Genomic DNA, 111,926 nt, shown 5'->3' on the forward strand with positions numbered 1-111,926 from the left:
CGACGACTACACGATCCTCGACACGACCGGGCCGTCGCTCAGCTACCAACCCGAGAAGCTCTCCATGGAGGTCGTCGGCGACTCCGCCTTCGGGCCGGGCGACCGCATCGGTCAGCTGACGATGCGCAATCTCGATATCGCCGACTCGAGGTCCCGGCTCGAGCAGTACGCCGCGGCGGGCCTCATCGGGGGAGCGACGGCCGAGCTGGTCGGCACCCTCGAGGTCGGCGAGGCGGGCGAGATCTTCGGCAGCGCGTCGCCCGTGTCGGCAGCGGCGGGCGAACTCGCCAGCGCGACCGATGCGGCCTCCGAGGGCGCCGCCTTCGACGCGGGCACCGACTGATCCTGCTCTCGCGCGAGAGCTGAGACCCCAGCGTCGACCCGGCCTACGCGCTGAGCGACACCCCGGCGAGCTCGGCCGACACGTCCCAGACGCGCTTCGCCTCCGCCGTGGAGGTGAGCCGCGAGTACAGCTTCTGTTCAGCCGGCGCTCCCGAGAGGTGCGCGAGTCCCGACGGCCCGTAGAAGCGGCCACCGCGCGCCGACGGGTCGGTCGCGGCGAACACCGCGGGCAGGGCCGCCGAAGCAGGAGTCCCGAACAGGATCCCGCGGCGTGAGAGCGCACGGATCATCCGCACCGCCCCGGTGTCCTTCTCGCGCCCGAGGCCCGGCTGTGCCGCCAGGAGGTTCGTCGGCGAGATGCCGGGGTGCGACAGGTTGCTCGTGATGCCCCAGTCGGCCGCGAGGCTGCGGCGGTTCAGCTCGAGCGCCCAGAGGCCGAACGCGATCTTCGACGAGGAGTACGACTTCATGGGGTTGTAGCTCTTCTCCCACTGCAGGTCGTCCCAGTTGACGGCGTTCGAATTGGCCGAGATCGAGATCTGCGTGGTGATCCTGGCGTGGCCGGCGCGCAGGAGAGGCAGCAGGTGCGCCGTCAGCGCGACGTGCCCGAGGTGGTTGGTGGCGAACTGGAGCTCGAAGCCGTCCGCGCTCGCCTGCCGGGTCGGCGGTGTCATGAGGCCGGCGTTGTTGATCAGCACGTCGATCGGACGCCCCTCCTCGACGAGCGCCTCGCCGAACGCCGCGACCGATGCCAGCGACGACAGGTCGAGCACCCGCGTGCTGACCTTGGCTTCCGGAACCACCGCGCGGATGTCCGCGACCGCGGCGTCGCCCTTGCTCGGATTCCGGACGGGCAGGATCACCTCCGCGGAGGCTCTGGCGAGACGCCGGGCGATGCCCAAGCCGATCCCGTCGCTGGCTCCGGTGACGACGACGAGCTTCCCGGCGAGGTCCGGTACTGCGATATCGATGATGCGAGGCATGGTGGCTTCCTTCGGTCGGGCGCGGTCTCGATCCTGCGAGTCTGGGTGCCCTCCACCTCGGCAGCCAGGGAGCAGGTGTCCCAGGATCGAAGAACTCGGTCGACGAGAGCATGCCCGGTGGAGTACAAGAACGTATGGGCACAATCGTGGTTCAGGAGTTCATCACACTCGACGGCGTCATCCAGGCGGGCGGCGGGCCGGACGAAGACCGAGAAGGCGGCTTCGAGTTCGGCGGCTGGTCGATGGATTACGACGAGGAGTTCGACACCCTCGGCGAAGGCGGCGACATCATCGCGGAGTGGGAGAGCAAGACCGAGGCGCTCCTGCTCGGCCGGAAGACCTATGACATCTGGGCGGGCGCCTGGGCCGTCTGGGATGAGAACGCCGACGGGTTCATGGGCGAACTCACCCGGCGCTACAACCGCGTTCCGAAGTACGTGGCCTCGCGCACGCTCACCGAGGTCGGCTGGAAGAACGCCGAGCTGCTCGGGGACGACGTGCCCGCGGCCGTCGCCGCGATCCGCGCCGAGCGCGACGGCGAGATCCGGGTGTGGGGGAGCGCGGACCTGATCGCGACCCTGGCCGAGCACGACCTCGTCGACGAGTACCGGCTCGCGGTCTACCCGATCGTTCTCGGGACGGGCAAGAAGCTGTTCTCGGACCGTTTCCCGAAGACGGCCCTGGCGCTCGTCTCGAGTCGGCAGCTGGCCTCGGGCGTGCTCATCAACACGTACCGTCCTGCACCCGGTCGTCCTGCCTCCGGCACCTGACGAGCGGCCTACCGCGGCCCGCACTGGCACGAGCGGTATCGGGCCGTCGGGGCGGTGAAGATCCGATCACGCCGGGCCGGCGGCTTTCACGGCCGTCGGTCCGGCGATGCAGTGCCGCGGTCAGATCACGGTCGAGCCTCCGTCGGCAACCAGCTCCATGCCGTTCACGTAGCTGGAGTCGTCCGAGGCGAGGAACAGCGCGACCGAGGCGATCTCTTCCGGCTGGCCCATCTCGCCCCGGGGGATCACGGCGGAGAACATCTCCTTGAGCTCCGGGGTCATGGCCGCTTCCATCATGGGCGACGAGACCTGGCCCGGAGTGAGCACGTTCACGCGGATCCTGCGATCCCGGAGCTCGGCCACCCAGACGCGCGCGAAGGCAGGCAGGACGGCTTTGCTCCCGGCGTAGACGCTCCACTCGGGGTAGCCCCGGAGAGACGCGTTCGACCCGGTCATGATGATCGAGCCGCCGTCGCGCATCAGCGGCAGCGCCTTCTGGACCGTGAACAGCGTGCCCTTCGCGTTGAGCGTGAACGCCGCGTCGAACGCCTCTTCGGTGATCTCGCCGAGCCTCGCCTGGGGCCTCCTCCTGCGCTCGCCCAGAGGACGTCGATCCTGCCTTTCTCGGTCTCGACCGCGTCGAACAGCCGATCGAGGTCAGCGAGGTTCGACGCGTCACCTTGCACGCCGGTGGCGTTGCGGCCGATCAGGCGGACCGCCTCATCGAGCGCGTCCTGGCGGCGGCCCTGGATGAAGACGTGGGCTCCTCCTCCACGAAGAGCTTCGCGCCGGCCAGAGCCATGCCGCTCGTCCCGCCGGTGATCACCGCGACCTTGCCGTCGAGCTTGCCCATGTCAGCGGACCTCGGCCTTGAATGCGACGTCGAAGCCGGCGCCGTTGTTCGCCAGGCCGACGAGCAGGATGCCCGCCCACTCGAGCGCGTGGGCCATGCCGAGTCCGCCGGCGTCGCGGGGCTGGAGGTTCAGGCTCTCGAGGAAGGCCGCGAAGCCCGCCTTGGCCTCGGTGCCGTCTCCGGCGAAGAAGACGTCCAGCGGGGCGTCGCCCGCGATGACACCGCCGAAGATCGTGTTGAAGGCCTTGATCACGTGTGTGTCCGCAGGGGAGACGGCGGCGATCCGGTGGGCGATCGAGTCGCCCGGCGTGGTCACGATTCCGCTGGCGTCGGCGTTGAACGGGTTGCTGATGTCGACGAGGGTCTTGCCTGCCAGCGCTTCGCCGAAATGCTGAACGGCCTCGACCGCACCCTGGTACAGGACGGCGACGAAGACGATGTCGCCTGCGGGGTCGGCGCCGAACGTGCCGACTGTCGCTCCGTGGCCGATCTGGGCGGCGAGATCCTGCGCTGCGGTGGCGTTCCGGCTCAGGATCTCGACGGTGTGGCCGTGCTCGGCAGCGCGGGTTCCGATGGCGCGGGCCATGTTGCCCGAGCCGATGATGCTGATGGTGGTCATAGGAGTGATCCTTCGTGTTCATGACCGGGGAGTCGACTCCTCAAGGTGAGGCACCCCTCCGGTAGTGATCGACAACCGGAGGGGTGCCTCGACTTATTCCCGCCAAGCGAGTAAATTCATGGAATGAGCATTTCCGAGGTCGAGGAGGCGCCGGCTCCCGCGGGTGCGCCGACGCCGTTACGACGCGACGCGCGAGAGCGTCGCGAGCGCCTGATCGCGGCGGCTCGGCAGGAGTTCGCCGCCAGGGGAGTGGATGCGTCGCTCGAGAGGATCGCGCGCGACGCCGGCGTCGCCATCGGGACGCTGTACCGGCACTTTCCGACACGGGTCGATCTCCTCCTCGCGGCGTTCGAGCCTCGGCTCCAGGAATTTCTCGACAGCGCGGACGACGCCCTCGGTGTCAGTGACCCGTGGGAGTCGTTCGTCTGCTACCTCGAGAATCTGTTCAGCGTGCAGGCGGGGGATCGCGGTTTCAACGACTTCCTGTCGCGTCGGTTCCCCGGCAGCGCCGAGACCGAACGGATCCACGACCGGATGTGTCTCCAGATCGGCGACGTGCTGACCAGGGCGCAGGAGGCCGGAGCGGTTCGCTCGGATATCACCCTGGCCGACATCGTCAACCTCATCTGGTCGAACGGCCGCATGATCGACGCCACGAGCCAGGCGGCACCCGAGGCCTGGCGCCGGCACCTCTACCTCATGCTCGACGGCTTTCGGGCGTCGGCTGCCCACACCCTGCCCGAGCCGCCGATGACGGATGCGCAGCTCTACGACGCCATGGTGCGCCTCAGTCAGGCCGACTGACTCGCGTCGCCTCCCCGACGATCCCAGAATTCGTCTTACTTGACATAATGTGCATTATCAGCGCTCAAGTGTCGGGAATTGCATCTAATGCAGGAACTCCCGCTCAACGACCAGGACAACAAAAAGCCAGGTCGGTGCCGTATTCGGCTCCCAGTGAATAACTATCAGGGACGCTTCTCTTGCCGTCAGATCCGCATAGGCGTAGGTTTCCTGCATTAGATGCAGGAAACCACGATTGGAGAACCGGATGGATGGCGAATTTCCGGGCTTTGTCCCGAAGGTCTTGCTTGATCCTTCTATCGCGTTGTTTCGCGCCGAAGACCGCGTATTCGAGGCGATGGTTGATGGTTGGACGTCGGAGATGCTGGCTCGTGGCAATCAGGTGTCAACGATCAAGGATCGCGTGAGCTTGCTCAGGCGGTTCCAGTCGTTTACCAATGATTACCCGTGGATGTGGGGTCCAGGCGATATCAACGAGTTCGCGGCCGAGCGACTGTCCGGTGAGCGGCCGATCAAGCCCACAACCCTCCGCACCGACTCGAATACGATCGCGATGTTCTGCTCTTATGTGTCTAATCCGGCCTACGGCTGGGTGGCCTTTTGCGAACGGACATTCGACTCAATTCCTTCACAAATCGTGTTCGAGTGGAACAGCCCGCACCACTCGGCCGACGATGCTGTTCCGACAGGCAAACGAGCTTTTACTAAGCCGGAGCTTCAGCTCATCTTCGACTATGTTGACGACCTCGCAGACAGTGAATATGCCCGTGGGTCCAAGCGCTGGCCGAACTTGCTCCGTGACTCCAATGCATTCAAGATCTGCTATGCCTACGGCCTTAGACGTCGGGAACTCACCATGCTCGACACTGTCGATTTCGGACCCAATCCATACGTCCCCGATTACGGCATGTTCGGCGCCCTCACCGTGCGTTGGGCCAAAGGGGTCAAGGGATCGGGTCCACGACGCCGAACGGTACTGACTGTCCCCGAGTTCGACTGGGTGGTCGAGCTAGCCGACAAGTGGATCAGCTCAGAACGCCGCGGACGTTTCTCTCACGCCGACGGATCGCTCGCCCTTTGGCCGAGTGAGCGGGGTAACCGCATCTCCCTCGGCACATTAGGCGACGCGTTCACCGCAGCTCGACGCGCCGTCGGCCTACCCGAAGATCTCGGCCTTCATTGCCTCCGGCACTCCTACGTCACGCACCTGCTGGAGGCGAAATATGACCCGCTGTTCGTTCAGCAGCAGGTCGGGCACGCCTACGCCTCCACCACGAGTCTCTACACCTCGGTGTCCGACAACTTCAAACAGAGAGCGGTCCAGGAAATGATTGCTGCACGCGTTCCAGCCAAGACGGAGACTGCCCATGCCTGAAATCCGCCGAATCGGCTTCCATTGGAAACTCCGTGCCGTCATGGCCCAGCACAACCTCTGGAAGTCCACCGACCTCATGCCGCTGCTAAAATCGAGGGGCGTGAACCTCTCCGAAAGTCAGATTTATCGACTCGTCACCGGCTCCCCCGAGCGCATTCCCGCACGCACTTTCGCGGTACTCTGCGACATCTTCGACTGCACGCCCAATGACCTCTTCGAACCATTTGTCGAGATGCGGGCCGCCGCGACCGCCAACGCGCCAAAGGACGTCGAGGATTTGACTTCCACGCCGGGACAGCCGCTAACGCACCGGGTGCGTCTGAGCCGCGTCGAAGACGATGAGTAGGCCAAAGCAGCCCGAGGACCCGGAGCGCTTTCCGCTTGCCTGCGCGCGCTGTCATGAGCATCGGGCCCTGGCAGCTTTTTTCGGGACTGAAGGGAGCGTCTGCGTCAACTGCTACATGAAAGCCAAGCGCACCCGTGGGGTCTGCGCCTGTGGGCACGAGGGGGTCCTTCCTGGCATGGTTGGGGGGCAGCCGGCGTGCCGAGCATGCAGCGGTGTAAAGCTCAACATCGACTGCGTCTCATGCGGAACCGAGGACGAACTCTATTCAGGTGGACGGTGCTGGAACTGCACACTCCGTGAAGCCGTGGATTCCGCCCTGACGAACCCGTCGACCGGCACAATCTCCCCGCGCTTGTCCCCCTGGCGACGGCACTCAAAGGGATGAAGAGGGCAAACAGCGGGCTCACCTGGATTAGACAGGATCACGTTCAGGCATTCCTCCGCACCCTCGCCACCTCAGACACGATCACTCAGGAGAGCCTTGATGCCCTCCCAAAAACGAAGACGCGCGAATACGTCCGCGGCCTCCTTGTCGAGCACGGAATCATCGTCACCCGCGACGACTATCTCGTCCGCTACACCGCGTGGTCCAACGAAGCCGTCGAGCGACTCGTCCACGCGCCGGATAAAGCTATCGTGGTCCGCTACGTCCGGTGGCAGCACCTACGGCGCATGCAGCAGATGGACGAGGTGACGATCGGCACATTCCTTCGCTCGAAGCAGACCGTCACGGTTGCCATCGACTTTCTTAACTGGCTACATCATGAGGGAGTGCTCTTCGCGGACGTCCGTCAAGCGCATCTCGACGAGTGGATTAACACTGGACCTTCGACACGAAAGATCGCCAATCGATTCCTTCGTTGGGCTATCAAGACCCGTCTCGTAAAGCCCGACTTGACAATTGCACCGCACCGGCGTGGCACGGCCGAGCGACTGGATGCTTCGGCTCAAGGAGCCGCCCTTGAACGCGTCGTCCATACCGACGAGCTGGCGCCCCGTGAGCGAATAGCGGCGACGCTCGTCCTCGTCTTCGGCCAGCAGGTTCGAGACATCGTGACCCTTACCTGGGACCGGGTGCGCATCGAAGACGGTCTCGTCACAATTCGCATGGGCGGGTTCGACATCGACCTCCCGGCTCCCCTCGACGAGCCATGGCGGCAGCTTGCGGCCCACTCGCCGAACATGCAGACCGCGGCCCACCCGCATAGCTCTTGGGTCTTCCCCGGGACCAAGCCCGGCTATCACGTCAACCCGAGTCACATGCGGAACCGGCTAAAGCAATACTTCAGCGCACGCGCCGCGCGCCTTGGTACCCTCCACGAACTCTCCAAACTCGGCCCGATCCCTGTGATCGCCGACGCACTCGGCTATCGGCCGCAAACCATTGAGGCTCACGCAAAAGACTCCGCCTCCGCCTACGCCCGCTATGTCGCGTCGATTCGCAGTGAAGACCAGCCAGATTGAGGGCTTGATTCATGCAGGCTTGTGGATTTCCTCGCGCTGCCTATTTGAATCTCTCCCTCATCCCGACACCAAGGCTCGGTCGGCTCTCAGCTGAGTCCCGCTTCCAGCCGAATACGGGCAAGATCCCTATGCTCGGGTATCCCGGTGATTGACCATGGCTCCGGAACGACAAGGTCATTTTTTAGAAGTTCAGAACTATAGATCCGGAACGGGGTTCCATCCATGGGCTCCAGTCTGATATTCATGCCCTTTGCCGTGCCGCCCAAGAGTCGCCTTCGCACCTCGTCGGCATCCGCGATTTTCATCCTTGGGTGAAAAATGTTTGGTTCGGGTATTAAGACTGGATTGTCCAGCACGTTGACGCCTGAACCTTCTCCCCGGAAACGCTCCGGTTTAAGATGGCACCTCCCGCGTCCAGCAAGACCATCAGGCCCTCGTCCATTGAGCCGCTGAGAGTGGCTTTCATCGAAGAATAGTTAGGGATGAGGGCGCATTTTCCTTCCAGCAGCATCCGTGCGATCCGCGTCCAAATACGCTCCGCAGCCTCAGGCAACTCCTGCGGAAAAGCGAAGGTCACATCGCCCAACTTCTCGATCACAGACAAGTCCTCGGCATACTCGCTCAATTTTGGGTCAGCCGCTCTTAGGTCTGCCCCCTGTGGGAGCGCCGCGCTGACCGACTTTCCACTCAGGGTGAGCCGGAGTCGTTGAGCCCGAGGAAGGGTGTCCATAAAGCGAACTACCCGGTTGACGGCCACGCCGGACCGTCCCACAGCATCAAAGGTCATGTCTGTGGAACCAGAAAGGCTGTCTCGTGGGAAGCGCCAGAACATTGAAAGGACTTCTTCGAAGGACACCTCGATAAAGCCGCCTTCCGTGCCGTTCCCCACATCGGTGCTCGTGCCAGTAAGCCCGCCAAGGTGCGTGCCGTCAGCGGCGTATGAGTCGATGCGGGCTGGTTCACCTTGGTGAGCGTCACGAACGGGGATTACCGAGACTGCATAGCCGCTCTCCGTCCCCGAAAACCAGTCGGCCGGCCCGTCATAGACCAGTGAATGGACGTTCTGCTCCGGCAAGTCGAGACGCGTGCCCCGTCCGTAGCCGAACACATCTTTCGTCAGTTTTGCCAGTTCCGCATCCTCACGGCCGAACAACATGTTGACCGTGATCGACAGCGGTTCCATGTCCGCTGCGTCTTCCCTCTTCGCGTACAATTCCCACCCTGGCAATCCGTCGACGACAGCCAGTCGGCGACCCCAGTACAGGCTGAAAGTGTTCTGGTCGGCAATGTACCGAGCTAGCCCGTCGTGGGCCTCTTGAAGAGTTCTAGGTGCTGCATCCTTATGGCCAATCCTTGAAAGGGCCAAGTCCACCGCGCTGCGCACGCTCCAGTCTTGGACGTCGGGATGTTTGGCGAGGAGTCTGTCCAGCTCAACGGAGCCAAGAATGTGAGTTCGAATCGAGGTGCCATCGCTCAGCTTCGAAACCCACTTTTGTTCGGCGTCCGTAAACTCTTCTGGCACCACCAAGGTCCAGTCCGGCATGCCCAGGGCTGTCGCTGTCGTGAACGACTTCTTGATTTGCTTGCGTCGACTGTCACGCCAGCCCCCGAAAAGCCTTCAGGGAAATGCTTCAGTTGAAACACATGGACGACTGAACCAGATGTCTTGTCCCGAAAGACGATGTCGATGCCGCCGTCACCGCCGCGGCCGCTGGGTGCCGAAGCGGCGTATCCGAGGGCGTCACCGTCACGAGTGATAAGCACGTTCACGATTCGCTCGAAGTCCTCGCGGGAAATTGTCCGCCACTGAACTTTTTCGACCACGGACTCTCCCCCATTGCAGCACTGCGTCAATCGTATCGGCGCCAACGCACTGACCAGGGACGAGACGAAATGCCTCACCCTGACGAGGAGGCAGACGCGTCTCCGCGAGATGGAGAACGCTGTTCCGTACGTCGCACTGGCGCGATCGCAGCACGTCGCTCAGTTGTCGTTGGCATTTCGTCGCAGCCGGCGATTTGACTCCGCCGCTGTCACCCAAGCGGCGATCCTTCAAAGCGCATTCTTAGGCGAGGGGCGTCGTTCCTAGTTGGTTCCGGTGACGGTGCTGCGGCGTTCGAGGAAGACGTTGTCTCGCCACTGTCCTGCCCACGGGCCGAAGCTCATCCGCCCAATGCGTTCCCGGATGCCGACCTCTCGGAATCCGTGGGCGGCATGAAGGGCGAGGCTTCCGCGGTTCTCGGGGAAGACCGCGGATTGAATCATCCAGACTCCCGCTGCTTCGGATGTGGTGATGAATTCCGCCAGGAGCAGGTGGCCAACCCCGGCACCGCGGGCGTTCTTGGAGACATAGATGGAGTGCTCGATGACCCCCTGATACACCGGCCGCGACGACACGCTCGACGCGGCCGCCCACCCGACGACGTTGTCCTGCGTGTCCACGGCGACGAGTCGGAGTCCTCGAATTTTTCCGCCATCGAACTCCTCCCAGGACGGAGGCTTGTCCTGGAAGGTCGCGTTACCCGACGCGATGCCCTCGGCGTAAATCCGTTCGACGGCAGGCCAGTCGCCCGCCTTCATCGCACGGATCGTCACCTCGGTCATGCCGGGTTGAGGGTCCGACTGCTGGCGGTGAGGGCGGCGAAGTCGGCACGGTAGTACGCCCATTTGCCGCGCTGTTCGCGGATGGCAAGGCCGGCGTCGACGAGCTGCTTCATGTGATGCGACACCGTGGGCTGCGACAGCCCGACCGGTGCCGTGAGGTCACAGATGCAGGCTTCCCCGTAGGGCTTGCCGCGATGAGTGACAGGAGCCGCACTCGGGTGGGATCGCCGAGCGCCTTGAACACCTTGGCGACGTCTTCCGCTGCGGACGCCGTGAGGGCGTCCTCACTGGTCGGGGCGCAGCACGCCGCGTCGGTGGGCGCGAGAAGCGAGGCACTGGTGGTCATGGCCTCATTCTGCCAGTCGCATTGACATCTGTCGATGTATCGAGCACAGTCGATGTATTGATTGTTGTCGATCCGAGGAGTTTTCCCGTGTCTGATCTTCCCGTTGTCGTCATCGGCGCCGGCCCGCAGGGCCTTGCCGCTGCCGCCCACCTTCTCGAACGTGGCCTTGACCCCCTGGTACTCGAAGCTGGCGACGGCCCGGCGGCCGCTGTGAATGAGTGGGGCCACGTCCGGCTGTTTTCGGACTGGTCAGAACTCGTCGACACCACGGCCGGCCGGCTGCTTGAAGGAACCGGATGGACGGCTCCGGCGAAGGGCTACCCGACCGGAGCGCAGTGGATCAGCCGCTACCTCTCGCCTCTCGCTGAGGCGTTGGGTGACCGGGTGCGGTACGGCACCACCGTGACTGGTATCGGTCGGCAGGGCCGTGACCGGCTGGTGGATGCGGGCCGAAGCGAGCAGCCCTTCACCGTTCACGTCAACGCCGGCGGGACCGAGGAACGCATCACCGCTCGTGCTGTCATCGACGCGTCGGGAACCTGGTCGACCCCGAACCCGCTGGGCGCCGACGGTCTCCCCGCCCTCGGCGAGAAGGCAGCGGCCGCGTTCATCTCCGATCGCATCCCTGACTTCCACGACCATGACCGGTTCGCCGGCAAACACACGGTCGTCGTGGGCAGTGGGCACTCCGCGGCGACCGCGATCAACGAACTCACCCGCGTCGCCAAACAGCACCCCGATACCCGCATCACATGGGTCCTTCGTCGAGGTGGCGTTGGGAACACATTCGGTGGCGGCACGGCCGACGAGCTGCCCGAGCGCGGAGCCCTCGGCGCTCGTGCGCAGAAGTCCGTCGAGGCGGGGATCGTGGATCTCGTCACCGGGTTCCGCGTCGAACGAATCAACACCACCGACACCGGCGCCGTCCTCATCTCCGAAGACGGACGCGCCCTGCCCGAGGCAGACCTCGTCGTCGCCCTGACCGGGTTCCGACCCGACCTGTCGTTCCTGTCGGAGGTGCGCCTCGAGCTGGATGCCACGTTGCAGGCACCCATCCGAATCGCGGCGGAGGTCGACCCCAACGTACATAGCTGCGGGTCCGTCCGAGCCACCGGAGCTGCGGACCTGGCACAACCGGAACAGGATTTCTACCTCGTCGGCGCGAAGTCCTACGGCCGCGCGCCCACGTTCCTGGCGATGACCGGATACGAGCAGATCCGCAGCGTCGTCGCGGAACTGGCCGGCGACCACGAGGCCGCCGCCCGCATCGACCTCATCCTCCCTGACACCGGCGTGTGTGGCGGGGCAGGGTTGTTCGACGACCCCACCGGCGCCAGAGGCGGCGCCTGCTGCGCCCCTGCATCGACACTTCTGCAGATCGGCCGTGCCCCCGTCACCGCTTGAGCGAACCAGTCGCCGCTAGGCGGGGGCGAGACGGGGCGCAAGTTCCTGGATGCGGTGTTCGAGGTCCGTGAAAGCGGCCTCGAATGCCGCATCCGTGCCCAGACGGACAGGGTCGGGGATCGACCAGTGCAGCCCGGACGGGACGGAGAGTTCCTCATGGGCGTTGTCGCAGACCGTGACCACGAAGTCATCCGGCGCGAGAACGTCAGAGAGCATTTGCGGGGTGGCCTCTTGCAGGTTCAGGTGGTGCCGCTTCGCTGCCCGGATAGCGCCCGGTTCGACGCGCTCGGCGGGGTGAGTTCCCCCGGATGCGGCAGGGATACTGCTGGCGCTGGCCCACAGCGCTGCGGCGAGCTGTGACCGGGCGGAGTTCCCGGTGCAAACGAACACAACCCGGTGGCCGGCGACCGAGGATGTCGGAGTCAGCCCCGACAAGGAACCTGGGGCGAGGTGGAGATAGCTGCGCCTGCGGTCGCCCTCTGACCGGACCCGAACCAGAATGCCCACGCCTTCCAGCACCTTCAGGTGATGCGCCACGAGGTTCGAGGGCATGCCGAGCTGCTGGCTCATGTCGGTCGGGGAGACATCCCCAAGGGTTAACAGGTCGACGATCCGTAGGCGTGCCGGATCGGCCAGGGCGGCATGTTTCGCAGCCCGCGCCTCGATCATCTCTGTTAGCTCAGCGTTCATTACCTCAATCTTGACTGAGGTACCGTCTTGGCGTCAAGATGTGCAAGTGCCCTTCTTGACCCCGATCCCACGCACCGATCTCCTGCGCCGCCTGCTGGCGGAGCTGCTCGGGACGGCTCTTCTGGTGACGGTCGTTGTCGGTTCGGGGATCATGGCCCAGCAGCTCAGCCCGCGCGACGTCGGGCTGCAACTGCTGGAGAACAGCCTCGCTACCGCTTTCGGCCTGACGGTTCTGATCCTGATGCTCGGTCCGATCTCGGGGGCGCACTTCAACCCGGTGGTCACGCTGGCGGACTGGGCTCTTGGCCGTCGCACCCGCACCGGGCTCCGTTCAGCGATGGTCCTTCCCTACGTTGTCGCGCAGGTCGTTGGGGCGATCCTCGGAGCAGTCCTGGCGAACACCATGTTCGACACCCGCACGACCATCGCAACCACGCACCGCGCCACTGGCGGGCATCTCCTCGGGGAGATCGTCGCCACGGCAGGGCTGATCCTGGTGATCTTTGCCCTCGCACGCACCGGCCGCGGGGCCCTGGCTGCTCCTGCGGTCGGGGCGTACATCGGGGCGGCGTATTGGTTCACCAGCTCGACTTCGTTCGCGAACCCTGCCGTGACCATCGGCCGGATCTTCACCGACACCTTCGCCGGCATCGCCCCCACCTCCGCCCCCGCCTTCATCGGCGTCCAGCTGGTGGGAGCCGCGGTCGGCTGTGCCCTGCTTCTCGTTCTCTATCCCGACGTCGCCCGGTCCGCCGACGACGTCGTCATCCCGCACCTCGACCAGGCGTCCGCCTGACCCGCCCCGAAAGGCCCTCTCATGCATCTCGTTGCCATCGGCGGATCGGACGCCGGCATCTCCGCCGCCCTCCGCGCCCGCGAACTCGACCCGTCCGTAGACGTGACCGTGGTCGTCGCGGACGCTTACCCGAACTTCTCCATCTGCGGGATTCCGTACTTCTTCTCCCGCGAAGTGCAGCCCTGGCAGTCCCTCGCTCACCGCACCCATGCCGACCTCGAAGCGACCGGGATGAACCTCCGGTTGGAGACGTTCGCGACGTCGATCGACGTCGTAGGTCACCGCCTCGCCGTCCGCGCCCTCGACGGCACCGGATCCCTCATCGCCTACGACGCCCTCATGGTCGGCACCGGGGCGCTGCCCTCCCGCGCCGGCATCGACGGCCTCGACATCCTGGGGCCGGACGACGGGGTGCACGTCATCCACTCCATGGGCGACACCTTCGCCCTCGACCGGTTCCTCGAGACCCGGAACCCTGAGACCGCGATCATCGTCGGCGCCGGCTACGTGGGCCTTGAAATGGCGGAAGCGTTCACCGTCCGCGGCATCAAGACGACCCAGATTCAGCGCGGTCCGGAAGTGCTCTCCACCCTCGACCCCGAACTCGGCGCCCTCGTTCACACTGAACTCACCGACCACGGCGTCACCGTCCTCACGGACACCATCGTGAACCGCATCGACAAAACCGGCGACAGCCTCACCGTCAGCGCCACCCACCAGGGCACCCCCGTCACCCACACGGCCGACGTTGTCCTGGTTGTCGTCGGGGTCCGCCCGAACACGGACCTCCTCGAGCGCGCCGGCGCGACGCTTGGTGCTGGCCGGGCGGTCGTCGTCGACGACACGATGCGGACGGGTCTTCCCGACGTGTTCGCGGCCGGTGACGGGGTCACCACCCACCACCGCCTCCTCGGCTTGACGTATCTCCCTCTCGGGACGACGGCTCACAAGCAGGGCCGCGTCGCCGGCGAGAACGCCCTCGGTGGCACCGCCCGGTTCGCGGGATCCGTCGGCACTCAGGTCGTGAAAGTGTTCGACCTCGTCGCCTCCCGGACCGGCCTTCGCGAACACGAAGCCGCCGCTGCCGGGTTCGCCCCCGTCAGCACGACCGCGATCGCGGATGACCACAAGAAGTACTACCCGGGCGCGCAACCGATCTCGATCCGCGTCACCGGCGACAGCCGCGACGGCAAACTCCTCGGCGCTCAGCTCGTCGGCCGTCTTGGCACCGAGACCGCCAAACGCGTCGACACGTACGCCGTCGCCTTGCACGCCGGCCTCACCGTGGAGCAGGTCAGCGAACTCGACCTCTCCTACACACCACCGCTCGGTTCCCCGTGGGACGCGGTGCAGATCGCCACCCAGGCATGGTCCCGCGAGCACCGCCAGGCGGTGACCGCATGACCGACAAGCCCACCGTCTTGTTCATCTGCCAGCACAACGCCGGCCGCTCCCAACTCGGCGCAGCCCTCCTCGAACACCTCGCCGGAAACGACTACACGGTCACCTCAGCGGGGATCGCGCCCGACAAGACAGTGAACCCGGCCGTCGCGGCGAGTATCGCGGAGCTGGGGATGGACATCAGCCAGCGGGAACCGCGGGCCGTCACCGTCACCGACCTCCAAGAGGCCGACGTCGTCGTCCTCATGAAGCCTGGCCTAGTCTTGCCGAGCACGCCCGCGGGACGGGTGTTGGAGTGGTCCTTCCCGAATCCGGAGAACTGGGACGTGGACTCCGTCCGGCCCTTGAGGGAAGCGGTCGCGGCGCGCATCACCTCCGACCTGTTCGCCTGACGCTATGACCTGGAGGGGAGCTAGTCGTCCTCTTCCGCTTCGCGTTCACCGGTCAGCACGGATACGGGAACGGTGCAGCTGTCGCCCTTCCATGCCTCGACGCCTTCTTTGACGGCGAAGCCGACGACGACGAGGGCTGCGATGGGGTCGGCCCAGGTCCACCCGAACAAGCTGTTGAGCAGGAGCCCGACGAGGACCGCCGCGGACAGGTAGGCGCAGATGAGGGTCTGTTTGGAGTCGGCGATCGCGGACGCCGATCCCAGTTCTCGTCCGGTGCGGCGTTCGGCAAGGCTCAGGGCAGGCATGATCAGCAAGCTGATGACGGTGAGGACGATGCCGATGGGGCTGTGCTCGGCCTGACGGACGCCTGTTAGCGACAGGGCGGCGTCGATGGTGACGTAGATCGCGAGAGCAAAGAACGAAATTGCGATGACGCGGAGGGCGGTCCGCTCCCTGGCCTCGGGATCGCGGGCGGTGAATTGCCAGGCGATTGCCGCGGCGGAGAGGACTTCGACGATGGAATCTAGGCCGAAGCCGACGAGGGCTGCGGAGGAGGCCATGGTACCGGCGGTGATCGCGACGACCGCCTCGATGGCGTTGTAGGTGATGGTCGCCGCGACGATCAGCCGTATCCGGCGGCGTAAGATCCGGGTACGAGGCGGGACAGCGAGGGCTTCGGTGCTGGTCATGCGTGGTCCGTTCCGGGTTCGTGGGCGGTGTGGCCGGCGGGTTCGAGTTGGAAGGTGCTGTGCTCGACGTCGAAATGGCCGACCAGGCACGCTTGCAGTTCGTCGAGGACTCGGGGTGCGTGGCCGTCCTGGAAGCACTCGTCCGTCAGGGTCACGTGCGCTGACAGGGCGGGGAGGTCCGAGGTGACGGTCCACGCGTGGAGGTCGTGGATTGCGAGAACGTGGGCGGGTTCGAGTAGGTGCCCTCGGATGGCGTCAAGGTCCACACCTTCTGGGGTGCCCTCGAGGAGGATGCGGCCGGAGTCTTTCAGCAGCCCCCACGCCGCATGCAGCATCAAGACCACAACGATCAGGGAGGCGATGGAGTCGGCGCGGGTGAAGCCGGTGACGAGGATGACGATCCCGGCGACGACGGTGGCGATGAACCCATACAGGTCGGTGAGGATGTGCTGGAAGGACCCTTCGACGTTCAGGCTCTGACGGTTGGCTTTCGCTAGCACCCACACGGCGACGAGGTTCACGGCCACTCCGAGGAGCGCGACGACGAGGACCGGGCCGCCTTCGACCTCGGGTGGGTCGAGGAGGCGTCGGATGGCTTCGACGGCGACGATGCCACTGATGACGACGAGGGTGACGCCATTCACCGCGGCGGAGAGGATCTCGGCGCGCTTCAGCCCGAATGTCCACCTTGAGCTGCTGGGGCGGGCAGCGAGTCGGATCGCGACGAGCGACCCGGCGAGGGCGGCGGCGTCGGTGAGCATGTGACCGGCGTCCGAGAGCAGTGCCAGCGAGCCGGAGATGATGGCGACGATGACCTCGATGAGGAGGAAACCGACGATCAGGGCCAGGGCGATGCTGAGGAGCCGGGTGTTCGCGTCGGGGGCGGCCCCGTGGCTGTGTGCTTTGTCGTGCTGGTGGGTGTCGGTCACTGGTCGGTTCCGGTGGTCTCGGGGTGGATCGCGACCGTGTGACCGGTGTGGGTGAGCCCGAGGTCGAGGAGCATCCGGACGTGGCCGTCGTCGAGGCGGTAGTACGCCATCCGCCCACGACGTGCGACCGACACCACCCGGTGCGCCCGAAGGAGCCGGAGTGCGTGACTGACAGAGCTTTCGCTCATCGCCGTTGTCGCCGCGAGATCGCACACACATCTCACCGCCTTCGAGAAGAGACATCAGAAGGCGAAGCCGGCCTGGGTCGCCGAGAAGAGAGAACACGTCCGCCAGCTCGACGACGTCTTCCGCGTCGGGCAGGCTGCGTCGAACCAGGTCGACCTTGTCCGGGTCGACCATCTTCAGCTCGCAACTATCGATGCTCGCCAGATCGCTCGCCATGCCGACTCCTCATCTGATCACTTGTTCAGATGACCGTAACAGGCCGACGAGCCCTAGTCACGCAGCCGCCCCTTGCAGGTCAGTCTGAATTCATGTCACAATGGTCCTGCGCTTTTAGCGCGTGAAAAACAGCCGGCCCTTGGGTCGGTTTTTTTGTGCCCGAAAACGGTCGCCTCTTTGCGCCATCGGTCAGCACACCCACCGCGAGGCCACCGCACCGGCGGCACCTCGCTGTTCTCGCCCGCGAGAAACATCAGCCTCGGACCCGCACGCCGCGAGGTTCGTGAGCCGACCCCTGGGTCGGCAGCATCAACGGTGGAGGTTCCATGCTCCAGCTGTCGATTGAGATCCCTGCTGCCGCGGGCTACGCAATCGGATTCGCCGTCGCAACAGGCATCATCGCGACCGCCATCCGTACCGCGTGGCCCGTGCTGAACGACAAGGCTGCACGCCGCGTCGCTCGCATGCACCGGGCGAAAGCCGCTCGCAAGAGCGACTAGCTCAAAAAACGCACCCCTCCATCGTTAAGGAGAGCTCTGTCTTCAGGTGTGCAACAAACGACCGTCCACGAGACAGTCACGCAGAGCTGCTCAAGAGTCGGCGCGTCATGTCCCATGGCCCGTGTCCGCGACCTATGTTCCGTAAGACACGTTCGAGGTACAGTTCTGCCATGGCATCCGTCGGCTACGCCCGCGTCTCCACCCAAGAGCAGAACCTCGACGCACAAACGGACGCCCTCGAGGCGGCCGCCTGCGACAAGGTGTTCGTCGAGCATGCCTCCGGGGTTCTCGCGAAACGGCCCGCCCTGGATGATGCCCTCGACTACCTCCGCGAAGGCGACACTCTAGTCGTCACGAAACTCGACCGACTCGGCCGCTCCGTCCGGAACCTGAAAGAGATCGCTAACGGACTCGAGCGCCGCGGCGTTGGCCTCAGAGCCCTGTCGCAGGGCATCGACACGACCACCCCCGGCGGCCGGCTGTTCTTCCACATGCTCGCGGCCATTGCGGAGTTCGAGCACGACCTCATCGTCGAACGCACGAAGGACGGTTTAGCTGCCGCCCGAGCCCGCGGCCGAAAAGGCGGCGGGCGTTCAAAGATGACCGCCACGAAAGCCAAGCAGGCCCGAGCGATGTACGACGAGAAGACCTATACCGTCCAGCAGATTGCTGACACCTTCGGCGTCTCACGCGGCACCATCTACCGGCACCTCGAAGAAGACATCAGCTCCATTTAGCCCGAGGACCGCTCCACATCACGAGCGTCCGCGAAGGCCTTAAGTGGGTTCCGCTTGAGTGCCCTAGTGGGTCCGAGACACTTTGACATAGTCGTCTTTCGCTTCACGTTCACCCGTCAGCACGGACACAGGTCCAAGCGGCATGAAAAACACACATCGAGAGACAAGCGGGAACCGGCCAATCGACGTGGCAATCCTGCGGGCTATCCATATCTGGACTTACGACATCAAAACGACCAAGGATCCAGGCGCGTGATGGCGAGTACGGCGGAGTCATCCGCATTGCCCACGAAGCCTCCACCCACCGATATTTCCCCTTGCCATGCAATTGTCGCGCCGACGCGGCACTTTTCAATTTCCGGAAGGCGGAGGCGAGTTCTGTCGAAAAGAAGTTCGCCGTCATCGTCGGTCGCCGCTTCGCGGATAGTTCGGTCACCCATGTCGAAGATGAAATTGTGATTCTCAGTTTGCACGTGCCAGAGACCTTGGTCGTTGTCGCGCAACTCAACGATCTGCTGCCCGATGTGGACGACGTCAGTGATTTCCGAAGGACTTTGACTCAAGGGAAATAGCTCTCCGACGCCCTGGGCCAAGAATGCAAGGCTGTCAAAGATATCGACCGCAATCATCAACGCGCTGCCGGAGTGAGTCTCGATGCTGATTTGATCTCCTCGACTGGCAACGTCGGCGACCAGGTCGGTGAATTGGCCAGAAGCGTCGTGGACGGAAATCGATCGTCGCGCAGGGAACTGTCCCGATGGCGTCACGTCGGCCTCACTCTCCGATGTGAGGGAGCTTCTCTCGTCGAGACGGTAGATCCCCGTGACGGCTGATCTAGAGGATCTCTGCGTCACTTCCCCTATCCGGGCAGTAGACCAGGTCGCCACGGCTCCGACGCTGACCTCGACAATGGCGCCGAAGCCTTCACGTCCCATTGGGGTTCCACCACTTCCCGTCCGCTGGCCATAGAGCTGCCGGGCATCCATGTCGAAGATGAACAACTCGTCAGAGGTTCCGACCTTCCACGTGCCGGAGTCGGAATCGTAGAGATCTGTGATGGAGTCCCAGCGCGAGGTGTGCATGCCCGCATCGACGCGCTGGATATCGGGCTGGTTGAGAGCGACCAGCTCGGTGACGAGCGGGATCCAGGGTGCGAGATAGCTGGACGGGAGGAGAACGGCTCCGCCCCATCGTGACGTCGCCAAGATGGGTTCGCATCGGGAGATCACCGACGCGAGCACGCGCTCCAGGCCCTGCTGTATGTCGACTGCGGGTCTCGTCAGCACAATCGCCTCCCTGTGAGTCGGGAGATGGTCGTCCGCGAACCTCGTTGCCACCTCATCCCCACCTCCAGTGGAGCGTTTCTAGTTCAAGAACGCCGATATTTCCCGGTCGTTCATCGGGCGCCATGGAATAGACGCGACGGCCGTCTTCGAGGGTTGCTTCGGCTCGGCTGTGGATGTGGCCGTGGAACAGGATGCCAGGGTGGATGGCATTCCACAGGTCTGTTGTTCGGGAGCGCGAGATGGCGGACGCCCAGAGTCGGTCCGCTGGCCATCTGCCGGGGTTCCGTCCTTCCTCGATGCCTGCCGTCGCTTCGGTGGCGCCGTTGACGGCCTCGTGAGTGAGCATGATGTCTGCCGGGCCCGATAGAGCGGCCTCCGCGTACGCTTCTTTGCGGGCGACCTCGTCTGGCCACCAATCGCGGTTTTTTCCGTGAGCATTTCGCCGGTGCCGATCTACCGACGCCGCTCCCCCGAACGACATGAACGTGCGCCCTCCGATCACGAAACGGTATCCGTGTGGCAGGACCCAGATGTGCTGACCGATCCGAACGGGCTCTCGTCGCACCCATGCAGGTGTGCTTCTAAGGCGGCCATAGTCTTCATGGTTTCCGGGGGTAATGAGAACTTGCTCGATCCCATTGCCGCGGCACCGGGCGTCGACCATGTTCACGAAAGCCTTGGCGACGCGACCTCGCCCGATGTTGAAATCGCCCAATTGCAAGATCGTCTTCGCCCCTGGCGCCATCTGTGCGGCGCGAGGGATGACCTTCATGGCCCAGATGATGTTGCTGTGCCAATCTCCCGCCACGACCACGCGCGGATCCGCCGCGTCGGGAACCCACGCGGTCATACCCCGGATCGATCGGCAATAGTGCGTTGAAGATCGTTCAATGCATTTAGAACGGGTTGCATGTCGCCTCCACTGCTGAGCCAACCGACGGGAGTGGCCGCCGCATGTCGGCGCAGCGTGGGTTGAGCGTCGTACATGAAGTCGCCGAGGTCATGGATTCGTTTGGCGTCTTCAAGATCGTGCAGGCCCTGGAGGCTGTTGAGCAGGCCGGTATGGGTCGAAGAGTCGATTTGCCAGGCGGGAATGAGCACGAGGTTTCCCACAAAGAATGCTGACAAAAGGCCACTGGCCAGCCACGCATCGACCTGTTGAAGAGGGATGTTTAGGTATGAGGCGAGGCTTTGCGGGACGAACGCGGACGCGATGTTGAGAATGAGGCTTCCCGCCAGCTCTACATGAAGTTGCCCACTCCGGGCGGCTTCCTCAGCGTCCGAGAGTTGCGTGCTCGTGACAATCCCGGAGTCCACGAGGAAAGAACGAACGTCCTCGGTGAGCATCGACGCGCCCGGACCAGGCGCGCTCCTAAGGGCACTATTGACCGCCGCCCATCCCGTTTCGGAGTCGACGTCCCCCGAGTGCAGGAGGGCGTGCAGCCCCTGAGAGTCTCGTCGGAGGGACGCGTCCGCTTCCAGGCGAGCCTCAGTAGGTCGGTCAGTCACGAGCGGCCTCAAGGGCGGAGAACAGACTGTCCTCCGCTCCTCCGACGTGGGCCCACTCGATGGCATTTAGAGCGAGATTCATCTTCAGAGCGCGTTGAGGGGTCGTCATGAATGCGCTCAGGAGTCGCCAGTCCATTCCGTCGGCACTTGAAAGGATTTGTTCCAGGCCCGGCAGGAGGTCGCGGGGACTCTCCTCTGTGAATTGCCAAAGCGGAACCCGCTGCTCCCCGTCCACGAGGACCGCCAGAAGACGGCCGGCAGCGATCAGCCCTCTGACCTCGCCTTGGGGAATCGTCAGGAGCGTGGCTGCTCGCGAAACACTGGTCGTCAAGATCGGCTCCCGCGCGTAGCTCGTCGCACAGAAGCTCTCGGCAGCTTCGGGCAACGGCCAGTCGCCAGACCGTTGCGGCGTCCTCGATGCACGAATAGACCCGCGCACTCCATCGGCGAGTCCCCTGAGAAATCCGGCCCGCCCGATTGAAAGCGTGTCAGCGAAGGCGAGGACTTGCTGGAAAGAGGCAGATACGAAGACGGCGGAATCCATGGGACAGCTTTCGAGTGAGGCGACCCCAAGCCGGGTCGTCGCGTGGAGCGAGCTGGCCGGTTGACCTGCTCACTTTCCTCTCGTGCTGCGTCCCTCACAGCGGTGTTGCGTCCGAACCTGACGGAGTGCGCTCCGCCCGGAAAGGATTGAATGTGGCCGGCGCTGACGTCGGTCATGCCATGTTCCAAATTTCGAAGAGGCGCTCCGATGAACCCTCCAGGTAGCGGAGCAGCGTTGCGGCGACCGGTCGAGCGGAACCTCCGCTGAGCAGAAAATCCCGAGGCGACAAGTGATCTTTGCCACGCCGCGGAAGAGTCGGATCATCGAGCGTCATGATGGCTCTCGTGAATGCAGCGGGAATTTCCGGAGGTATCGCCGCGACGATCATCTCCATCTGCTGGGTTATGACCTTCGCGCTGCGGCCATCGCTTGTAAATTCGAACTGCCACGACGGCAACAGGTACCGATCTGCGGCCCTGATCGCATGGAGCCTGCCCCACTCAATGTCGTCGAGTACGACACGCGTCGAACACCCCAGCAAGGACGCCACCTCGTTGGGAGTGAGTGACATGCCGACGTCGAGAAACGACATCCTCGCCAAGATCTCTCGGATGTCGTCGGCTTCTAGGTGACCATTGAGTCGAGATGGCCGCTCTTCCATGGTCAGCCGCTCCAGTAGCAGCAGGTGGTGCGCTTTTTTCAGCCCAAGCGAGTTGACACTGAGCGCCTCGAGGATCGAGCTGAGGTCGTTGACGGTGTCCACGGGATCGATGCCGAAGGCCTTGAGTGACATTTCTAGACGGCCGGCCGCGCTGGACCACGTACGGAGGTCAGATCCCTGAGCCGACTGCGAGCCCGCTGACGATGCCATGCCATCAAATTAGTACACTTTTGTGTACTGTGCCATGGCTAGAGTTGCGGAAGTCTTGGACGGTGCCAAATTCTGGATCTGAGAACTTCGAGGCCATGCGTTCTGCCCTGGAAAGGCTTCGGCACGAGCGGGGATTTAGCTTCGAGCGTTTGCGCGACGAATCGGGTGTCTCTCGGACAGCCATTATCAAGTTGGAACAGGGGCGATCCACGGGCAGCCTGAGGACATGGTGCAAAATTTCGAATGCCTTGGGAGTTCCCTTCTGGCAACTAGCTAAGTACCTGGACGAGCCAATCGGGTGAATGTGAGAAGGCCGTTGCACTTTTGTCAGAAGACGCGCCACCTACCGGATTGCTTCTTCGAGCGAACCGCGGCATGGGTCACGTGCCGCCTCGATACTGAGCGGGTGACGACTCGTGAAGACCTGCGGCCGCCGTGAGTTCGAATTCCACAACTAAGCGCCCGCACCCGTAGTTCGGTCAACATACCTACATCCCTGAGTTCAGCCCTCGGAGTCACCGGGCGCTCGGCCTGAGCATCCCACCTCGGCACGATTCTCATGGCTTGGGCGTCGTCATCGGACCCCGGCTGTCGTTGCTCGGACGACGGGAACAAAACTAGGAGCGGCGACCGCCGTTGTCGTTCTAAGTAGTCGCTGACCTGCGCCTATCTGTCGACAGCGGACCTACTCCGCCTGCTACTCAAAGTCCTCTTCGAATGGTGGTTCATCAATCCCATTGCGGCCCTCGTCCTCGTCTTCTTCGGCGTCCGCGAAAAAGTCGATGCCCGAAGGACGATGCCTGCGCCACGTTCGTAGGCATGCTCCTACGAAAAGTAAACGTTGACTTCATTCCTGCCCAAGGTTCTGCTTCCTTAGTCCAAGACTTCCCGGCCTGGCTTTTTGTTGTCCTGGTCGTTGAGCGCGACTCCCTGAATTAGATGCAACTCCCGGCTCCCGAACAGCGGCTCCTGCCAGTATTTCGGGCGATCCCGAGAGGGGTCGATTGGACGGAACCGGTGGCAAGGCTGCCGACGCTGACGGCCGTCGAAGGCTTGAGCGCGACTCCGGTGTTCGCCGACGCGGGCGAAGCGCCGGTGATGAGTGCTCCGACGAGCCCGCCGACGACGATGAGAGCGATGGCAATGTAGGGCGCGGTGCGGGGCCGTGTGTCATCCTGCGAGGAAACACCTCCGGTTCGTCGATTCTGCAGGTTGTAGACGACGGACGCGGCCATCAGCGCCAGACCGATCCCCCACAGCAGAATTGCAAGCCCCGAAAAGGCTGGGACGAACGACAGTGAAATGGCGCCGAGGGGCAGCACGGCCAAGGCGGCACTGCGTGAACGAATGGACTGCATCTCTGGACAACCTTCCTTGGTTCCGATCGAGCCGGTCGACTCATTCGAATCCTGGCGTGATTCATCCAGTATGTCACGTGTTTCATGAAGTAATCCTGGCGACGAATTCGGGACAGGAAGGGTCAGGGGGCGACGCTCGAGCGGTGCACGACGCGATCCTGCCCGACACGGATGAGCTCGCCGGCGTCGAGCTCGCGCCACCGCGGATCGTCGTCGAGACGCTCGCTCGCCACGACGACCGACGCTCCGGCCGCCAGGTCGTTCGACTGAGCCCGCATCGCCGATCCGGCGCCCCGGAACATCTCGCCTGCGGGCCGCTCCAGCACGAACAGCGAGTTCGTCGACGGATACCGCAGCGCCCACAGCTCGGTCGGCGTGATCAGCACGAAGTTGAGAGAGACGACCGGCAGCTCGGCGATCACCCACGAGACGGCCGAGGAGATGCCCGCCGCCAGGTCGCCGCCGCACGCGAGAGTCGACGCCGTGATCAGCGCGAAGAAGCGCTCGCTGTCCGTCTCCCCTGACGGCCCACCGCGACGACGGCGGAAACGACGCCAATCGGGCCTCGAGCGCCGGCAGATCGCCGATGTCGCCGTTGTGCGCGAAGAGCCGGCCGTCCTGAGAGAACGGGTGGGCGTTCGCCGGTGAGATGCTGCCCTGGCTCGCGTGCCGGACATGGGCGATCATCGTCGTTCCGCGCAGCCGGTGGGCGGCGCTGGCGAAGTCGGGGTCCGACCAGGCGGGCAGGGCGTCCTTGTCGACGAGCGGGACTCCCCAGGCTGGAACGTGCCGATCCCGAACCCGTCGGGATTGCGTCGGCTCTGGACGGACAGGCTGTCGGAGGCGTCGACCAACCAGAAGGTGGCGTCGGTGCGTCGATCGCCCGCGTGGAGTCCGAACAGGCGGCACATGCGCTCAGTCTGCGCCTTGAGACCGTGAAGACGCCCGCGGCACTACCGTTGTCGATGTGTGGACCTCGATCGATCGCCGACCGTTCCTCGTCGACGTCATCGTCGCCGTGGTCGCCTTCGCGTTCTTCGCCGCGCTCGACGTCACGCGGACGGGCTGGCAGACGGTCCCCGTCGACGCCCTGTTCGCCCTGGCCATCGCGTTCCGTCGCCGCTCCCCCGGCGTCGGCCTCGCCATCGCCTGGGTGGGAGCCCTGACGCAGCTCGTCGTCCTCCCGTCGTTCATCAACGGCAACGTGCTGATCGCCGTCGTCATCTTCGCCACCAGCCTCGCCGAGCAGCCCCTCGTCCAGCGCCTCGGACTCGTCTCGAGCGTGGTCGGCGGCATCATCGCGAGCGTCAAACTCGTCCTCATCACCGGCGACTTCCTCCCCCAGGGCCAGCCCGAAGCGCAGGAGGCGATCTCCCGCGTCATCTACTTCGTCGGTGTGGCAGGCATCGTGGCGGCGGCCCTCGCAGTGTTCTGGCTGCTGGGCATGATCGCCCGAGTTCGGCGAGAGCTCCTCGCCGCCCGCCTCGAACGCCTCGAGAGCGAGCAGGATCTCCTCCGCGCCGATCTCCGGGTAGCGCAAGAGACCGAGCGCTCCCGGATCTCCCGCGAGATGCACGACGCCATCGGTCACTCCCTGGCGGTGATCATCGCGCAGTCCGACGGCGCCCGGTACGCCGTGGCGAAGAACCCGCAGGCGGCGACGGAGGCCCTCGGCGTCATCAACCGCTCCGCGCGATCCGCGCTCGACGACGTCAGCGAGCTCCTGAGCGTCCTGGCCGGAGCCAACGGGCACCAGGGCTCTCTCGGCGCCGCCGACCTGCAGAACCTCCTGACGAACATGGAGTCGTCGGGGCTGGAGATCGGCTTCACGGAGACCGGGGATCGGCTCGAGCTCTCGCGATCCTGCGATCTCGCGTTGTACCGGGTCGTGCAGGAGGTGCTCACGAACGCCCTCAAACACGGAGGCCCCGGCACGCGGGTCGACATCGCCGTCGGCTGGACGCAGGCGGGGGTGTCCGTCGACTCGAAGACGACCGAGACCGACGGGCCGGGGCTGCTCGCGACCGGCGAGCTGGCGCGCATCGAGGCGGGCGAGGCACCGACCGAACGGCGAGAGTCTCCGCGGGGCGGTTACGGAATCGCGGGCATGATCGAACGTGTTCGCCTGGTCGGCGGCACCGTCGAGGCCCGTCCCCGTGCCGACGGTACCGCCGGGTTCACGGTCCACGCCACCATCCCCCACGCCCCAGGAGGCTCCGAGTGACGACCATCCGCGTCGGTCTCGCCGACGATCAGCCGCTCTTCCGAGCCGGGATCCGCATGATCCTCGATTCCCAGGACGACTTCGACGTCGTCTGGGAGGCGAGCGACGGAGCCGAGGCGATCGCGGCCGCGCGCTCGCAGCCGGTCGATCTGGTTCTGATGGACCTCGAGATGCCCGGAGTCGGCGGTGTGGAGGCGACCACCGCGATCCTGCACCCGGACGATCCCGCCGATGTCGTCGCCGGCCTGCGGATCGTGGTTCTCACCACGTTCGAGCTCACCGACACGACGTTCAAGGCGATTCAGGCCGGGGCCAGCGGCTTTCTGCTCAAGAACGCCGACCCCGAGTTCCTGCTCGCCTCCTCCGCACCGTCCACGCCGGGTCCGCCGTCGTGGCGCCGTCGGTGATGACCGGGCTCGTGGAGCGGTTCGCCCGCAAGACGACGGACGTCGACACCGACGCGCTTCGCGACCTCACGGCGCGCGAGCGGGAGATCTTCGCCCTGCTCGCCTCCGGCCTCAGCAACAACGAGATCGCCGCCCACCGCCAGCTCAGCGACGCGACGGTCAAATCGCACGTGAGCAGGATCCTGGGGAAGCTGGAGCTCCGCGACCGCGTTCAGCTCGTCATCTACGCCTACGAGAACGGCCTCGTGTCGCCGTGAGGCGGCTGTAGGCGAGGCTAGACGGCGGCCGGCGTGGTGGCCGCGGGGGCCGTCTCGGTCGGCTCGCCCTCGACGATGTCGTCGATCGTGACGACCGGCTCGTGCTGCTTGTAGACGACCCGCGACTGGTAGAGGAACCGCAGCGAGAAGCCGATCACGATCAGCCCGGCCTGGACCAGCACGCTGTGGAGGTTCGTGTTCTCGACGATCACCCAGAGGGCGAAGGTGCGGATCGCCGACTCGGTGCCGTTGAACGCGAACGTGTGCCACCAGCGCTTCCAGACGCCGCGGGCGCCGGCCTTCAGGTCGTTGAAGATGAAGCGCTCCTGGAGCAGGAAGTTGCCGATGATCGTGACGACCGCGGCGATGCACGCGGCCGCGAGGTAGCCGACGCCGAACTGCTGCAGGCCCCAGAGGATGACGAGGTTGGCGACGGCACCGAGTGCGCCGATGGCCGCGAAGCCCGAGATGCGGCCGAACTTGAGGTCGAAGAGCTGACGGCCGAGGGCGATGCCCTGCTTCATGTCGGCTTTCGACGTGCCGGCGAGCCGGGCGTCGAAGACGAGCGGCACCTCGCGGATCTCGAGGGGCTGGCGAGCCAGGATCTCGAGGAGGATCTTGAAGCCGCGCGGGTGGAGACCGTCGAGCTTGACGGAGTCGCGGCGCACGCCGAAGAAGCCGGACATGGGGTCGGTGGTGCCGTGGAGGCGGCTCGGGAACAGCGCCTTCGTCACCTTGATGGAGAGCTGAGACACCGCTCGGCGGATGCCGCCGGAGAGGCCGTCGCTGGAGCCGCCGTCGACGTGGCGCGAGGCGACGACGACGTCGGCCTCGGTGGCACGGCCCTGCGCGAGGACCGAGGGGATGGTCTCGGGGCGGTGCTGGAGGTCGCCGTCCATGACGACGGCCCACTCGCCCGTGGCCTGGCGGAGGCCCGCGATGACGGCTCCGGAGAGACCGCCGACGGCGACGTCTCGGTGGAGAAGCCGCACCGGGATCTCGTGCTCGGTGGCGACCTGGGTCACGACGTCGGGCGTGTCGTCGGTGGAGTCGTCGACGAAGAGGATCTCTGCATCGGTGCCCGCGACCGCCTTCTCGATCCGGGTGACGAGTTCTGCCACGTTCGGTGCTTCGTTGAAGGTCGGGATGACGACGGAAAGCTCCATGCATCGAGCCTAGGAGGCGCCGTCCGGGAACGCCTCGGCCGAACGGGCGAACTTGAATCTCAACACATGTGATGAGAGAGGTCAGGCCGCGGTGCCCACCGGGGTCCAGCCGAGGGCGGGCGCCACGTGCTCCGCCACGGCTTCCAGCGTGCGCAGGTGTGCCTCCGCACCACCGTTCGCCGGGAGCGTGAGGGTCAGCTCGGTGACCTCGTCGAGCGCCTCGTCGGCGAGGAGCTCGTCGACGATGCGCGCGGGCTCCCCAGCGTGGACCCTGTCGAACCGGATCGCCACGCTCGGGTCGTGCGGGCGCCCGTCGTCGTGCATCCGCTCGGCGTAGCCCCGGATGAAGCCCGCGTAGGCCTCTTCGTCGGCTGTCGACAGCAGAGGCAGGATCACGCGACCGGCGGCCACCCGCGGCTCGCGGACGGCCGCGGCCGGCGACTCCGCGAAGGCTTTGCGATAGGCGCGGAGTTGCTTGGCCTGCCCGAGGGAGAACGTGTCGCCGGTCTCCTCCGAGTTGAGTGTCGAGACGTGCAGATCGAGGCCCTGGGTGCCGGTCCGGATCGCGCTCGCCAGGGATCCGGCCCCGTACCAGATCCGGTCGGCCAGGCCCGGCGCGTGCGGCCGCACGATGAGGTCGGTCTCGGCGCGGATGCTCATGTAGCCCGCACCGCTGTTGGCGACGGTCTCGCCAGCGATGGCCGCGCGCAGGCGCGCCATCCGGTACTGCGATTCTTCTCCGAAGCTGCGCTCGGACTCGCCGAACACGGGGTCGAAGATCGGGGCGAACTGAGGGATTCCGGTGCTGAGACCGAGTTCGAGGCGCCCGTCGCTCAGGAGGTCGACGGTCGCCGCGTCTTCCGCGAGTCGGATCGGGTCTTCGTAGCGGAGCGGGATGACACCCGTCCCGAGCCGGATCGTTCGAGTGTGCTGCGCGATCGCGCTGAGCAGAGTGAGCGGGCTGGAGGGGAACTCCTCGAAGTGCCGCACTCGGATCCAGCCGACGTCGTAGCCCAGCTCCTCGGCGCGCTCGAACATCGTGATCGAGTCGCGGAGGGCGCGAGCTGCTCCGGCGTCGCCGTAGGGGTTGGAGACGAACGACAGGAAGCCGAGTTCGAGAGGGCGGGTGCGCGACGAGGTCACGCCAGGATCCCCTTCAGGCGATCGACGAGCTGCGCCGGCTCGATGTGCTCGTCGGTCGACTCGAGTTCGGCGAGGCTCCACCAGCGCGACTCGAGGATGTCGACCTTCTCGTCGTCGGTCCAGTCGTCGTCGACGATCTCGAAGTGCGGCAGGTGCACGACGTAGAACTCCGCGTGGCCGTGGGTGTGATCGGCGGCGTCCCACGGCACCTCGAAGTCTTCGGTGAAGACGACCTCGCCCGGATCGGAGATGACCTGCCCCGTCTCCTCGTGGAGTTCGCGGATCGCTGCGTCCCGGTGGTTCTCCCCGGGTCGACGCCGCCGCCGGGCGTGATCCACCGCGAGGCACCCGAGGTGTCCGGCGACTTCGTCAGCATGAGGAGGAGACGATCGTCTTCGTCGAGCACGATCAGTCGCGACGTGAGCCGCAGGATCACATCGCCCCGGCCGGGAACCTCGGCCATCGCCTACGCCTGGGCGACGAAGTCGGACACGTCGCCCACGAGGCGCGTGTTGTCGTCGGGGATATCTTCGACGGCCGCGAGGGCGACCTCGGCGGCGAACTCCGCGACGTTGTAGAGCTTGCCGGCCGACTCGCGTCGAGACGAGATCGCACCCGGATTCGATCGCTCGAGAAGCGTCGCGGTGATGGTGCCCTCGATCATGTCGCCGGAGACGACGACGAACGAGACGCCCTTCTCCTCGAGAGAAGGGATGAGGTCGCGGAGGGCGTCTTCGCCCGCGCGCTTGGAGAGGGCCACCGGAAGGTACTCGGGCATCGTCTCGGTCGTGCGGATGAAGTGCGCCTGGTGGCTGGTCACGAAGACGACGCGCGAGCCGGGCGCCATCAGCGGGAGGGCCTGGGTGAGGACGTCGACCTGCGCGTCTCGGTTGAGCAGCAGCGCGTAGTTCTCGGCCATGCCGGATTCCATGCCGCCGGAGGCGTTGAGGACGAGGATGTCGAGGCCGCCGAACTCGCGCTGGACCGTGCCCAGCATCTCGGCGACGGAGGCCGGATCGGTGAGGTCGGCACCGATGGAGATCGCCGATCCGCCGTTCTCCTCGATCTTCGAGACGAGCTGCAGGGCGCGCTTCTCCTTGTTGCGGTAGTTGACGACGACGCGCGCTCCGGCCTCGGCGAGGAACTGAGCGGTGTCGGCGCCGACGCCGCGGGACGACCCCGTGACGAGGGCTCTGCTGCCCGAGAGGGATCCTGATGCGAGGGGGTTGGACACGGGGTGGCTCCTGTTCGTCGTGGGGCGAGCTTCTGGCGCGAACGCCGCCCCTGAGAATACCAAGTGGCTCCGGCGCACGAGCTCGGGCGACTGCTAGCGTATGAATGACACCGAAAGAAATAACACCACCGAGGGGCTGGAGCAATGGTCGAGTTCTTCACTCAGTACTCGTGGATCATCTGGGTCGCGCTCATCCTCCTGTTCGTCATCGTCGAGGTGGCGACAGTCGAGTTCACGTTCCTGATGTTGGCCATCGGCAGCGTCGGCGGGCTCCTCACAGGACTGTTCGGCGGGCCCTTCTGGCTGTCGGTCGTCGTCGCCGCGGTCGTCTCCATCCTTCTGCTCTTCACGGTTCGTCCACCGCTGCTCCGCGCGCTCAAACGCGGCGGTGATCCGACGCTGTCGAACGTCGACGCCCTGCTCGGTCAGCGGGGCACTGTCGTCGTGCCACTGGCCGGCCGCGTCGACGACCCCGCTCTGGGGCAGGTGAAGCTCGCCAACGGCGAGACCTGGACCGCCCGCCTGCTCGCGCCGACCGGCGAGGGCTCGATCGACACGGGTGCGACCGTCGTCGTCACCGCAATCGAGGGGTCGACGGCAGTCGTCGTCCCTGCTGAAAGGACATCCTCATGACCGACGCGTCCACAATCGGCGGCATCGTGCTCGCCATCGTCCTCATCATCGTCGTCATCTTCGTGCTGGTGATCCTGTTCCGCGCGATCCGGATCATCCCGCAGGCGACCGCCGGCGTGGTGGAGCGCCTCGGCAAGTACCACAAGACCCTCTCCCCGGCCTCAACATCCTGGTCCCGTTCATCGACCGGGTCAGGCCGCTGCTCGACATGCGCGAGCAAGTCGTCTCGTTTCCTCCGCAGCCCGTGATCACGGAAGACAACCTGGTGGTCTCCATCGACACGGTCGTCTACTTCCAGGTCACCGACGCCCGCGCCGCGACCTACGAGATCGCCAATTACCTCGGTGCCGTCGAGCAGCTCACGACCACCACGCTGCGTAACGTCGTCGGTGGCCTGAACCTCGAAGAAGCCCTGACCAGCCGCGACAACATCAACGGTCAACTGCGCATCGTCCTCGACGAGGCCACCGGCAAGTGGGGCATCCGCGTCGGTCGAGTCGAGCTCAAGGCGATCGAGCCGCCCCTGTCGATCCAGGACTCCATGGAGCAGCAGATGCGCGCCGAGCGTGACCGTCGCGCGCAGATCCTTCGGGCCGAGGGAACGAAGCAGGCGGCCATCCTCCAGGCCGAGGGCTCCCGGCAGGCCAGCATCCTCGAAGCCGAGGGCGCTGCGAAGTCCCAGGTGCTCCGGGCCGAGGGTGAAGCCCAGGCCATCCAGACGGTCTTCCAGGCCATCCACGACGGCGATGCCGACCCCAAGCTGCTCGCCTATCAGTACCTCCAGACGCTGCCGAAGATCGCCGACGGCAATGCCAGCAAGGTGTGGATGATCCCGTCCGAGTTCACCGAGGCCCTCAAGGGCGTCGGCGCAGGGTTCCTCGGTGCTCGCGAGGCCGTGAAGGGCGGAGAATCCGTGGCGGCGGCTGCCGCGGCGGCTGCGGCCGCTGCCGGTGCGACCGCAGCGAGCGACGACACTCCCCGGCTGCGCCCGCGGCCCAGTAGGTGTCGGCGCCGGTCGCACCGTGACTTCGTGGTTCACTCCCCCGGCGCCGCGGGTCATCGCTCACCGCGGTCTGGCGGTCGGAGCCCCCGAGAACACGCTCCTGGCGTTTCTCGAGGCGCTCGCACTCGGGGTGACACACCTCGAGACCGACGTCCACGCCACGAGCGACGGCGTGGCGGTCATCAGCCACGATCCCGACCTGGGCCGTCTGACCGGCCGCGCGACGCCGATCCTGCAGTCGTCGCTCGCTGATCTCCAGCGCATCGACCTCGGACACGATCAGAGGGTGCCGACGCTGGCCGAGGCTCTCCACGCCTTCCCCGACGCCCGCTTCAACATCGACATCAAGTCCGACGAGGCCCTTCGCCCCGCGGTCGCGGCGATCGAGCACGAAAAAGCCCTCGACCGGGTCCTCGTGACGTCCTTCGACGACACCCGCAGGAAGGCTGCGGTCGCCGCTCTCCCCGGCGTCGCCACGTCACCGTCGTCGCGGGGCGTCGTCCTAGCCGCCCTCGCTGCGCGGCTGCCCCTCACAGCACTCCGTCGCCGGTCACTGCGGGGTCTTCATGCCCTCCAGGTGCCGGAGTCGTTCCGGGGCGTGCCCATCGTCACGCCGACGCTCATCCGCGCGGCGCACGAGAGCGGTGTCGAGGTCCACGTCTGGACCATCAATTCACCGGCCGACATGAGGCGCCTGCTCGAGCTCGGCGTCGACGGGATCATCACCGACAGGGCCGATCTGGGGCTCGAGGTGCTCGACGATTTCGAGACGGCAGGCGGCTGATCGCTCGAGGCTCCTGAAGTGCTGAGTACGCACTGTGAAATCAGCACACTTGGAACAACCCTCCATGGTATGCCGTTATAACGGAGGATTGCAACGCGAGAGGAGACCACACAATGGCAGATCGCAGTTTGCGCGGAATGAGGCTCGGAAGCCAGAGCCTCCAAAGCGAAGAGGGCGTCGAGTTCTCACCCCGAAAGAAGGCTGTCTACCAGACGGCGGACGGCGCCACATTCGATGTCGTCTTCGCAGCCGAGGCCGAGATACCCGACTCCTGGCAGTCGCCGAAAACGGGCCAAGAGGGCCTTCTGCTCTCCGCCGATGGAAAGCCGGTCGAGATCGATCGAGGCGACGTCAAGGTCCCGCGGACCCACTGGGACATGTTGCTCGAACGCCGCACGCGGCCCGAGCTCGAAGAATTGCTGCAGGAGCGACTCGACTTCTTGAGGGCTCGCAAGGGCCAGCAGAAGATCGGCGCCTAGCGACCGTTCTGCGATGCGCCGCGCTGGGCGGCCATCCCTGAGCGCCGGTGAGAGCCGGCGCTCTTTTGCGTCTTCCGACGGCGCCTTGCGGCAGTCAGGCCGCGCGAGAGAGCTTGGCCGCAGCTCGGCCGGCCCGGCGAGCGTGCCGCCGCGCCCTGGCTGCGTCGCCGTATCCGGTTCCGACGAGCAGGATCCGCGCCAGGACGAGAACGGCGAGGCCCAGGATCGAGACGAAGCCCTCCATTGCCGCTCCCCCTCGATCGCCGGCGTGGTGCCCTTGCCCAGCGTGACCGTCGTCAGCAGGACGCCCGGCTGATAGGCGGGGATCGACTGCACGGTGGTGCCCTGGGCGGAGATGACGGCGCTGGAGCCGACCGTCGAGATGTTGACGAGGGGCGAGACGACTCGATGGCTCGCAACCTGGCGATGGCGAGTTGCTGCGTGTTCTCGTCGGTGCGGCCGAAGTCGGCGTTGTTCGTCTGGGCGAGGATGATCTGCGCCCCGCCCTTGACCATGTTCGTCGTCAAAGCGTCGTCGACGATGTCGAAGCAGATCGAGATCCCCGCCTTGATCTTGCCCACGTCGAGGACGTTGCCTCGGGTACCGATCGTGTAGTCGCGGGCGATGAGGTCGATGAGGGACGGCGCGAACGGTCTCCAGAACGAGCGATCGGGCACATACTCGCCGAACGGCACCAGGTGCACCTTGTCGTACTGCGCGGTCACCTTGCCGCCCGACCAGACCACGGACGAGTTGAAGAGCTTCTTGCCCTTCTGCGTGATCACCCCCGAGACGAGGGGCGCGTGGTACGCCTTGGTGATGGTGTTGAAGACATAGGTGCCGTAGGGGTCCCGGGTGGGGTCGCGGTCGCTCGCGCCCTCGGGCCAGACGATCATGTCGACCTTCTTCGACGTCGGCACGCCGTCGTAGGTCGCCAGGACCTGCGCGTCGGTCAGATCGCCGTACTGCCGCTTCTCGAAGTAGCCGGCCTTGCTGTTGCCCTGCACGGCGGCGACGGTCGACGTTCCCGCCGACTGGGCAGGCCACGCGGGGATGGCCAGGATCGCGACGATCGTCGTGGCTCCGATCAGGAACCGGGTGGACCGCAGGACGGGCTTCTCGATGGCGAGCTGGATCACGAGAGCCGTGATCCCCACCATCAGGAAGCTGAGACCCGAGATGCCGAACCACGCCACCAGCGGCGCGAACGGGCTCTGAGACTGGCTCTCGGCGACACGACCCCAGGAGAAGCCGCCGTACGGCCAATGCCCCGAGGCGTACTCGCGCGCCGTCCAGAGGCCCGCCACGACGACCGGGAGGAGGAGCGTCCGCCCGAGCGTGGTCGGCCAGACGCGCGGCACCCACCGGTAGGCCAGCGTGATGGCGACGGCTCCGAGAGCGAAGAAGAGGGCCTCGAGGGTGGCCAGGGCGACCCAGGGCAGCGCTCCGAGGTAGAGGCTCGTCCACTGGACGTGCACCAGGAAGAACGAGAGACCCCCGACGAAGCCGACGAGGAAGGCTCCGCCGACTCGGCGTCCGAGGAACGTGACCAGGTAGAGACCGATTCCGAGGAAGGCGAGCGGCCAGATGTCTTTGTCGGGGAACGCCGCGTCGAGGAGCGGGCCCGCGCCGAGCGCCACGATGAGGGCGACCCAGAGCGGGAGGTGGAAGTCGGGGGTGCGTGGCACCCGAGAAGTGTAGGCGCGCGATCCTTGGGAGAAACCCCGAGGCAGGCCCGTGCCGAGCCCGCTCACACCGCGGTGTACGAGACGATGCCGCGTCGCACGGCGTCGAGCGCCTTGCGGGCGATCGGCCCGACCGGTGGATCGGCGACGACGGACAGCTGGTCGAGGAGGTCGATGGTCTGCTTCGTCCAGCGCACGAAGTCGCCCGCGGCGAGTTCGGCGTCGTCGAGGACGGAGTCGAGGGAGGCACCTCGCGCCCAGCGGTGCATGGCCAGGGCCAGACCCGGCGCAGGCTGCGCTGTACCGGGCAGCTTGTGGGCCTGCTCGAGGTCGTCGAGTTCGCTCCAGATGGTGCGGGTCCGGTCGAGAGCGGTCCGGAACTCTCCGCGCGGCAGATAGCGCTCCGACACCATTCCCTCGTCGCGCCGCGGCTCGTAGACCAGCGTCGCGGCCATCGCGGCCAGGGACGGGACGTCGAGCTGGTTCCAGACGCCGCGCCGGAGGCACTCGGCCACCAGGAGATCGCGGTCGCCGTAGATGCGCCGCAGGGTCCGGCCCGGCGAGGCGACGTCGACCTCGGCCACCTTCGACACCGACGACGAATCGTACGTGGCGGCCTCGGCCGCGTTGGAGCCGTCTCGCGGCACCAGGTACCCGAGATCGAGGAGGACGTCGGTGACCCTGTCGAAGATCTTGGCGACGGCTCCGGTCCGGCTGCGGATCTGCGCGGAGAGCTGATCCGTCTGCTTCTTGAGCCTGTACCAGCGCTCGGCCCAGCGTGCGTGCTGCTCGCGTTCGGTGCAGGCGTTGCAGGGGTGCTGTCGCAGCTCGCGGCGGAGCGCCGTGATCTTCTCCTGGCGCCGGTCACGCTCGCTGCGACTCTGAGCCTCCGAGCGCGACGCGCCCTGCTTCTCGAGGGCGGCGATGTCCTGTCGCAGCAGCATGTACTCGCCGAAGTCGCCGAGGTGGCACTGCATCGACTTCGCGTAGCCGTCGAGCGACTGCTGCTGCGTGCGGACCTTGCGGGCGAGGTCGACGACGGCGCGGTCGGCCTGGAACTGCGCGAACGATGTCTCGAGGACCTCGCGGGTGCGCGAGCGACCGAACTGCTCGATCAGGTTGACGGCCATGTTGTAGGTCGGCCGGAAGCTCGAATTGAGCGGGTAGGTGCGCCGCGAAGCGAGCGAGGCGACGGCCTGCGGGTCGAGCCCCTGGGCCCACTGGATGACGGAGTGGCCCTCGACGTCGATCCCTCGCCGGCCGGCTCGCCCGGTGAGCTGCGTGTACTCCCCCGGCGTGATCGGCACGCGGGATTCGCCGTTGAACTTCTCGAGCTTCTCCAGCACGACGCTGCGAGCCGGCATGTTGATGCCGAGCGCGAGCGTCTCGGTCGCGAAGACGACCTTGACGAGCTTGCGCTGGAACAGCTCTTCCACGACCTCTTTGAAGGCCGGCAGGAGGCCTGCGTGGTGCGCGGCCACGCCGCGTTCGAGACCTTCGAGCCACTCGTAGTAGCCGAGCACGGCCAGATCCTCGTCGCGGAGGGTGCGGCAGTGCTCGTCGACGATCTCGCGGATCTCCTGGCGCTCGGGCGCGGTCGTGAGCCGGATCCCGGAGCGGAGGACCTGGCGGACGGCCTGGTCGCAGCCGACCCGGCTGAAGACGAAGAAGATGGCCGGCAGCAGATTCTTTCCGTCGAGGAGCTCGACGATCTTCCAGCGGTCCATTCGGCCGAAGTTCTGCGGACCGCTCTGCTGGGGGCGCGACTGCGGCTTGCCCCGATAGCCGTGGGAGCCTGATCCTGGTCGGCCGCCCCGGTCGCGGCGACCGGACGACCGCCCGGTCAGGAGGCTGCGCGGACGAGTTCGGGGTTCACGCGGTTCGTCGCCGCTTTGCCGCTCGAGTCGAAGAGGTCGAGGTACTTCGAGCCGACGAGCACGTGCTGCTGAAGGGGAACCGGGCGCTCTTCGGAGACGATCACGTCGGTCTCGCCGCGCACGGCTTGAAGCCAGTCGCCGAATTCTTCGGCGTTCGACACCGTCGCGCTCAGAGACACCAGTCGGACGTCGAGCGGGAGGTGGATGATGACCTCTTCCCAGACGGCGCCGCGGAACCGGTCGCCGAGGAAGTGGACCTCGTCGAGCACCACGTAGCGGAGGTCGTCGAGCAGATCGCTGCCCGCGTAGAGCATGTTGCGGAGCACCTCGGTGGTCATGACCACGATGCGCGCCCGAGAGTTGACGTTCGTGTCGCCCGTCAGCAGGCCGACCTCGCCGGCGCCGTATTCGGCGACCAGCTCTTGGTACTTCTGGTTCGAGAGCGCCTTCATCGGAGCCGTGTAGAACACCTTGTCGCGGGGATCCTGCATGGCGAGATGGATCGCGAACTCGGCCACGAGCGTCTTGCCCGCGCCGGTCGGAGCCGCCACGAGCACGCTGCGCCCCTCTTCGACCACCTCGCACGCGGCGATCTGGAAGGCGTCGAGACCGAACGACAACCGCGACCGGAAGGCCTGCAGCTGCGGCGTGCGGGTTCGGGTGCGCGAAGCGGAGAACCGCTCGGCCGGAGACAGTTCGCTACTGGTCACGCCTTCGATTCTGTCACGCCCCGTCTCGGGCCGTGGGAGACCCGAGACGAGGAGCGACGTCGAACGCTACTCGCCCGCCAGTTCTGCGTCGAGCTCGGCGTCGAGCTGGGCGACTCGCTTGGCGACGCGACGGTCGTGGAAGAACGTGACCGCGCAGGCTGCGAGGTAGAGCAGGATCATCGGCACGGCCAGCAGCAGCATCGAGATGACGTCGGCGGCAGGCGTGACGATCGCCGTGAAGAGGACGATCAGGATGATCGCGACGCGCCAGCTCTTGATGATCGACTTCGCCGAGATGACTCCGACGAAGTTGAGCAGCACGAGGAACACCGGCAGCACGAACGCGACACCGACGGCGAGGACGAGCTTCAGCACGAAGTCGTAGTAGGTCTTCGCGTCGATGATGCTCGAGTCTTGCTGGGCGATGAAGCTCGTCATGACCTGGACGATGTGCGGCAGCACGAAGTACCCGGCGCAGCAGCCCGCCAGGAACAGCGGGATGGCCGTGAGGAGGAATCCGAGCGCGTAGAGCTTCTCTTTGCGCACCAGAGCGGGGACGATGAACGCCCAGACCTGGTACAGCCACATCGGGCTCGAGATGATCACGCCGACGGTCACGGTGATCGTCAGCTTGAGGTCGAACGCGCCGGTGATGTTGGCGAAGTTCAGCGAAGCCTGGCGGTGGTCGGAACCGGCGATCTGCAGCACAGGCGCTCGGAGAGCGTCGAGGACGTACGGCGAGAGGAACCAGCCGGCCACCGAGCAGAGCGCGATCGACACCGCAGCCAGGAAGAGCCTCTTGCGAAGCTCGATGAAATGCTGCCCGAGCGACATACGCCCTTCGGCGCTCTTGGAGGAGCGCCCAGGCCGCGGTGCCTTGTCAGCGGCTTCGTCGCCGCGTACGGAGGTCGCGGCCACGGACTACGGCTTCGGCGGAAGGTCGGTCGACGACGCCGGGTTGGTGTCGTCGGTCGACGTGTTGGTGGTGCCGGCCGTGGGAGCAGCACTGCTTCCGTTCGACGCGGCGTTACCGGAGTTGGGGCCCATCTCGGTGCGGAAGATCTTCATCGACTGGGCGATGCTCTTCGCGAGTGCCGGGAGCTTCGGCGCACCGAAGAGCAGCAGCAGGATCACGAGGATGATGAGTAGGTGGGGCCAACCAAAGGCGTTACCGAACATGGCGATTGCCTCCTTGCAAGTTCGTGGAGTTCTCAGTGTAGCGCCGGCGAGTCACATTGTTGGCACGCTCGGCGAAAGCACATCTACGATTCGTAGCGCGCCGCGGCGCGGATTGCCCAATCGGCCACTGCCGCCCTCGCGGCGGCGGGGGCGATGACCTGCGGTCGGCCCGGCAGACCGGCGATCAGCCGAGCCAGGGAGCCGAACTGGTTGACGCGCACGAGCATCCTGCTCCGGACGCTATCGACGGCTTCGACGTCGTCGGGCGCGTAGTCGGCGAGGAAGGATGCGGCCGCCGTGTCGATCTCGACGGTGACCAGGACGTCGTCGGGCGAGCCCTCGAAGAGCTTCTCGGGAAGGGTGACGTCGGCGGCGCGGTACGAGATCGGGCTGGCGCTGACGGCGGCCTGGCTGATGCGGTCGAGGCGGAACGTGCGGACGGCTTCGCGCAGGTGGTCGTAGCCGCGGAGGTACCAGTCGGCGTCGAGGGACTCCACCCGCAGCGGATCGACCCTGCGACGTTCGGTCTGCCCGCGCACCCCGGCGTAGTCGAACTCGAGCTGGACGCCCTCGGACGTGGCACGTCGCACGAGCGCCAGGAGCTGGTTCGTCTCGGTGTTCTCGACGGCGACCTGGCTCGGTGCGCCGGAGGAACCGCGCGAGAGCTTCGACATCAGGGTGGCGATGGCCTGCCGGTCGGCGTTCTCCGGAAGCGAGGACAGGTATTGGAGTCCTGCGATCAGAGCGGCGGCTTCGCGCGCGGAGAACCGGGGCGAATCGTCGATCGCGACCAGGTTGGTGAGGACGATGACGTCGTTCTGCTCGAAGTCGTCCCAGGCGATGTCGAAGAGGTCGCCGTGCTGGTACTGCGTCGTCTCACCGGGGATGCCCGAGACGGCGATGAGTTCGACGGCCCGGCGGATCTGCGTGACGGGAACGCCGAAGTGGGTCGCCGCCTCGGCGACGCTGACGCTGCCCCTGTCCATCAGGTAGGGCACGAGCGACAGCAGGAAGGCAAGCTTGTCTTGTGCCTGGAAGGCCGAGCTGCGATCAGGCACTGTGGCTTCCCTCGTGATCGGCGATGAGAGTCGTCAGACGCTCGCGAACGAGCGAGCGAACGGAGTCGGGCGAGACGACCTCGACCTCGGGGCCGAACGAGGCGAGCTCGTCGGCGAGGAGATAGCGGTCGGACCAGTGCACGGTGAGCGAGCCGTCGTCGGTGCGTGTCGTCCCTCGACGCTTGAGCAGGCGCGTCTCGGCGTCCGAGTTGGGGTCCACCCGCACGGTGGCGGTCTGCTTCTCCCAGAGCTCCTCGAGGTCGGCGAGCGAGCGCTCGGCGGTCGCGTCGGCTGGTCGGTCGACGATCTCGCCCGTGACGGTCACGGCGCCCACGATGCGCGACAGCAGGAAGGTGCGCCGACCCCCGTCTCGGGATCGATCGCCGAGCACATCCAGCGGCCCTGGAACTGCACGAGGGCGTACGGGACGACGCGGCGCGCGCGGGGTGCCTGCTCGCCGGGCTTGAGGTAGTCGAAGCGGACGACGGCCGAGCGGTCGAGCGCTGTGCGCAGCGGGTCGAACGCGGCGTCTCGGGAGCGGATGCGCGGCGCGTAGTCGAGTTCGGGGACGGGGGTCGCTCCCCCGAGGCTGCGGAGCTTGAGCAGAGCCCGGCGCGACTCGCCCGAGAGCGTGCCCTCGCGCCAGACCATGGCGGCCAGGGTGAGCAAGGCGGTCTCTTCGGAGGAGAAGATGATGTCGTCGGGGAGCTCGTAGGCCCCGCGAGGGATCCGGTAGCGGAGGTTCTGGTTGTTGCCGCTCGACCCGGGTTCTTCGAGGGTCTCGAGGGGGACGCCCAACTCGCGGATGTCGTCTTTGTCTCGCTCGAACTGACGCTCCAGCGCCGCGTTGTCGCCGGACGACCAGCGCTGCCGATAGCCCTGGACCGTCGAGAGGATCTCGGTCTTGGTGAGGCCGGTCTCGGTCGCGAGCAGGGCGAGGACGAGGCTGAACAGCCTCTCTTCGACGGGGACGCGAGGAACGCGAGAAGACGGCACGACGACGATCTTAGATCAGCCCGGAGGCCGACTCGGGGACGAGCTGCGTCAGAGCGCACCCAGGACGTCGAAGACGTAGACGTACGTCGTTGCCGAACCGCTCGATGCGGTCGGCGGGACGACGACCATGACCTGCGAGCCGACCTTCTGACCGACGAGCGCCTTCTTGATCGACGAGGGAAGGGTCTTGGAGGACAGCGCCACGGTGGTCGCGGCGTCGCCGTCCGTCCAGGTGGAGCCCTGCACCGTCGGCGCGGACGCCCAGTCGACCGCCGTGAACTGCACGATCGCGGTGTCTTTCGCGGTCAGGGTTGCGCCGCTGCCCTTTCGGACGACCTGGACCTTCTCGGCTTTCGGGGCCGCCGTGTCGGGGATGCTGATGCCCGGGGCGCCGTTCGCGGCCGTGACGACGGCAGGCATGTTGTTGACGCCGGCCTGGAGGGCGCCGTCGGCTTTCGGCAGGAAGGCCTTCACGACGTCGATGACGGCGATGTACGCGGGGCCGGACTTGCCGTTCGGCTTCGCGGCGGTGCCGGACGTGCTGGTGGTCAGCTCGCTGGCCTTGACCGCGACGGCAAGACGGGACCCGACCTGGGAGCATTCCAGGGCGTCGACCAGAGGGCCGCCCTTGGTGGCACCGACAGTGATCGGCGTGGTCGGCTTCGAGTAGGAGCTCGACGAGACCTCCTTGCCGGTCTTGCCGCTGTAGATCGTGTACTTGATCAGCGACGGTGTGCCGTCGGTGAGGATCTGCCCGTGACCCTGGATCAGGGTCGAGACCTCGGTGTGCTTGGTGTTGACCGGCGTGGGGATCTTGACCGTCGGCTTCGACCCGAAGGCGCCCGTCGCCGTGACGACCGAGGAGGCGTCGCCCGAGGCGGGCGTCGTGCAACCGGCGGAGCCGGGCGCGGCGCTCGTCGAGCAGGCGGTCAACGTCGCCAGGAGTCCGGCTACAACGATCAGCGCGGGGAGCTTGCGCACGAATCCTCTTTCTCTGTCACTGCACGTGGTGTGCGGGGCCCTCGCGGGCACAGCCCGATCAGCCTACTGGGTCGAACTACGACACCTTGCCCAGGATGTCGATGGCGAAGACGAGCGTCGAATTCGCGGGGATTCCGGTCTGGGCCTTCGTGCCGTAGCCGTCGGCCGGAGGGATCGTGAGGAGCACCTGACTGCCGACGGTCTTGCCGGCGAGGCCGTTGACCCAGCCGGGAATGATCGCCGATGTCGTCAGCGTGGCCACGAAGGGCTGCTTCTTCGCCCACGAGGAGTCGAAGACCTTGCCCGTCGCGTAGACGACACCGGTGTACTGCACCATGATCGAATCGCCCTTGGCGATCTTCGCGCCCGTGCCCTTGATCAGCGTGGTCGCCTGCGTCGTGGTCGGCGCCTTGGCCTTCGACACGGTGATCGTCGGCGCGCCGTCCTTGGCCAGCTTGACGGTGGACACTCCGGCGACCGGCGCCTGCTTCGCGCCGGTGGCCCTCGACGGGAACGCCTTGAGGACGTCGGCGACGAACACGACGGAGTCTTTCGCACCGATCTTGTACTGGCTGATCCCCTGACCGCCCGTGGAGTCCTTCGCGCTTCCGGCGATGGCGATGCGGTCCCCGACGTGCGAGCAGACCAGGCCCTCGCTGAGGGCGTTGAGGCTGTCGCTCTTGCCGGCGACGAGGTACGTACCGCTCGAGGTGTAGTCGGTGGCGGTGGCCTTCTTGCCGGTCGCTCCGTCGTACAGGCTCACCTGGAAGATGACGGGCTGACCCGACTTGATCGCGGCGCCCTTGCCCTTGACCAGAGTCGACTTCTCGGTGGTCTTCGTCGACAGCTTCTTCTCGAAGCTCACCTTGGGAGCGCTTCCGACCTTGCCGGTCGCCTTGATCGAGTCGGAGACGCTGCCGGACTTGGTGCCGCAGCTGGCGCTGGAGTCGGTCGAGGCCGAACACCCGGCGAGCCCGAGCGAGACGAGGGCGCCGACGGTGGCGGCGATGGCGAGTGTCTTGGTGATCTTCATCTGCACGAGTGTCAGTCCTGTTCGGTGGTGGTCGTGGAGTCGTGAGCGTCGGCCCCGGCTACGGCTTTGGCGGCGGCGTCCTGCGCCTGCCTGGCGGTCTTGCGGAGCTTCTTGGCGCTCGCCGAACGCTCGCCCAGGGCCCCCGGGGTCCAGAGTTCGACGTCTTCGTCGCTGAAGTCGGACTTCGAGGCGCGTCGTTTGAGCTGGGGCAGGATCGCACCCGGCGCCAGCCGGCGAGCGGTCATGAGGAAGCCGGTGTGGGCGATCATCCGGTGGTCGGGCCGGACCGCGAGGCCTTCGACGTGCCACGACCGCACGAGCGTCTCGGACGAGTCGGGCTCGGTGAACTGCCCCGAGGCGCGGAACGCCTCGGCAGTGCGGGAGAGCTGCGTGACGGTCGCGATGTAGCAGACCACCAGGCCGCCCGGCTTGAGGGTCTCTGCGGTGGCCTCGACGCACTCCCACGGGGCGAGCATGTCGAGCACGACGCGGTCGGCGGTACCCGGTTCGACCACGGTCGGCAATTCGTCGACGAGGTCGCCGACGGTCACCGACCAGTTCTCGGGTGCGGCTCCGAGGAAGCTGGTCACATTGCCCCGGGCGACGTCGGCGAACTCCTCGCGCCGCTCAAACGACGCGAGTCGGCCGTCCGGGCCGATGGCTCTGAGCAGCGACAGCGAGAGGGCACCGGAACCGACGCCCGCCTCGACGACCGTGGCGCCGGGGAAGATGTCGGCGAACGTCACGATCATCGCGGCGTCCTTCGGGTAGACGATGGCGGCACCGCGGGGCATCGACATGACGAAGTCCGCCAACAGCGGCCGCAGCGCGAGGTACTCGTCACCGGTCGTGGACTCGATGACCGAACCGTCGGGAAGATCGACGACGTCTTCGTGGGCGATCATTCCGCGGTGCGTGTGGAAGACGGCGCCCTGGGTCAGGGTGATGGTGTGCATGCGACCCTTGGGGCCGGTGAGCTGCACCTTGTCTCCCCAGAGGAAGGGGCCGCTCTGCCGGCGGAGGGCGCTCACGCGTCGCCCTCGGGGAGCGCCGCCAGGGCGCGGCCGGTGCGCAGGATGTCGCGGAGATCGTCGAGCGCGACGCCCTCGAGCGAGCGGCGGTGCACGAACGCGCCGTCTGTCGGGAGCGGCGCGTGGTGCTCGACACCGATGGCGGTCGCGCCGGCGGCCAGCGCCGACGCCAGCCCCGTCGGGCTGTCTTCGATGGCGATGCACGAGGCCACGTCGACGCCGAGCGCGGACGCGGCGCGCAGGTACGGGTCGGGGTGCGGTTTGGCGTGCTCGACCTCGTCGCCCGCGATGACGACGTCGAACGCGTCGAAGTCGATGGCGGAGGCGATGAAGTCGGCCATGCGGCGGATCGACATCGTGACGAGGGCCGTCGGGATGCCGGCGTCGCGCACCGATCGCAGGAGTTCGCGGGCCCCGGGGCGCCACGGGAGGTGTTCGCGGACCGAGACGAGGACGTCGTCCGTCATGCGGTCGATGATCTCCTGCTCGGAGAGTTTCACGCCGTGCTCTTGCAGCACCCGCGCGGAGTGCCAGAGACCGGACCCGATCAGCGAGTCGCCGTCTTCGCGGCTCCAGGTACCGCCGTGCTCGGCGACGAGTCGGACCTGCGACTCCTGCCAGTACGGTTCGGTGTCGACGAGGGTGCCATCCATGTCCCAGAGGACGGCGGCAGGCAGGGCCTCCTCGGCGCCGGAAGCGGTGGTGGTGGTTTCGGTCACGACGTACGAGTCTAGGCGCACGGGCTCAAAGGCCCCGTGCAGGACGGTGAGCGGCGGCTTCGATCGGCCCCGGCACGGTCTATCGTGGAGGGTCAACGCGCCAGGGACGAACCCGTGCTGTGCGCAGTGAGGATGCCAGGTGTCGCCAACGTCACATTTTGCTGAGGGTCGGCTGCTCGTCGTCGCGTTCGAGGGCTGGAACGACGCGGGTGAAGCGGCGAGCAACGTCGCGCGCGCCCTCGTCGACTCCCTCGACATGACGACCCTCGCCGAGCTCGACGGCGAGGCGTACATCGACTTCCAGTTCAACCGACCCCAGGCCGCGCACGACGAGGAGGGGAACTCGACTCTGATCTGGCCGCGGATCCTCCTGCACGGCACGCCGGCCGTGGCGTCTCCCGTGACCGGCATCGACGGTTCGATCGAGACTTCCGACTCCCCGCCGACGGCGGTCTGCTGGTCCTGCTCGGCGCAGAGCCGTCGCGCAGCTGGCGCAGCTTCGCCGCCGAGATCGTCGACCTCGCCGACGTCCACGACGTCACCGGCGTCGTCTTCGTCGGAGCCATGCTCGCCGACGTCCCGCACACGCGTCCGATCTCGATCTACGTCGGCAGCGAGAACCCCGACGTCCGGGCCGAGTTCACGGTGGAGCGGAGCAGCTACGAGGGCCCGGTCGGCATCCTCTCGGTTCTCTCCGAGGCGCTCGAGGCCGCTGGCGTCCCGACCCTGTCCATCTGGGCCTCCGTCCCCCACTACGTGCACAACGCCCCGTCGCCGAAGGCTTCGCTGGCCATCCTCGAGAAGGTCGAGGAGATCACCGGTGTGTCCATTCCTCGAGGCGACCTCGCCGAAGAGGCCGCGGCCTGGGAGAGTGGGATCGACGCGCTCGCCGCGGAGGACGACGACATGGCCGGATACATCGAGCAGCTCGAACAGGCACGCGACACCGTCGACTCCCCCGAGGCATCGGGCGAGGCGATCGCTCAGGAGTTCGAGCGCTACCTCCGCAAGCGAGACGGCAAATCGGGCGACGACCCGTGGCGTCCGCCGTCCGCCTGAGTGGCGCTACACGTCGCGGGAGTCGGCGCGGTGGGTGCCCGCCGCGAAGATGAACTGCTCCACCTCGCGGGGTGAGCGGAGGCGAACCGCCTGCAGACGCGGATACTCGGCCGCCACCAGCTCGGGGAGGTCACGCAGCTTGTTGCGGCTGCGGATCGACCAGCGCACGATGTGGTCCGGGTCGGTGAAGAAACCCGTCAGAGGGCCCTCGACGTTGTCGTTCCAGAGTCGCTCCCGACGGAGGCGCCTGCGGACGGTCCGGCCGACCACGCGGCGGAGGACGATCCGGTACGGAAGATCGAGCCACACGAGAGTGTCGGCGCGTTCGAGGAGCAGGGGTCGAACGGCGGTGTACTGCCATTCGCTGACCCAGCGCTCTGTCTGCGTCAGAGCGTCGACGTCGGCGACGAAAGTCTCACGCTCGGTCCAGTCGGGGCCGTGGAAAAGGGAGTCGAGTTCGGTGTACGGAAGCTGCAGGATCCGCGACAGACGCCTGGCCAGCGTCGACTTCCCGGCGCCGGAGACGCCTGCGATCACCACTCGACGGGGTGGGTGCGGCAGTGGATCGAGGGGCCTGAGCATCCTGCCAGTCTAGGATCGCGCGCTGGTGCTCCGGCGGAGGTCGATCCCGAGCAGCGCGTCGACGGCGTCGAGGTCGACGGAGGTGGGAGCACCGCCCGAACGGGCGGCCCGCTCGACGGCGGCGACGGCCTCGGGCGTGTCGAGGTCGTCGGCGAGGGCGGCTCGTAGCTCGGCCAGCAGAGCCGTCTCGCCGGAACCGTCGACAGCGACTCCGGCCCACTCGACCCAGTGCGTGAGCCGGGCGATGGCGGCGAAGACGTCGTCGTCGAACCACTCCCAGTCGCTGCGGTAGTGATGGGTGAGCAGCGCGAGGCGGATCGCTCGCGGGTCGACCTCCTCGGCCACCAGTTCGGAGACCTTCACCAGGTTGCCGAGCGATTTCGACATCTTCTCGCCGCGGTACGCGACCATGCCGCCGTGAGCGTAGTGGGAGGCGAACGTCTCGCCCGTGAGCGCCGTCCCGTGCCCGGCGCTCATCTCGTGGTGCGGAAAGATCAGATCGGACCCGCCGCCGTTGACCGAGACGGGTCTGCCGAGGTGCTGCAGGGCGATGACCGTGCACTCGATGTGCCAACCGGGGCGCCCTTCCCCGACGGCGGACGGCCAGGACGGCTCGTCGGAGCGAGCCGAGCGCCAGAGCAGCGGATCGAGTTCGCTCCGTTTGCCGATGCGCTCCGGATCGCCACCGCGCTCGGTGAAGAACCCCAGCATGCTCGCCGCGTCGAGACGGCTCTCGATGCCGAGGTGCCAGGAGGTCGACCCCGCTGCCGCCTCGACGTCGAAGTAGACGTCGTCGCCCACGTCGGAGTCGGGAGTCTCGACGCGGTAGGCGAACCCGGTGTCGAGAAGAGTCGCCACGGCGTCGCCGATCGGGGCGATGACATCGGTCACGGCCACGAAGTGATCGGGTGGGATCACGCGCAGGTGCTGCATGTCGGAGCGGAACAGGTCGGTCTGGGAGGCGGCGAGCTCACGCCAGTCGACCCCGGTGTCTCGGGCGCGCTCGAGCAGCGGATCGTCGACGTCGGTGGTGTTCTGGGCGTAGACGACCTCGACACCCGCGTCGCGCCAGACGCGACCGAGCGTGTCGAACGCGAGATACGTGGCGGCGTGACCGAGATGCGTGGCGTCGTACGGCGTGATGCCGCAGACGTAGAGCTGGCCGCCCACGGTCGCGCGAGCCGCGCCCGACGCGGTGTCGAACAGGATCGGAACGGGGCTCGTTCCCGGGAGGGAGGAATGGCTGGAGCGGTCCAGGACCGCATCAGCCGATCACCCCGGCGCCGAGGAGCACGAAGAGGACGACGCCGAGCACGATGCGGTAGACGACGAACGGGAGGAACGTGCGCTTCGAGATGTAGTTCATGAAGAACGCGATCACCACGAACCCGACGACGAAGGCCACGACCGTCGCCGCGATCGTGTCGGGCCAGGAGAACGGGTTGTGGGCGCTGTCGTGGACCGCCTGGTACGCCTCGAACAAGCCCGACCCGAAGACGGCCGGGATGGCGAGCAGGAAGGAGAAGCGGGCGGCGGCAGGGCGCGAATAGCCGAGGGCGAGACCGGCGGACGTGGTCGCGCCGGAGCGCGAGACCCCGGGGATCAAGGCGAGGACCTGCGCGATCCCGATCGCGATGCCATGGCCCCAGGTCATCTTCTCGAACGGGCGGGTCTTGCGGCCGAGGATGTCGGCAGCCGCCAGGATCAGGCCGAAGACGATCAGCACGGAGGCGAGCAACCACAGCGACCGGAACTCGTTCGCGATGAACTTCTGGGTCAGCACGCCGACGATGACGATCGGAAACGTGCCGATGATCACCAGCCAGCCCATCCTGACGTCGGGATCTTTGCGGTCGAACCGACCGAACAGCGCCAGGAACCAGCGCGAGACGATCCTCGAGACGTCCTTCCAGAAGTAGATCAGCACCGCCAGCTCGGTGCCGAGCTGGATGATCGCGGTGAACGCGGCACCCGGGTCGAACTCTTTGCCCGCGGGGTGCGGGAAGAAGAGCGCGACGAGCCGGATGTGACCGCTCGAGGAGATGGGCAGGAACTCCGTCAAGCCTTGGACGAGGCCGAGAAGGAGCGCCTGGAGGAAGTGTTCCACGTGCGGATGTCGCCTCTCAGTACGTGCTCAGGAGGTCGCGAAGCACGCGACTGCCAAATGTTAGTGCCTCGAGAGGAACCCGCTCGTCGACGCCGTGGAACATCGCCGGGAAATCCATCTCTTCGGGCAGGCGCAACGGAGCGAATCCGTAGCCCTTGATGCCGAGCAGACTCAGCGCCTTGTTGTCGGTGCCGCCGCTGAGCAGATACGGCAGGACCGGCGCCCCTGGATCGTGACGGTCGAGAGTGGACACGATCGAGTCGACCAACGGGCCGCCGAACTCCGTCTCGAGACCGATATCGGTGTGCATCGTCACGATCTCGATGTCGTCGCCGATCAGACTCTGCACCTGGGCCAGGACATTGTCCTCCTGACCGGGCATGCACCGGATGTCGATCAGGGCCTCCGCCGTGTCGGGCACGACGTTGTGCTTGTAACCGGCGTCGAGGACGGTCGGGTTCGTCGTCACACGCAGACTGCCCCGGATGAATCCCGACGCGGTACCCGTCTTGAGGACCAGGTCGTCGGGGCTCGTGCGCTCGGGATCGACGTCGAGGATGCGAGCGACCTCGCGCAACAGCCCCCGGGTCGTGCCGGTCAATTCGACCGGCCACTCCTGGCGACCCAGGATCGCGACGGCCTCCGCCAGACGCGTGACCGCATTGTTCTTGATCATCTGCGAACCGTGACCGGCGGTACCCCGCGCGATCAGCTTGATCCAGATCAACGCCTTCTCACCGGTCTGCAAGAGATAGGCGCGCTTGCCCTCGATGAACGTCGAATACCCACCGACCTCGCTGATGGCCTCGCCCATGCCGTCGAAGACCTCCGGGTGATTCTTGACCAGGAAGTGCGACCCGAGAACGCCTCCGGCCTCCTCGTCGGCCAAGAACCCCACGACGAGATCGCGCGCCGGACGCTCGCCGGCGCGAAGCAGATCGCCGATCGACGTCAGCATCATGGCGTCCATGTTCTTCATGTCGACCGCGCCGCGCCCCCACAGCATGCCGTCTCTGACGACTCCGCCGAACGGATCGACCGACCAGTTCGCAGGATCCGCGGGAACCACGTCGAGATGACCGTGCACGACGAGCCCCGGCTTCGAACGATCATGCCCCTCGACCCGGGCGAGCACGCTGTGCCGACCGGGCTCCGACTCGAACATCTGCGGGACGAGTCCCAGCCCTTCGAGCTTCGCCGCCACGTACTCGGCCGCATCCGTCTCGCCATTGGACTTGCCGTTGCCGTAATTGGTCGTGTCGAAGCGGATGAGGTCGCGCGCGATCAGCGCGGTCTCGTCCAGGGTGCCCTCGTCGAGTTCCGTCATGCCACCACGCTACCGGGCGCGAAGACCCACCCGCTGCGCCCGCACGGCCCGTGACGCCAGGCGGCCAGGTGGAAGCCGCTGTAAAAACCGTGGCCGCAGTCGTGCTAATGTCATCGAGGCGGAAACGCTGCAACAAGAGCAACACAAACACCTGTCCGGGTGGCGGAAATGGCAGACGCGCTAGCTTGAGGTGCTAGTGCCCTAACGGGCGTGGGGGTTCAAGTCCCCTTCGGACACAGAAAATGGGTTGTTCATGCCCCGTCTCCCTTCGAGAGGCGGGGCATCCCCTTTTCTTCGCGTCGTTGGGCCACCTCCGGCGGCATGCGGCCGAGGGCGGCGGCGGTGGGTGGGCCCGCCAGGCCCGGGAGTGCGGGGTGGCGCGAGCTCGCTGCGCTCGCCGCGAGGGCGCGCCGTGGCGCAGGGCTGTTCAGGGCACGGGGACAGCGGGAGCGAGGGGTCGTAGTGTCAGAAGCATGGACTATGTGCGACTCGGAAACAGCGGCCTCGAGATCTCGGCGATCACCCTCGGCATGATGAGCTACGGCGACGCGTCTCGCGGCGGTCACCAGTGGAGCCTCCCGGAGGAGGAGGCGCGCCCGTTCATCAAGAAGGCGCTCGAGCAGGGCATCACGACCTTCGACACGGCGAACGTGTACAGCATGGGCTCGAGCGAGGAGATCACCGGGCGGGCGCTCGGCGACTTCGCGAAGCGCGACGAGGTCGTCATCGCGACGAAGTTGAACGGCCGGATGCGGCCGGGGCCCAACGGGGCCGGGCTGTCGCGCCTCGCGGTGATGACCGAGGTCGACAACAGTCTGCGTCGCCTCGGCACCGACTACATCGACCTCTACCAGATCCACCGCTTCGACCTGCTCACCCCGGTCGAGGAGACGATGGAGGCGCTGCACGACGTCGTGAAATCGGGCAAGGTCCGGTACATCGGGGCCTCGTCGATGTGGGCGTGGCAGTTCGCGAAGATGCAGTACACCGCCGACCTCGGCGGCTGGACCCGCTTCGTGTCGATGCAGGACCAGTACAGCCTCATCCAGCGGGAGGAGGAGCGCGAGATGCTGCCGTTCTGCCTCGACCAGGGCGTCGGCGTCCTGCCCTGGAGCCCCCTCGCCCGAGGCAAGCTGACTCGGGACTGGGACGAGAAGACGACGCGCAGCGAGAGCGACGCGTTCGGCAAGACGCTCTACAAGCAGCAGGAGGACGGTGACCGTCGGATCACCGAGGCCGTCAAGACCGTGGCCGAGGCCCGCGGCGTCTCGCGCGCCCAGATCGCCCTGGCCTGGGTGCGCCAGCAGGAGGCCGTGTCCTCGCCCATCGTCGGCGCGACCAAGCCGCACCACCTCGACGACGCCGTCGCCAGCGTCGACATCACCCTGACGCCCGAAGAGCTCGACACCCTCGAGTCGCCGTACGTGTCGCGCACGCCGGAGGGCTTCTGAGGAGCGGGTACCCGAACCGGTCGACCGGGTGCATAGTGGAGCCACCACGGTGGGCGACGGTGCCCGCCGGACGACGAACGGGAGCCGATCGTGAGCGACGAGAAAGCGTCGGACGACAGTCAGACCGAACACAACCAGGCGCAGGCTGCCCAGACCGGCCAGAAGCAGACCGACGCCGCAGCGGACACTCCGCTCAACGGCGGTGAGCACACGGAGTCGGGCAGCTACACGAACACCAACGAGCAGGGCGTCGACTACGACGGGGCATTCACCGACAGCGACATCCCCGAGGAGGGCGTCAAGCCGGGCGAGACCGAGGTCGACAAGGCCGGTTTCGAGGGCGGCTACACCGAGAGCGATCGGCCCGCCTGACCCGCCCCGGCCATCGGCCCGGCGATCTGGACAACACCTGTCTTACATCCGTCCGGGCCGTTCGGCGCGCGTGGAGCAAAGAGGCCCGAGTCCGGAGTAGCGTCTCAGTCATGACAACACGAATCGTTATTCTGGGTGGTGGTTCGGCGGGTCTCCACACCGCGCTCGCTCTGCAGAAGAAACGCCCGCCGCAGAGCGCGAGCATCACGGTGATCGACCCGAGCCCATACATGACCTATCAGCCCTTCCTCCCGGAGGTGGTCGGAGGTCACATCGACCCGAAAGACGTCACCGTCCCGCTCCGCAAGACGCTGCGCCGGTCGAAGTTCATCCAGGGAGCGATGACGGGCATCGACACGAACGCGAAGAAGGTCAGCGTCGCCCATGTCGACGGCAAGACCTCGGAGGTCGCCTACGACCACCTCGTCGTAGCGCTCGGTGCCGTCACCCGCACCTTCCCCACCCCGGCCTCGCCGAGAACGCGGTCGGATTCAAGAGCGTCGAAGAAGCCACGTACGTGCGCAACCGGGTCCTCGGCAACATCGAGAAGGCCGCGTCGACCAGCGATCCGGCCGAGCGGGCCAAGCTCCTCACGATCCTGTTCGTCGGTGGCGGCTACACCGGCGTCGAGGCCCTCGGCGAACTGAACGACGCCGCCAATGCGGCCGTCGACCAGTATCCGGTCCTGTCCCGTCACGAGCTCCGTTTCGTCCTCGTCGAGGCGCTCGACCGTGTCGCGCCCGAGGTCGGCCCGGAGCTGTCCAAATGGACCCTCGGCGCCCTGCGCGCACGCGGAATCGACATCCGTCTGAAGACGACGATGCCGTCCTGTGAGAACGGCGACTGCGTCCTCAGCGACGGCGAGACCATCCCGGCCGGCACCATCGTCTGGACCGCCGGCGTCAAGCCGAACCCCGCGCTCGACGCGACCGACCTCCCGCGCGGGCCGAAGGGTCACGTGAACGCCAACGCCAAGCTCGAGGTCGTGACCGACGCCGGCAAGCGCGTCGACGGCGTGTGGGCCCTCGGCGACAACGCCCAGGTCCCCGACCTCACCGCGGCCAAGCAGCCTGCCTACTACCCGCCGAACGCCCAGAACGCCGTGCGCCAGGCCGTGACGGTCGCCGACAACATCCTGGCCTCCATGGCGGGCGAGCCCCTGGCGGAGTACCGCCACGAGTCGGTCGGCACCGTCGCCAGCTACGGCATCGGCAAGGGCGCCGCCCTGATCCAGGGGATCCACCTGAAGAACCTGCTCGCCTGGCTGGCACACCGCGGCTACCACCTGCTCGCGATGCCGACCTACACGCGCAAGTGGCGCATCCTGACCGGATGGGTCACCAACTTCGTGTCCGGCCGCGACGAGACCACCCTCGAGAACATGAGCGACCCGCGCGCCTCGTTCGTGGCCCTCGCCGGAGGCGTCAAGAAGTAGTCGCACGACGCGTCGACAGGCCCCCGTCGCTGCGGTGACGGGGGCCTTTCGCTGTCTTTCCGGCGGGTTGCCGACGGGTGAACGGCGGGTCGACGCGACATTCGCCCGAGATCACCCGCCTCACCCGTTCGAACCGATCGGGGTACAACGCGTGCGGTCATTCGGGGGGACGCCGGCGAGCCGCTCTCGCCGCGAAGGCCTGCCTCGGGTTCGCCGCGACGACCCGTGATCCTGCCCCCGTTCGGGGGCGATCCGCACGGGGCCGGGCGTCACGCGGTTGCGTTCCGTCAATCCGACGGGTGCTTCGGAAGCCCCTCGGCGACGGACGTCGCCCACCCGGTCGGCGCGGCTCGGTCACTCACCCGTTCCGGCACTCACTCACCCGCTGCGCCGCCACCGGCCGGGGGTGTCGAGTCCCCCGAAATGGGGTCATGACCGAGACGTGTCGAATGGCATAGCTTCACTGCATACGCACTAGACAGTGCGGTAGCGATCACACCCGAATCAACGGTCGCAGCACCACCCGAATCACAGGTCACACCCGAAACCTTCCCGAACGTCGACTCCGCCTCCGAGCCCGAGACCAGCCGTACCCGACGGCCCCTCACAGGATCAGAAAACGCAGTCGTCACCCGAGCGTCCGCCCGAAACCCGAAATTCCGGACGACGCTCGAAACCCCGGCATCGAGTCGTACCCGAATCACGACTCGGTGCAGAAGCACCGCCTACCCGAACCCGAGATCCATGCTTACCCTGCTCCTTTCCCGTACGCCTTTGCGTACCCACGGCCGCCCCGAATCGGTCGTGGAATCATGACCGGCCTGAGTCGCGACGTCGGTGAGAACCGGCGCGTCGCCTGGCCGCAGTCAGCGCGCCCGACGGCCGCGGGATGGACGGACCTCGGCGAACGGGTGGGCGGTGCCGAAACGGGCGCCGGCTGGGCCATTCGCTACCGTCGTCGCCTCCTCGCCTCCGACGCGGCCATCATCGCCGTCTCCGTGGTCGTGGCAGCCTTCGTGGAGGCCGTCCGCGACGGTCTCGACAAGACCGCCGCCGGCATCGCGGGGGCTCACCCGCAGCCGCTCCTCGAGACCCTCGGCTACCCGATCGGCATCGGGCTCCTCTGGGCCCTCTGCCTGGCATTCCAGCGCACGAGAGACCTGTCCGTCGTGGGTACCGGTGCCGCCGAGTACAAGCGCGTCCTCAACGCCACCATCCTCACGTTCACGCTCATCGCGCTGATCATCTCGATCACCGGGCACGAGAGCATGCGCGCCTACTTCTTCGTCGCGCTCCCCGGCGGTGCCCTGGGCCTCATCGGCTCCCGCTACGCGCTCCGGCGCTGGCTGCTCCGTCAGCGCCGCCTGGGCAACTTCCTGTCGCGCGCCATCGTCGTCGGCTCTCGCGCCGACGTCCGCTACGTCATCGACCGCATCGACGAGAAGCCCGGCGCCCTCTACGACGTCGTCGGTGCCGTGGTGGACGACGACGACCCGTCCGGCATCTCGATCGGCGCTCGCCTGGTCCCCATCGTGGCCGGTCTCGACGACGTCTCCCGCGCCGTCTGGAAGATGAACGTCGAGAGCGTCATCGTCGCCGGTGACCCCCGGCACGGCACCGACTACGTCCGCGACCTGGGTTGGAGCCTCGAGGGCCGGGCCACCGAACTCGTGATCGCCTCCCGACTGGCGAACATCGCCGGACCCCGCATCCACTTCCGTCCCGTGGAGGGCCTGCCGCTCATGCACGTCGAGCTGCCGCAGTTCGACGGGCCCAAGCACGTCATGAAGCGCGCCACCGACGTCGCCCTGTCGGGTCTCGGGATCCTGCTGCTGCTGCCCCTGATGGCGGTCATCGCCCTGATCATCCGCTCGGAGGGCGACGGCCCCGTGCTGTTCCGTCAGGAGCGTGTGGGCCGCGACGGCCAGCGCTTCACGATGCTGAAGTTCCGCACGATGGTCGTCGACGCCGAAGCGCGACTCGCCGAGCTCGAGGCGCACTCCGAGGGGGCCGGCCTCCTTTTCAAGATGAAGCAGGATCCCCGCGTCACCCGCATCGGTCGTGTGCTGCGGAAGTACTCGCTCGACGAGATCCCCCAGCTGTTCAACATCTTCGGCGGGACGATGAGCATCGTCGGGCCGCGCCCGCCGCTCCCCGCGAGGTCGACGGCTACGCCGACCACGTCCACCGCCGCCTGTACATCAAGCCGGGGCTGACCGGCATGTGGCAGGTGAACGGGCGCAGCGATCTCAGCTGGGAGGAGAGCGTCCGGCTCGACCTCTACTACGTCGAGAACTGGTCGATGACCGTCGACTTCGTCCTCATGTGGCGGACGGTCAAAGTGATTCTGCGGCCGGAGGGGGCCTACTGATGCCGGAGACAGCATTCCATCAGGACTCGTTCGCACCCGGGCTCCGTCGCGGAGGGCGACGGGGTCGGGTGCTCGTCATCCATTCCTCCGACGAGATGTACGGATCGGACCGCATCGTGCTCGAGGTGGTGGCCGAACTCGTCGCCTCCGACGGGCTCGACGTCACCGTGTGGCTGCCGAGCGACGTGGCACCCGGGCAGCTCGGCCCGCTGCTGCGCGATCTCGGGGCTCGGGTCGAGCGGCACCCGCTGCCGATCCTGCGTCGGTTGAAGCTCACCCCTGGCGGTTTCCTCCGCCTCGGTCGTGACGCCGCGAAGACTTTGGCGCGCCTGCGCGGCAAGCACTTCGACCTCGTCTATCTGGCCACCAGCGCCTGCCTGCCCGTCGCTCCCCTCGCCAGAATGGCCGGGATCCGACGGGTGGTCGGGCACCTCCAAGAACCATGGGGAAGGAAGGACCGGGTAGGTCTTCGTCCCCTGGCACGCGCGTGCACTGCCCTCGTGGCGGTCTCGCGCTCGGTCCTCGGCGCGTCGGGTCTCGCCGAGGACCCGCGGGCGGTGGTGGTTCACAACGGTGTTCCCCACCGCTCGCGTGATCTTCCCGAGGCCGCGCCCGAGCACGGTCGGCCCCACTACGTCGTGGCGAGCCGCTGGAACCCCCACAAGGGCCACGGAACGCTGCTCGAGGCGTGGGACAGGGCAGGATGCCCCGGCGAGCTCGTGATCCTCGGCGCCGCGCCCGCCGCGGGCCTCGGTGTCGACGTGCCGGCTCTCGTCGCACGGCACGTCTCGAAACCCGAGACGGTCTTCGTCGTCGGTGAAGTCGAGGACTCCACTCCGTATCTGCAGGCGGCGGACGCCGTCGTCCTGCCGACGGACACCCTGGAGGGCTTCGGCCTCGTCACCGTCGAGGCCTTCAGCGAAGGCCGCCCGGTCATCGCGAGCCGTTCCGGCGGCCCGGAAGAGGTCATCGCCGACGGCGAGACGGGCTGGCTGTTCGACTGCCGTGACGTCGACGCGCTCGCGTCGCTGTTCCGGTCGCTCGACGTACCCACCCTGGCCGCGGCCGGCAGGCGGGCCGAGAAGGTCTACCAGGACGAATTCACCCCGGAGAGGATGCGCCGCCGGATCGGCGCCGTCGTCGACCAGGAACTCCAGCGCACCCGGCGCGGCACAGCAGGATTGGCGGTGGCCTCGTGAACGGCTCCTCAGGTGGCGAGACCTACGCGCAGTCGCTGGCGCGGCTGTCGACCGCGCAGAAAGGTTCGAGCGGCGCCCCGGCGTACTCGCGCTTCATCAACCGCCGGCTCGGTCGTTACTTCGCCGCAGCGGCCTACCAGCTCGGCATGACGCCGAACCAGGTGACGGCCGTCAGCGCCCTGTTCACGTTCGCGGGGATCGCGGTCATCGCGTTCGTGCCGACGTCGATCTGGTCGGCCGTCGCGGTGGTGCTGCTGCTCGTGATCGGCTACGCCCTCGACTCGGCCGACGGCCAGTTGGCACGCCTTCGCGGCGGCGGAAGCTCCGCCGGCGAATGGCTCGACCACGTGATCGACGCCACCAAGATCGGCGTCCTGCACCTCTCCGTCTACTACAACTGGCTGCGGGAGCCCGACGGGCGGCACGCCGTGCTCGGCATCCCGTTGGCCTACGAGGTCGTGGCGGCGATCGCGTTCTTCGCCATCGTGCTCACCGACCAGCTCCGCCGCGCCCAGCACGTCCGCACCGGGATCCCCACCCGAGGCAGCCGCCGGACCAGCGCCCTGTACTCGCTGGCGGTCGTCCCCACCGACTACGGGCTGATGTGCCTCGCGTTCATCCTGCTCGCCTGGCCGGTCGGCTTCACCGTCATCTACATCGCGTTCTTCGCGGCCAACACGCTCTACCTCCTCCTCGCGCTACCGAAGTGGTTCCGCGAGCTCAAGGGACTCGGCGAGCTCCCGGACGCGGTCGCCCAGGTCTCGTCCGAGGTGGCTCCGTGACGGCTCCCGGTCGCGACCGCACCGGCTTCTTCGACCTCGTCACGCAGTTGCGCAGCCGGTGGGCCGTGGTGGTCGGGGGCGGTCTTCTCGGCCTGGTCGTCGGCGTCGCGACCTCGCAGGCCGGAGGAGGACTCTCGGACGGGGCGTCCACGCCGTCGGTGTCCCTGCTGATCCTGCTCGTCGCCGTTCTCAGCGGAGTCGTCGTCGGATTCCTGGCCGGTCTCGCGCTGGTCCACCTGCAGCCCCGCGTCACGACGGCCGACGACGTCCGCCGTGTCACGGGGCTCCCCGTCGTCGCGCAGTTGCCGTCCTCGGCGGTCGATGCCGACGATCTGGAGGATCGGGTCACCTCCAGGCGGATGCGGACGTCTCTGCGCGAAGCGGTGATGAACACGCGGTCGCTCGCCGGTGGCGTGCTCCCCACCCGTCTGGTCGTGGCGCGAACCGACAGCGCCGCGGAATCGACCGGCGTCGACGGCGGCCTCGCGCGCGCCCTCGTGGAGAGCGGTTTCGTGCCGGCCCTCGTGCAGACGGACTTCGAGTCGCGGATGCTCGTGCGGCCGTCCACCGTCGACTTCCCGGGCGGCGCGACCTTCTCCGACGGTCTCGCGGGCGACGACGGCCTGTCGCGGCCCGACGGAGCCGGCTACCAGCGGATCTCCGTGCCCGACCGGGTTGCCTCGTCGCGACCTCGCACGCGACTGTCCGAGGTGGAGAACCTCCTCGGGGTGCTGGGCGATCGATACGACGTGTCCGTCGCGCAGGCGGCCAGCAACTCGTTCCCGGTACCGCTTCGCGGTCTGGCGCCCGCCGCCGACGCCGTTCTTCTGGTCGTGCGCTCCAACCGCACCACGGTGGAATCGCTCCTGTCGCTGTACGGAGAGCTCCTCAGCATCGGGGTGGAGCCGCTCGGCGTCGTGATGACGAGCGTGGCTCCGCGCCATCGCGTGCTCCTGCGCCGCACCTGGGTGCCGTCCGACTTCCGGCAAGCCCCCACCGCAGCTGTGGTCGCCTCCCCCGTTTCCTCTGCGACACCGTCGTCGGCACGGTCGGGTTTCTCGATCGCCGACCTCGCCGGCTCCGTCAGCACCCCTTCGGCCGCACCTCGAAAGGATCAGCAATGACCACCGAACGCCGTGTCGGCTACGCAGCCGGCGCCTACGACCTCTTCCACATCGGTCACCTGAACCTGCTTCGCCACGCGAAGTCGCAGTGCGACTACCTCATCGCGGGAGTCGTGGCCGATGAGATGCTCGAACTCAACAAGAAGATCTCTCCGATGGTGCCGCTCGCGGAGCGTCTCGAGATCGTGTCCCACATCGACTTCGTCGACCGCGCGTACGCGGAGACCGTGCCCGACAAGATGGACGTGTGGCGCGAACTCCGGTTCGACGTCTTCTTCAAGGGCGACGACTGGCGCGGCACCGAGAAGGGCCTCCGACTCGAGCGCGAGTTCGCCGAGGTCGGGGTCGAGGTCGTCTACTTCCCCTACACGATGTCGACCTCGAGTACCGTTCTGCGGCGTGCCGTGGCTGCGCTCGACGCGTACGACAGCGACGCGGCCCGCCTCTCCTCCACAGGCGGCGAATAAGAGCGCAGGATCACGCGGACTGTGGAGAGCATCGGCGCGCCCCGGCGTCCTGCCGCACGATCGTCGCATGACTCTTGTAACCGATCGTGAATCCGCCCAGCCGACCCCCGACGCCTCGGCGTCCTGCGTCCAGAGCTCTCTGCTGTCTCCTGCGAGCCTCGGGCTCGCCGACGACTCCGTCCCCGCCTACGACCCGCACACCCGGCTGACGGCCCGCGCCGACCTCGACCGCCGCATCGTGGGCCTGCTCCCCCGCGCCATCGTCCGGCAGCTCTGGCTGCTCCTGTTCGACGCCGACGACATCCAGATGCCCGCCATGATCCCCATCGGCGATCTCCCCTGCGGCACGGCGAGGCCGACGGCGAGGGGCTCTCCGAGCTCCTCGGCGCCCTCGACCGCGAATTCGGCGTCGCGAGCTACGTCTTCGTCCTCGAGCGCCCGGGCCCAGCCGACCCGACCTCCGACGACCTCCACTGGCTCACCCATCTTCTGGGCGTCGCCGATGGGCGGCCGTTCAGCGTCCGCGCCGTCTACCTGTGCCACGACTCGGGGGTCTCGGCCTTCGAGCGGGCGGAGGCGCCCGCGGGGTGAAGGGCGGGGGTGCCGTGTGAGCTCGTGGTCAGGTGGAGGATGCGCGCGGTGCGGAGTGCCCGACGATCAGGCGTCGGGGGTGGTGTCGCGGTGGCGCCACCAGGCGGTCTCCGCGTGGTGGGCTGAGGTGTACACCCCGAGGTTCCGCCGTTCCGACTCGATCAGCGACCAGCTGGTCAGCTTGAAGCCGCGCGCGAAGGCCTCGACGAGCGCCTCGGGAGGTGAGTCGTCGCTGGCGCGCACCAGCCAGGTCAGAGGTCCGGTCTCGTCGAGCATCCTGCCACTGTAAGACCCCGGCGGGCGCTCCCGGTGCCGGCGTCTTGCGGCGGCGTCTCGCGGCGGCGTCTTGCGGCGTCCTACGGCGGGCTCTTGGGGCGGAGGACGGCCTGCGACCCGACGTGCTTACTTGCGGTTGCCGATGCGACCGCGAAGGACGTCGATTCGCTTCTGGATCTGCTCGGTGCTGGCCTGCGCGACGGAGGGGCCGCCGCTGATGCGACGGAGGTCGGCGTGGATGAGGCCGTGCGGCTCGTTGGAGTGACGCGACCAGATGGAGACCAGGCGGCTCAGCTCCTGCCGCTGCTCCTTGATGGTCTGATAGAGCGGGCGCGGTGTCTCGGCCTGTGTCGGGAGTCCGGTCTTGGGCGCGCGTTTGGCGCGGCCCGCCTGGGTGGCCTGGCGCTGGCGAAGCAGGTCGCGCACCTGGTCGGGTTCGAGGAGCCCCGGAATGCCGATGAAATCGAGTTCTTCGAGGCTACCGATCTCACCGCCGGTGCCGAACTCGCCGCCGTCGTAGAGCACGCGGTCGAAGGAGGCCTGGGCGTCGAGAGCCTCGAAGGGCTGCTGTTCGAGGAGGCTGGAGGCCTTCTCCTCGCGGTTGGCCTCGGCGACCATCGCGTCTTCTTCCGGGGTGAAGAGGCCGTCGTCGGCGTTGGTCGGACGGTCGAGGGCGTGGTCGCGCTCGAGTTCGAGCTGGCCGGCGAGGGCCATGAGGCCGGGAACGCTCGGCAAGAAGATCGATGCGGTCTCGCCGCGCCGACGCGCTCGGACGAAACGGCCGACGGCCTGCGCGAAGAACAGGGGCGTGGAGGCACTGGTGGCGTAGACGCCCACAGCGAGACGCGGGACGTCGACACCCTCCGACACCATGCGCACGGCGACCATCCAGCGGGACTCGCCCGCCGAGAACGCGGCGATCCGGTCGCTGGCCGCCTTCTCGTCGGAGAGCACGACGGTCGGGCGTTCGCCGGTGAGCTTCATCAGGATGGCTGCGTAGGCGCGGGCAGCCGTGTGGTCGGTTGCGATGACGAGGCCACCGGCGTCGGAAACGCCGCGACGAACCTCGGTGAGCCGCTTGTCGGCGGCCGAGAGGACGGCCGCGATCCAGTCGCCCTGCGGAGAGAGCGCGGTGCGCCAGGCCTGGGCCGTGATGTCTTTCGTGACGGCCTCGCCGAGCGTGGCGCTCATCTCGTCGCCCATGCGCGTTCGCCAGCGCATCTGGCCGGCGTAGGCCATGAACAGGACGGGCCGGACGACGCCGTCGGCGAGAGCGCGACCGTATCCGTAGGAGTAATCGGACTGCGACGTGCGGATGCCGTGCTCGTCGGGTGCGTATTCGACGAACGGGATCGGAGCGGTGTCGGATCGGAACGGGGTTCCCGTCAGAGAGAGCCGACGCGTCGCACGGCCGAAGGCCTCGCGGATGCCGTCGCCCCACGTCAGAGCGTCGCCGCCGTGGTGGACCTCGTCGAGGATGACCAGTGTGCGCCCGGCTTCGGTGAGTGCCTTGTGCACCTCAGGCTTCATACCGACCTGGGCGTACGTGATCGCGACACCGTGATAGTGCCGACCGAATGTGACGTCGCCGTTCTTGAACATCGGATCGAGCCGCAGGTTCACGCGGTCGGCGGCGTCGGCCCACTGGCGCTTGAGGTGCTCTGTAGGGGCCACCACGACGACGCGGTCGATCTCGCCTCGGGAGAGCAGCTCGGTCGCCAGGCGGAGCGCGAAGGTGGTCTTGCCCGCGCCCGGGGTCGCAGCCGCCAGGAAATCGCGAGGGGAGGTGGCGAAGTACTTCTCGAGGGCTTCCGCCTGCCAGGCGCGGAGCTTGCCGGCGGTGCCCCAGGCAGCCCGCTCGGGGAAGGCGGGTGACAGGTGCTCTGCGGCCGAGTTGCCCGCGATCGCGCCGATTTCGAGTTCGGTTTCTGAGGCCGGAGAAGGGTTCTCGGGCTCGGGAGGAAGGAAGCGTTGGCGATACTCACTGGACCCCGAGTTTACTCGGCACCGAGCGGACGACCCGACACGTCGGCATCGGGTCGCGCGTTGCGCGACACCCGTTTGGTCGACCCGCCGAGGAGACTCGCGGACGTGACGCTGCCGGGCCCGAAGCGGGCCCGCAGGGCGTCCATCGTCGTCTCGGCCTCGCGCCAGTCGGCGTCGTCGTCCCACAGCCCGACGGCACCGGAGGATTCGCCGGCGAAGGTCAGCTGCTCCATCCGTACGCCGACGAGCCGGATCGGAGTGAGGACCTTCCCGGACGTCTCGTAGACGCCTCGGACCTCTTCGAAGATGCGGCGCCCGAGGTCGGTCGGCTCGCCCAGGGTCTTGGAGCGGGTGATCGTCTCGAAATCACCGAAGCGGAGCTTGAGGACGACGGTGCGGCCGGTGGCGCCGGCGGCCCGCAGGCGGCGCCCGACCTGGTCGCTGAGCCGGAAGAGCTCGCGGCGGATGCGGTCGGCGTCTCGGACGTCGGTCTCGAAGGTGACCTCGTGCCCGACGCTCTTCTCGTCGGCCCGAGTGGTCACCTCGCGAGGGTCGCGGCCCCAGGCGAGCGCGTGGATCTTGGCGCCGCCGGCTGCGCCGACAGCTCGCTGCAGCGTGTCGAGCGGTGTGTTCGCAACGTCTCCGATGGTGTTCAGACCGTAACCGCGCAGGGTCTCTTCTGTGCGACCGCCGACGCCCCAGAGATTGCCGATCGGGCGCGGGTGCAGGAACGCGAGGGTCGACGCCTCGGGGACGATGAGAAGACCGTCGGGTTTCGCGACGCTGGACGCCAGCTTCGCGACGAATTTGGTCGAGGCCGCACCCACGCTGCAGTGGAGCCCGGTCTCGGCGTGCACTCGCCGCCGCAGCGCCGTCGCAATCTCGAACGGGGATCCGTACAGGCGGCGCGACCCGCTGACATCGAGGAAGGCTTCGTCGATGCCGAGGCGCTCGACGAGCGGGGTGACGTCGTCGAACATCGACATGACGAGGGACGAGTAGTGCTGGTAGCGCTCGAAGTGAGGCTCGAGGACGATCGCCTGGGGGCATCGCCGCAGCGCCACGGCCATGGGCATGGCGGAGTTGACGCCGAATTTCCGGGCCTCGTAGGTGGCGGCGGTGACGACCGACCGCTGCGACCGGTGCCCCACGACCACGGGGAGGCCCCGGAGGTCGGGACGCTCGAGGAGCTCGACCGAGGCGAAGAAGGCGTCCATGTCGACGTGCAGGATGTTGGCCGTCGCGTCAGCGGTCGGCGTCGTCGTGACCAGGCGCCCGCTGCCGTCCTGCTTGCTCACGCGTTGGCTCGCTCTCGTACGTACAGACTCATGGGCCCCCTCTGAGACATGTTCGCACGCCCCACCGACACTGAGCCCCCGCCCGCCCCTCCCGCCCCGCCCGCCCCGCCCGCCCCGCCCGCCCCGCCCGCCCCGCCCGCCGAAAATCGAAGGGGATTCCTCCGTCCGCGACGATGTACGTGGGATCGAAGGTTGTTCCGCCGAAAATCCCCTTCGATTTCGGGAGGGAGGGAGGGAGGCAGGACGGGAGGGAGGGAGGGAGGGAAGGAAGGAGGGAGGGAGGCGGGCAGGGTGCGACAGAGCTACGAGGAGACCGGCCCCAGCCACCGCGCGGCGACGGTGGCGTGCGCGGAGTCGCTCGACGAGGGATGAAAGCGCCCGGCCATCACGTCTCGAGCGAGCCGCCCCAGTTCGGAGGAGTTCTGGAACGACGCCCCGCCGGCGACCGTGACCGCGCCGTCCACCACCCGTGCCGCCGTGGACGTCGCACGCAGCTTCAACGCCACGAGCCGAGGGAACCAGTCCGCTCCGTGGTCGACGAGGTCGTCGAGATCCTGCGCCAGGGTCTCGATCTGGGGCTCGAGGCCGTCGAGGTCGATCGCGGCGTCGGCCACGCGCCAGCGCACCACCGGGTCGTCGGAGATCGGCTGCCCGGTCCGTCGGGACGTCTTGCCGAGCGATGCGGCGACGGCCAGGTCGAGCGCGCGGCGTGCGATGCCGCGGTAGACGGCCGCGATCAGCGTCTCGAAGGCGGCGAAGATCCCGAACACGAGAGAGTCGCCGCTCGGGCCGACGGGGAGCCGACGGACGATGCGCGACGCCGGCACGATCACGCCGTCGAGCCGCGTGGTGTGACTCTGCGTCGCCCGCATGCCGATGGTGTCCCAGTCGCCGAGCGACGAGTGGCCCGTGGAAGAGCGATGCACGAAGCCGTGCACGACGAGGGGCGACTCGGGATCGGTGTCGTCCCGCCCGAAGACTCCGAGACGGGTCCAGACCGGAGACAGGGAGGTGAAGATCTTGGTGCCCGTGAACGCGTAGCCGCCGTCGGCGACCGGAACGGCGGACGTCACCGAGTCGAAGAGCACCAGGTCGTTGCCCGGCTCGCTGACCCCGAAGGCGAACACTTCGCCGGCCGCCGCATCGTCGAGCACCAGCCGCAGCGAGTCGTCTCCCCGCGCGGCCAGCAGCGCCGCCGTGACCGTCCAGACGAGGTGCATGTTGACCGCCAGCGCCGTCGCCGGGGCGGCGGTGGCGAGCCGGCTCTGCAGGGCCGCGACGTCGCGCACGCCGAGCCCGAGCCCGCCCGCATCGACAGGGACGGCCGCACGCAGGTAGCCGAGCGCGACGAGCTCGTCGAAGTCCTCCTGCGGGAAGGCGTTCGCCGCGTCGAAGGAGGCCGCGCGCGATCGGAAGCGCTCGAGGAGGTCGTCCGAGAGGAGGCGAGCAGGATCGAAGACGGGTCCGGGTGTCGAGGTCACCTCCCCACGGTACGTTGGTTGCATGACTCAAGCCCACCCGTGGTCCCGCTATGTCGCGGTCGGCGACTCGTTCACCGAGGGTATCGGCGACCCCGATCCTGCCTCGTCCGGCGGGTACCGGGGCTGGGCCGATCGGCTGGCCGAGGTCCTCGCGTCCACGACCGATGACTTCGCCTACGCGAACCTCGCGGTGCGCGGGCGGCTCCTCCAACAGATCATCGACGAACAGGCCCAGGCCGCGCTCGATCTGCGCCCCGACCTCATCACGGTGTCGGCAGGCGGCAACGACATCATCCGCCCCGGCACCGATCCCGACGAGGTCGCCTCCCGTTTCGAAGGTCTCGTCGAGACGCTCTCGTCGGACGGCGCGACGGTCGCGATCTTCACCGGCCCCGACATCGGGGCCACGCCGGTGCTGGGGCGCATCCGCGGCAAGGTCGCCATCTACAACGAGAACGTCCACGCCATCGCGCTGCGGAACGACGCGATCGTGGTCGACATGTGGGCCCTTCGCGAGCTGGCCGACAGTCGCATGTGGGCGCCCGACCGCCTGCACTTCTCACCCTCGGGCACCACACGATCGCGCGAGCCGCCCTCGCCTCGCTCGCCGTCGAGAACGAGCTCGTCGACTACGTCCTGCCGGCGGCCGAGCCTCGCCAGTGGCGCGAGGCGCGGCGCGAAGACATGGGCTGGGCGCGCGAGTTCCTCGTGCCGTGGGTGCTCCGCAGGGTCCGCCACCAGTCGTCCGGAGACGGCCGCAGCGCCAAACGGCCCGACGCCGTGTCGGTGATCTACCGGGAGAAGGGCGACAAAGAGGGGTCGGTGGTCAGAACACGAGCGACGGATTCGTGATCCGCCACCAGGCTCCCGGCTCCGTCACGGCGTGGTCGAGGGCCAGCGGCACGGTGATCTTCTTCGATCCGATCGCGACGCGGAGTGTCCCGACCTTCGCCCCCGCGGCCTTCTTCGAGACCGACTGCAGCTTCGGCGCCGCCGTCACCGTGACGTCGCCGTAGACGAGCTCGCTGACGCTCTCGGTCGCCTGTGCGTGCGCCGTCACGCCCCACTTGGTCGCATAGGTCCCGTAGACGTCGCCCTTCGCCACGGCGTCGATCGTCTGGAACCCGGCCTTGACCCCCGCGAGCAGCTTCTGCACGTCGACGTCGAGCGAGTCGTGGTCTTTTCCGCCGAGCATCACGCCGACGACGGTTACCTCGTGGCCGTCGATGTCCTCCTTCGTCGCGAAGAGCAGGCAGGCTCCCGCCTGATCGAGGGTGCCGGTCTTGATACCGACGACGTCGTCGATGCCGAGCAGCTTGTTGGAGTTGTCGACCGTGCCCACCCCGGGGACCGAGATCGACTTCGTCGCGACGATCGACGAGATGTCCTTGTTGGCGAGGGCGAGCTTGCCGAGCGAGACGAGGTCGGTCGCCGTCGAGCGGTTGTTCGGGTTGAGCCCCGTCGGCTCCACCAGCGTCGTGTCGTCGAGGTGGTGGGCGCCGAGCCAGGACTTGACCGCCGTCACGTAGGCGGAGTTCGACCCGAACGCCCAGTTCGCGAGGGCTCCTGCGTAGTTGTTCGCCGACTTGATCAGAGCGACCTGGAGCACCTGGCGCTCGGTCAGGGTCTGGCCGATGTCCATCTGGGCCACCTCGCCGTCCTGCGCGAGATAGGTCGCGTAGAGCGCGTGGTCGGCGGCCGTGAAGGTGATCTTGGGACCGTTGCCGCCGTTCAGCGGCTTCTTGTCGAGGACGACGAGAGCCGTGACGATCTTCGAGATCGAGGCGATCGAGCGCGGTTTGCTGTCGCCGGAGGTCTTCAGGCTGTCGTCGAACCCGACGGCCTCGACGGCGGTGGCGCCGTAGCTCGGGAAGGTCAGGTCGAGTTTCGTCTCGGCCGGGGCCTTGAACGAGGTGACGACCGCCGACGCCGGAGCGATCGGGGCGAGGAGCGTCGCGGGGAAGTAGACCCCCGCGGCCACGAGCAGCGCGAGCAGCGAGAAGAATCCGATGCGGCGCCGAACGTAGTGCGGTCGGTGCGACGCGCGACGCGCCGCGCTCACGCGCCGGCTCCGTCGAGCGGTGCGGGTTCGGCGCGAGGAGGCACCCGCAGCGCCCAGAGCGCCACGGCTGCGGCCGCGGCGACGTTGAGGCTGTCGACACCGTGGAGCATCGGGATCGTCACGACGGTGTCGGCCGCATCGAGAGCGGAATGCGAGAGGCCGTCTCCCTCGGTGCCGAGCAGGAGCGCCACGCGCGAGGGTGCCGCGGCGGCGTACTCGCCGAGGTCGACCGCGTCGTCGCTGAGAGCGAGGGCGGCGATCTCGAAACCCGCTTCGCGCAGGATCACGGCGCCCGCCGGCCAGTCGGGCAACCTGGTCCACGGCACCTGCAGCACGGTCCCCATCGACACGCGTACGCTGCGGCGATACAGCGGGTCGGCCGAGCGAGGCGTGACGAGGACGGCGTCGGCGCCGAGCCCGGCGACGGCGCGGAAGATCGCTCCGACGTTGGTGTGATCGACGATGTCCTCCAGCACGACGACCCGGCGGGCGTCGCGCAGCACGCCGGCGACCGACGGCAGCTCCGGCCGATGCATCGAGGCGAGGGCGCCCCGGTGCAGGTGGTACCCGGTCAGCTGCTCGAGCAGATCGGCCTCCCCCACGAAGATGTCACCGTCGTACTCGGCCACGAGCGGTTCGATGTCGGCCAGCCATTTCTCGGTCAGAAGCACGGAGCGCGGCACGTGGCCCGCGGCCAGCGCCCGCGTGATCACCTTGGACGACTCGGCGATGTAGAGCCCTCCTTCGGGCTCGGACTTCCGCCGCAGGACGACGTCGGTGAGGCGCGAATAGTCGGCGAGTTCGTCGGTGTCGAGGTCGGTGATGCGGGTGATGCGCAAAGCACGCTCCAGAAGGTGGCCCCGCTGAATCGTCAGGAGCCGGAAACATATCGGAAAGAGTCGTTGTTTAGGCTAACGTCACCTGCCTTTGAGGAGCTCCACCATGCCGAACGCCACCGCGACCGAGAGCAGCACGTCCGCCGGGCTCGATGCGGCCGTCGTCGCGCTCTCCGGGCGCAAGCTCTCCGTCCTCACCGGCGCAGGCATCTCGACCGACTCCGGCATCCCCGACTACCGCGGCGAGGGCGCCCCGTGCGCAATCCGATGACCTTCCAGCAGTTCCGGGCGAACGCCGACTTCCGCAAGCGCTACTGGGCCGGCAGCCACCTCGGGTACCGGCACTTCGCCGCGGCCGCCCCTAACGACGGGCACCGGGCGCTGGCGGAGCTCGAGCGGTCGGGGCTCTCCAACGGCGTCGTCACGCAGAACGTCGACGGCCTCCACCTCCGAGCCGGGTCCTCTCGCGTCGTCGACCTGCACGGCACCGTCGACCGCGTCGTCTGCCTCACCTGCGGGCAGGCCTTCGCGCGCGACACCATCGCGGCCCGAATGGCCGCCGCGAACCCGTGGCTCGACCACCCCGACGAGGTCCGCCTCAACCCCGACGGCGACGTCGAGGTGTCCGACATCGACTCGTTCGAGGTACCCGTCTGCACGGTCTGCGGCGGCGTCCTCAAACCCGACGTCGTCTTCTTCGGCGAGTTCGTTCCTGTCGAGCGCTTCGCGGAGGCGAAGGCGATGGTCGCGGGAGCCGAGGCACTGATCGTCGCAGGGTCGTCTCTGGTCGTGAACTCCGGGATCCGGCTCCTCGAAACGGCCCTTCGCAAGAAGCTGCCGGTCGTCATCATCAACCGGGGCGTCACCAAGGGCGACTCCCGTGCCACCGTTAAGCTGAACGCGGGCACGTCGGAGTCGCTGGCGGCCCTCACCGAACGGCTCGTCGTCGCGTAGTCCACTCGGGGCGCGACCGGCCCCCTGGCCGCGGGGGCGGTCCACAGAAAGACGAACCGATGACACTGCTCTACCTGGTGCGCCACGGCGAGACCGACTGGAACAAAGCGCGAAAGATCCAGGGGGCGACCGACATCCCCCTCAACGACCTCGGTCGGCGCCAGGCCGCCGCGGCGGCCCACCTCCTCGGGCGACGCCGTTTCGACGCCGTCGTCGCGAGTCCGCTGTCGCGAGCGACCGAGACGGGCAGGATCATCGCCGATCACCTCGGTCTCGCCGCTCCCGCTCTCGTGCCCGGCGTCGCCGAGCGCAGCTACGGCGAGGCCGAAGGGTTGACCTTCGACGAGGTCGAGGCCCGCTTCCCGGACACCACTCCCGTTCCCGGCCGTGAGAGCCGCTCCGGGCTCTTGATTCGCGTCGAGGCTGCACTCCTCGCGATCGCTGCCGCGCACCCCGACAGCGCCGTGGTCGTCGCGACCCACGGCGCGGTCATCCGGTCGATCGTGAACCACGTCGCCCCCGACCACGAGGCGAGCATCGGAGTCCCGATCAGGAACGGCTCGATCCACTCGTTCGAGGTGACCGACGGCGCCCTCACGCTCGTGGCGTTCGACGACCCGATCGAGGTCGAATCCGAAGCCGCCGGCCGCTACGCGTTCGACTACCAGAACGCGCTGGAGGGGCGCGCCGACGCTTAGGGCGTGTCTCTCAGTTCACCGCGGGCCGTGCGTCGAAGACGACTTCGACCAGAGGGCTCTCTTCCACCCACACCGACGTGTCGGCCTGCGCGGAGAGCTCGCCGAGAGTCGGCAGGATGCCTCCCAAGACCCGCTCGCGCTCGGCCGGCTCGGTGATGGGCCGCGCAGTCGCCGCAAGGTCCGCCTGAGCGGTCTGCTTCAGGTGGAAGGTGAACGCGGGGTGCGCGACGAGGTTCGCGTACCAGGAGCGAGGACGCCCCGGGGTGCCGGTGATGTAGAAGCGGCCGTCGAGCCGGTGGAACCAGATCTCGATCCGTCGCGCTTCACCCGACTTCCGCCCCGTCGTGGTGATGTCGATGACTCGGTCCGATGCCAGTGCTTCCGCTACGTCGCTCATGATCCGAATCTATCTCCGGATCGCCCGACTATCGCCCGTCCGCCGCAATGTGACGGAGGAGGTCGAGCAGCACCTCGGCGGAGGAATCCCAGCTGTATCGCGCCGCCTCGACGATCCCCGCCGAGCTCCGGCGTTCCCACTCCCCGGCTCCTCGAGCCGACGCACGGCCGAGGCGATCGACGCGGGCGACTCCGGATCGAAGTAGAGCGCGGTGTCGCCGCCGATCTCGCGGAAGATGGGGATGTCGCTCACGACCGCCGGCGTGCCGAGAGCCATCCCCTCGATGACGGGGATCCCGAACCCCTCGGCTCGCGAGGCGGTGACCGCCGCCACGGCGCCGAGCAGCACCTCGCGGTATTCGTCGTCGCTCGCCCCGTTGTGGAAGACCAGCGAATCGATCGGGGCGAGACGCTCGAGGTCTTCGCGCTCGCGGTCGGACACGCGGCTCATCAGGTGGAGGCGGTAACCGGGCAGGAGCTCGAGGGCCCTGGCCAGCGCGCCGACGTTCTTGTACGGCATGAACGAGCCCATGTACACCAGGTCGCGCTGCTCGGGGATCGAGCGTGGGGGCGGCGTCTGCGGGTCGGCCGCGTTGGCGACGACCGTGATCGGTCGCTTGGTCAAGTGGTGCTCGCGCATCTCGCGGCCGGTGGTGTCGCTGACGGTGACGACGGCGTCCGCCCGGTTGAGCAGCATCCGCTGCGGCCACCAGGCGAGGTGGTAGAGGCGCCAGAGCAGACGGATCGGCGGGGCGAACTCCGGCGGCGGCGTCCGGTTCGTGTAGTAGATGAGGTCGTGCAGCGTGAGCACGAGCCGGTAGCGGCGCCCGAACGACCCCATCGTCTGCATGGGTGACCAGACGACGTCCGGTCGGAGCCGGTTGACCTGCAGGGCGACCAGGGTTCCAGCGCGCTCGTCGGCGCGGAGACGAGCCGATGGGGGCGTCCGGCAGCTTGTCGAGTTGGCGCACGTCGTTGATCAGCATCGTGAACTCGACGTGCCCCGCCAGGGCGGTGACCACGCCGGCCGTGAAGCGGCTGATGCCGTCGTGGCGGCCGACCCGGACGTAGCGGCAGTCGACCACTATCTTCGGTGCGGAGGCGCTCATCGCAGGAGGTCCAGGATCAGCGTCGCCGCCTCCCGTGGCTTCTCGTAGTGGATGAGATGGCCGACCCCGTGGATGACGTCGAGCTGGGCCTCCGGGAACAGCTTCTGCAACTCGTACTGGGCCGGCAGCGCCGTGATGTCGTCTCGGTCGGCCGCGATGAGAAGCGTCGGCGTCGTGATCCTGCGCGCGTAGGTCGACACGTCGCTCGACACGGACGCCTTGAACGACTGGAGCACCACGGTGCGATTCGCGAACAGCGAGAAGTAGGTGTCGTGCTGATCGTGGATCCACGCGAGGAGCGACTTCGAGGTCGTCTTCGCCATGGCGAGGCTCGCGATGCGCGTGACGATGCGGCTCCGCAGGATCGCCTGGCCCACGCGTTCCGGGAGGGCGGCACCCGCCCAGTAGTAGAAGACCGCCAGTCGCGTGAAGACGCCGCGCGGCCCTTCAGCGCCGGAGCGGCAATCGGATTGACCAGGATCAGCTTCGAGGCACGAACCCCGGACGCCAGAGCGGCGCTCGTGACGATGGAGCCGAACGAGTGACCCAGGATGACGACGTCGTCGCCGAGGCCGAGCTCGTCGAGGAACGCCTCCAGCCAGGCGGCGTAGCTCGCCACGCTGTGCTCCCGGTCGGTGAACGCCTGCGACTCGCCGAACCCCGGCAGGTCGGGTGCGATGACGCGGACGCCGCCGAGGAAGGCGACGACCGGCTCCAGACCGTGGTGGTCGCCCCGGAAACCGTGGACCGCCACGAGAGTGACCGCGGCATCGTCCGACCCGTAGACCCAGTACCGCGTCGTGCTGCCGAACACCTCGACTTCGGCCGAACGGACGGGGATCGCCCCGAGCTGCTCGGCGTACGGGGAAGGCACGGTGGTCTGCGGGGTGGTCGGGTCAGGCGAAGGCACCCAGCCAGTCTAGGGACGCAGGATCGGACGTCGACCAACCTGTGACGAACGACCTGCGGTCGTCCTAGGCTGGGCCAACCGGTCGGACCCACCTGCCGTCTACGTCGAAGTCGCAAGGAGAACGGTGAGCTTCACTGCCCCCATCCAAACGCCCGGTCTGACGCTCGATCCCCAGTGGTTCAGACGCAGCGTCTTCTACGAGGTCATGGTCCGGTCGTTCGTCGACTCGAACGGCGACGGTGCGGGCGATATCGCCGGGCTGTCCTCCAAACTCGACTACCTGCAGTGGCTCGGCATCGACGCCCTCTGGATGCCGCCGTTCTTCCAGTCGCCCCTCCGCGACGGCGGCTACGACATCTCCGACTACAAGGCGATCCTGCCCGAGTTCGGCACCCTCGACGAGTTCCGCGACCTCGTCACCAAGGCGCACGAGCGCAACATGCGCATCGTCATCGACATGGTGATCAACCACACCTCCGACGCCCACGAGTGGTTCCAGCAGTCCCGCGAAGACCCCGAGGGTCCCTACGGCGACTTCTACACCTGGAGCGACACCGACGAGAAGTACGAGAACATCCGGATCATCTTCGTCGACACCGAAGAGAGCAACTGGACCTTCGACCCGGTCCGCCGCCAGTACTTCTTCCACCGGTTCTTCAGCCACCAGCCCGACCTCAACTACGAGAACCCCAAGGTCCACGAGGCCATCTACGACGTGATCCGGCACTGGCTCGACCTCGGGGTCGACGGCATCCGCCTCGACGCGATCCCCTACCTCTATCAGTCGGAGGACGGCAACGGCGAGGGTGAGCCGGCGACGCACGAGTTCGTGAAGAAGCTCCGCGCCATGGTCGACGAGGAGTACCCCGGCAGGATCATGATCGCCGAGGCGAACCAGTGGCCCCGCGAGGTCGCGGCGTTCTTCGGCACCGACGACGAGCCGGAGTGCCACATGGCCTTCGATTTCCCGGTCATGCCGCGCATCTTCTACTCGCTGCGCTCGCAGAGCGCCGCCGAGCTGACCAGGATCCTCTCCGAGACCACCGACGTGCCCGACTCGGCCGGCTGGGGTGTGTTCCTCCGGAACCACGACGAGCTGACCCTCGAGATGGTCAGCGAGGAGTATCGGCAGGCCATGTACGGCTGGTACGCGTACGACCCGCGGATGCGCTCCAACATCGGGATCCGGCGTCGGCTCGCTCCCCTGCTCGACAACTCGCGGGCCGAGCTGGAGCTCGCGCACGCGCTCCTGTTCGCCCTCAAGGGGTCGCCGTTCCTGTACTACGGCGACGAGATCGGCATGGGCGACAACATCTGGCTGAACGACCGCGACGCCTCGCGCACGCCGATGCAGTGGACTCCCGACCGCAACGCCGGCTTCTCGACCGCCGATCCCGGCAAGCTCTACCTCCCCGTCGTGCAGTCGCTCGTGTACAACTACACGCTCGTCAACGTCGAGAGCCAGCTCGCCCAGTCGCGCTCCCTCCTGCACTGGATCCGCAACGTCATTCACGTGCGCAAGGCGCATCCCACCTTCGGGCTCGGCGAGATGGAGGTCCTCCCGACCGATCACGACTCCGTGCTGTCGTTCGTGCGCTCGTACGCGGGATCCGGAACCTCGTTCGGAGATTCGGCGGAAGACATCCTCTGCGTCTTCTCGTTCGCCCACAATCCGGCCTCGGTGACGGTGGTCGCGCCCCGGTTCGCCGGCCGCAAGCTCTTCGACCTCTTCGGTGGCGGCGAGTTCCCGGCGTTCGACGACGAAGGCCGCGTGCAGCTCACGCTCGGCACGCAGGCCTTCTTCTGGCTGCACGTCGGCGGTCCGAACGTGACGCCGACCCTGCCGATCTCCACCGTCGACGGGGAGTGATGCCGGCTCGTGTCGGTGGCTGCCCCTAGGCTGCTTGCGTGAGTGAAACGACTGTGGGCCCGGTTCCCGTCTCCTGGTGGGACGGCCTCGGCGTCTTCGACCTCGAGACGACCGGCATCGACGTCGAGACCGCGCGTATCGTGACGGCGCACGTCGGCCTCATCGACTCGACCGGCGCGTCGATCGCCCACGGCGAGTGGTTGGCCGATCCCGGTGTCGACATCCCGGTGCAGGCGTCGGCGGTGCACGGCATCACCACCGAGCAGGCGCAGGCCGAAGGGCGCCCGGCTCCCGAGGTCGTCGCCGAGATCATCGCGGCCGTTCAGGCCGTCTTCACCCGCGGCGTGCCGCTCGTCATCTACAACGCCCCGTACGACCTCACCGTCCTCGACCGCGAGGCCCGCCGTTACGGCCTCGAGCCGCTCGTGGTCGAGGCCGGCTGGGTCGTCGACCCACTCGTCATCGACAAGGCGGTCGACAAGTACCGCAAGGGCAAGCGCACCCTCGAGGCCGCCGCCGAGTTCTACGAGGTCGTGCTCGACGACGCGCACAACGCCGGTGCCGACGCCATTGCGGCCGGTCGCGTCGCACAGGCCATGGCGAAGCGGCACCTCGACAAGCTCGACCTTCCCGCCGCCGACCTGCACACCCTCCAGGTGGGGTGGTGCGCCGAGCAGGCCGCCTCCTTCCAGGAGTACATGCGGCGCAAAGACCCGACCTTCACCGCCGCCGGCGACTGGCCCGCCCGCCCTAGCCCGATCGTCGGCTGAGCACCGCCTCCAGCGCCGAGACCGACACGAACTCCTCTCCCGGAGCGGGCGCGACGACGATCGCGCGGGGTCGTCCGTCCACGTAGGCTGCGTGTCCCTCGACGACGTCGCCCATCGACGACCCCACGAACGGGCCGTGGATGTCGGCGCCGTCTGCGCCGTCTGCGTTGGCAGCGTCGGCAGCGCGCTCCGCGAAGCGCCGTTCTGCCGCTGCGGCGTCCGTGCGGAGGACGACCTCGACGAAGCGGGCGCCCCGGGATCCTGCTGTCGCTTCGAGCGTCTCTGCGAACCCTGGCCGCGAGAGGTATTGCGGCACGACGACGTCCCGCCCGCTGCCGAGGTGCGTGCGGATCATCGCCAGCGCCAGCTCCCGAGCCACCAGCCCGGCGGAGAGCGGATCGTCACGCCACCCACCCAGCATCGAGCGCACCAGGTCGATGTCGAGCACGAGGGCCAGGGGTGCTCGGCGGCCCAGGCTCGCGCCAGCGTCGACTTGCCGGTCGCGGGCGTCCCGTTCAGCAGGATCAGCGTCGCCATGCCTCCACCCTCTCACTCCCGCCCGCCCCTACCCCCTGCCGCCCTCCGCCCCCTCCGCCTCCTCCCGAAATCGAAGGGGATTCTCGTCTCGCACCCCGTTCGGCCGCCTGACTGCGGGCCGGCAGCCAGCATCCCCTTCGATTTCGGGAGGGTGGGGTGGGGCGGCGTGGTGGCTGAGGCGGGACGCCGTCAGAGCTCGGGCGCTTCGAGGAGTCGTCGGACCGTGCTGAGGCCGAGGGCGCTGGCAGCGGGGTTCGACTCGCGGTAGTACCAGACCAGGCCCATCGCCTGCTCGAGGGCCCAGCCGGCACCTCGCCGCCACTCGGCGTCGTCGCCGCCGACGCCGCTTCGAAAGACGTCGCGGGCCGCAGCGTCGAGCAGATGCCAGCCCGCAACGAGATCGAGCGCAGGATCGGCGGGCGCGAACCCGCCCCCGTCGAGCACGCCGAGCAGCCGCTCCCCTTCCACCAGGAGGTTGGCCGGGATCAGGTCGCGGTGGTTCATCGTCAGTGTCGACGGCGCCGGAAGGTCTCGGACGCTTCGCCAGAGCGCTCGGGCGCCGGCCACGTCGACCAGGCCTTCGCTCTCCGCGAAGCAGCGCTCGACCCAGAAATCGTGATCGGCCAGCAGACCGCCTCGTCCTCCACTGTCGAACCGGCGGCCCCGCGTATCGGCGCCGCGGAGCGCCAAGACCAGACCCGTGAGATCACCCGCGAACTGCGGTGACCCCGCGAGCCCCTCGGGGGTGGCGGTCTCGCCCGGCAACCACGTCTGCACGGACCACGGAAGCGGATAACCCTCGCCGGGCTCGCCGATCGCCACCACCTGGGGTGTCGGCACCGGGCAACTGGCGGTCAACTCGTCCATGGCCGCGGCCTCCGCGCGGAGGGTGTCGAGCACTGTCGCAGGATCGGCGTCGTGCAGGGGAAGCGCGCGGTCAGGTTCTCGCCCACTCGGAAGATGGCGTTCTCGGTCCCGGTCGAGTGCACGGGCTCGACGAGCTCGTCGCGCCACTCGGGGAACTGGGTCGCGAGGAGGCCGGCCGCGACGTCGGCGTCGACGGGCAACTGATCGTCGTGCATCATCGCCCTGAGCCTGGCCGACGCGCGGGTCGAGTGCAACCCCGCGGCCGGGAACGACGAAGGCGCCCGACCGAAGTCGGGCGCCTTCGCGGTGAAGCTGCGGCCTACTTGCTGCCGAAGTTCTTGAAGCGCTGGTTGAACTTCTCGACGCGACCGGCCGAGTCGAGGATGCGCTGCTTGCCCGTGTAGAACGGGTGCGAAGCCGACGAGATCTCGACGTCGATGACGGGGTACGTGACGCCGTCGAGCTCGATCGTCTTGTCGCTGGTCGCGGTCGAACGGGTGAGGAAGGTCTCACCGGACGCGAGGTCGCGGAACACGATCGGGTTGTAGTCGGGGTGGGTGTCGGTCTTCATGGGATTCCTCAACGTGTGTGTGCGCTGGTTTTTGCCAGCGCGGATTTGGTGGCAGCCAGGGCCAGCTGTCTACGATACACCATGGACTCCGGCAAAGAAGCTGTCCGCGATGCCCGATTCTTCGGGCAACCACGCTCCCTCGCGACCCTCTTCGGGGTCGAACTCTGGGAGCGCTTCTCGTTCTACGGCATGCAGGGAATCCTGCTCCTCTACCTCTACTTCAGCGTCCGTGACGGCGGCCTCGGCATCGACAAGGGGACGGCTGCGGGCATCGTCGGCGCGTACGGGGGCGGCGTCTACCTCGCCACCATTCTCGGTGCCTGGGTCGCCGATCGTCTCCTCGACGCCCAGCGAACTCTTCTCGTCAGCGCCGTCGTCGTCATGGCCGGGCACGTGGCCCTCGCCCTCCTGCCGGGGGTCGCCGGGGTCGGCGTCGGCCTGATCCTGATCGCCGTGGGCAGCGGAGGTCTCAAGGCGACGGCGACGACCCTGGTCGGCACCCTCTACAGCGAAGACGATCCGCGTCGTGACGCCGGTTTCTCGCTCTACTACCTCGGCATCAATCTGGGTGCGTTCCTCGGGCCGATCCTGACCGGGATCCTGCAGGACAGCATCGGCTTCCACTACGGCTTCGGCCTCGCCGCCGTCGGCATGGCCGCGGGCCTCGCGCAGTACCTGGTGTCGCGGAAGAACCTGCCGTCCGCCTCGCGAGAGGTGCCCAACCCGCTCCCCCGGCAGAAGCTGCCTCGTATCGTCGGGGTGGCCGTCGGCGCGGTCGCCGTCATCGTGGCCGCCGTCCTGACGCGTCTCATCACGGCCTCGAACCTCGCGCTCGTCGTCATCGTCGTGACCGCGGTCGCCTCGGTGATCTACTTCGTCGTGATCCTGACCAGCCGTTCGATCAGCTCGGACGAGCGCTCCCGCGTCGTCGCCTTCATCCCCCTGTTCGTCGCCAGCGCGGTGTTCTGGTCGATCTATCAGCAGCAGTTCACCGTGCTGACCCTCTACACCGACGAGCGACTCGACCGGTCGGTGTTCGGCTGGGAGTTCCCGATCCCGTGGGTGCAGTCGATCAACCCCGTCTTCATCATCATCCTGTCGGGCGTCTTCGCCGCGATCTGGACGAAGCTCGGCACCCGGCAGCCGGCGACGCCCGTGAAGTTCGCGGGTGGCGCGATCGTCGTGGGTCTCGCGTTCCTGCTCTTCCTGCCGTTCTCCGGAACGGGGACGCACGGGACGCCGGTTCTCGCCATCGTGCTCATCCTGCTGGTGTTCACGGTCGCCGAGCTCCTGCTGTCGCCGGTCGGCCTGTCGGCGGCCACGAAGCTCGCGCCGGAGAAGTTCCGGACGCAGATGGTCGCGCTGTTCTTCCTGTCGGTCGCACTCGGGTCGGCCGCCTCCGGCCTTCTCGCCGGCGCCTACGATCCGACGAACGAGGTGCCGTACTTCGGCCTGCTAGGGATCGTCTCGATCGCCGTGGGCGTCGTGCTGCTGGTGCTGGCCAGGCCGGTGCTCCGCCTGATGCGTGGCGTCCGCTGACGTGACCGTCGCACAAGCCGCACAACCGGATTGGGCTCGCCCGACGCACCGTTACAGGTCGGGCGAGTGGTTTGTGGTGGCGTGACTACCGGTGTCAGCTCGTGGCGCGGGCCGAGTAGCGGCCGTCGAGCTCGGTGACGTCGAGGTCGAGGCCGAAGGTGGCGCCGAGCGTCTCGGCGGTGAGCACCTCGGCCAGCGGCCCGGAGGCCTCGACCTGGCCGTGCGAGAGCAGGAGGGCGTGAGTGAAGCCGCGCGGGATCTCTTCGACGTGGTGCGTCACCATGACGATGGCGGGTGCGCCCTCGCTCGACGCGTAGCCGCCGAGCATGCGCAGCAGCTCTTCGCGGGCGCCGAGGTCGAGGGAGGCGGCCGGCTCGTCGAGCAGGAGGAGCTCGGGGTCGGTCATGACCGAGCGGGCGATCTGGACGCGCTTCTGCTCGCCGTCGCTGAGGTCGCCGAAGGTGCGCTCGGCGAGGTGGCCCAGGTTCCACTCGTCGAGGACGCGGTGCGCCCGACGGACGTCGACGCCCTCGTACTCTTCGTTCCAGCGACCGGTGACCGAGTACGCGGCGGTCAGCACGACGTCGACGACCTTCTCCTTCGGCGGGATGCGCCGGGCGATCGTGGTCGACGCGAAACCGATGCGCGGGCGCAGATCGAAAAGATCGACGCTGCCGAGATCTTCGCCGAGGATCTCGGCGTGCCCGGAGGACGGGTGCGTCTGGGCCGCCGCGACCTGCAGGATGGTGGTCTTGCCGGCGCCGTTGGGGCCGAGCACCACCCAGCGCTCTTCGGAATCGACTGTCCAGTTGACGGAATCGACGACCCGAGAGCCATCTCGAACCACGGACACGTCGGTGAGCTGCAGAACGGTGGGCATGGTCAAACTCTATTCCACGCTGCCCGGGCGAACGGCGAACGAATCGTGTCGGTGGACAACTCGTGTCGACGGGATCTCTCGGCGCGCCGCCGGGACGTCACCTGCCCGCGGCGTCAGACGAGCGATCGGTAGATCTCGAGCGTGCGCTCGGCGATGCTCGCCCAGCTGAAGTCCTGTTCGGCCCTCGCCCGCCCGGCTCGGCCCATGAGCCGTGCCATTCCGGTGTCGGCCACGGTCTCGGTGAGAGCCGCCGCGAGATCCTGCACGAATTTGTCGGGGTCGAGAGGGGTTCCGGTGCCGTCGGTGGCCTGTTCGATCGGTACCAGGCGACCCGTGAAGCCGTCGGCGACGACCTCGGGGATGCCACCCGTGGCCGTGCCGACCACGGGGAGGCCACAGGCCATCGCCTCGAGGTTGACGATGCCGAGGGGCTCGTAGATGGACGGGCAGACGAAGACCGTAGCGCTGGAGAGGACGGCGCAGAGCTCGTCGCGCGGCAGGATCCGTTCGATCCAGACGACGCCGGTACGGGTCTGCTGCAGCTCTTCGACGAGCCCGGTCACCTCGGCCATGATCTCCGGGGTGTCGGGTGCACCGGCGCAGAGAATGAGCTGGACGTCGTCCGGAAGGAGCGCGGCCGCCCGCAGCAGGTAGGGAAGGCCCTTCTGCCGCGTGATCCTGCCCACGAAGACCACGGCGGGGCGATCCGGGTCGATCCCGAGCGAACGGACGAGCTCGGGTTCGTCGAGGCGCCGCCAGGACTCGAGATCGATGCCGTTGTAGACGACGCTCACCTTGGCAGGATCGATGGTCGGATAGGAGCGCAGGATGTCGCGCCGCATGCCGTCGCTCACGGCGATCACGGCGTCGGAGGTCTCGTACGCCTGCCTCTCGATCCAGCTCGACACGCGGTAGCCGCCGCCGAGCTGCTCGGCCTTCCAGGGACGGAGCGGCTCGAGGGAGTGGGCGGTGAGGACGTGCGGGACATCGTGGAGCATCTGCGCGAGCTGCCCGGCGGCGTTCGCGTACCAGGTGTGCGAGTGGACGACGTCGGCCCCCTCGACGTCCTGGGCGATGGCGACGTCGACCCCGAGGGTCTTGAGCGCTCCGTTGGCGTCGCTCAACTCGACGAGGTCGGGGTAGCCGGTGGTGCCGTCTTCGTCGACCGCGTCGCCGAACGCGCGCACGCGGACGTCGATCGACGGACGGAGGGCCTTGACCAGCTCCGTCACATGGACGCCCGCGCCGCCGTAGACGTTCGGCGGGTATTCCTTGGTGATCACATCGACTCGCACGACGCTTACCGTAGTCGTCCGCGCGCGAAACGTGCCATTCTGGCGTCATGGCATCAAAGAAGATCTTCGGCATCGTGTTGGCCGGCGGAGAAGGCAAGCGACTGATGCCCCTCACAGCGGACCGCGCGAAGCCCGCAGTCCCTTTCGGCGGCAACTACCGCCTCATCGACTTCGCGCTCTCCAATCTCATCAACTCGGGGCTCCGTCAGATCGTCGTCCTGACGCAGTACAAGTCGCACAGTCTCGACCGCCACGTCTCGCAGACGTGGAGCATCGAGGGTCTGCTCGGCGCGTACGTGGCCTCCGTTCCGGCCCAGCAACGCCTCGGCAAGCGCTGGTTCGCCGGCAGCGCCGACGCGATCCTGCAGAGCCTCAACCTGCTCCGCGACGAGAAGCCCGACATCGTCGTCGTGGTCGGCGCGGACCACGTCTACCGGATGGACTTCGCGCAGATGGTCGAGGCGCACATCGCCTCCGGCAAGAGCGCCACCGTCGCGGCGATCCGCCAGCCGATCTCGCTGGCCGACCAGTTCGGGGTCATCCAGACCAAGGCCGACGACGCCACCCTCATCGACGCCTTCCTCGAGAAGCCGAAAGATCCGGTCGGGCTCGCCGACTCCCCCGACGAAGTCCTGGCCTCGATGGGCAACTACGTCTTCAATGCCGACGCGCTGATCGACGCCGTGCTCCGCGACGGCGAGAACACCTCGTCGAACCACGACATGGGCGGCGACATCATCCCCGACTTCGTGTCGCGCGGCGACGCCGCCGTCTACGACCTCAACCGCAACGAGGTGCCCGGGTCGACCGAGCGCGATCGCTACTACTGGCGCGACGTCGGAACGATCGACTCCTTCTACGACGCCCACCGCGACCTCATCGCCGCACTGCCGGTCTTCAACCTGTACAACACCGCCTGGCCGATCTTCAGCCAGCAGCTCAACTCGCCGCCCGCCAAGTTTGGGCGCGACGAGCACGGCAACCCGGGCAGCGTCATCGAGTCGATCGTCTCGCTCGGCACGCTCGCGGTCGGCTCGCACATCGAGCGCAGCGTGGTGGGCCCCTGGAACACCCTCGACTCAGGATCCCGCGTCGTCGACTCCGTGCTCTTCGACCGCATCTACGTCGGCAAGAACTCGATCGTCAATCGCGCGATCCTCGACAAGGACGTCGTCATCGTCGACGGCGCGCATGTCGGGCTCGACGCGGAGGCCGACCGGGCTCGTGGCTTCACCGTGACGCCCTCCGGCATCACCGTGGTCGGCAAGGGCGTTCGCGTCGAGCAGTAGCACCTCTGCCGTAACGCGTTTTGCGGACGTTCCACCCTGCCGCGGCAGGGCGGAACGTCCGCAAACGCGTTGCGGCGAAGGCTCCGGTCGACGTCACAGCCGTGGGACGGCCAGTAACCTGGGCGAGTGCCGCGCTTCCTTGTCGTCCTCGACGTCGACTCCACGCTCATCGAGAACGAGGTGATCGAGCTTCTGGCGTCGGTCGCGGGCTCCCACGACGCCGTGCGCGACATCACCGAGCGGGCGATGGCGGGCGAGCTCGACTTCGCCGCGAGCCTCCGGGAGCGCGTGGCGACGCTCACGACGCTCCCCGTCTCGTGTTTCGACGAGGCGTTGGCCGCCGTCACCGTCACGCGGGGCGTCCCCGAACTCATCGCAGGCGTCCACGCCGCGGGCGGCTTCGTCGGCGTGGTCTCGGGCGGGTTCCACGAGATCCTCGACCCTCTGGCCGCGTCGCTCGGTCTCGACCACTGGCGGGCCAATCGGCTCGCCAGCGTAGACGGCCGCCTCACGGGCGAGGTCGACGGCCCCGTCATCGACGCCGAGGCGAAGGCTGCGGCGCTCCGCGAGTGGGCGCAGGATCACGGCGTCCCCCTCACCAGGACCGTCGCGATCGGCGACGGCGCCAACGACCTGCAGATGATGCAGGCCGCCGGACTCTCCGTGGCGTTCGACGCCAAGCCGCGCGTCCGAGCCGCCGCCGACGTGGCGATCGACGTGCGCGACCTGTCGCAGGTGCTGCCGCTGCTCGGCCTCCGCGGCTGACGCCGCTTCGGCCGCGCCGCCCGTTCACCGATCTACCCGCCGCCCCGCCCTGCCCCGTTCTGCGAGTGCGGCGCCGAAAGCACGGAGTCCGCCCCGACCGCAGAGCGGCGGGGCGGACTCCTCCAGTCGATGGAGCAGACCTCAGTGGCCCATCCCGAGGCCGCCGTCGACGGGGATGACGGCGCCCGAGATGTAGCCGGCGTCGTCGGACGAGAGCCAGGTGATGGCCTTCGCGACGTCGTCCGCCGTGCCGTATCGGCCGGCGGGAATGCTCTTCTTGTACTCGGCCTGCTGGGCCTCGGGAAGGACGGCCGTCATGTCGGTCTCTATGAACCCCGGCGCGACGACGTTGGCGGTGATACCCCGGGCGCCCAGCTCGCGCGTGATGGAGCGCGCGAAGCCGACGAGGCCGCTCTTGGAGGCGGCGTAATTGGCCTGACCCGCGCTGCCGTAGAGGCCGACCACGCTGGAGACCAGCACGATCCTGCCGAAGCGCGCTTTGAGCATGCCCTTGGAGGCACGCTTCACGACGCGGAACGTGCCGCCGAGGTTCGTGTCGAGGACGGAGGTGAAGTCGTCTTCGGACATGCGCATCAGCAGGGTGTCCTTGGTGATGCCCGCGTTGGCCACGACGACCTCGACCGGGCCGAGCTCCTGCTCCACCTGAGTGAATGCGGCGTCGATCGAGGCGGCGTCGGTCATCTCGGCCCGCACCGTCAGTGTGCCCTCGGGGCCCTCGCCCGAGCGGGCGGTGACGGCCACGCGGTGGCCGTCGGCGACGAACTGGGAGGCGATGGCGAAACCGATTCCGCGGTTGCCTCCGGTGACCAGGACGGTGCGTGGCGTGGTCATGAGTGTCTCCAAGTCGTTCGGTGTCGAGAGATCGGCGGGCGCACAGCTCGCATCGACCCCGACAAGCCTAGTGTCGTGCCGAGAACGACTTAGCATTGTCCTGTGCGTTCGACCGAAACGCCCCCGAGCCCGTGAGCACATGAAGATCAAGACGAAGAAGAGCGACACCAGCCTCGCGATCACGACGCTGCCCCCGTCGCCGGACGAGGAGCGCCACGGCCGGATGATCCGGTACTCGCTGGCCATGCTGATCCGCCTCATCTGCGTGATCCTGGCGTTCGTCATCCCCTTCGGCTGGTGGACCCTGCTGCCCGCGATCGGCGCGGTCGTGCTGCCGTACGTCGCCGTCGTCCTCGCCAACGTCGGCCAGGAGGGTGCTCGTCGCACCGTCGAGCGTCCCGGGGCCGTCGAGGTGTACCGGCCGGAGAACGTCTACCACCCGGAGGACTTCCAGGGCGAGACGTACCGCACCGAGCCCTCGCGGCCCGACCCCTCGCGCACCGGCCCCACCGGCCCCGAGACCGACCGATGATCCTCGGAGCCTCCGGCCCCGACACCGTGCAGTGCTCGCGAGCAGGATGCCGCGAAGACGCCGTCTACCAGGTCAACTGGCGGAACCCCAAGATCCACGGCATCGACCGGGTCAAGGTCTGGGCCGCCTGCGCAGAGCACGTAGACTTCCTTGCAGAATTTGTGCGATCCCGCGACTTCCCCGTGGCGGTGACGACACTGGGCGAGACCGTTGAAACGGTCGGAGCGGAGGCCGACTCGTGAGGGAGTGGCGCTTCGTGTTCTCCAAGAAGTGGGTCGGCTACCTCGCCGTCGCGGTCGTCTTCGCCGTGATCTGCGTCTTCCTGTCGCACTGGCAGTGGGAACGTCGCGCGGAGAATCTCGCACTGCAGGATCGCCTGAACGACAACTACAACGCCCGTCCCGTCGCTCTCACCAGCATCCTGCCCGATCGCGACTCGTACTCGGCGGCCGACGAGTTCAAGCCCGTCACGGTGACCGGGCACTACCTGGTCGACAAGACGTTCCTGGCCCGCGACCGCAGCTACAACGGCTACCCCGGGTTCGAGGTTCTGGTGCCGCTCGAGACGGCCTCCGGCGACGTCTTCGTCGTCGATCGCGGCTGGGTGGCGACCGGCGACACGCACGACGCCCCAGACTCCATCCCCACTCCCCGTCCGGCACCGTCACCGTCGTCGCCCGCCTGGCCCAGGCCGAGGGCGACGTGCCCGGTCGCACGGACATCCCGGGCACGAACGAGCTGGCGCGAATCCAGCCGGCCGACATCGCCAAGCGGCTGCAGCTGCCCACCTACACCGCCGCGTACGGCCAGCTCAAGCACGAGACGCCGTCGGCCGCCGTCCTGCCGAAGCTGGCGCAGAAGCCGCAGATCAACTGGTCGCTCAACCTGTCGTACGCGATCCAGTGGGTGATGTTCGCGCTGGCCGCGTTCGGCTTCCTGATCTACGTCATCCGCCAGGAATACGACGTGCGCAACAGCGACGAGGAAGACCAGCGCTGGCTCGAGGAAGAGCGCGAGCGGAAGCGCCTCAAGCGCGGCCCCACCGACGCCGACGTCGAAGACGCCGAACTCGACGAGGCCGGCTACGAGTCGTCGGTGCCGGGGACGCGGATCAGCCGGTAGGAGGGGCCGCGAGGGTTCGTGCGCTCCGCTGCGCTACGCAAGCGTGATGAGATCGCTGTAGTCCTTCGTCCAGTGGTCTTCGGTGCCCTCGGGCATGATGAGGACGCGCTCGGGGTTCAGCGCCTCGACCGCCCCCTCGTCGTGGCTGACGAGAACGACGGCGCCCTCGTAGTTGTTGAGAGCATCGAGGATCTCGAGGCGTGACGCCGGGTCGAGGTTGTTGGTGGGCTCGTCGAGCAGGAGCACGTTCGCGCCCGACACGACGATCATGGCCAACGCCAGACGCGTCTTCTCGCCGCCGGAGAGGACCCCGCCGGCTTCGCCGAATCGTCGCCCGTGAACAGGAACGACCCGAGAACGCGCCGCGCCTCGGTCTCGGTGATGTTCGGCGAGGACGACACCATGTTCTCGAGCACGCTGCGCTTGACGTCGATCGTCTCGTGCTCCTGCGCGTAGTAGCCGATGCGCAGACCGTGTCCTGGCTCCAGCTGTCCGGTGTCGGGCTGGTCGACTCCCGCCAGGATGCGCAGCAGAGTCGTCTTACCGGCACCGTTGAGGCCCAGGATCACGACCTTCGAACCCCGGTCGATCGCCAGATCGACGGCGGTGAAGATCTCGAGCGAACCGTAGCTCTTCGAGAGGTTGGTCGCCATCAGGGGCGTCCGGCCGCAGGCGGCCGGCGTCGGGAACCGCAGCTTGGCGACGCGGTCGACGGCCCTGACCTCGTCGAGACCGGCGAGCAGCTTCTCGGCGCGGGCGACCATCTGGTGGGCGGCCGCGGCCTTGGTGGCTTTGGCGCCGAAGCGTGCCGCCTGCTTCTGCAGGGCGGACGCCTGCTTCTCGGCGTTGGCGCGCTCCTTCTTGCGGCGCTCCTCGTCGGCGGCGCGCTGGCGCTGGTAGTTGCGCCAGCCCATGTTGTAGATGTCGATCTGCTGGCGGTTCGCGTCGAGGTAGAAGACGCGGTTGACGACCTCTTCGACCAGCTCGATGTCGTGGCTGATCACGATCACGCCGCCCTGGTACGTCTTGAGGTACTCGCGAAGCCAGACGACCGAGTCGGCGTCGAGGTGGTTCGTGGGCTCGTCGAGGATCATCGTCTCTGCAGCGGAGAACAGGATGCGGGCCAGCTCGATGCGCCGGCGCTGACCACCCGAGAGGGTCGACAGCGGCTGGTCGAGGATGCGGTCGGGCAGGCTGAGGTTGCTGGCGATGCTCGCCGCTTCGGCCTCGGCCGCGTAGCCGCCGAGCGCGTTGAAGCGGTCGTCGAGGTCGCCGTAGCGCTTCATGGCCTTCTCGGCCACGGCGGGGTCGTCGCTGCCCATGTCCTGGGTCGCCTTCTGGATCCCGAGCAGGATCTGGCCGAGACCACGGGCGTCCAGGATCCGAGTGCGAGCCAGGTCTTCGGGATTGCCCGACCGCGGATCCTGCGGAAGATAGCCGATCTCGCCGGTCTTCTCGATCTTGCCGCCTGTGGGCATCGTCTCGCCCGCGAGCGTCTTGGTCATGGTCGTCTTGCCCGCGCCGTTCCGGCCGACGAGGCCGATCTTGTCGCCCTTGTCCACCCGGAAGGTGACGTCCTCCATGAGGAGGCGAGCGCCTACGCGAATTTCTAGGTCGTGCACGGAGAGCACAGCAAAAGTCCAATCATCTGAGGAGGTGTCCACAACGCCGCCCGCCGGTGGGCCGCCCCTAGGATGAAAGGGATCGAAGCGTGGACCTGTTTCGCGGCAGCGAAGCCGGTCAACCCACCCATTCTAGGAGATTGCATGACGAACCCCGCCGCATCGACCCTTCGGCCTGTTCTGGCAGACCGTTTCGTGCCGAGGAGTCTCGCCACCGACGCCGCCCTCGTCCTCGGCGGCGTCGCCTTCACCGGCATCATGGCGCAGGTCGAGATCCCGCTCTGGCCCGTCCCGATCACCGGTCAGACGCTCGCCGTCATGCTCGTCGGGGCGACCCTCGGGGCTCGCCGCGGGGCCCTGTCGCTGACCCTCTACATGCTGATCGGCCTTCTGGGCGTGCCGCTGTTCGCGGGGCTGACCGGCGGCGGCCACAGCCTGGCGCTGCCCAGCTTCGGGTTCATCATCGGATTCATCCCGGCCGCGGCTCTCGTCGGCTGGCTGTCGCAGCGCAAATGGGACCGACACGTGATCCTGTCGCTGGGCGCATTCCTGCTGGCCAGCCTCCTCCCGTTCGCCGTCGGTCTGCCCTACCTCGCCATGTCCCTCGGGCAGCTCGGGCTCCCCAACGGTTTCGGCGACGTCATGGCGGCCGGCTTCACGCCGTTCATCCTCGGTGGCATCGTCAAGTGGGTCATCGCCGCCGGCACCCTCCCGCTGCTCTGGCGCGGTGTCAAGGCTCTCGACCGTCGGGCGAAGTAGTCCGCCGACCTCGCGTCCGCACAGAAGGCCCCCGGCGTACGCCGGGGGCCTTCTGTGTGCCGGGCCCGCCCGGGTCTGCGCGGCCCCGCGCCTGACCGTCTCGACCCGCGCCGTCCTGTCCTGCCGCGTCTCGCGCTGTCCCGCCGCGTCCCGCCGCGCCCCGACCCACGCCGCCCCTCCAGAAATCGAAGGGGATTTTTCGCTGACGGGCCCGGATCCCCAAGGAACGGTTGTCTGCGCGAGAATCCCCTTCGATTTCCGGCAGGAGTGTGTGGCAGGCAGGCAGGCAGGCGGGCGGGCGGAGAGGCGGACGGCTAAGCAGGCAGGCAGGCACGGGCGTGTGCGCACGACAGGCGAGTGCGGCAGGGCGGGCGCAGCAGGGGGACGCACCGGGACGGGGCAGCAGGGCAGCGGCGCGCGACACGAAGAAGCCCTCCGGCACGGGGCCGGAGGGCTTCAGCGAGGACGGTCAGATCGAGAAGCCGATCGCGCGCATCATGTCGCGGCCGTCGTCGGTGATTCGTTCCGGGCCCCACGGCGGCATCCACACCCAGTTGATGCGGAACGCCTCGACGATGCCGTCGAGGGCGTTGGCCGTCTCGGATTCGATGACGTCGGTCAGCGGGCAGCCGGCGCTCGTCAGCGTCATGCTGATGATGAGGGCGTCTGCGACCTCGTCGTCCATCGCGAGGTCGTAGATGAGGCCGAGGTCGACGACATTGACGCCCAGCTCGGGGTCCATGACCTCTTTGAGCGCCTCTTCGACCTGGTCGAACTTCTCAGGGGCGAGCGCTACGGCGGCCATGATCAGTTGCCTGCTGCTGCGGCCGCTGCCGCGCTGGCGGTGACGTAGCGGTCGTAGCCCTCGTTCTCGAGCTGGTCGGCCAGCTCGGGGCCGCCCTGCTCGGCGACGTGGCCGTCGACGAACACGTGCACGAAGTCGGGCTTGATGTAGCGGAGGATGCGCGTGTAGTGCGTGATCATCAGGATGCCGAGGTCGGTGGCCTGGTGCGCGCGGTTGACGCCCTCGGACACGATCTTCAGGGCGTCGACGTCGAGGCCGGAGTCGGTCTCGTCGAGGATGGCGAACTTCGGCTTGAGGAGTTCGAGCTGCATGATCTCGTGGCGCTTCTTCTCGCCGCCGGAGAAGCCCTCGTTGACGTTGCGCTCGGCGAACGAGGCGTCCATCTTGAGGTCGGACATGTGGCTGCGGAGGTCTTTGATCCAGGTGCGCAGGGCGGGAGCTTCGCCGTCGAGGGCCGTCTTGGCCGTGCGGAGGAAGTTCGCGACGGTGACGCCGGGGATCTCGACGGGGTATTGCATGGCCAGGAAGAGGCCGGCCTTGGCGCGCTCGTCGACGGTCATGTCGAGAACCTCTTGGCCGTCCAGCCGGATGGAGCCGCCGTCGACCTTGTAGCGGGGGTGTCCGGCGATCGTGTAGGCGAGAGTCGACTTGCCGGAGCCGTTCGGCCCCATGACGGCGTGGATCTCACCCTTGTTGATGGTCAGATCGACGCCCTTGAGGATGGGCTTGTTGCCCTGCTCGGTGTCGATCGAGACCTGGAGGTCGCGGATTTCGAGGGTTGACATGCTGTTCCTTACTGAATCTGAAATCTAGGAGTTCGCGGGCGCCGGTGCGTCGGACGAGGCGGGGTCGACACGACTCGTGTCGACCCAGACGTCGCCGTCGACGACGGAGACGGCGAAGACCGGCACCGGCTCGTAGGCGGGGAGGGTGAGCGGCTTGCCCGTGGTGAGCTCGAACTTCGAGCCGTGGGCCCAGCACTCGAGGGTGTCGTCCTCGACGAAACCCTCCGCGAGCGAGATGTCGCCGTGGGTGCAGGTGTCGCCGAGCGCGTGGAGCTCGCCCGCGGAGTCGCGAACGACTGCGACGGGGATGCCGTCGACGACGACGCGCAGGGCCTCCGAGACGCTCACGTCGCTGTCGGAGCAGACCTTCGTGGGCATCAGACGGTGCCCTCGGTCGAGGCGGCTTCGGCCAGCTTCGCGGCGTAACCGGCAGCCGTGGGGGTCGGGCCGGAGCCCGGCAGCTTGTCGGTGTAGGCGGCGGCGCGCGACGAGCCGTGCTGGGCATCGGCTTCTGCCCGGGCGCGAGCGCCCTCGGCGAGTTCCTGCTCGAGGGAGGCCTGGAGGCGATCCTGCAGGGCCTGGTCACCGATCCGCTGGACGATCTCGCTCAGGAAGCCGAGCACGACGATGCGGCGCGCCTCTTCTTCGGGGATGCCCCGCGACTCGAGGTAGAACAGGTGCTCGTCGTCGAAACGACCGGTGGCGCTGGCGTGCCCGGCCCCCAGGATGTCGCCGGTCTCGATTTCGAGGTTCGGGATCGAGTCCGCACGAGTGCCCTCGGACAGCACGAGGTTGCGGTTCTGCTCGTAGCTGTCGGTTCCGGGAGCCGCGCGCCCGATGAGGACGTCGCCGATCCAGACGGTGCGCGCTCCGTCGCCCTGGAGAGCGCCCTTGTAGTTGACGCGGCTCTTCGTGTTGGGGGCGTCGTGGTTGACGTAGACCTGCTGCTCGAGGTGCTGGCCCGCGTCCGCGAAGTAGACGCCGTTGAGGTCGGCGTCGCCGCCCTGGCCGGCGAGGTGCGCCGACGGGTTGACACGCACGATCGAGCCGCCGAGAGACACGACGAAGTGCTTCAGCTGGGCGTCGCGCCCGATCGTGGCGAACTGCGTCGACAGGTGGATCGCGTCGTCGTCCCACTCCTGGACGCTGACGACCGTGAGGTGCGCGCCCTCGTCGACGACGATCTCGACGTTCTCGACGAGGTTGGCGGCCCCGCTGTTCTGCAGGATCACGATTCCCGAGGAGTTCGCCGTCGCGTGGACGACCGTGTGGCCGGCGCGGGGAGTCTGGTCGAGGCCGGAGCGCCCGACGGTGATCGACGACGCCTCGTCGCCGCTGAGCGTGACGAGGAGGACGTTCTCGACGCTCGACCAGGCGTTTGCGGAGGCCTTGTCTTCCGGCTTGCCGGCGGCGCCGACGAGCTCGTGGTCGGGGCCGACCCACTCGACCGAGGCGCCGGGCGTCTCGCGGGCGAGGTAGGCGTACGGCGAGCCGTCGAGCTGACCGTCGATGAGGGGACGAAGTCTCTGGACGGGGCTCAGCTTCCAGTCGACCTCGCGACCGGTCACGGCCGGGAACGCCGCCGGGTCGGTCGAAGCGAAGCGCTCGGACCGCGTCTGAACCGGAACCGGGCGGTCCGCCCAAGCGCCGTCGGTGTGACCGGTGGAGCCGGGGCGGACGACGGGCTCGACGAGAGGACCGGCAGTGGTGTCTGTCGTTGCAGGAGTTGCGGACATCTAGCCGACGGATCCTTCCATGCTCATCTCGATGAGCTTGTTCAATTCGAGTGCGTATTCCATCGGCAGTTCGCGAGCGATCGGCTCGATGAAGCCGCGGACGATCATGGCCATGGCCTCGTCCTCGGCCATGCCGCGGGACATCAGGTAGAACAGCTGTTCTTCGCTGACGCGCGAGACGGTCGCCTCGTGACCGAGCTGGACGTCGTCGACGCGGATGTCGATGGCGGGATAGGTGTCGGACCGCGACATCGTGTCGACCAGGAGGGCGTCGCACCGGACGGTGTTGGCGGCGTGGTGCGCACCCTCGTCGACGCGGACCTCGCCGCGGTAGCCGGCGCGGCCACCGCCGCGCGCGATCGACTTCGACACGATCGAGGACGTCGTGTACGGCGCCATGTGGATCATCTTCGCGCCGGCGTCCTGGTGCTGGCCGGGCCCGGCAAAAGCGACCGACAGCGTCTCGCCCTTGGCGTGCTCGCCGGCGAGGTAGATCGACGGATACTTCATCGTGACCTTGGAGCCGATGTTCCCGTCGATCCACTCCATCGTCGCGCCCTCGTGGGCGATCGCGCGCTTGGTGACGAGGTTGTAGACGTTGTTCGACCAGTTCTGGATCGTCGTGTAGCGAACGCGGGCGTTCTTCTTCACGATGATCTCGACGACGGCCGAGTGGAGCGAGTCGCTCTTGTAGATGGGGGCGGTGCAGCCCTCGATGTAGTGAACGTAGGAGCCCTCGTCGGCGATGATGAGGGTGCGCTCGAACTGGCCCATGTTCTCGGTGTTGATGCGGAAGTAGGCCTGCAGCGGGATCTCCACCTGGACGTTCTTCGGCACGTACACGAACGAGCCGCCCGACCAGACGGCCGTGTTGAGCGCGGCGAACTTGTTGTCGCCGGCCGGGATCACCGTGCCGAAGTACTCTTCGAAGAACTCGGGGTGCTCGCGAAGAGCCGTGTCGGTGTCCATGAAGATGACGCCCTGCGCCTCGAGGTCTTCGCGGATCTGGTGGTAGACGACCTCGGACTCGTACTGCGCCGCCACACCGGCGACGAGACGGTTGCGCTCGGCCTCGGGGATGCCCAGCTTCTCGTAGGTGGCCTTGATGTCGTCGGGAAGCTCTTCCCAGGTGGTGGCCTGCTTCTCGGTGGAGCGGACGAAGTACTTGATGTTGTCGAAGTCGATGCCGGAGAGGTCGGCGCCCCACGTCGGCATCGGCTTGCGCTCGAAGAGCGCGAGGCCCTTGAGACGGTTCTTGAGCATCCACTCCGGTTCGCTCTTGAGGGACGAGATGTCGGTGACGACCTCGGGGTTCACACCGCGCCTGGCGGAAGCCCCCGCTGCGTCGGAATCGGCCCACCCGAACTCGTACTGGCCGAGACCTGCGAGCTCTGGGCGGTCAATCAATACGTCAGACATACCTACCTCTTTCTCTGCCGACTCGAACCGATACGCTCGTTGCGACATTCCCGTTGCAGAGGGCGAGCCCGCTGCGGGTGGTACTCCCTCCGCAGCTGCGAGGGAGTCGGTTCAGGGGCGAGCACCCAGATCAGTGTCCCTAAGATCACAAGCACGGTCTTTTCGAAGGCGCTGTGTGATCGAGAGCGATCCGTGGTCTGCATCGACGCACCGAAACGGGTGTGTTCCTGAACCCGGCAATTCTACAGGTCGAGGCGTGAAAAGTAACGAAGGGCAGCAATACGTGACCAACGCACAGACAACTTCGACCGGTCCGCTGGCGAAGATCTGGTCCCTTCTTCCCGCTCGGGTCGACCGGCGGGTCAGGATCATCGCCTGGGCATCGCTCGTCTGCCAGCTGGTGCTCGTGGGCACTGGCGGGCTCGTCCGCCTCACCGGTTCCGGCCTCGGCTGCCCCACCTGGCCCGAGTGCACCACCGGATCGCTCGTCACGACGCCCGAGATGGGCCTGCACGGCATCATCGAGTTCGGCAACCGGCTCCTGACCTTCGTTCTCGTGGTCATCGTGATCCTGGCCTTCTTCGCGGTCTTCCGGATGCGCAAGGTGCGCCGCGACCTTTTCTGGCTGACGCTGATCCAGGCGCTCAGCATCCCGTTCCAGGCGGTGCTCGGCGGCATCAGCGTGCTCGCCAAGCTGAACCCCTACGTGGTCGGCTCGCACTTCATCGTGTCGATGATCCTGGTCAGGATCACGGCGACTCTCGTCTACCGCGTGTATCACGGGCCGCGCGGCGACAGCGCGGCCACTCCCCGTGGTACGCCGTCGTCGCCCGTGTCGCGGCGGTCTTCGTCGCGATCACCGTGGTCCTCGGGATCCTGACCACGGGGGCCGGGCCCCACGCCGGCGATGCCCAGACGCACCGCAACGGCTTCGACCCGAAGGTGATCGAGGTGCTGCACGCGATCCCGGCCTTCGCCGTGTTCGCGCTGACACTCGTGCTCGTCGGCGCGGCCCTTCGGCTCGGGCTCCCGCGAGTGTTCCCGATCCTGCTGCTGGCCGTCGAGATCGCGCAGATCACGGTCGGGCTGATCCAGGCGAACTCGGGGCTGCCGCCTCTGCTCGTCGGCTCGCACCTCGTTCTCGCAGGGCTGCTGGTGGCAGCGATGACCGCCGTGACCCACACGCTCCAGAGCGACGTCGATCTCTCCAAGCCGGTCGAGGTCGCCGCGGTGGCTGCCGAACGCTGAGCGTCGGGCGCTGCCGAGCGGCGGCCCGGGCGCGGCGTCGCACGCTCGGCTAGAAGCCGAGGAACCTCGGCAGCAGCGGGTCGATCCCGACCGCCAGGAACAGCAGCGTCAGGTAGGTGATCGACGAGAAGAAGACTTTCATCGGCTTGACGTCGACGACCTCGGTGATGGCGCGGCTGTAGAGGCTGTGCGACTGGTAGATGAACCAGATGCCGCTCGCGACGGCCACGACCGTGTAGAGGATTCCCATGTGGGCGATCGGGATGAGGAGCACGGAGCAGACGACCGTGGCCCACGCGTACAGGATCACCTGCAGACCGACGTGCGCTCGCCCGCGGACGACGGCCAGCATCGGGACGTTCACCGAGGCGTAGTCGTCGCGGTATCTCATGGACAGCGGCCAGTAGTGCGGCGGGGTCCAGAGGAAGATCACCATGAACAGGATCACGGGCGCGACGCTGAGCGAGTCGGCCACGGCCGCCCAACCGATGAGGACGGGCATGCAGCCCGCGATGCCGCCCCAGACGATGTTCTGCGGGGTGCGGCGCTTGAGCCAGAGCGTGTAGACGAACACGTAGAACAGGATCGCGAAGAGCGACAGGGCAGCCGAGAGCGGGTTGACCAGGAGTCCGAGCCACACGATGGAGGCGACTCCCAGGACGTAGGAGAAGATCAGGGCTTCACGATCGGTGACGTCGCCGGTCACCAGCGCGCGGTCTTTGGTGCGCTTCATGACGCGGTCGATGTCGCGGTCGATGTAGCAGTTGAACGAAGAGGCGCTTCCGGCGCTGAGGGCCCCACCGATCAACGTGGCGGCTACCAGCCAGAGGTTCGGAACGCCGCCCTGCGCGAGGAACATCGTCGGCACGGTGGTGACGAGCAGGAGTTCCATCACCCGGGGTTTGGTGAGGGAGACGTAGGCACGGACCTTGCGCGTGAAGCCGATCCGGGACGTGCCGGTCGAGTCTTGGCGGGTGTCGAGTGCTGTCATACGTCCTCTAAGTACGAGGTCTCCGCGAACGGAGACGGACGGCCTACCAGGCGGATCTGTGGCCGGGGTAAGTCTAAACGAAGAATGTCTACGCTGACGGCGATTACCGAGGCGGCAGCGGGCACGCGACCCCTCGACGTCTCTATACTGGCAGGTGCTTGCCAGTTGCAGGGCTCAGGGCGCCGATCCCACGTTCGTGTCGATGTCGCCCTAGAAGCATGCCCGGCAGCAGGCCACAGGGGTTCGAGGGTCTTTCACCCGCGAATTCGAGTGGCCGAGTCGACGGAGCCTCGGCAGGCGACATGTCAGTGCGGGAGCGAAACCCGCGCAATCTCGCATCAAGAAGGGTCATCCTCAAGTGGCAGATCTGCAATGGGAATCCATTGACGAAAAGGCAGTCAACACGGTCCGCGTTCTCGCGGCCGACGCGGTCCAGAAGGTGGGGAACGGCCACCCGGGCACCGCGATGAGCCTCGCGCCCGCGGCCTACCTTCTCTTCCAGAAGGTGATGCGCCGTGACCCCAGCGACAGCACCTGGATCGGGCGCGACCGCTTCATCCTGTCGGTCGGGCACTCGTCCCTCACCCAGTACATCCAGTTCTACCTCGGTGGCTACGGCCTCGAGCTCGAAGACCTCGAGGCGCTCCGCACGTGGGGCTCCAAGACGCCGGGCCACCCCGAGTACGGCCACACCGACGGAATCGAGATCACGACCGGCCCCCTGGGCCAGGGTCTCGCCAGCTCCGTCGGTTTCGCCTATGCGTCCCGCTTCGAGCGCGGTCTGTTCGACCCCGACGCCGCTCCGGGCACCAGCCCGTTCGATCACTTCGTCTACGTCATCGCCGGCGACGGCGACATGCAGGAGGGCGTCACCAGCGAGGCCGCTTCGCTCGCCGGGCACCAGCAGCTCGGCAACCTGATCGCCATCTACGACTCGAACCAGATCTCCATCGAAGACGACACGAACATCGCCTTCACCGAAGACGTGCACAAGCGCTTCCTGGCCTACGACTGGGACGTCCAGGTCGTCGACTGGAAGAAGACCGGCGAGTACGTCGAAGACGTCAACGAACTCAACGACGCCATCGAGCGCGCCAAGGGCGTCACCGACAAGCCGTCGCTGATCATCCTGAAGACCATCATCGCGTGGCCCTCCCCCACCAAGCAGGGGTCCGGCAAGTCGCACGGTTCGGCCCTCGGCGCCGACGAGATCGCGGCCCTCAAGAAGGTCCTCGACTTCGACCCCGACAAGTCGTTCGACGTCGACCCCGCGGTCCTCGAGCACACCCGCAAGGCCGTCGAGCGCGGCCAGGCGCAGCACGCCGCCTGGAACGAGCAGCTCTCGACCTGGGCCGCCGCCAACCCCGACAAGAACGCGCTGCTGAACCGCATGCTCGCCGGCGACCTTCCGCCCGAGCTGGAGTCGGCGCTGCCCGTCTTCGAGCCCGGCAAAGAGGTCTCGACGCGCGCCGCCTCCGGCAAGGTCATCAACGCCATCGCCGGCGTCCTGCCCGAGTTCTGGGGCGGCTCCGCCGACCTCGCCGAGTCGAACCTCACCTCGATCACGACGGCCGAGTCGTTCGTGCCGACCGAGTGGTCGACCCACGAGTGGACCGGCAACCCCTACGGCCGCGTGCTGCACTTCGGCATCCGCGAGCACGCCATGGGCTCGATCCTGAACGGCATCGTCCTCCACGGCAACACCCGCCCCTTCGGCGGCACGTTCCTCATCTTCAGCGACTACATGCGCCCTGCGGTCCGACTCGCCGCGCTGATGAAGGCGCCGGCGACCTACGTCTGGACCCACGACTCCGTGGCCCTCGGCGAGGACGGCCCGACGCACCAGCCGATCGAGCAGCTCTGGGCGCTCCGTGCGATCCCGAACATGTCGGTCGTCCGCCCGGCCGACGCCAACGAGACGTCCTACGCCTGGCTCACGGTCCTCCAGCGCTTCTCCGGCCCCGAGGGTCTCGCCCTCAGCCGACAGAACCTGCCGGTCTTCGAGCGCGGCGACGGTGAGGCGACGGGTGACACCTTCGCTTCGGCCAAGTTCGTCTCGAAGGGCGCCTACGTGCTCGCCGAGGCCCCCGGTGGCACCCCCGACGTGATCCTGATCGCGACGGGTTCCGAGGTGCAGATCGCCGTGGAGGCCCGCGAGGTGCTTCGCGGCGAGGGCATCAACGCGCGAGTCGTGTCGGCACCGAGCCTCGACTGGTTCGAAGAGCAGAGCGACGAGTACAAGGAGTCGGTCTTGCCGACCTCCGTCAAGGCTCGCGTCTCCATCGAGGCCGGCATCGCGCTCGGCTGGCGCACCTACGTCGGCGACGCCGGCCGCAGCGTCTCCATCGAGCACTTCGGCGCCTCCGCCGACTACAAGACCCTGTTCGAGAAGTTCGGCATGACCACCGAGGCCGCGGTCGCCGCCGCCAAGGACAGCCTGAACTCGCTGGCCGCTCTCTGACCGAGCGCCCACAAACAGAAGAAGAGAAGAAAATGACTGACACCCAGACCACCCCCACCACCCCCACCGCGGCGCTCTCCGCCGCGGGTGTGAGCATCTGGCTCGACGACCTGTCGCGCGAGCGCATCAAGTCCGAGGGCCTTCAGAAGCTGATCGCCGAGCGCAACGTCGTCGGCGTCACCACCAACCCGACGATCTTCGCTTCGGCACTCGCCAAGGGCGAGGCCTACGACGCCCAGGTCGCCGAGCTGGCCAAGGCCGGCACCGGCGTCACCGACTCGGTGTTCTCGATCACGACCGACGACGTCGCCGATGCGTGCGTCGTGTTCAAGCCGATCTACGACGCCACGAACGGCTTCGACGGTCGCGTCTCCATCGAGGTCGAGCCGGGTCTCGCACATGACGCCCAGGGCACCATCGAGCAGGCCAAGAGCCTCTACTCGCGGGTCGACAAAGAGAACGTCCTCATCAAGATCCCGGCCACCGTCGAAGGCCTCGAGGCGATCACGGCGACCATCGCCGAGGGAATCAGCGTCAACGTGACCCTCATCTTCTCGCTCGACCGCTACCGCGCCGTCATCAACGCGTACCTCACCGGGCTCGAGCAGGCCAAGGCTGCCGGCAAGGACCTGTCGAAGATCCACTCGGTCGCATCCTTCTTCGTGTCGCGCGTCGACACCGAGATCGACAAGCGTCTCGAGGCCGTCGGCACCGACGAGGCCAAGGCTCTCAAGGGCAAGGCGGGCGTCGCCAACGCTCAGCTCGCCTACGAGGTCTACGAGCAGTCGTTCGCCACCGAGCGTGCCACCGGCCTGCTGGCCGCCGGCGCCAACAAGCAGCGTCCGCTCTGGGCGTCGACCGGTGTGAAAGACCCCGCCGTCCTCGACACGACCTACGTGGTCGAGCTCGTCGCGGCCGACGTGGTCAACACGATGCCGGAGAAGACCCTCGAGGCCACCTTCGACCACGGCGTCATCACCGGCGACACGATCACCGGTTCGTACGCCGCGGCCAACGCCGTCATGGACGCCGTCGCCGCGCAGGGCGTCTCCTACGACGACGTCACCGCGCTCCTCGAGTCCGAGGGCGTGGAGAAGTTCATCGTCTCCTGGAACGAGCTCCTCGACACGGTCACGGCCGCGCTGGAAGCCGCTAAGTGACGATCGCCATCACCGCGTCGGGCGCGGCTGCCGAGGCAGTCGCGTCCGTCGTACCGACGCTGGTGGGCGACCTGGTCGCCTCCGGCATCACGGTCCAGGATCCCAGCCTCTGGGGCCCGGAGGCCGAGGCGGAAGCTGCAAAGCGACTGGGCTGGGCCGAGGCCATCACGGTCTCGGCCGAGCTCGTCCCGCAGATCGTGGCTCTCCGACACCGGCTGGCCGCGAAGGGCCTGAACAACTTCGTGCTCGCCGGCATGGGCGGATCGTCGCTCGCGCCCGAGGTGATCACCCGCACGTACGGTGTCGAACTGACCGTCCTCGACGCGACGGAGCCCGGCCAGGTCCTCGATGCCCTGAACGTCGACCTCGAGCACACCGTGCTCATCGTCTCGTCGAAGTCGGGGTCGACGGTCGAGACCGCCAGTCAGCGCAAGGCCTTCGAGAAGGCCTTCTCCGATGCCGGCTACTCCGACGTCCACGACCGCATCATCGTCGTGACCGACCCCGGCTCGCCGCTCGACCGGTCTGCTCGAGAAGCCGGCTACGTCGTCTTCAACGCCGATCCGAACATCGGCGGGCGCTACTCTGCCCTCTCGGCGTTCGGGCTCGTTCCGTCGGGCCTCGCCGGCGCCGACATCGAGGAACTCCTCGGTGAGGCCGACGCCGTCACGGTCGAGCTGGCGCAGGATCGCGCCGACAATCCCGGTCTCGTCCTGGGCGCCGTGCTGGGTGGCACCACACCTCTCCGCGACAAGATCGCGATCGTCGCCGACGGAACGCACATCCAGGGCTTTCCCGACTGGGCCGAGCAGCTGATCGCCGAGTCGACCGGCAAGCTCGGTCGGGGCCTCCTTCCCGTGGTGATCGGTGTCGACGCCCCCGAGATCACGGAGGGCCTTCACGACGTGCAGATCATCCGGCTCGTCGCCAGCACCGAGGAGACCCGCGAGGTCGCCCCGGGCGAGGTCGAGATCTCCGGGTCGCTCGGCGCACAGATCCTGACCTGGGAGTACGCCGTCGCGGTCGCGGGGCGTCTCCTCGGGATCAACCCGTTCGACCAGCCAGACGTCGAGTCGGCGAAGGTCGCGACGCGCAGTCTTCTCGACGGCGAGCCCGAACCGGTTCCGGCCGCGTTCACGGCGTCGGGGGTCGACGTTCGCGGCGCAGGCGGAATCGACCTCGGAGACTCCCTCGAATCCGCTGTCGAGGGCCTCTTGAGGCACCTGACCGACGACGGGTACGTCGCCATTCAGGCGTACCTCGATCGCGTCGCGGCGCCTGGTGCCGTCGCACTCCGCGACGCCCTCGCCGCGCGGACCCGTCGGCCGGTGACCTTCGGTTGGGGCCCTCGGTTCCTGCACTCGACCGGTCAGTACCACAAGGGCGGTCCCTCGAACGGCGTCTTCCTGCAGATCACGCAGATCCCCGAGACCGACCTCGAGATCCCCGGCAGCCCGTTCAGCTTCGGCACGCTCGTGGCGGCTCAAGCAGCCGGTGACGCCACGGTCCTGGCCGAACACGGCCGGCCGGTGCTGACCCTCACGGTCACCGATGTGGCACAGGCGCTGCCGATCCTCCTCGGCGCACTACGCTGATGCGGAAGCGGGCGCGGGATGATCCTGCGCCCGCTTCTTCCGTTGCGAGCACCGCCTCGCCTCCCCGAACTCGACTGTCGCAGCAACACGACGCAAGGACACAGATAACACAATGGCACCGGTGGAAATCACGCCGGAGTTCAACCCTCTGAGGTTGCCCTCCGACCGCCGCCTCAATCGAATCGCGGGCCCGTCCGCCCTCATTATCTTCGGCGTGACAGGTGACCTGTCGCGCAAGAAGGTCATGCCGGCGATCTACGACCTGGCCAACCGCGGCCTCCTGCCCCCGGCTTCGCGCTCGTCGGATTCGCTCGACGCGAGTGGGAAGACCAGGACTTCGAGCAGGTCGTCTACGAGGCCGTCAAGCAGCACGCGCGCACCCCTTCGACGAAGACGTGTGGCGCCAGCTCAAAGAGGGCATCCGCTTCGTGCAGGGCGACTTCGACGATGCGAGCGCGTTCCAGCAGCTCAAGCAGACGATCGACCAGCTCGACGCCGAGCGCGGCACCATGGGCAACCACGCCTTCTACCTCTCGATCCCGCCGCGCTTCTTCCCGCTCGTGACCGAGCAGCTTCGCGACTCCGGTCTCGCCGAAGACACCGTCGACGCCAATGGCGAGCGGCCGTGGCGCCGTGTGGTCATCGAGAAGCCGTTCGGCTCCGACCTCACCACGGCCCGCGAGCTGAACGCCGTCGTCGAGACCGTCTTCGAGCCCGACTCCGTCTTCCGCATCGATCACTACCTCGGCAAAGAGACGGTCCAGAACCTCCTGACGCTCCGCTTCGCCAACCAGATGTACGAACCGCTCTGGAACAGCAACTACGTCGACCACGTGCAGATCACGATGGCCGAAGACATCGGCGTGGCCGGCCGGGCCGGCTACTACGACGGGATCGGCGCCGCCCGCGACGTCATCCAGAACCACCTCCTTCAGCTGCTCGCCCTCACCGCGATGGAAGAGCCGGTCAGCTTCAAGGCCCGCGACCTGCGCGCCGAGAAGGAGAAGGTCCTCTCGGCCGTCCGCATCCCCGAAGACCTCGGGGCCGGTACGGCGCGCGGTCAGTACTCCGGCGGCTGGCAGGGGGCGAGAAGGTCCTCGGCTTCCTGGAGGAGGGCGGGATGAACCCCGACTCCGTCACCGAGACCTTCGCGGCCATCAAGCTCGAGATCGCCACGCGGCGCTGGTCCGGCGTGCCGTTCTACCTGCGCGCCGGCAAACGGCTGGGGCGTCGCGTCACCGAGATCGCGGTCGTCTTCAAGCGCGTTCCGGAGAACGTCTTCGGACTCGGCGACGGCGCGGAGCTCGGGCAGAACGCCCTCGTGATCCGCGTGCAGCCCGACGAGGGCGTCACTCTCCGGTTCGGTTCGAAGGTCCCCGGCATCGGCACGCAGGTGCGCGACGTCACGATGGACTTCGGCTACGGCCACGCCTTCACCGAAGCGAGCCCCGAGGCCTACGAGCGCCTGATCCTCGACGTCCTGCTCGGTGATCCCCCGCTCTTCCCCCGCCACGAAGAGGTCGAACTCTCGTGGAAGATCCTCGACCCGATCGAAGAGTTCTGGGCCACCCAGGGTCAACCCGAACAATATCGTCCCGGCACGTGGGGCCCCCACTCCGCCGACGAACTGATGGCCCGCGACGGCCGTACCTGGAGGCGTCCGTGATCGTCGATCTTCCCGACAGCACCATCAGCCGGGTCTCGAAGGCCCTTGTCAAGATTCGCGAGGAGGGCGGCGTCGTCGCCCTCGGGCGCGTTCTGACCCTGATCATTGCGACCAACCTCGGTCACGAAGAAGAGGCGATCGAGGCCGCGAACGAGGCCAGCCGCGAGCACCCCATGCGTGTCATCGTCATTTCCACCGACGACGAGCCCTCCGGGCGCGACGAGGCCCGTCTCGACGCGCAGATCCGGGTGGGCGGGGACGCGGGCGCCAGCGAGGTCATCCTCCTGCGCGCCTACGGCGACATCGCCGCCGACGAGGAGGGTCTCGTCACGGGGCTCCTCCTGCCCGACGCGCCCGTGGTGGCGTGGTGGCCGGGGAAGGCACCGGCCGTCGTCTCCGAGTCACCCCTGGGCAGGATCGCCCAGCGTCGCATCACCGACGCGGCTGCGCAGAGCAACCCCCGCCAGTCCATCATCGACCTCGCGTCGACCTACGAGCCCGGCGACACCGACTTCGCCTGGACCAGGCTGACGCTCTGGCGCACCCAGCTCGCGGCCGCGCTCGACCAGCCGCCGTACGAGCCGGTCACGTCGGTGGAGGTCTCCGGTGCCGCCGACTCCCCCTCGACGCTGCTGCTCGCTGCCTGGCTCAAGTTGCAGTTGCAGGTGCCGGTCAAGCACGATCTCACCACTCGCGCCACCGGCTCGAGCGGCATCCACGGTGTGCGCCTGCATCGTCCGTCGGGCCCGATCGAGCTCGAGCGGTCGCTGGTCAACGTGGCGACCCTGTCGCAGCCCGGTCAGCCGACCCACGACCTGTCGCTGCCACGCCGCAGCCTGCGCGATTGCCTGGCCGAAGAACTCCGTAGACTCGACCCAGACTCCCTTTTCGGGAATGTCGTGAAGACGGGCGTGAAGCAATTGCGCGACGACCAAGAAAGCAACTGAGTGTGACGAACGAACGCCGGGTGTTGGTTCACCCCGACAAGCAATCGTTGGGGGCCTCCGTGGCCGCCCGATTCATCACCAAGATCATCGACGTCATCGAGGAGCAGGATTACGCCTCGGTCGTCCTCAGCGGCGGGTCGGTGAGCACGCTGGTGCTCGCCGCCATCAACCGCTCCGAGGCGCGAGACAGCGTCGACTGGTCGAAGGTCTCGTTCTGGTGGTCCGACGAGCGGTGGGTCGAAGCCGACAGCGCCGATCGCAACGACAAGCAGAACGGCATCGACCTGCTCGACCACATCGGTGTCCCGGCCGAGAACGTCCACCGCTTCGGTGCCGTGGGCGACTTCGCCTCGGTCGACGAGGCGGCAGCCGCGTACATCGCCGAGCTGAAAGACTTCGCGCAGGGAGACGACGAGTCGCCCCGCTTCGACATCACCCTCCTCGGTGTCGGTCCCGACGGTCATGTCGCGTCGCTCTTCCCCGACAAGCCGCAGGTGAGCGCCCTCGAGCCCACGGTGCTGACGATCGCCGACAGCCCGAAGCCGCCGCCCGAGCGCCTCACGCTCAGCCTGCCGGCGATCAACAATTCGCAGCGCGTGTGGATGATCCTCGCCGGCGCCGAGAAGGCTTCGTCGCTCGGCCTCGCTCTCGCGGGTGCCGGCGCCGACCAGGTGCCCGTGGCCGGCGTCAAGGGGCGCAAGCGCACGGTCTTCTTCGTCGACCAAGACGCGGCCGCCGAGGTGCCCGAGCAGCTCATCGCCTCGTCGTACTGAGGCTCGGATTCGAACGCAGGATGCCCGTGGTCGCGACCGCGGGCATCCTGCGTTTCTGAGTTGCTCGCTTTCTGCTGCTGCGCCTGTCTGTCCGCCCCGCCGCCCTGCCCTGCCCTGCCCTGCGCCGCCCTGCCCTGCCCTGCCCTGCCCGAAATCGAAGGGGATTTTCGCCGGCCCGGTTTTTTCATCGTGATCGGAGGGGCATCCTGCCAGAATCCCCTTCGATTTCTGGAGGAGGAGAGGAGAGGGGTGGGGTGCGGCGCGGAGGCGAGCGGTGCGCAGGAGTGCGAGCCGGGTGCAGTGCGGAGCGCACGACGAAGGCCCCCGGCTGCTGCCGAGGGCCTTCGGGGTGGTGCTACTTCTTGGCGGGAACCTTGCCGCGACGCTCGCGGAGCTGCTGGAGCGCTTCGTCGAGCAGCTGGGCGGCCTCTTCTTCGGTGCGGCGCTCTTTGACGTACGCGAGGTGCGTCTTGTAAGGCTCGAGCTTGGCGACGACCGGAGGGTTGTCTTTGTCGCGGCCGGCCGGCAGACCGGTCGACGGCGAGTCGACGGTCTCGGGGATCTCCTCTTCGGGAACGTTGGCCGCGAAGTGACGGACGACCTCGTTGCCCAGGGCATCCCAGTAGGAGATCGTGATGCGCTCGGCGTGGAAGCCGCGATCTTGTTCTCCCATCGGGCCGGCGCCGACGCGGGACCCTCGAATTGCGCTGCCGCCTGATGCCATTACGAACCTGCCGTGAACTTGGTGATGAGGCCCAGGACCACGATGGACGCGATCCAGATGAGGCCGAGGATGACGGTGATGCGGTTGAGGTTGCGCTCGGCAACCCCCGACGCACCGAGGTTGCTGGTGACACCGCCGCCGAACATGTCGGACAACCCGCCGCCGCGACCGCGGTGGAGCAGGATGAGCAGGGTCAGCAGGAGGCTCGTGATGCCGAGCACCACCTGCAGTACGACCTGGAGAATTTGCACGGAAAACCTTTCGAGCGTCGGGCCGTCAGCAATTATAGCTTGACGCCTGCGAAAACTAGACGCCGACGTGGTGCTGGAAGCGCACGATGCTGGCGAATTCGGGGATGTCGAGGCTGGCGCCACCGACGAGGGCCCCGTCGACGTTCGGCTCGCGCATGAACGCGGCGATATTGCCGGACTTCACGGATCCTCCGTAGAGGATGCGGGTCGCGGCCGCGGCATCCGCTCCGAGCACCTCGACGAGGGTCTCCCGGAGCGCAGCGCAGACCTGCTCGGCCTGGTCGGGCGTTGCGGCCTGACCGGATCCGATCGCCCACACCGGCTCGTAGGCGACGACGATCTCTGCGGTCCCGGGGATCGACGCGAGCGCTGCTCTGAGCTGTGCGACGGGGACGGCACTCGGGCCGTGCTTCTCGAGGTCTTCAGCAGTTTCGCCGACGCACAGCACCGGGACGAGCCCGTTGCGATGTGCGGCAGCGACCTTCGACGCGACGACCTCGTCGGTCTCGCCGTGGATCGTGCGGCGCTCCGAGTGCCCGACGATGACGTACTTGACGTCGAGACGGGCGAGGAAGGCGCCGGAGATGTCGCCGGTGTAGGCGCCGGAGTCGTTGTCGGACAGGTCTTGCGCGCCCAGCGAGAGCTCGAGCTTGTCTGCGTCGATGAGTGTCTGAACGCTCCGCAGATCGGTGAACGGCGGGAAGACCGCCGCCTCGACGCTCGCGTAGTCGTGCTTCGAGTCCTTGAGGCTCCAGGCGAGTTTCTGCACGAAGGCGATCGACTGGAGGTGATCGAGGTTCATCTTCCAGTTGCCCGCGATGAACGGGGTGCGTGCGTTTACCATCCGAGGACCTCCAGGCCGGGGAGTTTCTTGCCCTCGAGGAACTCGAGGCTTGCTCCACCGCCGGTGGAGATGTGTCCGAACTGGTCGTCGCGGAAGCCCAGCGCGCGAACGGCGGAAGCAGAGTCGCCGCCGCCGACGACACCGAGGCCGTCGACCTTGGTGAGCGCGTCGGCGACCACGCGAGTGCCGGCCGCGAACGCCTCGAACTCGAACACGCCCATGGGGCCGTTCCAGAAGACCGTCTTCGACGCCGTGATGATGTCGGCGAACGCCGACGCGGTGTCGGGACCGATGTCGAGCCCGATTCCCTGCGGGCCGAAGGCTGTCGACTCGATGGCATCGGCGGCCACGGTCTCGTGGTCGGCGTCGGCGGAGAAGGAGGACGCCACGACGACGTCGGTGGGCAGGATCAGCTTCACGCCGCGCTCCTGGGCGTCCGTCACGTATCCGCGAACCCGCTCGAGCTGATCCTGCTCCAGGAGGCTCTTGCCGACCGCGTGCCCCTGAGCGGCGAGGAAGGTGAACAGCATGCCGCCGCCGATGAGCAAGTTGTCGACTCGCGGAAGCAGGTGCTCGATGACCCCGAGCTTGTCGGAGACCTTCGACCCGCCGAGCACGACCGTGTAGGGCCGCTCGGGCGTCTCGGTGAGGCGATCGAGGACTTTCAGTTCGGTCTCGATGAGCGAACCGGCGGCGGACGGGAGCAACTGCGGCAGGTCGTAGACGCTGGCCTGCTTGCGGTGGACGACCCCGAAGCCGTCGGAGACGAAGGCCTCGCCGAGAGCGGCGAGCTGCTCGGCGAAGGCCTTCCGCTCGCCGTCGTCCTTCGAGGTCTCGGCTGCCTGGAACCGAAGGTTCTCGAGCACCGTGATCTGCCCGTCGGTGAGCGCCGCGACGGCAGCGGTCGTGGCCTCCCCCGTCGTCTCGGGCGCGAAGCCCACCGACTTGCCGAGCAGCTCGCTGAGGCGCTGCGCGACGGGAGCCAGGCTGTACTCGGGCTTCGCTTCGCCGTCGGGTCGCCCGAGATGGGAGATGACGACGACACGGGCGCCGGCGTTGATCAGGGTGTTGAGGGTTCCGAGGAGGCGCGGACGCGACCGTCGTCGGTGATGACGCCGTCTTTCAACGGGACGTTCAGATCACACCGGACGATGACGCGCTTGCCGGCCAGGTCGCCGAGGGACTCGAGGGTACGAAGAGCCATGTGTTGTGCTGCCTAACGGTTCGTGCGGCGGGTGCTGAGCCTGTCGTCGGGCGGCGCTAGAGCTTCGCGGCCACGTACTCGGCGAGGTCGACGAGGCGGTTCGAGTAGCCCCACTCGTTGTCGTACCACGACGTGATCTTGACGAGGTTGCCGATCACCTTGGTGAGACCGGAGTCGTAGATCGACGAGTGCGGGTCGCTGCGGATGTCGCTCGAGACCAGCGGGTCTTCGGAGTACAGCAGGATGCCCTTGAGGTCGCCCTCGGCAGCAGCCTTGTAGGCGGCGTTGATCTGGTCGACCGTGACGGGCGTCGAGGTCTCGAGCGTCACATCGGTGATCGAACCGGTCGGCACCGGCACGCGCAGCGCGTAGCCGTCGAGCTTGCCGGCGAGCTCCGGGATGACGAGGCCGATGGCCTTGGCGGCACCGGTCGAGGTGGGCACGATGTTGAGCGCGGCGGCGCGAGCACGACGCGGGTCTTTGTGCGGGCCGTCTTGGAGGTTCTGGTCGGCCGTGTAGGCGTGCACCGTCGTCATGAGGCCGCGCTCGACGCCGAAGTTGTCGAGGAAGACCTTCATCAGCGGGGCGAGGCTGTTGGTCGTGCAGGACGCGTTCGACAGGATGTGGTGATTGGCGGGATCGTAGGTGCCCTCGTTGACACCGAGGACGATCGTCGCGTCGTCACCGGTGGCCGGAGCCGAGATGATGACCTTCTTGGCTCCCGCGTCGATGTGCTTCTGCGCGTCGGAGGCCTTCGTGAAGAAACCGGTCGACTCGATGACGATCTCGACGCCGAGCTCGCCCCAGGGCAGGTTCGCGGGGTCGCGCTCTTCGAAGACGCGGATCGCCTTGCCGTTGACGACGATGTTGTCGCCGTCGAGCTCGACGGTGGCGTCGAGGCGGCCGGTGATCGAGTCGAATTTGAGCAGGTTGGCGAGAGTCGCGTTGTCGGTCAGATCGTTGACCGCGACGATCTCAAGGTCACTTCCTTCGCGAGGGCGGCCCGGAAGTAGTTGCGGCCGATGCGGCCGAAGCCGTTGATTCCGATCTTGACGCTCAATGGATCTCCAGTTTTTCAGGCGCCTTGCGGCGCTCGTTCGTGTGGCTTGGTGCTCCTCCGAGAGCGCTGGGTGCGGTCTCGGTTCGGCGCGGATGAAGCGAGCTTTTGGCCCCTACGACAGTAGCGCAGGAGGCCTAGAAGACGAGGAGGCCGCCGGTCTTCGACGTGGCCGCCGTGTAGCGGGCCTGGACGTTCTCCCAGTTGGCGATGTTCCAGAACGCCTTGATGTAGTCGGCGCGGACGTTCTTGTAGTCGAGGTAGTACGCGTGCTCCCACACGTCGAGCATCAGCAGAGGCACGAGGCCGAACGGGACATTGCCCTGCTGGTCGAACAGCTGGAAGATGCTCAGCTTCTCGCCGAGGATGTCGTACGCCAGGACGGCCCAGCCGGAGCCCTGGACGCCGAGTCCGACCGCGGTGAAGTGAGCGACGAACTTGTCGAACGATCCGAACTGGTCGTCGATGACTGCGGCGAGCTCGCCGGTGGGCTTGTCGCCGCCGTCGGGGCTGAGGTTGGTCCAGAAGATGGAGTGGTTGACGTGGCCGCCGAGGTTGAACGCGAGGTCTTTCTCGAGTTTGTTCACGTTCGCCAGGTTGCCCGTCTCGCGCGCTTCGGCGAGAGCTGCGACGGCGGTGTTCGCGCCGGTGACGTAGGTCTGGTGGTGCTTGGAGTGGTGCAGCTCCATGATCTGGCCCGAGATGCTCGGTGCGAGTGCCGAGTAGTCGTAGGGCAGGTCGGGAAGAGTGTATTCAGCCACGTTTTTCTCCTAGCTCAGAGGTCTCGAGCGCCGCGAAGGGGCTCGGATGGACGATTGTCAGTGTAGTGACGACTCAGCCGACGCGGATCGCTCGTTTCACGAACGCTCAGCAAACCCAGGGGGCCGTCGACCTGAATCGTCGGGCAGGATCGAGCCTCGGTCAGTCGAGGTCGAGGTCGGCGGGCAGGTTCGCCTCCGTGCCGGGAACCCCGGTGTCGGCGGCCTTCTTGTCGGCCATCGCGAGGAGCCTGCGGATCCTGCCTGCGACGGCGTCTTTCGTCATGGGAGGGTCGGCGTGGTGGCCCAGCTCGTCGAGGCTGGCGTCGCGGTGCGCCAGGCGCAGCTCGCCGGCATACCGCAGGTGGTCGGGGATGTCGTCGCCCAGGATCTCCATCGCACGGTCGACCCGAGCGCACGCGGCGACGGCGGCCTGCGCCGAACGCCGCAGATTGGCGTCGTCGAAGTTGACCAGGCGGTTCGCGGTCGCCCGGACCTCGCGGCGCTGGCGCAGCTCTTCCCAGTCGCTCACGCTCTTGGTGGCGCCCATCTGCGTGAGCATGGCGCTGATCGCTTCTCCGTCGCGGATGACGACGCGGTGCACTCCGCGCACTTCGCGGGCCTTAGCGGCGATACCGAGACGACCGGCGGCTCCGACGAGGGCCATGGCGGCCTCGTTGCCTGGGCAGACGACCTCGAGAGCCGCCGAACGACCAGGATCGGTGAGGCTGCCCTGAGCCAGGAAGGCGCCGCGCCAGATGGCGGCGAGGTCGTCGCGCGAGCCGGTGGTGAGCCGGTTGGGAAGGCCGCGGACCGGGCGTCGCCTGGCGTCCATCAGCCCGGTCTGCCGGGCGAGGGTCTCGCCGGCCTCATGGACGCGGACGAGGTAGTGGCTGGTGCGGCGCAGGCCGGTGGCGGCGATGACCGAGACGTCGCTGCGGGCACCGTAGAGCTCTGCGAGGTCTTTCCGGACCCGTCGCGCGAGGAGAGCGCTGTCGAGTTCTGCCTCGACCGCGATCCTGCCCGAGATCACGTGCAGCCCGCCCGCGAATCGAAGAACCGTCGCCACTTCGGCGGCCCGGACGGTGGTCTTCGAGACCTCCACGCGGGCGAGTTCTTCTTTGACGTCGGCAGTCTGAGCCAAGACGGAATCCTTACGTTGTTCGGGATGGAGCGTGGTGCTACCGAGCTGGTGGGGCACGGGCTCGGGGCGGTGGACGCTGGTGTGCGTACCGCCCCTTCGGGAGTGCTACTCGCGGCCGAGGTCGCGATGTTTGACGCTGACGGCCACCCCGGGGAGCCCACGCAAGTGTGCGGCCAATTCGCCGACGAGGGTCACCGATCGGTGTTTTCCGCCCGTGCAGCCAATGGCGATCGTAGCGTGTCTCTTGTTCTCACGCTGATATCCGGCCATGACCGGCTCGAGGGCGGCGCCGAAAGCGGTGATGAACTCGCTGGCCCCCGGCTGCTGCATGACGAAGTCGCTGACGGGCTGGTCGAGGCCGTTCTGCAACCGGAGCTCGGGGATCCAGAAGGGATTGGGGAGAAAGCGCGCGTCACCCACCATGTCGGCGTCGGCGGGCAGACCGTACTTGAAGCCGAAGCTGAGGACGGTGACCTGGACGCCCGCCGTCTCGGGGGCCGAGAACTTCTCGATGATCGACGTCGCGAGCTGGTGGATGTTGAGCTCGGACGTGTCGATGATGATGTCGCTGGACTCACGCAGCTCTTCCATTCGGCTTCGCTCGGCGAGGATGCCGTCGAGCAGGGTGCCGTCGCCCTGCAGCGGATGAGGCCGTCTCACCTGCTCGAAGCGCCTCACGAGGGCGGCGTCGGTGGCGTCGAGGAACAGGACGCGGACCTTCGTCGGCATGGACTCCTGGAGAGCTCTGACGGCCTCCTGTGCCTCGGAGAACAGTCGGCCGCCGCGGACGTCGACGACGGCCGCGATCTTCGGAAGGAGTCGCCCGCGCGCTCGGCGAGATCGATGAGCGGCCTCAGCATCTGCGCCGGCAGGTTGTCGACGACGTACCAGCCGAGGTCTTCGAGCGCGTTGCCGACAGTCGAACGTCCTGCTCCCGACATGCCGGTGACGATCAGGACGTCTTGTTGTTCGGATACGTCACTCACGGACACGAGCCCTTCCGGTTGCCATCGAGATCGCGCCAATCCTATCCGTCGCCGCTCGTCGGCTCGTCGCTCAGAGCGTCGCCCGCGGCATCGTCGTCGGATTCTGCGGCGGTGCCGCCGTCGGATTCTGCAGCGGTGCCGAGCGCTGTCACGATGCTGCCCGCGAGCGTCGGACCGATGCCCTTGACCTCGGCGATGTCCTTCGCGGTGGCCTTCTTGAGTCGGGCCACCGATCCGAAGTGCTTGAGCAGGATCGCGACGCGCGTGGCGCCCAGCCCCGGGATCTCGGCGAGCTGGGTGGCGATGTCGCGTTTTCGGCGCTGGCGCTGGAACGTGATGGCGAACCGGTGCGCTTCGTCGCGAATGCGCTGGATGAGGAACAGGGCGTCGCTGTTGCGGGGCAGGATCACCGGGAAGTCGTCGTCGGGCAGCCAGATCTCTTCGAGTCGCTTCGCGATGCCGGCGAGCTGAATGCCGGTCACGCCGAGATCGTCCATGGCGCGCTGGGCCGCGGCGACCTGCGGCTGGCCGCCGTCGACGATGAGGAGGTTGGGTCGGTACGCGAAGCGCTTGCGCTGCTCCCCCACTTCTTCGACGGGTGCGAGCTCGTCGTCGAGCCGGGCCAGTCGCCTGGTGAGCGTCTGGTAGATGGATTCGGTGTCGTCGGTGGACGTGGGAATGCTGAACCGGCGGTACTGGTCTTTGCGGGGGAGGCCATCTTCGAAGACGACCATAGAGGCCACGATGTTGGTGCCCTGCAGGTGCGAGACGTCGTAGCACTCCATTCGCAAAGGAGCGTCGTGCATGCCGAGGGCTTCTTGGATGTCGGCGAGAGCGGTAGACCGAGTGGCGAAGTCGGCGCTCCGTTTGGTCTTGTAGAGCATCAGCGACTGGGCGGCGTTGAGAGTCGCCGTCTGCATCAGGTTCGCCTTGTCACCGCGCTGGGGCGTGTGGAGCTGAACCCGGCCGCGCACGCGACCGTCGCTGCTGCTGCCGGATCGGAGCTCGGACAGCCAGGTCTCGAGGGCCTCGGCGTCGTCGGGCAGCGTCGGCACCACGATCTCTCGAGGCAGTTCGCCACCCTTGCTGTACACGTCTTGAAGCGCCTGCTCGACGATGTCACCGGTGGAGATGTCGATCTCCTTGTCGAGGACCCAGCCGCGGGCTCCTCGGACACGACCGCCACGGACCGTGAAGAGTTGGACGGCTGCGGCCAGCTCGTCTTCGGAGACGGCGAAGAGATCGAGGTCGACGGAATCGCGCAGCACCACGGCGGATTTCTCGAGGACGGCCTCGAGCGCCCCCACCTGGTCGCGGTACTTCGCGGCGTCCTCGTAGCGGAACTCTTCGGCTGCCACCTTCATGAGCCGCTGACGCTCGGCGATGACCTTGCGGTCGTAGCTGCCCATGAACCGGACGAACTCGTCGACGATCTTGCGGTGCTCCTCGATCGTGACACGACCGGAGCAGGGGCCTCCGCAGCGGCCGATCTGACCCGGGAAGCAGGGCTTTCCCGTCTGCATCGCCTTCTTGTAGCTGGAGTCGGAGCAGGTGCGGATCGGGAAGACCTTGATCATCAGATCGATGGTGTCGTGGACCGCCCAGATCTTCGGGAACGGGCCGAAGTACTTCGCTCCCTTGATCTTCGTGTTGCGCGAGACCATCACCCGCGGCGCCTCGTCGGCGAGCGTGATCGCCATGAACGGGTAGGTCTTGTCGTCGCGGAATTTGACGTTGAACGGTGGATCGAACTCCTTGATCCAGGTGTACTCGAGCTGCAGCGCCTCGATGTCGGTGCCCACGACGGTCCACTCGACGCTGCGAGCGGTCAAGACCATGCGACGGGTGCGCTCGTGAAGGGAGGGCAGCGGGGCGAAGTAGTTGCTGAGACGCTGGCGCAGGTTCTTCGCCTTGCCGACGTAGAGCACCCGACCGCGCTCGTCGCGCCATCGGTACACGCCGGGCCGGGTCGGGATGTCGCTCGCCTTCGGGCGCCACGAAACGGTGTTGCTCATCGGTGCTCTGGCTCGTTCTCTACCGTGCCAAGGCCTTCGCACGCGGCTTCCGGGCCTTGGCCGGCGCGGGGATCTCGGCGCGCGGCATGGAGAGGATCTCGGCGAGGAACCGGCCGGTGTGACTCTCCGGGACCTTGGCGAGCTGCTCGGGGGTTCCGATGGCGAGCACGCGCCCTCCCCGGCACCGCCCTCCGGACCCATGTCGATGAGCCAGTCGGCGGACTTGATCACGTCGAGGTTGTGCTCGATGGTGATCACCGTGTTGCCCTTCTCCACCAGGCCGTTCAGGACCAGGAGGAGCTTGCGCACGTCTTCGAAGTGCAGACCCGTGGTGGGCTCGTCGAGCACGTAGACGCTCCGCCCGTTGGATCGCTTCTGCAGTTCCGTGGCGAGCTTGACACGCTGCGCCTCTCCCCCGAGAGCGTCGTCGCGCTCTGCCCGAGGCGGACGTAACCGAGCCCGACGTCGACCAGCGTGCTCATGAACCGGGAGATCGCGCTGATCGGCGCGAAGAACTCGGCCGCCTCGCTGATCGGCATGTCGAGCACCTCGGAGATGTTCTTGCCCTTGTAGTGCACCTGAAGGGTGTCGCGGTTGTAGC

Annotated in this window: 106 protein-coding genes, 1 tRNA gene and 18 pseudogenes (2 of these 125 cut by a window edge); 52 read left to right on the top strand and 73 right to left on the bottom strand. The window is 67.4% G+C overall.

Annotation, left to right across the window (positions count from 1 at the left end):
• On the top strand, positions 1-343 hold the 3' end of the coding sequence (gene argG, locus QUE79_RS13120; RefSeq protein ID WP_286343501.1) for an argininosuccinate synthase. The gene continues 1,100 nt to the left of window position 1, outside the view; 343 of the gene's 1,443 nt are visible here — the last part of the coding sequence; its start codon lies beyond the left edge, outside the window; the stop codon is at positions 341-343.
• Positions 344-386: 43 nt separating this feature from the next.
• Here argG and QUE79_RS13125 read toward each other — a convergent pair whose 3' ends face one another.
• Complete coding sequence (locus QUE79_RS13125) at positions 387-1,325, bottom strand: SDR family oxidoreductase (protein WP_286343502.1); 939 nt, start codon at positions 1,323-1,325, stop codon at positions 387-389.
• 134 nt (positions 1,326-1,459) lie between these two features.
• On the opposite strand from QUE79_RS13125, the gene QUE79_RS13130 reads away from it, so the two are divergent.
• Positions 1,460-2,095, top strand: a complete 636-nt coding sequence (locus QUE79_RS13130; RefSeq protein ID WP_286343503.1) for a dihydrofolate reductase family protein — start codon at positions 1,460-1,462, stop codon at positions 2,093-2,095.
• 120 nt (positions 2,096-2,215) lie between these two features.
• Here QUE79_RS13130 and QUE79_RS13135 read toward each other — a convergent pair.
• The 3 genes and pseudogenes from QUE79_RS13135 to QUE79_RS13145 form a co-directional block, all read right to left on the bottom strand.
• A pseudogene (locus tag QUE79_RS13135) lies at positions 2,216-2,847 on the bottom strand (SDR family NAD(P)-dependent oxidoreductase).
• A complete protein-coding gene (locus QUE79_RS13140) occupies positions 2,802-2,948 on the bottom strand; it encodes a hypothetical protein (protein ID WP_286343504.1) in 147 nt (48 codons plus the stop codon). Before QUE79_RS13140 ends, QUE79_RS13135 begins: the two are co-directional and overlap by 46 nt.
• A gap of 1 nt (position 2,949) precedes the next feature.
• Positions 2,950-3,567 carry an NADPH-dependent F420 reductase gene (locus QUE79_RS13145; RefSeq protein ID WP_286343505.1) on the bottom strand — a complete coding sequence of 206 codons (618 nt, stop codon included), beginning with the start codon at positions 3,565-3,567 and terminating at the stop codon, positions 2,950-2,952.
• A 123-nt stretch (positions 3,568-3,690) separates the two neighbouring features.
• Between QUE79_RS13145 and QUE79_RS13150 the strand changes: the two genes are divergently transcribed.
• From QUE79_RS13150 to QUE79_RS13165, 4 genes are all read left to right on the top strand, one after another.
• Positions 3,691-4,371, top strand: coding sequence for a TetR/AcrR family transcriptional regulator (locus QUE79_RS13150; protein WP_286343506.1), 681 nt, complete (start codon positions 3,691-3,693; stop codon positions 4,369-4,371).
• A 247-nt stretch (positions 4,372-4,618) separates the two neighbouring features.
• Positions 4,619-5,746 carry a tyrosine-type recombinase/integrase gene (locus QUE79_RS13155; protein WP_286343507.1) on the top strand — a complete coding sequence of 376 codons (1,128 nt, stop codon included), beginning with the start codon at positions 4,619-4,621 and terminating at the stop codon, positions 5,744-5,746.
• Positions 5,739-6,092 carry a helix-turn-helix domain-containing protein gene (locus QUE79_RS13160; protein ID WP_286343508.1) on the top strand — a complete coding sequence of 118 codons (354 nt, stop codon included), beginning with the start codon at positions 5,739-5,741 and terminating at the stop codon, positions 6,090-6,092. The genes QUE79_RS13155 and QUE79_RS13160 overlap by 8 nt, the downstream gene beginning before the upstream one ends.
• Before the next feature lie 381 nt (positions 6,093-6,473).
• Positions 6,474-7,556 carry a site-specific integrase gene (locus QUE79_RS13165; RefSeq protein ID WP_286343509.1) on the top strand — a complete coding sequence of 361 codons (1,083 nt, stop codon included), beginning with the start codon at positions 6,474-6,476 and terminating at the stop codon, positions 7,554-7,556.
• 334 nt (positions 7,557-7,890) lie between these two features.
• Here the strand turns inward: QUE79_RS13165 and QUE79_RS13170 are convergent, their stop codons facing one another.
• The 4 genes and pseudogenes from QUE79_RS13170 to QUE79_RS13180 all read right to left on the bottom strand — a co-directional run bounded on the left by QUE79_RS13170 (position 7,891) and on the right by QUE79_RS13180 (position 10,506).
• Positions 7,891-9,099 (bottom strand): hypothetical protein, encoded by a 1,209-nt coding sequence (locus tag QUE79_RS13170; RefSeq protein ID WP_286343510.1) that lies wholly within the window; start codon positions 9,097-9,099, stop codon positions 7,891-7,893.
• On the bottom strand, positions 9,030-9,458 hold the full coding sequence (locus tag QUE79_RS25590) for a restriction endonuclease (protein WP_350271542.1): 429 nt from the start codon (positions 9,456-9,458) through the stop codon (positions 9,030-9,032). Before QUE79_RS25590 ends, QUE79_RS13170 begins: the two co-directional genes overlap by 70 nt.
• 183 nt (positions 9,459-9,641) lie before the next feature.
• Complete coding sequence (locus QUE79_RS13175) at positions 9,642-10,160, bottom strand: GNAT family N-acetyltransferase (protein WP_286343511.1); 519 nt, start codon at positions 10,158-10,160, stop codon at positions 9,642-9,644.
• Positions 10,157-10,506 (bottom strand): annotated as a pseudogene (locus tag QUE79_RS13180) (ArsR/SmtB family transcription factor). Before QUE79_RS13180 ends, QUE79_RS13175 begins: the two are co-directional and overlap by 4 nt.
• 87 nt (positions 10,507-10,593) lie before the next feature.
• On the opposite strand from QUE79_RS13180, the gene QUE79_RS13185 reads away from it, so the two are divergent.
• Complete coding sequence (locus QUE79_RS13185; RefSeq protein WP_286343512.1) at positions 10,594-11,910, top strand: NAD(P)-binding domain-containing protein; 1,317 nt, start codon at positions 10,594-10,596, stop codon at positions 11,908-11,910.
• 15 nt (positions 11,911-11,925) lie between these two features.
• On the opposite strand, the gene QUE79_RS13190 is transcribed toward QUE79_RS13185, so the two are convergent.
• Entirely contained in the window at positions 11,926-12,600 is a 675-nt protein-coding gene (locus QUE79_RS13190; protein ID WP_286343513.1) for an arsenate reductase/protein-tyrosine-phosphatase family protein, read from the bottom strand.
• Positions 12,601-12,646: 46 nt separating this feature from the next.
• Here QUE79_RS13190 and QUE79_RS13195 point away from each other — a divergent pair, with 46 nt between their 5' ends.
• From QUE79_RS13195 to QUE79_RS13205, 3 genes are read left to right on the top strand one after another with little or no spacing between them, the layout of a single operon-like run.
• Positions 12,647-13,396, top strand: coding sequence for an aquaporin (locus QUE79_RS13195; RefSeq protein WP_434010999.1), 750 nt, complete (start codon positions 12,647-12,649; stop codon positions 13,394-13,396).
• A gap of 21 nt (positions 13,397-13,417) precedes the next feature.
• A complete protein-coding gene (locus QUE79_RS13200; RefSeq protein WP_286343514.1) occupies positions 13,418-14,800 on the top strand; it encodes an FAD-dependent oxidoreductase in 1,383 nt (460 codons plus the stop codon).
• Complete coding sequence (locus tag QUE79_RS13205; RefSeq protein WP_286343515.1) at positions 14,797-15,189, top strand: arsenate-mycothiol transferase ArsC; 393 nt, start codon at positions 14,797-14,799, stop codon at positions 15,187-15,189. The genes QUE79_RS13200 and QUE79_RS13205 overlap by 4 nt, the downstream gene beginning before the upstream one ends.
• Positions 15,190-15,209: 20 nt before the next feature.
• Here QUE79_RS13205 and QUE79_RS13210 read toward each other — a convergent pair whose 3' ends face one another.
• The 3 genes from QUE79_RS13210 to QUE79_RS25595 are packed head-to-tail and all read right to left on the bottom strand — an operon-like array spanning position 15,210 to position 16,995.
• Positions 15,210-15,878: a cation diffusion facilitator family transporter gene (locus tag QUE79_RS13210; RefSeq protein ID WP_286343516.1), complete on the bottom strand. Its 669-nt coding sequence runs from the start codon at positions 15,876-15,878 to the stop codon at positions 15,210-15,212.
• Entirely contained in the window at positions 15,875-16,807 is a 933-nt protein-coding gene (locus QUE79_RS13215) for a cation diffusion facilitator family transporter (RefSeq protein WP_286343517.1), read from the bottom strand. Before QUE79_RS13215 ends, QUE79_RS13210 begins: the two co-directional genes overlap by 4 nt.
• Entirely contained in the window at positions 16,804-16,995 is a 192-nt protein-coding gene (locus QUE79_RS25595; protein ID WP_350271543.1) for a hypothetical protein, read from the bottom strand. The genes QUE79_RS13215 and QUE79_RS25595 overlap by 4 nt, the downstream gene beginning before the upstream one ends.
• Before the next feature lie 540 nt (positions 16,996-17,535).
• Between QUE79_RS25595 and QUE79_RS13225 the strand changes: the two genes are divergently transcribed.
• Both QUE79_RS13225 and QUE79_RS13230 read left to right on the top strand, forming a co-directional pair.
• Positions 17,536-17,709 (top strand): hypothetical protein, encoded by a 174-nt coding sequence (locus QUE79_RS13225; RefSeq protein WP_286343518.1) that lies wholly within the window; start codon positions 17,536-17,538, stop codon positions 17,707-17,709.
• A gap of 170 nt (positions 17,710-17,879) precedes the next feature.
• A complete protein-coding gene (locus QUE79_RS13230) occupies positions 17,880-18,446 on the top strand; it encodes a recombinase family protein (RefSeq protein ID WP_286343519.1) in 567 nt (188 codons plus the stop codon).
• A gap of 227 nt (positions 18,447-18,673) precedes the next feature.
• Here QUE79_RS13230 and QUE79_RS13235 read toward each other — a convergent pair whose 3' ends face one another.
• The 5 genes from QUE79_RS13235 to QUE79_RS13255 all read right to left on the bottom strand — a co-directional run bounded on the left by QUE79_RS13235 (position 18,674) and on the right by QUE79_RS13255 (position 22,578).
• Positions 18,674-19,783, bottom strand: a complete 1,110-nt coding sequence (locus QUE79_RS13235) for a hypothetical protein (RefSeq protein WP_286343520.1) — start codon at positions 19,781-19,783, stop codon at positions 18,674-18,676.
• Between the two features lies 1 nt (position 19,784).
• Positions 19,785-20,582, bottom strand: coding sequence for a metallophosphoesterase family protein (locus QUE79_RS13240; RefSeq protein WP_286343521.1), 798 nt, complete (start codon positions 20,580-20,582; stop codon positions 19,785-19,787).
• On the bottom strand, positions 20,579-21,079 hold the full coding sequence (locus QUE79_RS13245; RefSeq protein ID WP_286343522.1) for a MerR family transcriptional regulator: 501 nt from the start codon (positions 21,077-21,079) through the stop codon (positions 20,579-20,581). The genes QUE79_RS13240 and QUE79_RS13245 overlap by 4 nt, the downstream gene beginning before the upstream one ends.
• 154 nt (positions 21,080-21,233) lie before the next feature.
• A complete protein-coding gene (locus QUE79_RS13250) occupies positions 21,234-21,785 on the bottom strand; it encodes a hypothetical protein (protein WP_286343523.1) in 552 nt (183 codons plus the stop codon).
• Positions 21,786-21,957: 172 nt separating this feature from the next.
• Positions 21,958-22,578, bottom strand: coding sequence for a hypothetical protein (locus QUE79_RS13255; RefSeq protein ID WP_286343524.1), 621 nt, complete (start codon positions 22,576-22,578; stop codon positions 21,958-21,960).
• A 173-nt stretch (positions 22,579-22,751) separates the two neighbouring features.
• Between QUE79_RS13255 and QUE79_RS25600 the strand changes: the two genes are divergently transcribed.
• Positions 22,752-22,958: a helix-turn-helix transcriptional regulator gene (locus QUE79_RS25600; protein WP_350271544.1), complete on the top strand. Its 207-nt coding sequence runs from the start codon at positions 22,752-22,754 to the stop codon at positions 22,956-22,958.
• A 633-nt stretch (positions 22,959-23,591) separates the two neighbouring features.
• Here the strand turns inward: QUE79_RS25600 and QUE79_RS13260 are convergent.
• Positions 23,592-24,014, bottom strand: coding sequence for a hypothetical protein (locus QUE79_RS13260; RefSeq protein ID WP_286343525.1), 423 nt, complete (start codon positions 24,012-24,014; stop codon positions 23,592-23,594).
• Positions 24,015-24,650: 636 nt separating this feature from the next.
• Positions 24,651-24,701: pseudogene (locus tag QUE79_RS25605) on the bottom strand (hypothetical protein); the annotation flags it as partial.
• Positions 24,702-24,981: 280 nt separating this feature from the next.
• On the opposite strand from QUE79_RS25605, the gene QUE79_RS13270 reads away from it, so the two are divergent.
• From QUE79_RS13270 to QUE79_RS26185, 3 genes are read left to right on the top strand one after another with little or no spacing between them, the layout of a single operon-like run.
• Positions 24,982-26,238, top strand: coding sequence for a sensor histidine kinase (locus QUE79_RS13270; protein ID WP_286343527.1), 1,257 nt, complete (start codon positions 24,982-24,984; stop codon positions 26,236-26,238).
• Positions 26,235-26,645, top strand: coding sequence for a response regulator (locus tag QUE79_RS26180; RefSeq protein WP_434011000.1), 411 nt, complete (start codon positions 26,235-26,237; stop codon positions 26,643-26,645). Before QUE79_RS13270 ends, QUE79_RS26180 begins: the two co-directional genes overlap by 4 nt.
• Positions 26,645-26,902 (top strand): response regulator transcription factor, encoded by a 258-nt coding sequence (locus QUE79_RS26185; RefSeq protein ID WP_434011001.1) that lies wholly within the window; start codon positions 26,645-26,647, stop codon positions 26,900-26,902. Before QUE79_RS26180 ends, QUE79_RS26185 begins: the two co-directional genes overlap by 1 nt.
• 17 nt (positions 26,903-26,919) lie before the next feature.
• On the opposite strand, the gene QUE79_RS13280 is transcribed toward QUE79_RS26185, so the two are convergent.
• The 4 genes from QUE79_RS13280 to QUE79_RS13295 form a co-directional block, all read right to left on the bottom strand.
• Positions 26,920-28,068: a glycosyltransferase gene (locus QUE79_RS13280; protein WP_286343528.1), complete on the bottom strand. Its 1,149-nt coding sequence runs from the start codon at positions 28,066-28,068 to the stop codon at positions 26,920-26,922.
• Between the two features lie 81 nt (positions 28,069-28,149).
• Entirely contained in the window at positions 28,150-29,211 is a 1,062-nt protein-coding gene (locus QUE79_RS13285) for an LLM class flavin-dependent oxidoreductase (RefSeq protein WP_286343529.1), read from the bottom strand.
• The gene (locus QUE79_RS13290; protein ID WP_286343530.1) at positions 29,208-29,549 is read right to left on the bottom strand and encodes an NUDIX domain-containing protein; all 342 of its coding nucleotides are present in this window, start codon (positions 29,547-29,549) and stop codon (positions 29,208-29,210) included. The genes QUE79_RS13285 and QUE79_RS13290 overlap by 4 nt, the downstream gene beginning before the upstream one ends.
• 128 nt (positions 29,550-29,677) lie before the next feature.
• Positions 29,678-30,445: an SDR family oxidoreductase gene (locus QUE79_RS13295; protein WP_286343531.1), complete on the bottom strand. Its 768-nt coding sequence runs from the start codon at positions 30,443-30,445 to the stop codon at positions 29,678-29,680.
• Between the two features lie 144 nt (positions 30,446-30,589).
• Here QUE79_RS13295 and QUE79_RS13300 point away from each other — a divergent pair, with 144 nt between their 5' ends.
• The 4 genes and pseudogenes from QUE79_RS13300 (at position 30,590) to QUE79_RS13315 (ending at position 33,344) form a co-directional block, all read left to right on the top strand.
• On the top strand, positions 30,590-31,078 hold the full coding sequence (locus QUE79_RS13300; RefSeq protein WP_286343532.1) for an NfeD family protein: 489 nt from the start codon (positions 30,590-30,592) through the stop codon (positions 31,076-31,078).
• A pseudogene (locus tag QUE79_RS13305) lies at positions 31,075-31,964 on the top strand (SPFH domain-containing protein); the annotation flags it as partial. The gene QUE79_RS13300 and the pseudogene QUE79_RS13305, both read left to right, overlap by 4 nt.
• A 136-nt stretch (positions 31,965-32,100) precedes the next feature.
• Entirely contained in the window at positions 32,101-32,865 is a 765-nt protein-coding gene (locus QUE79_RS13310) for a glycerophosphodiester phosphodiesterase family protein (protein ID WP_286343533.1), read from the top strand.
• Between the two features lie 113 nt (positions 32,866-32,978).
• Positions 32,979-33,344, top strand: coding sequence for an RNA polymerase-binding protein RbpA (locus tag QUE79_RS13315; RefSeq protein ID WP_286343534.1), 366 nt, complete (start codon positions 32,979-32,981; stop codon positions 33,342-33,344).
• Between the two features lie 94 nt (positions 33,345-33,438).
• Here the strand turns inward: QUE79_RS13315 and QUE79_RS13320 are convergent, their stop codons facing one another.
• The 12 genes and pseudogenes from QUE79_RS13320 to QUE79_RS13370 form a co-directional block, all read right to left on the bottom strand.
• Positions 33,439-33,588, bottom strand: a complete 150-nt coding sequence (locus tag QUE79_RS13320; RefSeq protein WP_286343535.1) for a hypothetical protein — start codon at positions 33,586-33,588, stop codon at positions 33,439-33,441.
• A 52-nt stretch (positions 33,589-33,640) separates the two neighbouring features.
• Complete coding sequence (gene lnt, locus QUE79_RS13325) at positions 33,641-35,032, bottom strand: apolipoprotein N-acyltransferase (RefSeq protein ID WP_286343536.1); 1,392 nt, start codon at positions 35,030-35,032, stop codon at positions 33,641-33,643.
• Positions 35,033-35,094: 62 nt separating this feature from the next.
• Positions 35,095-37,616, bottom strand: a pseudogene (locus tag QUE79_RS13330) (DEAD/DEAH box helicase).
• Positions 37,617-37,682: 66 nt separating this feature from the next.
• Positions 37,683-38,450, bottom strand: coding sequence for a twin-arginine translocase subunit TatC (gene tatC, locus QUE79_RS13335; RefSeq protein ID WP_286346720.1), 768 nt, complete (start codon positions 38,448-38,450; stop codon positions 37,683-37,685).
• A gap of 87 nt (positions 38,451-38,537) precedes the next feature.
• A complete protein-coding gene (tatA, locus tag QUE79_RS13340) occupies positions 38,538-38,795 on the bottom strand; it encodes a twin-arginine translocase TatA/TatE family subunit (protein WP_286343537.1) in 258 nt (85 codons plus the stop codon).
• An 83-nt stretch (positions 38,796-38,878) separates the two neighbouring features.
• Entirely contained in the window at positions 38,879-39,853 is a 975-nt protein-coding gene (locus tag QUE79_RS13345; protein ID WP_286343538.1) for a helix-turn-helix transcriptional regulator, read from the bottom strand.
• The gene (locus QUE79_RS26330) at positions 39,846-40,178 is read right to left on the bottom strand and encodes a WCX domain-containing protein (RefSeq protein WP_491018479.1); all 333 of its coding nucleotides are present in this window, start codon (positions 40,176-40,178) and stop codon (positions 39,846-39,848) included. The genes QUE79_RS13345 and QUE79_RS26330 overlap by 8 nt, the downstream gene beginning before the upstream one ends.
• Positions 40,175-40,849 (bottom strand): helix-turn-helix transcriptional regulator, encoded by a 675-nt coding sequence (locus tag QUE79_RS26335; RefSeq protein ID WP_491018480.1) that lies wholly within the window; start codon positions 40,847-40,849, stop codon positions 40,175-40,177. Before QUE79_RS26335 ends, QUE79_RS26330 begins: the two co-directional genes overlap by 4 nt.
• A 48-nt stretch (positions 40,850-40,897) precedes the next feature.
• On the bottom strand, positions 40,898-41,830 hold the full coding sequence (locus tag QUE79_RS13355; RefSeq protein ID WP_286343539.1) for an FKBP-type peptidyl-prolyl cis-trans isomerase: 933 nt from the start codon (positions 41,828-41,830) through the stop codon (positions 40,898-40,900).
• A gap of 76 nt (positions 41,831-41,906) precedes the next feature.
• On the bottom strand, positions 41,907-42,863 hold the full coding sequence (locus QUE79_RS13360; RefSeq protein WP_286343540.1) for an FKBP-type peptidyl-prolyl cis-trans isomerase: 957 nt from the start codon (positions 42,861-42,863) through the stop codon (positions 41,907-41,909).
• Positions 42,864-42,874: 11 nt separating this feature from the next.
• Positions 42,875-43,894, bottom strand: coding sequence for a tRNA (adenine-N1)-methyltransferase (locus QUE79_RS13365; protein ID WP_286343541.1), 1,020 nt, complete (start codon positions 43,892-43,894; stop codon positions 42,875-42,877).
• A complete protein-coding gene (locus QUE79_RS13370) occupies positions 43,891-44,613 on the bottom strand; it encodes an HAD family hydrolase (RefSeq protein WP_286343542.1) in 723 nt (240 codons plus the stop codon). Before QUE79_RS13370 ends, QUE79_RS13365 begins: the two co-directional genes overlap by 4 nt.
• 139 nt (positions 44,614-44,752) lie before the next feature.
• Between QUE79_RS13370 and QUE79_RS13375 the strand changes: the two are divergent.
• Positions 44,753-44,932 (top strand): annotated as a pseudogene (locus QUE79_RS13375) (PAC2 family protein); the annotation flags it as partial.
• Between the two features lie 143 nt (positions 44,933-45,075).
• Positions 45,076-45,672 (top strand): proteasome assembly chaperone family protein, encoded by a 597-nt coding sequence (locus tag QUE79_RS13380; protein WP_286346721.1) that lies wholly within the window; start codon positions 45,076-45,078, stop codon positions 45,670-45,672.
• Positions 45,673-45,678: 6 nt separating this feature from the next.
• Here QUE79_RS13380 and QUE79_RS13385 read toward each other — a convergent pair whose 3' ends face one another.
• From QUE79_RS13385 to QUE79_RS13400, 4 genes are read right to left on the bottom strand one after another with little or no spacing between them, the layout of a single operon-like run.
• Positions 45,679-46,254, bottom strand: a complete 576-nt coding sequence (locus QUE79_RS13385; RefSeq protein WP_286343543.1) for a P-loop NTPase family protein — start codon at positions 46,252-46,254, stop codon at positions 45,679-45,681.
• Positions 46,255-46,263: 9 nt separating this feature from the next.
• Positions 46,264-47,511: a cysteine--1-D-myo-inosityl 2-amino-2-deoxy-alpha-D-glucopyranoside ligase gene (mshC, locus tag QUE79_RS13390; protein WP_350271706.1), complete on the bottom strand. Its 1,248-nt coding sequence runs from the start codon at positions 47,509-47,511 to the stop codon at positions 46,264-46,266.
• A 7-nt stretch (positions 47,512-47,518) separates the two neighbouring features.
• Positions 47,519-48,361 (bottom strand): undecaprenyl-diphosphate phosphatase, encoded by an 843-nt coding sequence (locus QUE79_RS13395; RefSeq protein WP_286343544.1) that lies wholly within the window; start codon positions 48,359-48,361, stop codon positions 47,519-47,521.
• A 16-nt stretch (positions 48,362-48,377) separates the two neighbouring features.
• Entirely contained in the window at positions 48,378-49,688 is a 1,311-nt protein-coding gene (locus QUE79_RS13400; protein ID WP_286343545.1) for a M20/M25/M40 family metallo-hydrolase, read from the bottom strand.
• Between the two features lie 152 nt (positions 49,689-49,840).
• On the opposite strand from QUE79_RS13400, the gene QUE79_RS13405 reads away from it, so the two are divergent.
• From QUE79_RS13405 to QUE79_RS13450, 9 genes and pseudogenes are all read left to right on the top strand, one after another.
• Positions 49,841-49,925, top strand: a tRNA-Leu gene (locus tag QUE79_RS13405).
• Positions 49,926-50,161: 236 nt separating this feature from the next.
• Complete coding sequence (locus QUE79_RS13410; protein ID WP_286343546.1) at positions 50,162-51,139, top strand: aldo/keto reductase; 978 nt, start codon at positions 50,162-50,164, stop codon at positions 51,137-51,139.
• A gap of 90 nt (positions 51,140-51,229) precedes the next feature.
• A complete protein-coding gene (locus tag QUE79_RS13415) occupies positions 51,230-51,511 on the top strand; it encodes a hypothetical protein (RefSeq protein WP_286343547.1) in 282 nt (93 codons plus the stop codon).
• Between the two features lie 110 nt (positions 51,512-51,621).
• Positions 51,622-52,946, top strand: a pseudogene (locus QUE79_RS13425) (NAD(P)/FAD-dependent oxidoreductase).
• An 812-nt stretch (positions 52,947-53,758) separates the two neighbouring features.
• A pseudogene (locus QUE79_RS13430) lies at positions 53,759-55,317 on the top strand (sugar transferase).
• Positions 55,317-56,516 carry a glycosyltransferase family 4 protein gene (locus QUE79_RS13435; RefSeq protein ID WP_286343548.1) on the top strand — a complete coding sequence of 400 codons (1,200 nt, stop codon included), beginning with the start codon at positions 55,317-55,319 and terminating at the stop codon, positions 56,514-56,516. The pseudogene QUE79_RS13430 and the gene QUE79_RS13435 overlap by 1 nt, the downstream one beginning before the upstream one ends.
• Positions 56,513-57,298 (top strand): CDP-alcohol phosphatidyltransferase family protein, encoded by a 786-nt coding sequence (locus QUE79_RS13440; RefSeq protein ID WP_286343549.1) that lies wholly within the window; start codon positions 56,513-56,515, stop codon positions 57,296-57,298. The genes QUE79_RS13435 and QUE79_RS13440 overlap by 4 nt, the downstream gene beginning before the upstream one ends.
• On the top strand, positions 57,295-58,422 hold the full coding sequence (locus QUE79_RS13445) for a P-loop NTPase family protein (protein WP_286343550.1): 1,128 nt from the start codon (positions 57,295-57,297) through the stop codon (positions 58,420-58,422). The genes QUE79_RS13440 and QUE79_RS13445 overlap by 4 nt, the downstream gene beginning before the upstream one ends.
• Positions 58,419-58,889 carry an FAD synthase family protein gene (locus QUE79_RS13450; RefSeq protein ID WP_286343551.1) on the top strand — a complete coding sequence of 157 codons (471 nt, stop codon included), beginning with the start codon at positions 58,419-58,421 and terminating at the stop codon, positions 58,887-58,889. Before QUE79_RS13445 ends, QUE79_RS13450 begins: the two co-directional genes overlap by 4 nt.
• 186 nt (positions 58,890-59,075) lie before the next feature.
• On the opposite strand, the gene QUE79_RS13455 is transcribed toward QUE79_RS13450, so the two are convergent.
• From QUE79_RS13455 to QUE79_RS13475, 5 genes are all read right to left on the bottom strand, one after another.
• Positions 59,076-59,432, bottom strand: coding sequence for a hypothetical protein (locus tag QUE79_RS13455; RefSeq protein ID WP_286343552.1), 357 nt, complete (start codon positions 59,430-59,432; stop codon positions 59,076-59,078).
• A 114-nt stretch (positions 59,433-59,546) separates the two neighbouring features.
• Complete coding sequence (locus QUE79_RS13460; protein ID WP_286343553.1) at positions 59,547-59,756, bottom strand: hypothetical protein; 210 nt, start codon at positions 59,754-59,756, stop codon at positions 59,547-59,549.
• 126 nt (positions 59,757-59,882) lie between these two features.
• On the bottom strand, positions 59,883-61,661 hold the full coding sequence (locus tag QUE79_RS13465; protein ID WP_286346722.1) for a DEAD/DEAH box helicase: 1,779 nt from the start codon (positions 61,659-61,661) through the stop codon (positions 59,883-59,885).
• A gap of 92 nt (positions 61,662-61,753) precedes the next feature.
• Positions 61,754-63,040, bottom strand: a complete 1,287-nt coding sequence (gene dinB / locus QUE79_RS13470; RefSeq protein WP_286343554.1) for a DNA polymerase IV — start codon at positions 63,038-63,040, stop codon at positions 61,754-61,756.
• A 302-nt stretch (positions 63,041-63,342) separates the two neighbouring features.
• A complete protein-coding gene (locus QUE79_RS13475) occupies positions 63,343-64,521 on the bottom strand; it encodes an acyl-CoA dehydrogenase family protein (RefSeq protein WP_286343555.1) in 1,179 nt (392 codons plus the stop codon).
• Between the two features lie 22 nt (positions 64,522-64,543).
• Here QUE79_RS13475 and QUE79_RS13480 point away from each other — a divergent pair.
• Positions 64,544-65,373 (top strand): annotated as a pseudogene (locus tag QUE79_RS13480) (SGNH/GDSL hydrolase family protein).
• Here the strand turns inward: QUE79_RS13480 and QUE79_RS13485 are convergent.
• Together QUE79_RS13485 and QUE79_RS13490 are read right to left on the bottom strand one after the other, a co-directional pair.
• Positions 65,348-66,583 carry a D-alanyl-D-alanine carboxypeptidase family protein gene (locus QUE79_RS13485; protein WP_286343556.1) on the bottom strand — a complete coding sequence of 412 codons (1,236 nt, stop codon included), beginning with the start codon at positions 66,581-66,583 and terminating at the stop codon, positions 65,348-65,350. The pseudogene QUE79_RS13480 and the gene QUE79_RS13485 overlap by 26 nt on opposite strands.
• Positions 66,580-67,422, bottom strand: coding sequence for a TrmH family RNA methyltransferase (locus QUE79_RS13490; RefSeq protein WP_286343557.1), 843 nt, complete (start codon positions 67,420-67,422; stop codon positions 66,580-66,582). The genes QUE79_RS13485 and QUE79_RS13490 overlap by 4 nt, the downstream gene beginning before the upstream one ends.
• Before the next feature lie 103 nt (positions 67,423-67,525).
• On the opposite strand from QUE79_RS13490, the pseudogene QUE79_RS13495 reads away from it, so the two are divergent.
• Positions 67,526-68,373 (top strand): annotated as a pseudogene (locus QUE79_RS13495) (Sir2 family NAD-dependent protein deacetylase).
• A 59-nt stretch (positions 68,374-68,432) separates the two neighbouring features.
• The gene (locus QUE79_RS13500; protein WP_286343558.1) at positions 68,433-69,071 is read left to right on the top strand and encodes a histidine phosphatase family protein; all 639 of its coding nucleotides are present in this window, start codon (positions 68,433-68,435) and stop codon (positions 69,069-69,071) included.
• A gap of 10 nt (positions 69,072-69,081) precedes the next feature.
• Here the strand turns inward: QUE79_RS13500 and QUE79_RS13505 are convergent, their stop codons facing one another.
• The 3 genes and pseudogenes from QUE79_RS13505 to QUE79_RS13515 all read right to left on the bottom strand — a co-directional run bounded on the left by QUE79_RS13505 (position 69,082) and on the right by QUE79_RS13515 (position 71,486).
• Positions 69,082-69,468, bottom strand: a complete 387-nt coding sequence (locus QUE79_RS13505; protein ID WP_286343559.1) for a nitroreductase/quinone reductase family protein — start codon at positions 69,466-69,468, stop codon at positions 69,082-69,084.
• Between the two features lie 28 nt (positions 69,469-69,496).
• Positions 69,497-70,576, bottom strand: a pseudogene (locus QUE79_RS13510) (glycosyltransferase family 4 protein).
• A 16-nt stretch (positions 70,577-70,592) separates the two neighbouring features.
• The gene (locus QUE79_RS13515) at positions 70,593-71,486 is read right to left on the bottom strand and encodes an alpha/beta fold hydrolase (RefSeq protein WP_350271548.1); all 894 of its coding nucleotides are present in this window, start codon (positions 71,484-71,486) and stop codon (positions 70,593-70,595) included.
• A 124-nt stretch (positions 71,487-71,610) separates the two neighbouring features.
• On the opposite strand from QUE79_RS13515, the gene treS reads away from it, so the two are divergent.
• Positions 71,611-73,356 carry a maltose alpha-D-glucosyltransferase gene (gene treS, locus QUE79_RS13520; protein WP_286343560.1) on the top strand — a complete coding sequence of 582 codons (1,746 nt, stop codon included), beginning with the start codon at positions 71,611-71,613 and terminating at the stop codon, positions 73,354-73,356.
• 38 nt (positions 73,357-73,394) lie between these two features.
• Complete coding sequence (locus QUE79_RS13525) at positions 73,395-74,126, top strand: 3'-5' exonuclease (protein ID WP_286343561.1); 732 nt, start codon at positions 73,395-73,397, stop codon at positions 74,124-74,126.
• Here the strand turns inward: QUE79_RS13525 and QUE79_RS13530 are convergent.
• From QUE79_RS13530 to QUE79_RS13545, 4 genes are all read right to left on the bottom strand, one after another.
• Positions 74,107-74,574: a hypothetical protein gene (locus QUE79_RS13530; RefSeq protein ID WP_286343562.1), complete on the bottom strand. Its 468-nt coding sequence runs from the start codon at positions 74,572-74,574 to the stop codon at positions 74,107-74,109. The two genes, QUE79_RS13525 and QUE79_RS13530, sit on opposite strands and share 20 nt — an antisense overlap.
• Positions 74,575-74,852: 278 nt before the next feature.
• A complete protein-coding gene (locus QUE79_RS13535; protein ID WP_286343563.1) occupies positions 74,853-75,563 on the bottom strand; it encodes a phosphotransferase in 711 nt (236 codons plus the stop codon).
• Entirely contained in the window at positions 75,518-75,748 is a 231-nt protein-coding gene (locus QUE79_RS13540) for a hypothetical protein (protein WP_286343564.1), read from the bottom strand. Before QUE79_RS13540 ends, QUE79_RS13535 begins: the two co-directional genes overlap by 46 nt.
• A gap of 101 nt (positions 75,749-75,849) precedes the next feature.
• A complete protein-coding gene (locus QUE79_RS13545; protein WP_286343565.1) occupies positions 75,850-76,101 on the bottom strand; it encodes a type B 50S ribosomal protein L31 in 252 nt (83 codons plus the stop codon).
• Positions 76,102-76,182: 81 nt separating this feature from the next.
• Between QUE79_RS13545 and QUE79_RS13550 the strand changes: the two genes are divergently transcribed.
• The gene (locus tag QUE79_RS13550; RefSeq protein ID WP_286343566.1) at positions 76,183-77,640 is read left to right on the top strand and encodes a peptide MFS transporter; all 1,458 of its coding nucleotides are present in this window, start codon (positions 76,183-76,185) and stop codon (positions 77,638-77,640) included.
• Positions 77,641-77,734: 94 nt separating this feature from the next.
• Here the strand turns inward: QUE79_RS13550 and QUE79_RS13555 are convergent, their stop codons facing one another.
• Together QUE79_RS13555 and glgA are read right to left on the bottom strand one after the other, a co-directional pair.
• Entirely contained in the window at positions 77,735-78,520 is a 786-nt protein-coding gene (locus QUE79_RS13555) for an ABC transporter ATP-binding protein (protein WP_286343567.1), read from the bottom strand.
• Positions 78,521-78,633: 113 nt separating this feature from the next.
• Positions 78,634-79,815, bottom strand: coding sequence for a glycogen synthase (gene glgA / locus QUE79_RS13560; RefSeq protein ID WP_286343568.1), 1,182 nt, complete (start codon positions 79,813-79,815; stop codon positions 78,634-78,636).
• Between the two features lie 47 nt (positions 79,816-79,862).
• Between glgA and QUE79_RS13565 the strand changes: the two genes are divergently transcribed.
• Positions 79,863-81,104, top strand: coding sequence for a glucose-1-phosphate adenylyltransferase (locus QUE79_RS13565; protein ID WP_286343569.1), 1,242 nt, complete (start codon positions 79,863-79,865; stop codon positions 81,102-81,104).
• A gap of 126 nt (positions 81,105-81,230) precedes the next feature.
• Positions 81,231-81,869 (top strand): phosphoserine phosphatase SerB, encoded by a 639-nt coding sequence (serB, locus tag QUE79_RS13570; protein ID WP_286343570.1) that lies wholly within the window; start codon positions 81,231-81,233, stop codon positions 81,867-81,869.
• A 141-nt stretch (positions 81,870-82,010) separates the two neighbouring features.
• Here the strand turns inward: serB and fabG are convergent, their stop codons facing one another.
• Positions 82,011-82,721 carry a 3-oxoacyl-ACP reductase FabG gene (fabG, locus tag QUE79_RS13575; RefSeq protein ID WP_286343571.1) on the bottom strand — a complete coding sequence of 237 codons (711 nt, stop codon included), beginning with the start codon at positions 82,719-82,721 and terminating at the stop codon, positions 82,011-82,013.
• Between the two features lie 139 nt (positions 82,722-82,860).
• On the opposite strand from fabG, the gene QUE79_RS13580 reads away from it, so the two are divergent.
• The 4 genes and pseudogenes from QUE79_RS13580 (at position 82,861) to QUE79_RS13590 (ending at position 84,375) form a co-directional block, all read left to right on the top strand.
• Positions 82,861-83,253: a DUF3099 domain-containing protein gene (locus QUE79_RS13580; RefSeq protein ID WP_286343572.1), complete on the top strand. Its 393-nt coding sequence runs from the start codon at positions 82,861-82,863 to the stop codon at positions 83,251-83,253.
• Entirely contained in the window at positions 83,250-83,495 is a 246-nt protein-coding gene (locus QUE79_RS13585; RefSeq protein WP_286343573.1) for a hypothetical protein, read from the top strand. The genes QUE79_RS13580 and QUE79_RS13585 overlap by 4 nt, the downstream gene beginning before the upstream one ends.
• Positions 83,496-83,560: 65 nt before the next feature.
• Positions 83,561-83,899: pseudogene (locus QUE79_RS25615) on the top strand (SURF1 family protein); the annotation flags it as partial.
• Between the two features lie 56 nt (positions 83,900-83,955).
• The gene (locus QUE79_RS13590) at positions 83,956-84,375 is read left to right on the top strand and encodes an SURF1 family protein (RefSeq protein WP_286343574.1); all 420 of its coding nucleotides are present in this window, start codon (positions 83,956-83,958) and stop codon (positions 84,373-84,375) included.
• 33 nt (positions 84,376-84,408) lie between these two features.
• Here the strand turns inward: QUE79_RS13590 and QUE79_RS13595 are convergent.
• Positions 84,409-86,006: pseudogene (locus QUE79_RS13595) on the bottom strand (ABC-F family ATP-binding cassette domain-containing protein).
• 135 nt (positions 86,007-86,141) lie between these two features.
• Between QUE79_RS13595 and QUE79_RS13600 the strand changes: the two are divergent.
• Positions 86,142-86,756: a biotin transporter BioY gene (locus QUE79_RS13600; protein ID WP_286343575.1), complete on the top strand. Its 615-nt coding sequence runs from the start codon at positions 86,142-86,144 to the stop codon at positions 86,754-86,756.
• Between the two features lie 469 nt (positions 86,757-87,225).
• On the opposite strand, the gene QUE79_RS13605 is transcribed toward QUE79_RS13600, so the two are convergent.
• From QUE79_RS13605 to sufB, 5 genes are read right to left on the bottom strand one after another with little or no spacing between them, the layout of a single operon-like run.
• The gene (locus QUE79_RS13605) at positions 87,226-87,561 is read right to left on the bottom strand and encodes a metal-sulfur cluster assembly factor (RefSeq protein WP_286343576.1); all 336 of its coding nucleotides are present in this window, start codon (positions 87,559-87,561) and stop codon (positions 87,226-87,228) included.
• 2 nt (positions 87,562-87,563) lie between these two features.
• Positions 87,564-88,346, bottom strand: coding sequence for a Fe-S cluster assembly ATPase SufC (gene sufC, locus QUE79_RS13610; protein ID WP_286343577.1), 783 nt, complete (start codon positions 88,344-88,346; stop codon positions 87,564-87,566).
• Positions 88,347-88,370: 24 nt separating this feature from the next.
• A complete protein-coding gene (locus QUE79_RS13615) occupies positions 88,371-88,724 on the bottom strand; it encodes a non-heme iron oxygenase ferredoxin subunit (RefSeq protein WP_434011002.1) in 354 nt (117 codons plus the stop codon).
• Positions 88,724-90,082, bottom strand: coding sequence for a Fe-S cluster assembly protein SufD (gene sufD, locus QUE79_RS13620; RefSeq protein ID WP_286343578.1), 1,359 nt, complete (start codon positions 90,080-90,082; stop codon positions 88,724-88,726). The genes QUE79_RS13615 and sufD overlap by 1 nt, the downstream gene beginning before the upstream one ends.
• Complete coding sequence (gene sufB, locus QUE79_RS13625; RefSeq protein WP_286343579.1) at positions 90,083-91,501, bottom strand: Fe-S cluster assembly protein SufB; 1,419 nt, start codon at positions 91,499-91,501, stop codon at positions 90,083-90,085. It lies immediately after the preceding gene.
• 283 nt (positions 91,502-91,784) lie between these two features.
• Here sufB and QUE79_RS13630 point away from each other — a divergent pair, with 283 nt between their 5' ends.
• Both QUE79_RS13630 and QUE79_RS13635 read left to right on the top strand, forming a co-directional pair.
• Positions 91,785-92,381: a COX15/CtaA family protein gene (locus QUE79_RS13630; protein ID WP_286343580.1), complete on the top strand. Its 597-nt coding sequence runs from the start codon at positions 91,785-91,787 to the stop codon at positions 92,379-92,381.
• Positions 92,363-92,749: a COX15/CtaA family protein gene (locus tag QUE79_RS13635; protein ID WP_286343581.1), complete on the top strand. Its 387-nt coding sequence runs from the start codon at positions 92,363-92,365 to the stop codon at positions 92,747-92,749. The genes QUE79_RS13630 and QUE79_RS13635 overlap by 19 nt, the downstream gene beginning before the upstream one ends.
• 49 nt (positions 92,750-92,798) lie before the next feature.
• On the opposite strand, the gene QUE79_RS13640 is transcribed toward QUE79_RS13635, so the two are convergent.
• Positions 92,799-93,740 (bottom strand): heme o synthase, encoded by a 942-nt coding sequence (locus QUE79_RS13640; RefSeq protein WP_286343582.1) that lies wholly within the window; start codon positions 93,738-93,740, stop codon positions 92,799-92,801.
• 358 nt (positions 93,741-94,098) lie between these two features.
• Between QUE79_RS13640 and tkt the strand changes: the two genes are divergently transcribed.
• The 6 genes and pseudogenes from tkt to pgl all read left to right on the top strand — a co-directional run bounded on the left by tkt (position 94,099) and on the right by pgl (position 102,342).
• Positions 94,099-96,201, top strand: coding sequence for a transketolase (tkt, locus tag QUE79_RS13645; protein WP_286343583.1), 2,103 nt, complete (start codon positions 94,099-94,101; stop codon positions 96,199-96,201).
• Positions 96,202-96,233: 32 nt separating this feature from the next.
• Positions 96,234-97,361 carry a transaldolase gene (gene tal / locus QUE79_RS13650; protein WP_286343584.1) on the top strand — a complete coding sequence of 376 codons (1,128 nt, stop codon included), beginning with the start codon at positions 96,234-96,236 and terminating at the stop codon, positions 97,359-97,361.
• Complete coding sequence (locus tag QUE79_RS13655; protein ID WP_286343585.1) at positions 97,358-98,956, top strand: phosphoglucose isomerase-related protein; 1,599 nt, start codon at positions 97,358-97,360, stop codon at positions 98,954-98,956. Before tal ends, QUE79_RS13655 begins: the two co-directional genes overlap by 4 nt.
• A gap of 112 nt (positions 98,957-99,068) precedes the next feature.
• Positions 99,069-100,622: pseudogene (gene zwf / locus QUE79_RS13660) on the top strand (glucose-6-phosphate dehydrogenase).
• Positions 100,619-101,569, top strand: a complete 951-nt coding sequence (locus QUE79_RS13665; protein WP_286343586.1) for a glucose-6-phosphate dehydrogenase assembly protein OpcA — start codon at positions 100,619-100,621, stop codon at positions 101,567-101,569. Before zwf ends, QUE79_RS13665 begins: the two are co-directional and overlap by 4 nt.
• 2 nt (positions 101,570-101,571) lie before the next feature.
• Positions 101,572-102,342 carry a 6-phosphogluconolactonase gene (pgl, locus tag QUE79_RS13670; RefSeq protein ID WP_286343587.1) on the top strand — a complete coding sequence of 257 codons (771 nt, stop codon included), beginning with the start codon at positions 101,572-101,574 and terminating at the stop codon, positions 102,340-102,342.
• A gap of 355 nt (positions 102,343-102,697) precedes the next feature.
• Here the strand turns inward: pgl and QUE79_RS13675 are convergent, their stop codons facing one another.
• The 10 genes and pseudogenes from QUE79_RS13675 to uvrA form a co-directional block, all read right to left on the bottom strand.
• The gene (locus QUE79_RS13675) at positions 102,698-103,066 is read right to left on the bottom strand and encodes an RNA polymerase-binding protein RbpA (RefSeq protein ID WP_286343588.1); all 369 of its coding nucleotides are present in this window, start codon (positions 103,064-103,066) and stop codon (positions 102,698-102,700) included.
• On the bottom strand, positions 103,066-103,317 hold the full coding sequence (gene secG / locus QUE79_RS13680) for a preprotein translocase subunit SecG (RefSeq protein ID WP_286343589.1): 252 nt from the start codon (positions 103,315-103,317) through the stop codon (positions 103,066-103,068). Before secG ends, QUE79_RS13675 begins: the two co-directional genes overlap by 1 nt.
• A 55-nt stretch (positions 103,318-103,372) precedes the next feature.
• Positions 103,373-104,161: a triose-phosphate isomerase gene (tpiA, locus tag QUE79_RS13685; protein WP_286343590.1), complete on the bottom strand. Its 789-nt coding sequence runs from the start codon at positions 104,159-104,161 to the stop codon at positions 103,373-103,375.
• A pseudogene (locus QUE79_RS13690) lies at positions 104,155-105,365 on the bottom strand (phosphoglycerate kinase). The gene tpiA and the pseudogene QUE79_RS13690 overlap by 7 nt, the downstream one beginning before the upstream one ends.
• Positions 105,366-105,421: 56 nt before the next feature.
• Positions 105,422-106,425: pseudogene (gap, locus tag QUE79_RS13695) on the bottom strand (type I glyceraldehyde-3-phosphate dehydrogenase).
• A 134-nt stretch (positions 106,426-106,559) separates the two neighbouring features.
• Positions 106,560-107,183: a superoxide dismutase gene (locus QUE79_RS13700; RefSeq protein ID WP_286343591.1), complete on the bottom strand. Its 624-nt coding sequence runs from the start codon at positions 107,181-107,183 to the stop codon at positions 106,560-106,562.
• A 160-nt stretch (positions 107,184-107,343) separates the two neighbouring features.
• Positions 107,344-108,324, bottom strand: a complete 981-nt coding sequence (gene whiA, locus QUE79_RS13705) for a DNA-binding protein WhiA (protein WP_286343592.1) — start codon at positions 108,322-108,324, stop codon at positions 107,344-107,346.
• A 105-nt stretch (positions 108,325-108,429) separates the two neighbouring features.
• Positions 108,430-109,265, bottom strand: a pseudogene (gene rapZ, locus QUE79_RS13710) (RNase adapter RapZ).
• Positions 109,266-109,351: 86 nt separating this feature from the next.
• The gene (uvrC, locus tag QUE79_RS13715) at positions 109,352-111,325 is read right to left on the bottom strand and encodes an excinuclease ABC subunit UvrC (RefSeq protein ID WP_286343593.1); all 1,974 of its coding nucleotides are present in this window, start codon (positions 111,323-111,325) and stop codon (positions 109,352-109,354) included.
• A 19-nt stretch (positions 111,326-111,344) separates the two neighbouring features.
• A pseudogene (gene uvrA, locus QUE79_RS13720) lies at positions 111,345-111,926 on the bottom strand (excinuclease ABC subunit UvrA) (it continues 2,407 nt past the right edge of the window).

Origin of the sequence: Frondihabitans sucicola, from assembly GCF_030296615.1 — a bacterium.
In the GTDB taxonomy this organism is placed as follows: domain Bacteria; phylum Actinomycetota; class Actinomycetes; order Actinomycetales; family Microbacteriaceae; genus Frondihabitans; species Frondihabitans sucicola.

Excerpts from the sequence above, each read along its gene's own strand:
- QUE79_RS13125 (WP_286343502.1), bottom strand. The coding sequence starts at position 1,325 with ATGCCTCGCATCATCGATATCGCAGTACCGGACCTCGCCGGGAAGCTC.
- QUE79_RS13130 (WP_286343503.1), top strand. The coding sequence starts at position 1,460 with ATGGGCACAATCGTGGTTCAGGAGTTCATCACACTCGACGGCGTCATC.
- QUE79_RS13140 (WP_286343504.1), bottom strand. The coding sequence starts at position 2,948 with ATGGGCAAGCTCGACGGCAAGGTCGCGGTGATCACCGGCGGGACGAGC.
- QUE79_RS13145 (WP_286343505.1), bottom strand. The coding sequence starts at position 3,567 with ATGACCACCATCAGCATCATCGGCTCGGGCAACATGGCCCGCGCCATC.
- QUE79_RS13150 (WP_286343506.1), top strand. The coding sequence starts at position 3,691 with ATGAGCATTTCCGAGGTCGAGGAGGCGCCGGCTCCCGCGGGTGCGCCG.
- QUE79_RS13155 (WP_286343507.1), top strand. The coding sequence starts at position 4,619 with ATGGATGGCGAATTTCCGGGCTTTGTCCCGAAGGTCTTGCTTGATCCT.
- QUE79_RS13160 (WP_286343508.1), top strand. The coding sequence starts at position 5,739 with ATGCCTGAAATCCGCCGAATCGGCTTCCATTGGAAACTCCGTGCCGTC.
- QUE79_RS13165 (WP_286343509.1), top strand. The coding sequence starts at position 6,474 with ATGAAGAGGGCAAACAGCGGGCTCACCTGGATTAGACAGGATCACGTT.
- QUE79_RS13170 (WP_286343510.1), bottom strand. The coding sequence starts at position 9,099 with ATGCCGGACTGGACCTTGGTGGTGCCAGAAGAGTTTACGGACGCCGAA.
- QUE79_RS13175 (WP_286343511.1), bottom strand. The coding sequence starts at position 10,160 with ATGACCGAGGTGACGATCCGTGCGATGAAGGCGGGCGACTGGCCTGCC.
- QUE79_RS13190 (WP_286343513.1), bottom strand. The coding sequence starts at position 12,600 with ATGAACGCTGAGCTAACAGAGATGATCGAGGCGCGGGCTGCGAAACAT.
- QUE79_RS13200 (WP_286343514.1), top strand. The coding sequence starts at position 13,418 with ATGCATCTCGTTGCCATCGGCGGATCGGACGCCGGCATCTCCGCCGCC.
- QUE79_RS13205 (WP_286343515.1), top strand. The coding sequence starts at position 14,797 with ATGACCGACAAGCCCACCGTCTTGTTCATCTGCCAGCACAACGCCGGC.
- QUE79_RS13210 (WP_286343516.1), bottom strand. The coding sequence starts at position 15,878 with ATGACCAGCACCGAAGCCCTCGCTGTCCCGCCTCGTACCCGGATCTTA.
- QUE79_RS25595 (WP_350271543.1), bottom strand. The coding sequence starts at position 16,995 with ATGAGCGAAAGCTCTGTCAGTCACGCACTCCGGCTCCTTCGGGCGCAC.
- QUE79_RS13225 (WP_286343518.1), top strand. The coding sequence starts at position 17,536 with ATGCTCCAGCTGTCGATTGAGATCCCTGCTGCCGCGGGCTACGCAATC.
- QUE79_RS13230 (WP_286343519.1), top strand. The coding sequence starts at position 17,880 with ATGGCATCCGTCGGCTACGCCCGCGTCTCCACCCAAGAGCAGAACCTC.
- QUE79_RS13240 (WP_286343521.1), bottom strand. The coding sequence starts at position 20,582 with ATGACCGCGTGGGTTCCCGACGCGGCGGATCCGCGCGTGGTCGTGGCG.
- QUE79_RS13245 (WP_286343522.1), bottom strand. The coding sequence starts at position 21,079 with ATGCTCACCGAGGACGTTCGTTCTTTCCTCGTGGACTCCGGGATTGTC.
- QUE79_RS13250 (WP_286343523.1), bottom strand. The coding sequence starts at position 21,785 with ATGGATTCCGCCGTCTTCGTATCTGCCTCTTTCCAGCAAGTCCTCGCC.
- QUE79_RS13255 (WP_286343524.1), bottom strand. The coding sequence starts at position 22,578 with ATGTCACTCAAGGCCTTCGGCATCGATCCCGTGGACACCGTCAACGAC.
- QUE79_RS25600 (WP_350271544.1), top strand. The coding sequence starts at position 22,752 with ATGCGTTCTGCCCTGGAAAGGCTTCGGCACGAGCGGGGATTTAGCTTC.
- QUE79_RS13260 (WP_286343525.1), bottom strand. The coding sequence starts at position 24,014 with ATGCAGTCCATTCGTTCACGCAGTGCCGCCTTGGCCGTGCTGCCCCTC.
- QUE79_RS26185 (WP_434011001.1), top strand. The coding sequence starts at position 26,645 with ATGACCGGGCTCGTGGAGCGGTTCGCCCGCAAGACGACGGACGTCGAC.
- QUE79_RS13280 (WP_286343528.1), bottom strand. The coding sequence starts at position 28,068 with ATGGAGCTTTCCGTCGTCATCCCGACCTTCAACGAAGCACCGAACGTG.
- QUE79_RS13300 (WP_286343532.1), top strand. The coding sequence starts at position 30,590 with ATGGTCGAGTTCTTCACTCAGTACTCGTGGATCATCTGGGTCGCGCTC.
- QUE79_RS13315 (WP_286343534.1), top strand. The coding sequence starts at position 32,979 with ATGGCAGATCGCAGTTTGCGCGGAATGAGGCTCGGAAGCCAGAGCCTC.
- QUE79_RS13320 (WP_286343535.1), bottom strand. The coding sequence starts at position 33,588 with ATGGAGGGCTTCGTCTCGATCCTGGGCCTCGCCGTTCTCGTCCTGGCG.
- tatC (WP_286346720.1), bottom strand. The coding sequence starts at position 38,450 with ATGTCGCTCGGGCAGCATTTCATCGAGCTTCGCAAGAGGCTCTTCCTG.
- tatA (WP_286343537.1), bottom strand. The coding sequence starts at position 38,795 with ATGTTCGGTAACGCCTTTGGTTGGCCCCACCTACTCATCATCCTCGTG.
- QUE79_RS13360 (WP_286343540.1), bottom strand. The coding sequence starts at position 42,863 with ATGAAGATCACCAAGACACTCGCCATCGCCGCCACCGTCGGCGCCCTC.
- QUE79_RS13385 (WP_286343543.1), bottom strand. The coding sequence starts at position 46,254 with ATGCTCAGGCCCCTCGATCCACTGCCGCACCCACCCCGTCGAGTGGTG.
- QUE79_RS13400 (WP_286343545.1), bottom strand. The coding sequence starts at position 49,688 with ATGACGGAACTCGACGAGGGCACCCTGGACGAGACCGCGCTGATCGCG.
- QUE79_RS13410 (WP_286343546.1), top strand. The coding sequence starts at position 50,162 with ATGGACTATGTGCGACTCGGAAACAGCGGCCTCGAGATCTCGGCGATC.
- QUE79_RS13435 (WP_286343548.1), top strand. The coding sequence starts at position 55,317 with ATGCCGGAGACAGCATTCCATCAGGACTCGTTCGCACCCGGGCTCCGT.
- QUE79_RS13450 (WP_286343551.1), top strand. The coding sequence starts at position 58,419 with ATGACCACCGAACGCCGTGTCGGCTACGCAGCCGGCGCCTACGACCTC.
- QUE79_RS13460 (WP_286343553.1), bottom strand. The coding sequence starts at position 59,756 with ATGCTCGACGAGACCGGACCTCTGACCTGGCTGGTGCGCGCCAGCGAC.
- QUE79_RS13500 (WP_286343558.1), top strand. The coding sequence starts at position 68,433 with ATGACACTGCTCTACCTGGTGCGCCACGGCGAGACCGACTGGAACAAA.
- QUE79_RS13505 (WP_286343559.1), bottom strand. The coding sequence starts at position 69,468 with ATGAGCGACGTAGCGGAAGCACTGGCATCGGACCGAGTCATCGACATC.
- QUE79_RS13540 (WP_286343564.1), bottom strand. The coding sequence starts at position 75,748 with ATGATGCACGACGATCAGTTGCCCGTCGACGCCGACGTCGCGGCCGGC.
- QUE79_RS13545 (WP_286343565.1), bottom strand. The coding sequence starts at position 76,101 with ATGAAGACCGACACCCACCCCGACTACAACCCGATCGTGTTCCGCGAC.
- QUE79_RS13550 (WP_286343566.1), top strand. The coding sequence starts at position 76,183 with ATGGACTCCGGCAAAGAAGCTGTCCGCGATGCCCGATTCTTCGGGCAA.
- QUE79_RS13555 (WP_286343567.1), bottom strand. The coding sequence starts at position 78,520 with ATGCCCACCGTTCTGCAGCTCACCGACGTGTCCGTGGTTCGAGATGGC.
- QUE79_RS13565 (WP_286343569.1), top strand. The coding sequence starts at position 79,863 with ATGGCATCAAAGAAGATCTTCGGCATCGTGTTGGCCGGCGGAGAAGGC.
- fabG (WP_286343571.1), bottom strand. The coding sequence starts at position 82,721 with ATGACCACGCCACGCACCGTCCTGGTCACCGGAGGCAACCGCGGAATC.
- QUE79_RS13580 (WP_286343572.1), top strand. The coding sequence starts at position 82,861 with ATGAAGATCAAGACGAAGAAGAGCGACACCAGCCTCGCGATCACGACG.
- QUE79_RS13585 (WP_286343573.1), top strand. The coding sequence starts at position 83,250 with ATGATCCTCGGAGCCTCCGGCCCCGACACCGTGCAGTGCTCGCGAGCA.
- QUE79_RS13600 (WP_286343575.1), top strand. The coding sequence starts at position 86,142 with ATGACGAACCCCGCCGCATCGACCCTTCGGCCTGTTCTGGCAGACCGT.
- QUE79_RS13605 (WP_286343576.1), bottom strand. The coding sequence starts at position 87,561 with ATGGCCGCCGTAGCGCTCGCCCCTGAGAAGTTCGACCAGGTCGAAGAG.
- sufC (WP_286343577.1), bottom strand. The coding sequence starts at position 88,346 with ATGTCAACCCTCGAAATCCGCGACCTCCAGGTCTCGATCGACACCGAG.
- QUE79_RS13615 (WP_434011002.1), bottom strand. The coding sequence starts at position 88,724 with ATGCCCACGAAGGTCTGCTCCGACAGCGACGTGAGCGTCTCGGAGGCC.
- sufD (WP_286343578.1), bottom strand. The coding sequence starts at position 90,082 with ATGTCCGCAACTCCTGCAACGACAGACACCACTGCCGGTCCTCTCGTC.
- sufB (WP_286343579.1), bottom strand. The coding sequence starts at position 91,501 with ATGTCTGACGTATTGATTGACCGCCCAGAGCTCGCAGGTCTCGGCCAG.
- QUE79_RS13640 (WP_286343582.1), bottom strand. The coding sequence starts at position 93,740 with ATGACAGCACTCGACACCCGCCAAGACTCGACCGGCACGTCCCGGATC.
- tal (WP_286343584.1), top strand. The coding sequence starts at position 96,234 with ATGACTGACACCCAGACCACCCCCACCACCCCCACCGCGGCGCTCTCC.
- QUE79_RS13675 (WP_286343588.1), bottom strand. The coding sequence starts at position 103,066 with ATGGCATCAGGCGGCAGCGCAATTCGAGGGTCCCGCGTCGGCGCCGGC.
- tpiA (WP_286343590.1), bottom strand. The coding sequence starts at position 104,161 with ATGGTAAACGCACGCACCCCGTTCATCGCGGGCAACTGGAAGATGAAC.
- uvrC (WP_286343593.1), bottom strand. The coding sequence starts at position 111,325 with ATGAGCAACACCGTTTCGTGGCGCCCGAAGGCGAGCGACATCCCGACC.